The organism is Bradyrhizobium guangzhouense (assembly GCF_004114955.1).
Classification (GTDB): Bacteria; Pseudomonadota; Alphaproteobacteria; order Rhizobiales; family Xanthobacteraceae; genus Bradyrhizobium; species Bradyrhizobium guangzhouense.
Window position 1 is genome coordinate 172286 of record NZ_CP030053.1, and the last position, 113992, is coordinate 286277.

General features: G+C 64.2%; 108 protein-coding genes and 2 pseudogenes (2 of these 110 cut by a window edge). 48 read left to right on the top strand and 62 right to left on the bottom strand.

Annotated features, from left to right (window positions below):
• Together XH91_RS00820 and nth are read right to left on the bottom strand one after the other, a co-directional pair.
• A protein-coding gene (locus tag XH91_RS00820; RefSeq protein WP_128948828.1) for an HlyD family secretion protein crosses the window boundary here: on the bottom strand, positions 1 to 158 show its start. Its footprint begins 967 nt before the window's first position; 158 of the gene's 1125 nt are visible here — the first part of the coding sequence; it begins with the start codon at positions 156 to 158; its stop codon lies off the left edge, out of view.
• 54 nt (positions 159 to 212) lie between these two features.
• Positions 213 to 989: an endonuclease III gene (gene nth / locus XH91_RS00825; RefSeq protein ID WP_164933943.1), complete on the bottom strand. Its 777-nt coding sequence runs from the start codon at positions 987 to 989 to the stop codon at positions 213 to 215.
• 22 nt (positions 990 to 1011) lie between these two features.
• On the opposite strand from nth, the gene XH91_RS00830 reads away from it, so the two are divergent.
• Positions 1012 to 1530: a DUF2244 domain-containing protein gene (locus tag XH91_RS00830; protein ID WP_128948830.1), complete on the top strand. Its 519-nt coding sequence runs from the start codon at positions 1012 to 1014 to the stop codon at positions 1528 to 1530.
• Positions 1531 to 1585: 55 nt separating this feature from the next.
• Positions 1586 to 2482 (top strand): methylated-DNA--[protein]-cysteine S-methyltransferase, encoded by an 897-nt coding sequence (locus tag XH91_RS00835; protein WP_128948831.1) that lies wholly within the window; start codon positions 1586 to 1588, stop codon positions 2480 to 2482.
• A 53-nt stretch (positions 2483 to 2535) separates the two neighbouring features.
• Here the strand turns inward: XH91_RS00835 and XH91_RS00840 are convergent, their stop codons facing one another.
• The 8 genes from XH91_RS00840 to dnaK form a co-directional block, all read right to left on the bottom strand.
• Positions 2536 to 3159, bottom strand: coding sequence for a 2,3-bisphosphoglycerate-dependent phosphoglycerate mutase (locus XH91_RS00840; protein WP_128948832.1), 624 nt, complete (start codon positions 3157 to 3159; stop codon positions 2536 to 2538).
• Between the two features lie 25 nt (positions 3160 to 3184).
• On the bottom strand, positions 3185 to 4000 hold the full coding sequence (gene dapB, locus XH91_RS00845) for a 4-hydroxy-tetrahydrodipicolinate reductase (RefSeq protein WP_128948833.1): 816 nt from the start codon (positions 3998 to 4000) through the stop codon (positions 3185 to 3187).
• 114 nt (positions 4001 to 4114) lie between these two features.
• A complete protein-coding gene (locus tag XH91_RS00850) occupies positions 4115 to 4426 on the bottom strand; it encodes a DUF1330 domain-containing protein (RefSeq protein WP_128948834.1) in 312 nt (103 codons plus the stop codon).
• 28 nt (positions 4427 to 4454) lie between these two features.
• A complete protein-coding gene (gene pyrF / locus XH91_RS00855; protein ID WP_128948835.1) occupies positions 4455 to 5165 on the bottom strand; it encodes an orotidine-5'-phosphate decarboxylase in 711 nt (236 codons plus the stop codon).
• 6 nt (positions 5166 to 5171) lie between these two features.
• Entirely contained in the window at positions 5172 to 5750 is a 579-nt protein-coding gene (locus tag XH91_RS00860) for an NADPH-dependent FMN reductase (RefSeq protein ID WP_128948836.1), read from the bottom strand.
• Positions 5751 to 5916: 166 nt separating this feature from the next.
• Positions 5917 to 6516 (bottom strand): class I SAM-dependent methyltransferase, encoded by a 600-nt coding sequence (locus XH91_RS00870; RefSeq protein ID WP_128948837.1) that lies wholly within the window; start codon positions 6514 to 6516, stop codon positions 5917 to 5919.
• 93 nt (positions 6517 to 6609) lie between these two features.
• The gene (gene dnaJ, locus XH91_RS00875; protein ID WP_128948838.1) at positions 6610 to 7743 is read right to left on the bottom strand and encodes a molecular chaperone DnaJ; all 1134 of its coding nucleotides are present in this window, start codon (positions 7741 to 7743) and stop codon (positions 6610 to 6612) included.
• Positions 7744 to 7988: 245 nt separating this feature from the next.
• Positions 7989 to 9890, bottom strand: coding sequence for a molecular chaperone DnaK (dnaK, locus tag XH91_RS00885; RefSeq protein ID WP_128948839.1), 1902 nt, complete (start codon positions 9888 to 9890; stop codon positions 7989 to 7991).
• Positions 9891 to 10299: 409 nt separating this feature from the next.
• Between dnaK and XH91_RS00890 the strand changes: the two genes are divergently transcribed.
• Together XH91_RS00890 and pncA are read left to right on the top strand one after the other, a co-directional pair.
• Positions 10300 to 11241, top strand: a complete 942-nt coding sequence (locus XH91_RS00890; RefSeq protein WP_164933944.1) for a hypothetical protein — start codon at positions 10300 to 10302, stop codon at positions 11239 to 11241.
• Between the two features lie 281 nt (positions 11242 to 11522).
• Positions 11523 to 12245, top strand: a complete 723-nt coding sequence (gene pncA / locus XH91_RS00895) for a bifunctional nicotinamidase/pyrazinamidase (protein ID WP_128948841.1) — start codon at positions 11523 to 11525, stop codon at positions 12243 to 12245.
• A gap of 124 nt (positions 12246 to 12369) precedes the next feature.
• On the opposite strand, the gene grpE is transcribed toward pncA, so the two are convergent.
• Both grpE and hrcA read right to left on the bottom strand, forming a co-directional pair.
• The gene (grpE, locus tag XH91_RS00900) at positions 12370 to 12975 is read right to left on the bottom strand and encodes a nucleotide exchange factor GrpE (RefSeq protein ID WP_128948842.1); all 606 of its coding nucleotides are present in this window, start codon (positions 12973 to 12975) and stop codon (positions 12370 to 12372) included.
• Positions 12976 to 13074: 99 nt separating this feature from the next.
• A complete protein-coding gene (gene hrcA / locus XH91_RS00905) occupies positions 13075 to 14163 on the bottom strand; it encodes a heat-inducible transcriptional repressor HrcA (protein WP_128948843.1) in 1089 nt (362 codons plus the stop codon).
• Positions 14164 to 14345: 182 nt separating this feature from the next.
• Between hrcA and rph the strand changes: the two genes are divergently transcribed.
• Genes rph through hemW form a run of 3 tightly spaced genes read left to right on the top strand, consistent with a single transcriptional unit; the run spans position 14346 to position 16850 of the window.
• A complete protein-coding gene (gene rph, locus XH91_RS00910) occupies positions 14346 to 15059 on the top strand; it encodes a ribonuclease PH (protein WP_128948844.1) in 714 nt (237 codons plus the stop codon).
• 11 nt (positions 15060 to 15070) lie between these two features.
• Positions 15071 to 15706: an RdgB/HAM1 family non-canonical purine NTP pyrophosphatase gene (gene rdgB / locus XH91_RS00915; RefSeq protein ID WP_128948845.1), complete on the top strand. Its 636-nt coding sequence runs from the start codon at positions 15071 to 15073 to the stop codon at positions 15704 to 15706.
• A complete protein-coding gene (gene hemW, locus XH91_RS00920; protein WP_128948846.1) occupies positions 15693 to 16850 on the top strand; it encodes a radical SAM family heme chaperone HemW in 1158 nt (385 codons plus the stop codon). The genes rdgB and hemW overlap by 14 nt, the downstream gene beginning before the upstream one ends.
• A 143-nt stretch (positions 16851 to 16993) precedes the next feature.
• Here the strand turns inward: hemW and XH91_RS00925 are convergent, their stop codons facing one another.
• Positions 16994 to 18229, bottom strand: coding sequence for a penicillin-binding protein activator (locus XH91_RS00925; RefSeq protein ID WP_206733090.1), 1236 nt, complete (start codon positions 18227 to 18229; stop codon positions 16994 to 16996).
• Between the two features lie 352 nt (positions 18230 to 18581).
• Here XH91_RS00925 and rsmI point away from each other — a divergent pair, with 352 nt between their 5' ends.
• From rsmI to XH91_RS00960, 7 genes are all read left to right on the top strand, one after another.
• Positions 18582 to 19532 (top strand): 16S rRNA (cytidine(1402)-2'-O)-methyltransferase, encoded by a 951-nt coding sequence (rsmI, locus tag XH91_RS00930; RefSeq protein WP_128948848.1) that lies wholly within the window; start codon positions 18582 to 18584, stop codon positions 19530 to 19532.
• A complete protein-coding gene (locus XH91_RS00935) occupies positions 19519 to 19920 on the top strand; it encodes a YraN family protein (RefSeq protein WP_128948849.1) in 402 nt (133 codons plus the stop codon). The genes rsmI and XH91_RS00935 overlap by 14 nt, the downstream gene beginning before the upstream one ends.
• Before the next feature lie 10 nt (positions 19921 to 19930).
• The gene (gene gshB, locus XH91_RS00940) at positions 19931 to 20875 is read left to right on the top strand and encodes a glutathione synthase (RefSeq protein ID WP_128948850.1); all 945 of its coding nucleotides are present in this window, start codon (positions 19931 to 19933) and stop codon (positions 20873 to 20875) included.
• Positions 20876 to 21348: 473 nt separating this feature from the next.
• Complete coding sequence (gene cpaB, locus XH91_RS00945) at positions 21349 to 22158, top strand: Flp pilus assembly protein CpaB (RefSeq protein WP_128948851.1); 810 nt, start codon at positions 21349 to 21351, stop codon at positions 22156 to 22158.
• Positions 22159 to 22168: 10 nt separating this feature from the next.
• Positions 22169 to 23686, top strand: coding sequence for a type II and III secretion system protein family protein (locus XH91_RS00950; protein WP_128948852.1), 1518 nt, complete (start codon positions 22169 to 22171; stop codon positions 23684 to 23686).
• A gap of 63 nt (positions 23687 to 23749) precedes the next feature.
• Positions 23750 to 24484 (top strand): CpaD family pilus assembly protein, encoded by a 735-nt coding sequence (locus XH91_RS00955; RefSeq protein WP_128948853.1) that lies wholly within the window; start codon positions 23750 to 23752, stop codon positions 24482 to 24484.
• Positions 24481 to 25770, top strand: coding sequence for a CpaE/TadZ family protein (locus XH91_RS00960; RefSeq protein ID WP_128948854.1), 1290 nt, complete (start codon positions 24481 to 24483; stop codon positions 25768 to 25770). The genes XH91_RS00955 and XH91_RS00960 overlap by 4 nt, the downstream gene beginning before the upstream one ends.
• Positions 25771 to 25791: 21 nt before the next feature.
• Here the strand turns inward: XH91_RS00960 and XH91_RS00965 are convergent, their stop codons facing one another.
• Both XH91_RS00965 and XH91_RS00970 read right to left on the bottom strand, forming a co-directional pair.
• Positions 25792 to 26574: a tetratricopeptide repeat protein gene (locus tag XH91_RS00965; RefSeq protein WP_128948855.1), complete on the bottom strand. Its 783-nt coding sequence runs from the start codon at positions 26572 to 26574 to the stop codon at positions 25792 to 25794.
• A gap of 84 nt (positions 26575 to 26658) precedes the next feature.
• The gene (locus XH91_RS00970) at positions 26659 to 26904 is read right to left on the bottom strand and encodes a PilZ domain-containing protein (protein ID WP_011083489.1); all 246 of its coding nucleotides are present in this window, start codon (positions 26902 to 26904) and stop codon (positions 26659 to 26661) included.
• Between the two features lie 228 nt (positions 26905 to 27132).
• Between XH91_RS00970 and XH91_RS00975 the strand changes: the two are divergent.
• A pseudogene (locus tag XH91_RS00975) lies at positions 27133 to 27780 on the top strand (magnesium chelatase domain-containing protein); the annotation flags it as partial.
• An 868-nt stretch (positions 27781 to 28648) separates the two neighbouring features.
• Here the strand turns inward: XH91_RS00975 and XH91_RS00980 are convergent.
• The 6 genes from XH91_RS00980 to XH91_RS01005 all read right to left on the bottom strand — a co-directional run bounded on the left by XH91_RS00980 (position 28649) and on the right by XH91_RS01005 (position 34818).
• On the bottom strand, positions 28649 to 29848 hold the full coding sequence (locus tag XH91_RS00980; RefSeq protein WP_164938235.1) for a tyrosine-type recombinase/integrase: 1200 nt from the start codon (positions 29846 to 29848) through the stop codon (positions 28649 to 28651).
• 329 nt (positions 29849 to 30177) lie between these two features.
• Positions 30178 to 30426 carry a hypothetical protein gene (locus XH91_RS00985; RefSeq protein ID WP_128948857.1) on the bottom strand — a complete coding sequence of 83 codons (249 nt, stop codon included), beginning with the start codon at positions 30424 to 30426 and terminating at the stop codon, positions 30178 to 30180.
• 301 nt (positions 30427 to 30727) lie between these two features.
• Positions 30728 to 31669 carry a DUF4357 domain-containing protein gene (locus tag XH91_RS00990; RefSeq protein WP_128948858.1) on the bottom strand — a complete coding sequence of 314 codons (942 nt, stop codon included), beginning with the start codon at positions 31667 to 31669 and terminating at the stop codon, positions 30728 to 30730.
• Between the two features lie 52 nt (positions 31670 to 31721).
• Complete coding sequence (locus tag XH91_RS00995; protein ID WP_128948859.1) at positions 31722 to 31979, bottom strand: hypothetical protein; 258 nt, start codon at positions 31977 to 31979, stop codon at positions 31722 to 31724.
• Entirely contained in the window at positions 31976 to 34048 is a 2073-nt protein-coding gene (locus XH91_RS01000; RefSeq protein WP_164938236.1) for an AAA family ATPase, read from the bottom strand. The genes XH91_RS00995 and XH91_RS01000 overlap by 4 nt, the downstream gene beginning before the upstream one ends.
• Before the next feature lie 170 nt (positions 34049 to 34218).
• Entirely contained in the window at positions 34219 to 34818 is a 600-nt protein-coding gene (locus XH91_RS01005) for a hypothetical protein (RefSeq protein WP_128948861.1), read from the bottom strand.
• A gap of 294 nt (positions 34819 to 35112) precedes the next feature.
• Between XH91_RS01005 and XH91_RS01010 the strand changes: the two genes are divergently transcribed.
• From XH91_RS01010 to XH91_RS01055, 10 genes are all read left to right on the top strand, one after another.
• Positions 35113 to 35304, top strand: a complete 192-nt coding sequence (locus tag XH91_RS01010) for a hypothetical protein (protein ID WP_128948862.1) — start codon at positions 35113 to 35115, stop codon at positions 35302 to 35304.
• A 174-nt stretch (positions 35305 to 35478) separates the two neighbouring features.
• The gene (locus XH91_RS01015; protein WP_128948863.1) at positions 35479 to 38097 is read left to right on the top strand and encodes an AAA family ATPase; all 2619 of its coding nucleotides are present in this window, start codon (positions 35479 to 35481) and stop codon (positions 38095 to 38097) included.
• 38 nt (positions 38098 to 38135) lie between these two features.
• A complete protein-coding gene (locus XH91_RS01020) occupies positions 38136 to 39032 on the top strand; it encodes a hypothetical protein (protein ID WP_128948864.1) in 897 nt (298 codons plus the stop codon).
• A gap of 128 nt (positions 39033 to 39160) precedes the next feature.
• On the top strand, positions 39161 to 39532 hold the full coding sequence (locus tag XH91_RS01025; protein ID WP_347339926.1) for a hypothetical protein: 372 nt from the start codon (positions 39161 to 39163) through the stop codon (positions 39530 to 39532).
• 13 nt (positions 39533 to 39545) lie between these two features.
• The gene (locus tag XH91_RS01030) at positions 39546 to 39995 is read left to right on the top strand and encodes a hypothetical protein (RefSeq protein ID WP_128948866.1); all 450 of its coding nucleotides are present in this window, start codon (positions 39546 to 39548) and stop codon (positions 39993 to 39995) included.
• A gap of 2 nt (positions 39996 to 39997) precedes the next feature.
• Entirely contained in the window at positions 39998 to 40717 is a 720-nt protein-coding gene (locus XH91_RS01035) for an SOS response-associated peptidase (protein ID WP_128948867.1), read from the top strand.
• Positions 40714 to 41403 carry a hypothetical protein gene (locus XH91_RS01040; protein ID WP_128948868.1) on the top strand — a complete coding sequence of 230 codons (690 nt, stop codon included), beginning with the start codon at positions 40714 to 40716 and terminating at the stop codon, positions 41401 to 41403. Before XH91_RS01035 ends, XH91_RS01040 begins: the two co-directional genes overlap by 4 nt.
• A 281-nt stretch (positions 41404 to 41684) precedes the next feature.
• Positions 41685 to 43259 carry a hypothetical protein gene (locus XH91_RS01045; protein ID WP_206736848.1) on the top strand — a complete coding sequence of 525 codons (1575 nt, stop codon included), beginning with the start codon at positions 41685 to 41687 and terminating at the stop codon, positions 43257 to 43259.
• Entirely contained in the window at positions 43256 to 44338 is a 1083-nt protein-coding gene (dinB, locus tag XH91_RS01050; RefSeq protein WP_128948870.1) for a DNA polymerase IV, read from the top strand. The genes XH91_RS01045 and dinB overlap by 4 nt, the downstream gene beginning before the upstream one ends.
• An 11-nt stretch (positions 44339 to 44349) precedes the next feature.
• On the top strand, positions 44350 to 44757 hold the full coding sequence (locus XH91_RS01055) for a hypothetical protein (protein WP_128948871.1): 408 nt from the start codon (positions 44350 to 44352) through the stop codon (positions 44755 to 44757).
• On the opposite strand, the gene ligD is transcribed toward XH91_RS01055, so the two are convergent.
• The 13 genes from ligD to XH91_RS01125 form a co-directional block, all read right to left on the bottom strand.
• Positions 44735 to 45658, bottom strand: a complete 924-nt coding sequence (ligD, locus tag XH91_RS01060) for a non-homologous end-joining DNA ligase (RefSeq protein ID WP_128948872.1) — start codon at positions 45656 to 45658, stop codon at positions 44735 to 44737. The genes XH91_RS01055 and ligD overlap by 23 nt on opposite strands.
• Positions 45659 to 45773: 115 nt before the next feature.
• Positions 45774 to 46637 (bottom strand): cation diffusion facilitator family transporter, encoded by an 864-nt coding sequence (locus tag XH91_RS01065; RefSeq protein ID WP_128948873.1) that lies wholly within the window; start codon positions 46635 to 46637, stop codon positions 45774 to 45776.
• A gap of 16 nt (positions 46638 to 46653) precedes the next feature.
• Entirely contained in the window at positions 46654 to 46998 is a 345-nt protein-coding gene (locus XH91_RS01070; protein ID WP_245477373.1) for a hypothetical protein, read from the bottom strand.
• Between the two features lie 47 nt (positions 46999 to 47045).
• Positions 47046 to 47417: a hypothetical protein gene (locus XH91_RS01075; RefSeq protein WP_128948874.1), complete on the bottom strand. Its 372-nt coding sequence runs from the start codon at positions 47415 to 47417 to the stop codon at positions 47046 to 47048.
• On the bottom strand, positions 47414 to 50620 hold the full coding sequence (locus tag XH91_RS01080) for an efflux RND transporter permease subunit (protein WP_128948875.1): 3207 nt from the start codon (positions 50618 to 50620) through the stop codon (positions 47414 to 47416). Before XH91_RS01080 ends, XH91_RS01075 begins: the two co-directional genes overlap by 4 nt.
• Positions 50613 to 51560, bottom strand: coding sequence for a divalent metal ion exporter adaptor subunit IhpB (ihpB, locus tag XH91_RS01085; RefSeq protein ID WP_128948876.1), 948 nt, complete (start codon positions 51558 to 51560; stop codon positions 50613 to 50615). Before ihpB ends, XH91_RS01080 begins: the two co-directional genes overlap by 8 nt.
• Positions 51557 to 52828, bottom strand: a complete 1272-nt coding sequence (gene ihpA, locus XH91_RS01090) for a divalent metal ion exporter subunit IhpA (protein WP_128948877.1) — start codon at positions 52826 to 52828, stop codon at positions 51557 to 51559. Before ihpA ends, ihpB begins: the two co-directional genes overlap by 4 nt.
• A gap of 54 nt (positions 52829 to 52882) precedes the next feature.
• A complete protein-coding gene (locus tag XH91_RS01095) occupies positions 52883 to 53263 on the bottom strand; it encodes a hypothetical protein (protein ID WP_128948878.1) in 381 nt (126 codons plus the stop codon).
• A 608-nt stretch (positions 53264 to 53871) separates the two neighbouring features.
• A complete protein-coding gene (locus XH91_RS01105; RefSeq protein ID WP_128948880.1) occupies positions 53872 to 54513 on the bottom strand; it encodes an NrsF family protein in 642 nt (213 codons plus the stop codon).
• Positions 54510 to 55067 carry a sigma-70 family RNA polymerase sigma factor gene (locus XH91_RS01110; RefSeq protein WP_128948881.1) on the bottom strand — a complete coding sequence of 186 codons (558 nt, stop codon included), beginning with the start codon at positions 55065 to 55067 and terminating at the stop codon, positions 54510 to 54512. The genes XH91_RS01105 and XH91_RS01110 overlap by 4 nt, the downstream gene beginning before the upstream one ends.
• A 55-nt stretch (positions 55068 to 55122) precedes the next feature.
• Positions 55123 to 58293, bottom strand: a complete 3171-nt coding sequence (locus XH91_RS01115) for an efflux RND transporter permease subunit (protein WP_128948882.1) — start codon at positions 58291 to 58293, stop codon at positions 55123 to 55125.
• Positions 58290 to 59726, bottom strand: a complete 1437-nt coding sequence (locus tag XH91_RS01120; RefSeq protein WP_128948883.1) for an efflux RND transporter periplasmic adaptor subunit — start codon at positions 59724 to 59726, stop codon at positions 58290 to 58292. Before XH91_RS01120 ends, XH91_RS01115 begins: the two co-directional genes overlap by 4 nt.
• The gene (locus tag XH91_RS01125) at positions 59723 to 60130 is read right to left on the bottom strand and encodes a FixH family protein (protein WP_128948884.1); all 408 of its coding nucleotides are present in this window, start codon (positions 60128 to 60130) and stop codon (positions 59723 to 59725) included. Before XH91_RS01125 ends, XH91_RS01120 begins: the two co-directional genes overlap by 4 nt.
• A gap of 192 nt (positions 60131 to 60322) precedes the next feature.
• On the opposite strand from XH91_RS01125, the gene XH91_RS38640 reads away from it, so the two are divergent.
• From XH91_RS38640 to XH91_RS01140, 3 genes are all read left to right on the top strand, one after another.
• A complete protein-coding gene (locus XH91_RS38640) occupies positions 60323 to 60748 on the top strand; it encodes a hypothetical protein (RefSeq protein ID WP_164938238.1) in 426 nt (141 codons plus the stop codon).
• 220 nt (positions 60749 to 60968) lie between these two features.
• The gene (locus tag XH91_RS01135) at positions 60969 to 61241 is read left to right on the top strand and encodes a hypothetical protein (RefSeq protein WP_128948886.1); all 273 of its coding nucleotides are present in this window, start codon (positions 60969 to 60971) and stop codon (positions 61239 to 61241) included.
• Between the two features lie 143 nt (positions 61242 to 61384).
• Complete coding sequence (locus tag XH91_RS01140) at positions 61385 to 62899, top strand: AlbA family DNA-binding domain-containing protein (protein ID WP_128948887.1); 1515 nt, start codon at positions 61385 to 61387, stop codon at positions 62897 to 62899.
• A 6-nt stretch (positions 62900 to 62905) separates the two neighbouring features.
• Here XH91_RS01140 and ku read toward each other — a convergent pair whose 3' ends face one another.
• Entirely contained in the window at positions 62906 to 63838 is a 933-nt protein-coding gene (gene ku, locus XH91_RS01145) for a non-homologous end joining protein Ku (RefSeq protein ID WP_128948888.1), read from the bottom strand.
• 232 nt (positions 63839 to 64070) lie between these two features.
• Here ku and XH91_RS01150 point away from each other — a divergent pair, with 232 nt between their 5' ends.
• Positions 64071 to 64967, top strand: coding sequence for a 3'-5' exonuclease (locus tag XH91_RS01150; protein WP_128948889.1), 897 nt, complete (start codon positions 64071 to 64073; stop codon positions 64965 to 64967).
• Between the two features lie 109 nt (positions 64968 to 65076).
• Here XH91_RS01150 and XH91_RS01155 read toward each other — a convergent pair whose 3' ends face one another.
• Positions 65077 to 66804 carry a recombinase family protein gene (locus XH91_RS01155; RefSeq protein ID WP_128948890.1) on the bottom strand — a complete coding sequence of 576 codons (1728 nt, stop codon included), beginning with the start codon at positions 66802 to 66804 and terminating at the stop codon, positions 65077 to 65079.
• A 46-nt stretch (positions 66805 to 66850) separates the two neighbouring features.
• Here XH91_RS01155 and XH91_RS01160 point away from each other — a divergent pair.
• The 3 genes and pseudogenes from XH91_RS01160 to XH91_RS01170 all read left to right on the top strand — a co-directional run.
• Positions 66851 to 67756, top strand: a pseudogene (locus tag XH91_RS01160) (YifB family Mg chelatase-like AAA ATPase); the annotation flags it as partial.
• 97 nt (positions 67757 to 67853) lie between these two features.
• Entirely contained in the window at positions 67854 to 68321 is a 468-nt protein-coding gene (locus XH91_RS01165; RefSeq protein WP_128948892.1) for a hypothetical protein, read from the top strand.
• Positions 68322 to 68434: 113 nt separating this feature from the next.
• Positions 68435 to 70660 (top strand): ATP-binding protein, encoded by a 2226-nt coding sequence (locus XH91_RS01170; protein ID WP_164933946.1) that lies wholly within the window; start codon positions 68435 to 68437, stop codon positions 70658 to 70660.
• Positions 70661 to 70744: 84 nt separating this feature from the next.
• Here XH91_RS01170 and coaA read toward each other — a convergent pair whose 3' ends face one another.
• From coaA to hisB, 7 genes are all read right to left on the bottom strand, one after another.
• Positions 70745 to 71701, bottom strand: coding sequence for a type I pantothenate kinase (coaA, locus tag XH91_RS01175; RefSeq protein ID WP_128948894.1), 957 nt, complete (start codon positions 71699 to 71701; stop codon positions 70745 to 70747).
• Positions 71702 to 71728: 27 nt separating this feature from the next.
• Positions 71729 to 72052, bottom strand: a complete 324-nt coding sequence (locus XH91_RS01180) for a phosphoribosyl-ATP diphosphatase (protein ID WP_128948895.1) — start codon at positions 72050 to 72052, stop codon at positions 71729 to 71731.
• A gap of 75 nt (positions 72053 to 72127) precedes the next feature.
• Positions 72128 to 72901, bottom strand: coding sequence for an imidazole glycerol phosphate synthase subunit HisF (gene hisF, locus XH91_RS01185; protein WP_128948896.1), 774 nt, complete (start codon positions 72899 to 72901; stop codon positions 72128 to 72130).
• 3 nt (positions 72902 to 72904) lie between these two features.
• A complete protein-coding gene (gene hisA / locus XH91_RS01190; protein ID WP_128948897.1) occupies positions 72905 to 73642 on the bottom strand; it encodes a 1-(5-phosphoribosyl)-5-[(5-phosphoribosylamino)methylideneamino]imidazole-4-carboxamide isomerase in 738 nt (245 codons plus the stop codon).
• Positions 73639 to 74289, bottom strand: coding sequence for an imidazole glycerol phosphate synthase subunit HisH (gene hisH, locus XH91_RS01195; RefSeq protein ID WP_128948898.1), 651 nt, complete (start codon positions 74287 to 74289; stop codon positions 73639 to 73641). Before hisH ends, hisA begins: the two co-directional genes overlap by 4 nt.
• Positions 74286 to 74816, bottom strand: coding sequence for a DUF2628 domain-containing protein (locus tag XH91_RS01200; protein WP_128948899.1), 531 nt, complete (start codon positions 74814 to 74816; stop codon positions 74286 to 74288). The genes hisH and XH91_RS01200 overlap by 4 nt, the downstream gene beginning before the upstream one ends.
• A gap of 68 nt (positions 74817 to 74884) precedes the next feature.
• Positions 74885 to 75478 carry an imidazoleglycerol-phosphate dehydratase HisB gene (hisB, locus tag XH91_RS01205; RefSeq protein ID WP_128948900.1) on the bottom strand — a complete coding sequence of 198 codons (594 nt, stop codon included), beginning with the start codon at positions 75476 to 75478 and terminating at the stop codon, positions 74885 to 74887.
• Between the two features lie 236 nt (positions 75479 to 75714).
• Here hisB and hslV point away from each other — a divergent pair, with 236 nt between their 5' ends.
• The 4 genes from hslV to XH91_RS01225 all read left to right on the top strand — a co-directional run bounded on the left by hslV (position 75715) and on the right by XH91_RS01225 (position 79558).
• On the top strand, positions 75715 to 76275 hold the full coding sequence (gene hslV / locus XH91_RS01210; RefSeq protein ID WP_128948901.1) for an ATP-dependent protease subunit HslV: 561 nt from the start codon (positions 75715 to 75717) through the stop codon (positions 76273 to 76275).
• A 3-nt stretch (positions 76276 to 76278) separates the two neighbouring features.
• Positions 76279 to 76887, top strand: coding sequence for a DUF2585 domain-containing protein (locus tag XH91_RS01215; RefSeq protein ID WP_128948902.1), 609 nt, complete (start codon positions 76279 to 76281; stop codon positions 76885 to 76887).
• Positions 76888 to 76939: 52 nt separating this feature from the next.
• Complete coding sequence (gene hslU / locus XH91_RS01220) at positions 76940 to 78244, top strand: ATP-dependent protease ATPase subunit HslU (RefSeq protein WP_128948903.1); 1305 nt, start codon at positions 76940 to 76942, stop codon at positions 78242 to 78244.
• Positions 78245 to 78433: 189 nt separating this feature from the next.
• Positions 78434 to 79558 carry a hypothetical protein gene (locus XH91_RS01225; protein WP_128948904.1) on the top strand — a complete coding sequence of 375 codons (1125 nt, stop codon included), beginning with the start codon at positions 78434 to 78436 and terminating at the stop codon, positions 79556 to 79558.
• Here XH91_RS01225 and XH91_RS01230 read toward each other — a convergent pair.
• Genes XH91_RS01230 through XH91_RS01240 form a run of 3 tightly spaced genes read right to left on the bottom strand, consistent with a single transcriptional unit; the run spans position 79555 to position 82374 of the window.
• Complete coding sequence (locus XH91_RS01230) at positions 79555 to 80145, bottom strand: Smr/MutS family protein (protein ID WP_128948905.1); 591 nt, start codon at positions 80143 to 80145, stop codon at positions 79555 to 79557. The genes XH91_RS01225 and XH91_RS01230 overlap by 4 nt on opposite strands.
• Positions 80142 to 81692, bottom strand: coding sequence for a murein transglycosylase A (gene mltA, locus XH91_RS01235; RefSeq protein WP_164933947.1), 1551 nt, complete (start codon positions 81690 to 81692; stop codon positions 80142 to 80144). Before mltA ends, XH91_RS01230 begins: the two co-directional genes overlap by 4 nt.
• The gene (locus tag XH91_RS01240) at positions 81670 to 82374 is read right to left on the bottom strand and encodes a Tim44/TimA family putative adaptor protein (protein WP_128948906.1); all 705 of its coding nucleotides are present in this window, start codon (positions 82372 to 82374) and stop codon (positions 81670 to 81672) included. The genes mltA and XH91_RS01240 overlap by 23 nt, the downstream gene beginning before the upstream one ends.
• A 423-nt stretch (positions 82375 to 82797) precedes the next feature.
• On the opposite strand from XH91_RS01240, the gene secB reads away from it, so the two are divergent.
• Entirely contained in the window at positions 82798 to 83283 is a 486-nt protein-coding gene (gene secB / locus XH91_RS01245) for a protein-export chaperone SecB (RefSeq protein WP_128948907.1), read from the top strand.
• A 9-nt stretch (positions 83284 to 83292) separates the two neighbouring features.
• Here the strand turns inward: secB and dnaQ are convergent, their stop codons facing one another.
• The 4 genes from dnaQ to XH91_RS01265 are packed head-to-tail and all read right to left on the bottom strand — an operon-like array spanning position 83293 to position 86135.
• On the bottom strand, positions 83293 to 84009 hold the full coding sequence (gene dnaQ, locus XH91_RS01250; RefSeq protein WP_128948908.1) for a DNA polymerase III subunit epsilon: 717 nt from the start codon (positions 84007 to 84009) through the stop codon (positions 83293 to 83295).
• A 40-nt stretch (positions 84010 to 84049) separates the two neighbouring features.
• On the bottom strand, positions 84050 to 84649 hold the full coding sequence (gene coaE, locus XH91_RS01255; protein WP_128954673.1) for a dephospho-CoA kinase: 600 nt from the start codon (positions 84647 to 84649) through the stop codon (positions 84050 to 84052).
• A gap of 23 nt (positions 84650 to 84672) precedes the next feature.
• Positions 84673 to 85281: a Maf family nucleotide pyrophosphatase gene (locus tag XH91_RS01260; protein ID WP_128948909.1), complete on the bottom strand. Its 609-nt coding sequence runs from the start codon at positions 85279 to 85281 to the stop codon at positions 84673 to 84675.
• An 8-nt stretch (positions 85282 to 85289) separates the two neighbouring features.
• Positions 85290 to 86135: a pyruvate, water dikinase regulatory protein gene (locus XH91_RS01265; RefSeq protein ID WP_128948910.1), complete on the bottom strand. Its 846-nt coding sequence runs from the start codon at positions 86133 to 86135 to the stop codon at positions 85290 to 85292.
• Positions 86136 to 86595: 460 nt separating this feature from the next.
• Between XH91_RS01265 and hemJ the strand changes: the two genes are divergently transcribed.
• The 7 genes from hemJ to XH91_RS01305 all read left to right on the top strand — a co-directional run bounded on the left by hemJ (position 86596) and on the right by XH91_RS01305 (position 95178).
• Complete coding sequence (hemJ, locus tag XH91_RS01275; RefSeq protein ID WP_128948911.1) at positions 86596 to 87030, top strand: protoporphyrinogen oxidase HemJ; 435 nt, start codon at positions 86596 to 86598, stop codon at positions 87028 to 87030.
• A 261-nt stretch (positions 87031 to 87291) separates the two neighbouring features.
• Positions 87292 to 88557: a transcription termination factor Rho gene (rho, locus tag XH91_RS01280; protein WP_057751982.1), complete on the top strand. Its 1266-nt coding sequence runs from the start codon at positions 87292 to 87294 to the stop codon at positions 88555 to 88557.
• A gap of 315 nt (positions 88558 to 88872) precedes the next feature.
• Complete coding sequence (mnmE, locus tag XH91_RS01285) at positions 88873 to 90219, top strand: tRNA uridine-5-carboxymethylaminomethyl(34) synthesis GTPase MnmE (RefSeq protein ID WP_128948912.1); 1347 nt, start codon at positions 88873 to 88875, stop codon at positions 90217 to 90219.
• 340 nt (positions 90220 to 90559) lie between these two features.
• A complete protein-coding gene (mnmG, locus tag XH91_RS01290) occupies positions 90560 to 92440 on the top strand; it encodes a tRNA uridine-5-carboxymethylaminomethyl(34) synthesis enzyme MnmG (protein ID WP_128948913.1) in 1881 nt (626 codons plus the stop codon).
• 9 nt (positions 92441 to 92449) lie between these two features.
• Positions 92450 to 93223 (top strand): 16S rRNA (guanine(527)-N(7))-methyltransferase RsmG, encoded by a 774-nt coding sequence (gene rsmG, locus XH91_RS01295; protein ID WP_128948914.1) that lies wholly within the window; start codon positions 92450 to 92452, stop codon positions 93221 to 93223.
• A gap of 30 nt (positions 93224 to 93253) precedes the next feature.
• Positions 93254 to 94135, top strand: coding sequence for a ParA family protein (locus XH91_RS01300; RefSeq protein WP_128948915.1), 882 nt, complete (start codon positions 93254 to 93256; stop codon positions 94133 to 94135).
• Positions 94136 to 94290: 155 nt separating this feature from the next.
• A complete protein-coding gene (locus XH91_RS01305; RefSeq protein WP_164933948.1) occupies positions 94291 to 95178 on the top strand; it encodes a ParB/RepB/Spo0J family partition protein in 888 nt (295 codons plus the stop codon).
• A 94-nt stretch (positions 95179 to 95272) separates the two neighbouring features.
• On the opposite strand, the gene holA is transcribed toward XH91_RS01305, so the two are convergent.
• From holA to leuS, 3 genes are read right to left on the bottom strand one after another with little or no spacing between them, the layout of a single operon-like run.
• A complete protein-coding gene (gene holA, locus XH91_RS01310) occupies positions 95273 to 96301 on the bottom strand; it encodes a DNA polymerase III subunit delta (RefSeq protein WP_128948917.1) in 1029 nt (342 codons plus the stop codon).
• Between the two features lie 22 nt (positions 96302 to 96323).
• Positions 96324 to 96875 carry an LPS assembly lipoprotein LptE gene (locus tag XH91_RS01315; RefSeq protein WP_128948918.1) on the bottom strand — a complete coding sequence of 184 codons (552 nt, stop codon included), beginning with the start codon at positions 96873 to 96875 and terminating at the stop codon, positions 96324 to 96326.
• Positions 96862 to 99498 (bottom strand): leucine--tRNA ligase, encoded by a 2637-nt coding sequence (leuS, locus tag XH91_RS01320; RefSeq protein WP_128948919.1) that lies wholly within the window; start codon positions 99496 to 99498, stop codon positions 96862 to 96864. Before leuS ends, XH91_RS01315 begins: the two co-directional genes overlap by 14 nt.
• A 261-nt stretch (positions 99499 to 99759) precedes the next feature.
• Between leuS and XH91_RS01325 the strand changes: the two genes are divergently transcribed.
• A complete protein-coding gene (locus XH91_RS01325; protein WP_128954674.1) occupies positions 99760 to 100737 on the top strand; it encodes a GGDEF domain-containing protein in 978 nt (325 codons plus the stop codon).
• Positions 100738 to 100792: 55 nt separating this feature from the next.
• Here the strand turns inward: XH91_RS01325 and XH91_RS01330 are convergent, their stop codons facing one another.
• Entirely contained in the window at positions 100793 to 102496 is a 1704-nt protein-coding gene (locus XH91_RS01330) for a diguanylate cyclase domain-containing protein (RefSeq protein ID WP_164933949.1), read from the bottom strand.
• A 108-nt stretch (positions 102497 to 102604) separates the two neighbouring features.
• Between XH91_RS01330 and XH91_RS01335 the strand changes: the two genes are divergently transcribed.
• Positions 102605 to 103294 carry a YggS family pyridoxal phosphate-dependent enzyme gene (locus XH91_RS01335; protein WP_128948921.1) on the top strand — a complete coding sequence of 230 codons (690 nt, stop codon included), beginning with the start codon at positions 102605 to 102607 and terminating at the stop codon, positions 103292 to 103294.
• Between the two features lie 66 nt (positions 103295 to 103360).
• Here the strand turns inward: XH91_RS01335 and XH91_RS01340 are convergent, their stop codons facing one another.
• Together XH91_RS01340 and XH91_RS01345 are read right to left on the bottom strand one after the other, a co-directional pair.
• Positions 103361 to 104146: a 2-keto-4-pentenoate hydratase gene (locus XH91_RS01340; protein ID WP_128948922.1), complete on the bottom strand. Its 786-nt coding sequence runs from the start codon at positions 104144 to 104146 to the stop codon at positions 103361 to 103363.
• Between the two features lie 6 nt (positions 104147 to 104152).
• Positions 104153 to 104722: a L,D-transpeptidase family protein gene (locus tag XH91_RS01345; RefSeq protein ID WP_164933950.1), complete on the bottom strand. Its 570-nt coding sequence runs from the start codon at positions 104720 to 104722 to the stop codon at positions 104153 to 104155.
• Positions 104723 to 104926: 204 nt separating this feature from the next.
• On the opposite strand from XH91_RS01345, the gene XH91_RS01350 reads away from it, so the two are divergent.
• Positions 104927 to 105613, top strand: coding sequence for a response regulator transcription factor (locus tag XH91_RS01350; RefSeq protein ID WP_007598630.1), 687 nt, complete (start codon positions 104927 to 104929; stop codon positions 105611 to 105613).
• A 60-nt stretch (positions 105614 to 105673) separates the two neighbouring features.
• The gene (locus XH91_RS01355; RefSeq protein ID WP_128948924.1) at positions 105674 to 106117 is read left to right on the top strand and encodes a cyclic nucleotide-binding domain-containing protein; all 444 of its coding nucleotides are present in this window, start codon (positions 105674 to 105676) and stop codon (positions 106115 to 106117) included.
• 56 nt (positions 106118 to 106173) lie between these two features.
• Here XH91_RS01355 and xth read toward each other — a convergent pair whose 3' ends face one another.
• The 6 genes from xth to XH91_RS01385 form a co-directional block, all read right to left on the bottom strand.
• Entirely contained in the window at positions 106174 to 106989 is an 816-nt protein-coding gene (xth, locus tag XH91_RS01360) for an exodeoxyribonuclease III (protein WP_128948925.1), read from the bottom strand.
• A 160-nt stretch (positions 106990 to 107149) separates the two neighbouring features.
• Positions 107150 to 107908 (bottom strand): outer membrane lipoprotein carrier protein LolA, encoded by a 759-nt coding sequence (locus tag XH91_RS01365; protein WP_128954675.1) that lies wholly within the window; start codon positions 107906 to 107908, stop codon positions 107150 to 107152.
• Between the two features lie 163 nt (positions 107909 to 108071).
• Positions 108072 to 110561 (bottom strand): DNA translocase FtsK, encoded by a 2490-nt coding sequence (locus XH91_RS01370; RefSeq protein ID WP_128948926.1) that lies wholly within the window; start codon positions 110559 to 110561, stop codon positions 108072 to 108074.
• Positions 110562 to 110570: 9 nt separating this feature from the next.
• Positions 110571 to 111785 (bottom strand): aminotransferase class I/II-fold pyridoxal phosphate-dependent enzyme, encoded by a 1215-nt coding sequence (locus XH91_RS01375; protein WP_128948927.1) that lies wholly within the window; start codon positions 111783 to 111785, stop codon positions 110571 to 110573.
• 357 nt (positions 111786 to 112142) lie between these two features.
• The gene (locus XH91_RS01380; protein ID WP_128948928.1) at positions 112143 to 113675 is read right to left on the bottom strand and encodes an ammonium transporter; all 1533 of its coding nucleotides are present in this window, start codon (positions 113673 to 113675) and stop codon (positions 112143 to 112145) included.
• Between the two features lie 38 nt (positions 113676 to 113713).
• Positions 113714 to 113992, bottom strand: the 3' portion of a protein-coding gene (locus XH91_RS01385) for a P-II family nitrogen regulator (RefSeq protein WP_027535364.1). The gene runs 60 nt beyond the window's last position; the window shows 279 of its 339 coding nt (coding positions 61-339); the start codon falls outside the window, past its right edge; its stop codon occupies positions 113714 to 113716.

Below are 113992 nucleotides of genomic sequence, written 5' to 3' on the forward strand. Positions count from 1 at the left end.
TCGTCAAAGCGCAGCGTCGCCAGCGCCACGAAGGCGAGCGCGACGATCACGGCAAACAGCGGGATTGCGAGGCGGCTCCAGAGCGAAGTCGCGGGCCGCTGCGTTGGCTTGGATGCGACAGGTGGTGTCGTCGACGAAGCTTGCTCTTGTTGACTCACGATAACCTCAAACCGGCTTGTTTCACTTCGTCCCGGGACAGTGGCGATACTGCCTCACACCGTCTTCTCCGGCCACCGGCAGAGATCGTTGATCAGGCATACCTCGCAGCGCGGCTTGCGCGCGAGGCAGGTATAGCGGCCGTGCAGGATCAGCCAATGATGGGCATGCAGCATGAACTCGGCCGGGATCACCTTTTCGAGCCCGAGCTCGACCTCGAGCGGCGTCTTGCCGGGCGCAAGGGCGGTGCGATTGCCGACGCGGAAGACATGCGTATCGACCGCCATGGTGTGCTCGCCAAAGGCCATGTTGAGCACGACATTGGCCGTCTTGCGTCCCGCGCCCGGCAGCGATTCGATCTCGGCGCGCGTGCGCGGCACCTCGCCGCCGAAATCGCTGAGCAGCTTGGCCGACAACGCGATCACGTTCTTGGCCTTGGTGCGGTAGAGGCCAATGGTCTTGATATAGTCGCGCAAACGTTCTTCGCCGAGGTCGAGCATCTTTTGCGGCGTGTCGGCGACCTCGAACAACGCGCGTGTCGCCTTGTTGACGCCGGCGTCCGTCGCCTGCGCCGACAGCACCACGGCGACCAGCAGCGTGAACGGGTTGACGTGCTCGAGCTCGCCGCGCGGCTCGGGATTGGCCGCGCGGAATCGGCTGAAGACTTCGCGGATCTCCGCGGCTGTCCAGGGCTTAAAGGAATTGGGCTTGGTAGCCTTGAGCGATGTCTTCGCCGGCGCCGATTTTCTGGGAGGCGCGGGCTTCGCTGCCTTTGCCTTTTTCTTCGGCACCGCCGCTTTGCGCGGAGCCGGCTTGCGGGTGATTTTCGCCATGATCGGGATATACTGAGGGACGATGAGCACAGGCAACGAAATTGAGCGCGAGCACGAGGTGCAGATCTTCTCTGCGCTGCTGACGCCGCACCGCTCGCTGAACCGCACCGGCTTCCTGGCCGTGATGCTGTTCCTGAGCGTCGTCAGCTTCGTCACCGGAATTGTCTTCCTGATGAAAGGCGCCTGGCCGGTGCTCGGCTTTTTCGGACTCGACGTGCTGGTGGTCTGGTGGGCCTTCAAGGTCAATTTCCGCACCGGGCGGGCACGCGAGGAGATCACGGTCACGACGTCTGAACTGCGCGTGCGGCGCGTCAGCCATCGCGGCCAGGTCGCCGAATGGACCTTCAATCCGCTCTGGGTCCGGCTCGACATGGAGGTCGACGAGGATTTTGGCATCGAGCATCTCTATTTGATCTCGCGCGGCCACCAGATCCAGATCGCCCGATTTTTGGGGCCCAACGAAAAGGCGAGCTTTTACAAAGGTTTGATTGAGGCGTTGAATGCCGCCAAGCGCGGCCCGACCTATAATCCGGTGACCTGACGCGCCGTCGGAAATCGGGTGGTTTCGGCACCTCCGCGCGCCTACATTTCCGTCCATGATGACACTCGCGATACATGACCAGCGCCTGGCCAAGCCGGGCCCCCAGAACGCCGCGCTGCGCGACTATGATTCCGTGCGCCGGGCCATCGCGTTCATCTCGGAGAACTGGCGCGCGCAGCCGACCATCGAGGCGATGGCCGATGCGGCCGGCGTCACGCCGGATGAGCTGCACCATCTGTTCCGCCGCTGGGCCTCGATCACGCCAAAGGCCTTCATGCAGGCGCTCACCCTCGATCACGCCAAGGGGCTGTTGCGGGATTCCGCCAGCATCCTCGATGCGGCGCTCGACTCAGGACTGTCGGGCCCGGGCCGATTGCACGATCTCTTCGTCACCCATGAAGCGATGTCGCCGGGCGAATGGAAGAACGGCGGCGCCGGGCTGACCTTGCGCTACGGATTCCATCCGTCGCCCTTTGGGACTGCGATCGTCATCGCGACCGATCGCGGCCTCTCCGGCCTCGCCTTCGCCGATCACGGCGAGGAGAAAGCCGCGCTCGCGGACATGACGCGGCGCTGGCCGAACGCCACTTACGTGGAGGACCACGAAGGCACCGCGCCGCTCGCGGCACGCATCTTCGACACGAAGTTGTGGCGGCCGGATCAGCCGCTGCGCGTGATCCTGATCGGCACCGATTTCGAGGTGCGGGTGTGGGAGACACTGCTGAAAATTCCGATGGGCCGCGCGGTGTCTTATTCGGACATCGCCTGCAACATCAACAATCCGAAGGCCTCGCGCGCCGTCGGTGCGGCGATCGGCAGGAACCCGGTGTCCTTTGTCGTGCCCTGCCACCGCGCCCTCGGCAAGAGCGGCACGCTGACCGGCTATCACTGGGGCATCACCCGCAAGCAGGCGATGCTGGGCTGGGAGGCCGGGCGGGTCGGGGTGCAGTAGCTATCGTAGGGTGAGCAGGGTGGGCTAGTCGAAGGCGTAACCCACCCTACAATTTACCCCGCCAGATCCAGCTTCGATGCCACCGTCGAATCCGCGTTGAGCCGGTAGATGACCGGCACGCCGGTCGCGAGCTCGCGCTTCAAAATGCCTTCGGGCGACAGTTTTTCGAGCACCATGATCAAGGCGCGCAGCGAGTTGCCGTGGGCCGCAACGAGCGTGCGCTTGCCGTTGAGGACGCCGGGCAGGATTTCCTGCACGTAATAGGGCAATGCACGCGCCAGCGTGTCCTTGAGGCTTTCGCCGCCGGGCGGCGGCACGTCGTAGGAGCGGCGCCAGACATGCACCTGCTCCTCGCCCCATTTCTTCCGGGCGTCGTCCTTGTTGAGGCCGGAGAGGTCGCCATAGTCGCGCTCGTTCAGCGCGAGGTTCTTCGAGGTCGGCAAGCCGGTCTGGCCGAGCTCGGTGAGAATGAGGTCGAGCGTGTGCTGCGCACGCGTCAGCACCGAAGTGAAGGCGACGTCGAACACGAGGCCCTGTGCCTTCAACTTGCGGCCGGCTTCCCTGGCTTCCGCGACACCCTGCTCGGTGAGGTCGGGATCCTTCCAGCCCGTGAACAGGTTCTTCAGATTCCATTCGCTTTGGCCGTGCCGCACCAGCACGAGAAGACGTTCGCTCATTGCCTAATTCCGTTGCTTGGTTGGTTCAAATGTCCGCGAGGCCGAGCACGTCGGCCATGGAGTAGTGCCCCGGCTTCTTGCCATGCGCCCATAGCGCCGCCTTCAGCGCGCCGTGCGCGAACAGCATGCGGTCTTCGGCGAGATGCGACAAGGTCAGGCGCTCGAACGGGCCGAGAAAAGTGACGCTGTGCTCGCCGGCGACGGTGCCGCCGCGCAAGGAAGCAAAGCCGATGGCGCCCGGCTTGCGCGCGCCGGTAATACCGTCGCGACCGCGTTCCGCGTTCTCCTCGAGCGAAATGCCGCGACCGGCCGCTGCGGCCTGGCCCAGCATCAGCGCGGTGCCGGAGGGCGCATCGACCTTCATGCGGTGATGGGTCTCGACGATCTCGATGTCAAAACTTTCGTCGAGCGCCTTGGCGACGCGCTTGACCACGGCGGCGAGCAGATTGACGCCCAGGCTCATATTGCCCGACTGCACCACCACGGCGCGGTTGGTGACGCTCTTGATCACGGCGTTGTCGGAAGCCGACAACCCGGTGGTGCCGATGACATGGACGAGGCCACGTTCGGCGGCGATGGCGACATTGGCGATGGTCGCGGCCGGCACGGTAAAATCCAGAATGCCGTCGGCGTCCTTCGACATCGCCCAGAGGTCGGCGGACAGCTTGATGCCGTTGGCGGGGAGCCCTGCGAGCACGCCGGCGTCCTTGCCCAAGAGCTCCGAGCCGGGCGCCTCCAGCGCGCCCGCGAGCACCGCGCCTTTGCTGTCGGCGATCGCCCGCGTCAGGGCGCGGCCCATCCGGCCACCGGCTCCAGCAACAATCAAGCGCATGTCTGACATGGTGTGATCCTCTCAGGGGCCGTTTTAGCGGCGGGAGGCAGTTCCGGCAACCGAGGGGGCACCACCGTCATTCCGGGTCTGGTCCTTCGGACCATCCCGGAATGACGTTTAAGCTCAGCCGTCCTGCGGCTGCGGGCCGTCATAGCCCTCGATGATGATGAGGTCGGCGATCGAGTGCGGCTGGCGCACCTTGATGTTGGCCTGATATTCCGGCGAATTGTAGCAGGCGATCGCGGTCTGATAATCGGGGAATTCGATCACGACGTTGCGGGTGCGGCTGGCGCCTTCGACGGTGGTGAACTTGCCGGCGCGGACGACGAAGCGGCCACCCCACTTCTTGAAGATCGGACCATTGGCGACGGCATAGGGCTTGTAGCCCTCGTCGTTGCTCACATCGACGCGCCCGATCCAGTAGCCCTTTGCCATTGTTCTTCTCCTTGTTTGGTTTGCTTGATCAGCCGAGCGCGTGAGCAATCTCGGCCTGGATGGCGTCTGCGGTCGCCTTGGGATCGGAGGCTTCCACAACCGGCCGCCCGACGACGAGATAATCCGCGCCTGCGGCGATTGCGCGGCCGGGCGTCATGATGCGTTTCTGATCGCCCGTCGCCGAACCCGCCGGACGGATGCCCGGTGTGACGAGGTTCATCTTGTGACCGACGATCTTGCGCAGGCTTCCTGCTTCCTCGGGCGAGGACACGAGACCGTCGATGCCGAGTGCCCGCGCCTGCTGCGCACGCGCTTCGACCAGCTCGGAAACGCCGAGCCGAAAGCCGGCCGCATGCAGATCGTCGTCATTGTAGGAAGTCAGCACGGTGACGGCGAGGAGCTTCAGCTTCGAGGAGCCGCGGCCCTCGACGGCGCCTTTCATGGTCTGCGGATAGGCATGCACGGTGAGGAAGGTCGCGCCCAGCCTGGTGATGCTCTCGACGCCTTGCGACACCGTGTTGCCGATGTCGTGCAGCTTGAGATCGAGAAAGACCTTCTTGCCGCTGTCGGCGAGCTTGGTGACCAGCGGCAAGCCGCCGGCATAAGCGAGCCGATAGCCGATCTTGTAGAAGGTGACGCTGTCGCCGAGCCTGGTGACCATCGCCTCCGCGGCGTCGACGCTGGGCAAATCGAGCGCAACGATCAGGCGGTCTTTCGGAGCGATTTCGGCTGGCGTCATGTCACCTCACATCATGCGTTGGGAAATGTCGATCAACTGCCGCACCATCTGCTTCAGCCCGTCGCTATCGGCCTGGCTCTTGAGCCTGTCCATATCGTCATAGGCCTGGTCGGCAAAGGCGAGCGTGAACTGGCTCGCGATCACATTGGCGTGGCACGACGTCAAGATCAGGCGCAATGCCTGCAGCGCGCGGGCGGCGCCAAGCCGGCTCTGCGAAGCACCGGCGAGCGCGAAGGCGCGGTTGCCGAAGACGTCGCCGCGCGCCTCGTGCGGATCCTGCACGCGGCTGACCCAGTCGATCGCATTCTTGAGGAGCGGCGGCACCGAGGCGTTGTATTCCGGCGAGACGAACAGCACGCCATGATGCGCGCCGATCATGCGCTTGAGATTGATGGCGTGCTTGGGCACGCCGGATTTGGCCTGGAGGTCGCCGTCGTAGATCGGCAACGGAAAATCGGCGAGCGAGATGCGGGTGACGTCGACGCCGGCCTGGGCGAATTCAAAGCTAGCTGCCGCCGCCAGCTTCACATTGTGCGAGCCGGTGCGCAGCGAGCCGGGAATGACCAGGATCTTCGGGGCTGACATCCGGGCGGCGAACTCCGTTCACCTCTCCCGCTTGCGGGGGAGGTCGACGCGCGAAGCGCGGCGGGAGGGGGCTTTCTCGACTGGGGGAATCCCACTGTGGAGACACCCCCACCCCAACCCTCCCCCGCAAGCGGGAGAGGGAGCGTACCGCGTTCGTGGCGACAGATTAGTCCTTGCGATACACCCAGACGCGGGCCGGCGGAAGGTTCATCCAGATCCGTTCCGAGGCCTCTGTGGACACGCCGGGCAACGATTTCGGAATCGGCGGCACCACGGCATAGGTGAATTGAACGAAGGGCGCGCCGGGCGCGAGCGCCGTGAAGGCATCGCGAATCAGCCGAAGGCGCGTCAGCATCGGTTTTGTGACGAGCGGCAGGCCGGAGACCACCGCGCTGGCCGGCGCGCTCAGCACGTTCCAGAGCGTGTCGCGCAGGCGATAGGCATCGCCTTGCACCACCTTGGCCTGCGGAAAGCGGTCGCGCAAAAGCGCACAGAAGCCGGGATCGTATTCGACCAGGACGAGACGCTTCGGATCGACGCCGCGCTCGACCAGCGCCGAAGTGATGGCGCCCGTGCCGGGCCCGAGCTCGACCACCGGCGCATCCGAATTGACGTCGACGTAATGGGCCATGGTCCGCGCGAGCAGCTTGCCCGAAGGCATCACCGCGCCCATGTGGAGGGGCTTCTCGATCCACGATCTGAGGAAGCGCACCTCGTCATCGAGACGGGGCTTCTTCAACGCACGCGCGGACGACGGCAATGGCATGTCTGGACCGGACGGGACGGGACCGCGTGACCGCGGCGTGTCAGAAAATGGTCATAAAGACGTATAGGCCGAAGGCAACACGGTCAAGCCGCGTCAGTTCGCCCGATTGCCGAAGAAATCCTTGACCTTGGCGAAGAAGCCCTCGGATTCCGGCTGGGTGTTGCCGGAGGAGAGCTTTTCGAACTCGGCCAGCAATTCCTGCTGCTTCTTGGTGAGATTCTGCGGCGTCTCGACCACGACCTGGACATACATGTCGCCCATCTGGCGCGAGCGCAGCACCGGCATGCCCTTTGATGCGATGCGGAATCGGCGCGCGGACTGGGTTCCGGCAGGCACCTTCACCTTGGCCTTGCCCTTGTCGATGGTCGGCACCTCGAACTCGCCGCCGAGCGCGGCCGTAACCATCGAGATCGGCACGCGGCAATGCAGGTCGGCGCCGTCGCGCTGGAAGAACTGGTGCTGGGCCAGCGACAGGAAGATGTAGAGATCGCCGGGCGGACCGCCGCGCACCCCGGCCTCGCCTTCGCCGGCGAGCCGGATCCGGGTGCCGTCCTCGACGCCCTGGGGAATGTTGACCGACAGCGTGCGCTCGCGGGTGACGCGGCCCTGGCCCGAGCACGACGGGCAGGCATCCTCGATCATCTGGCCGCGGCCCTGACAGCCGGGGCAGGTGCGCTCGAGCGTGAAGAAGCCCTGCGACTGCCGCACGCGGCCGGCGCCGCCACAGGTCGAGCAGGTCTTCGGCTTGGTGCCGGCCTTGGCGCCGATACCCGAGCAGGCTTCGCAGGTGACCGAGACCGGAATCTCGATCTGCGCGGTCTTGCCGCCGAAGGCTTCCTCGAGGGTGATTTCCATGTTGTAGCGCAGATCGGCGCCACGCTCGCGGCCGCCGCGGCCGCGCTGCCCGGCCATGCCGAACAGATCTTCGAAAATGTCGGAGAAGGAAGAGGCGAAGCCGGCGCCGAAACCGGCACCGCCGCCCGGACCGCCCTGCTCGAAGGCGGCATGGCCGAAACGGTCATAGGCCGCGCGCTTGTCCTTGTCCTTCAGGACCTCATAGGCCTCGTTGATTTCCTTGAACTTGACCTCGCTGCTGTCGTCCCCGGGATTGCGGTCGGGGTGAAACTTCATCGCAAGCTTGCGGAAGGACGATTTCAGAACGGAATCGTCGGCGTTGCGTTCGACTTCGAGGGTTTCGTAATAGCAGCGCTTGGTGGACGTGGACATGTTCAACTCGGTCTATCCAATCGCGATTCAAGTCGGAGCGAAACGACGTCGCCACGCAACGATATAGGCGCGCCTCCGCCTTGCGGCAGAGGACTGCATGGCAGCGTTGACCATAACGGCTGGAAATTGATTGATCGTAACGGGCGCGCCGCCCGCCTGTCCCGACACGACGGCCTCCCCCTTGAGAGGGGAGGCCAGCGCAGCGTGTGGGGTCCAAGCCGTCCGCATCATGACCCTCTTGGGGCTTATGCGGACTTCTTGTTGTTCTTGTCGTCGTCGACTTCGGTGAATTCCGCGTCGACGACGTCGTCCTTCGCAGCGTCCTTGGCCGCATCGGCCTCGGCCTGCTGCTTGTACATGGCCTCGCCGAGCTTCATCGATGCCTGAGCCAGCGTGTTGGTCTTGGCCTTGATCGCCTCGGCATCGCTGCCCTTCAGCGCTTCCTTGAGATCGCTGACGGCGTCCTCGATGGCGCGGCGCTCGGTCTCGGAGACCTTCGAACCGTGCTCGGCCAGCGCCTTCTCGGTGGAGTGCACCAGCGCGTCGGCATGATTCTTGGCGTCGACCGCTTCGCGGCGCTGCTTGTCGGCCGCGGCATTGGCCTCGGCGTCCTTGACCATCTTGTCGATGTCGGCTTCCGACAGACCGCCGGAGGCCTGGATGCGGATCTGCTGCTCCTTGCCGGTGGCCTTGTCCTTGGCCGAGACGTTGACGATGCCGTTGGCGTCGATGTCGAAGGTCACCTCGATCTGCGGCATGCCGCGCGGGGCCGGCGGAATGCCCATCAGGTCGAACTGGCCGAGCATCTTGTTGTCGGCCGCCATTTCACGCTCGCCCTGGAAGACGCGGATGGTGACCGCGTTCTGGCTGTCCTCGGCGGTCGAGAACACCTGGCTCTTCTTGGTCGGGATCGTGGTGTTGCGGTCGATGATGCGGGTGAACACGCCACCCAGCGTCTCGATGCCCAGCGAGAGCGGGGTCACGTCGAGCAGCAGCACGTCCTTGACGTCGCCCTGGAGCACGCCGGCCTGGATCGCGGCACCGATGGCCACGACTTCGTCCGGGTTGACGCCCTTGTGCGGCTCCTTGCCGAACAGCTGCTTCACGACTTCCTGGACCTTCGGCATGCGCGACATGCCGCCGACCAGAACGACTTCACCGATCTCACCGGCGGTGACGCCGGCATCCTTCAGCGCCTTGCGGCAGGGCTCGACGGTCTTCTGGACGAGGTCGTCGACCAGCGCCTCGAACTTGGCGCGGGTGAGCTTCATCGTCAGATGCTTCGGGCCGGTCTGGTCCGCGGTGATGAAGGGCAGGTTGATCTCGGTCTGCGTCGTCGACGACAGCTCGATCTTGGCCTTTTCAGCGGCTTCCTTCAGGCGCTGCAACGCGAGCTTGTCGTTGCGCAGGTTGATGCCCTGCTCCTTCTGGAACTCGTCGGCGAGATAGCCGACCAGGCGCATGTCGAAATCTTCGCCGCCGAGGAAGGTGTCGCCGTTGGTCGACTTCACCTCGAACACGCCGTCGCCGATTTCGAGAATGGAAATATCGAACGTGCCGCCGCCGAGGTCGTACACGGCGATGGTGCCGGCCTTGGTCTTGTCGAGGCCATAGGCGAGCGCAGCCGCGGTCGGCTCGTTGATGATGCGCAGCACTTCAAGGCCCGCGATCTTGCCGGCATCCTTGGTGGCCTGGCGCTGGGCGTCGTTGAAGTAGGCGGGAACGGTGATGACCGCCTGGTCGACCTTCTGGCCGAGATGGGCTTCCGCGGTCTCCTTCATCTTCTGCAGGATGAACGCCGAGACCTGCGAGGGCGAGTAGGTCTGGCCGTCGGCCTCGACCCAGGCGTCGCCGTTGGAAGCCTTCACGATCTTGTACGGAACGAGCTTCTTGTCCTTCTCGACCATGGGGTCGTCGTAGCGGCGGCCGATGAGGCGCTTCACTGCGAAGAACGTACGCTCCGGATTTGTCACGGCCTGGCGCTTGGCAGGCTGGCCGACGAGGCGCTCGCCGTCATCAGTCACGGCGACGATCGAAGGCGTCGTGCGCATGCCTTCGGAATTCTCGATAACTTTGGCGTTTTTGCCATCCATTACGGCGACGCACGAATTCGTGGTGCCGAGGTCGATCCCAATGACCTTTCCCATGGTCCTGATATCCTTCTTTTTGCGGCAGGTTGGCTGGGCCCAGAAGGCACCCGAACCGAAACCCCCTAAGATCAAACATCCGCGATATTGCGATGATTGAGGCTCATATAGGAGGGGGGGAGGGGGCCGCAAGGACCGAACGCAAGTTTGGACCGTGAAAACATTGGGTTTTGGAAGATCATATCCGCCCCTCGCCGCCCTTGCGGGTGAGGAAATATTAACAGGTTCGGCAATCGACCGGCCGCCCGCCGCCGTCTAGCGGCCCGGCCCTGTTACCCGCGCGCCAAACCCGCTAAAAGGCGCCCCGCGGACAGCTTCGCCATGGGGCTGCTTCGCGCGACAAAGCGGCCCAAGGGGCTCCCGCGGGCCGACCATCGTACGGCCTCAATGTGAACCAATCAGAGTGCCCATGAAGCTGATCCGCCCCCTCGCCGCACTCGCCCTCCTCGTTGCTTCCGCGCTTCCCGCGTTCGCCGCCGACGCCGTGTATCCGCCGGGCATGCGTCTCGGCATGGTGCCACTGGTCGGCCTCAGCAAGGCCAAGACCTTCCCGGGCTTCGAAAACGAAGACGGCAGCGTCAAGGTGCTGATCACCGAACTGCCGCCGGCCGCCTATAACGAGGTCGTCAGTGCCTTCAACGCCAATCCAGCCGGCACCGGTAACGGCGTCAAGCCGGACAAGGTCGAGACACCGGCAGGCCTTGCCTATTTTACCTCCGAAAGCGGCAAGGCCGGCGACACGCTGGTGAAGCGCTATTCGATGATCGTGCCGGGCACCGGCTTCTCCGGCTATGTCGCGATGCAGGTCCCCGAGAACGCCTCGAAGATCTACACCGACGAGGCGGTGCGGCAGATGTTTGCGACCGCCACCATCCGCAAGGAGGTGTCGGCTGACGAGCAACTCGGGCTGTTGCCGTTCAAGGTCACCGATCTTGCCGGCTTCAAGGACCTCCGTACGCTGGTGCCGGGCGCGAGCATCATCCTGGCTGACGGCAGCGAGAGCTCGGGTTATGAATCCAAGCCATTCATGATCCTCGGCCTGATCGGCGCCACCCCGCAAGCCGCCGACGACCGCGCCCGCTTTGCCCAGGAGGCGGCGCTTCAGATCCCCGGCTTGCGCGAATCCAGGATCACCATGTCGGAGCCGATCCGCATCAACAGCCAGCCGGGCTTCGAGACCCGGATCGACGGCGTCAGCGGCAAGGACAAGACCCCGGTGACGGTGGTGCAGTGGATTCGCTTCGGTGGCGGCACCTCGCTACGCATCATCGCCAGCGCCCCGCGCGACCAGTGGTCCGACGCCTTCACCCGCTTCCGCGCCGTGCGCGACGGTATCCAGCCGAAGGGATAGCAGCATCTCCGAACGAGATGCGCTCCCTCCCCGCCTGCGGGGGAGGGTTGGGGAGAGGGTGCCTCCGCAATCGAGAACCCCCAAGAGGAGAAAGCCCTCACCCGCCGCGCTCTGCGAGCGCAGCGACCTCTCCCGCAAGCGGGAGAGGTGCACAGAGCAAGTGGCGTCAGCCCAACCAATCACCAATTCCGGCTGCATTTTCAGGCTTTCGTTCGTACACGAACGGAACTAGGCTTGCCCCACTGGATCAACTTGAGATCATTCTGGAGGGGAGGCGGACGATGCTCAATCGACGACAAATCTTGGCTGCGATGGCGACGACGGCGCTCGCGAGCCTTGCTCCATCCGCGATATTTGCGGCAGCCACGATCAAGCCGGACGACTCGTCCGCGCTGCTCGTGATCGACGTGCAGAATTGCTTCCTGCCGGGCGGCAGCCTCGCGGTGAAGGAAGGCGAGCAGGTCGTGCCCGTCATCAACAAGATGGCGAAAGCATTCTCGAACGTGGTGATGACGCAGGACTGGCACACGCCCGGCCACGTTTCCTTCGCGTCGGTTCACTCGGGCAAGAAGCCGTTCGAGACCATCGACCTACCCTACGGCAAGCAGGTGCTGTGGCCCGACCATTGCGTGCAGGGCACCGATGGCGCCTCGCTCTCGAAGGATCTCTCGATCCCGCAGGCCGAGCTCATCATCCGCAAGGGCTTTCACAAGGACGTCGACAGCTATTCGGCGTTCCTCGAAGCCGACGGCAAGACAACGACGGGCCTTGCCGCCTATCTGAAGTCGCGCAAGATCAAGCGCGTCTTCGTTGCCGGTCTCGCGACGGATTTCTGTGTCGCCTGGACCGCGCTCGATGCGCGCAAGGCGGGCTTTGAAGTCTATGTCGTGGAAGACGCCTGCCGCGGCATCGACACGCAGGGCTCGCTGGCAAAGGCCTGGGCCGACATGGCCAAGGCCGGCGTGAAGCGGATTCAGTCGTCGGATATCGCGGTCAGCGCGTAAGGTTATCGCGCAGTCATTCCGGGGCGGCTCGCAGAGCCGAACCCGGAATCTCGAGATTCCGGGTTCGATGCTTCGCATCGCCCGGAATGACATCTTCAATTTTCAGGACGCGGCTTAACGCCGCTCAGTTCGCTTCGTTGCTGTTCGCCGCAGGCGCAGCCTTCGCGCCGCCCTTGGCGACGCCGACCAGCGCCGGGCGCAGCACGCGCTCGCCGATGGTGTAGCCGGCCTGCATGACCTGCACGACGGTTCCCGCGGGCACCGATGCATCAGGCACTTCGTACATCGCCTGATGGAAGTTCGGATCGAACTTCTGGCCTTGCGGATCGAGCTTCTTCACGCCGTGCTTTTCCAGCGCGTTGAGCAGCGAACGCTCGGTGAGCTCGACGCCCTCGATCAGCGCGGTCAGGCCGGGATCGGCCGCCGCCCGCGCTTCGGCCGGAACGGCATCGAGCGCGCGCTGGAGATTATCGGCGATGTCGAGCACGTCACGGGCAAAGCCGGTGATGCCGTAGAGCTTGGAATCGGCGACTTCCTTGGCGGTGCGCTTGCGCAGATTTTCCATCTCGGCCAGCGTCCGCAGCATGCGGTCGCGCGCCTCGGCGGCTTCCTTCTGCAACAGCTCGACCGAGCCCGGCTCGGGGTCGTCGGGCATGATGTAGGGCTTCGACACCACGGGCTCGCCGGTCGCGGCAGTCGTGTCTTCGGGTTGCCGGGTTGGATCGGTCATCGGCTGCTTCTCGAACTCGTCTCAAGGGGAGGTTTTCTGGCCCGGATATCGTGCTTCGGGCGCTGAAAATCAAGCGCCCGTGATCGGCTCAAATGCCGGTCAGCCCCCCAGCAGGCGACTGACGATGCGAGCGGCGTAGTCCACGGTCGGGATCACGCGGGCATAATTCAGCCGGGTCGGCCCGATCACGCCCAAAACACCGACGATGCGGCCTGCGGCATCCCGATAGGGCGAGATGATGGTGGAGGAGCCCGATAGCGAAAACAGCTTGTTCTCGCTGCCGATGAAGATCCTGACACCTTCAGCGGTTTCGGCGCGCCCGAGCAGGTCGATCACGCCGCGCTTGGTCTCGAGATCGTCGAACAGCAGCCTGACGCGCTCGAGGTCCTCCAGCGCGTGCAGATCCTCCAGCAGATTGGCGTGGCCGCGGACGATGAGCTGGCGGTCCTCGTTCTCGCCGCCCGACCAGCTCGCGATCCCGGCCGAAATCACCTTTTGCGTCAATTGATCGAGCTCGGCGCGAGCCTCGCCAAGCGCGGTTTCGAGCTCGAGCCGTGCTTCCGCGAGCGTACGGCCGCGGATCCGGGCATTGAGGAAGTTGCCGGCTTCGGTAATCGCCGAGGAGGGAACTCCCGGCGGCAGCGTCAGCACGCGGTTTTCGACCTGGCCATCCTCGCCGACCAGGATCACCAGCGCCTTTTCCGGTTCCAGCCGGACAAATTCGATGTGTTTCAGCCGCGCATTGGATTTGGGCGTCAGCACCACCGCGGCCGCGCGGGTCAGCCCGGAGAGCCGGGTCAGCGCCTGATCCAGCGCCGCCTCGACGGATTGGGCGTGACCGACGGTGGCGAGCTGGCTCTGGATCGACTGCCGCTCGGCCTCGTTGAGATCGCCGACCTGCATCAGGGCATCGACGAAGAAACGCAGGCCGAGTTCCGTGGGCAACCGGCCGGCCGAGGTGTGCGGCGCGTAGATCAGCCCGAGCTGTTCCAGATCGGCCATGACGTTGCGGACCGAGGCCGGCGACAGCGGCATCGCGATCAGGCGGGAAATGTTGCGCGAGCCGACCGGCTCACCGGTCGCGAGATAGCTTTCGACGATTTGACGAAAGATGTCGCGGGAACGCTCGTTGAGCTGGGCGAGGCCTGCGCGCGGCGCGATCACATGGATCGGATCATGATGGGCCACAGACGGTAACTCCTCTTAGATGCTCATAATTTGTCCATCCTGGATGCTTCTGACAAGCGTGGCGTTTGCGGGGTGGATATCAGGGGGTGAAAAAGCCTTGCTGCCCACCCTGACCCCACCTACAAGCACCGCGAACAGCCCTACCCCGTGTTCTAGACCTCATGAGTTCTGGAGGATTTCCCATGCGGCCAAGCCGCCGTGCGCCCGACGAATTGCGCCCCGTGACGCTGGAGCGTGGCGTGGTCAAATATGCGGAAGGCTCCTGCCTCGTGAAATTCGGCGACACCCATGTGCTCGTCACCGCCACCCTGGAAGACCGCCTGCCGCCGTGGCTGAAGGGCCAGGGCCGCGGCTGGGTCACCGCCGAATACGGCATGCTGCCGCGCGCGACCTCCGAACGCACCCGCCGCGAGGCCGCCGCCGGCAAGCAGAGCGGCCGCACCGTCGAGATCCAGCGTCTGATCGGCCGCTCATTGCGCACCATCGTCGATCTCGAAGCGCTCGGCGAGCGCCAGATCACGGTCGATTGCGACGTGCTCCAGGCCGATGGCGGTACCCGCACCGCCTCGATCACCGGCGCCTGGGTCGCGCTTGCCGACTGCATCGCCTGGATGAAAGCGCGCAACATGGTCAAGGCCAACGTGATGCGCGACAACGTCGCCGCGATCTCCTGCGGCATCTACAACGGCACGCCGGTGCTCGATCTCGACTATGCCGAGGATTCGGAAGCCGAGACCGACGCCAATTTCGTCATGACCGGCGATGGCCGCATCATCGAGGTTCAGGGCACAGCGGAACGCGAGCCGTTCACGCAAGACGAGTTCCTGAAGCTGATCGCGCTGGCGCAAAAAGGCATCGCGCGTCTGGTCGACTTGCAGAAACTGGCTGTCGCGTAGTCAATAGGCCCATGCACCGCCGAATCACCGGAAAGCTCGTCATCGCGACCCACAATCCCGGCAAGCTCGCCGAGATGAAGGAGCTGCTCGCGCCTCACGGCATCGAGGTGGTGTCCGCCGGTGAGCTCGGCTTGGGCGAGCCCGACGAAACCGGCAACGACTTCCGCAGCAACGCCGCGATCAAGGCGATCGCCGCGGCGCAGGCCACTGGCCTGCCGTCCTTCGCCGATGATTCCGGCATCGTGGTCGACGCACTCGACGGCGCACCGGGCATCTATAGCGCGCGCTGGGCAGGACCTTCCAAGGATTTCGCCGCGGCGATGGCGCAGATCGAGCGCCTGTTGCAGGAGCGCGGCGCCACCACGGCGGACAAGCGCAAGGCCCATTTCGTCTCCGCGCTCTGCGTCGCCTGGCCCGATCATCATCTCGAAGAGGTCGAGGCGCGCGTCGACGGCACGCTGGTGTGGCCGCCGCGCGGGAATGCCGGCTTCGGTTACGATCCGATGTTCCTGCCCGACGGTCACATCAGAACCTTCGGCGAGATGGAAAGCATCGAGAAGCATGGCCTGCCGCCACTCGGCCTCGGCCTGTCGCACCGCGCCCGCGCCTTCGTGAAACTGGCGGAGATCTGCCTTGAGCCGCGCTAACAAGGATGCGTTCGGCGTCTACGTGCACTGGCCGTTCTGCCTGTCGAAGTGCCCCTATTGCGACTTCAACAGCCATGTCCGCCACGCCGCGATCGATGAGACGCGCTTTGCTTCTGCCTTTGCACGTGAGATCGCGACGACCGCCGCGCGCGCCCCCGGCCGCGAGGTCACGTCGATCTTCCTCGGCGGCGGCACGCCCTCGCTGATGCAGCCGGCCACCGTCGGCGCCGTGCTCGATGCGATCGGCAAGCACTGGACCGTCGCCAAGGATGTCGAAGTTACCCTGGAAGCGAATCCCACCAGCGTCGAAGCCACGCGCTTTGCCGGCTATCGCATCGCCGGCGTCAACCGCGTCTCGCTCGGCGTGCAGGCGCTGGACGATGCCTCGCTGAAAGCGCTCGGCCGCATGCACAGCGCGCGCGAGGCGCTCGATGCCGTCGCCATCGCGCGCCGCTCGTTCGACCGGTACTCGTTCGATTTGATCTACGCGCGTCCCGACCAGACGCCGGCGATGTGGGCGGACGAACTGCGTCTCGCCATCGATGAAGCCGCCGAGCATCTGTCGCTCTATCAGCTCACCATCGAGGAAGGCACGCCGTTCTTCGGCCTGCACCAGGCCGGCAAATTGAAGACCCCGGACGAAGCGGTTGCGCGCGCGCTCTACGACGTGACGCAGGAAACCTGCGACAGACTTGGGCTGCCCGCCTACGAGATCTCCAACCACGCGCGGCGCGGCGCCGAGTGCCGGCACAATCTGGTCTACTGGCGCGGCGAGGAATATGCGGGCATCGGCCCGGGCGCCCACGGCCGCCTCGACATCGACGGTATCAGACACGCCACCGCCACCGAGAAGCGCCCCGAAGCCTGGCTGATGCGGGTCGAGACCAATGGTGACGGCATCGTCACCGACGATCTCCTCAACAGCGAAGAACGCGCCGACGAATTTTTGCTGATGGGATTGCGCCTCGCCGAGGGCATCGATCCCGAGCGCTACAAGGCGTTGTCGGGCCGCCCGCTCGACCCCGGCCGCATCGCGCTCTTGCGCGAGGAAGGCGCGATCACGGTCGACCCGACGGGACGGCTGCGTGTCACGAGCAGTGGTTTTCCCGTGCTCGATGCAGTGGTCGCGGATCTCGCGGCGTAGCGAAATGCCGTAGGGTGGGTTAGCCGTAAGGCGTGACCCACCATTGCTTCTGCACACGCCAAACCAAGTTGGTGGGTTACGCCGAGCAGATGCGCTTTGCGCATCTGCGGGGCTAATCCACCCTGCGGCACCGTCGTCTTGAACTACGCCCCAAAGCTCTTCGGCGAGCCCGCGACCGCAACACCGCCACCGGTCGTCACCTTCATCACCGCGAGGCCCCGCTCATTGGTGCCATCGGCGCGGAAGCGGAACAGGCCGTCGATGCCGGCGAAGCCCGAGGGGTTGGTGAGCACGTCGGGCGAGAAGCGCGTGGTGCCTTGGGTACGAGCGAGCGCGGCGACGAGCGCCACCGCATCATAAGCGAGCGTCGCGGTGCGGATCGGCTCGGCACCGTATTTGGTGCGATAGCGGCCGGAGAAAGCGCGAAAGCCGGCCGGGTCGGGCGCGGCGTAGAGACCGCCTTGCAAGTTTGGGCTGGCATAGACACGCGGACTGTCCCACAGGCCGGTACCAAGCAGCTGGATGTTGCGCAAATTCGCGCCGGCCGCGGTCATCGCATCGGCGACCGCAACGACGGAATCGCCGTCATCGGCAATGAACAGCGCATCCGCACTGCCGAGTTGCTGCGCCACTGATCGCGCCGGCGTCGCACGATCGGCGCCGTATTTCTCGAACGCGACGACGCGTCCGCCGCGCCGCGGCACGGCCGCCTTCACCGCGGCCTCGACGACGTTGCCATAGGCATTGTCGGGCACCAGCACGGCGACGGAACGTTTTCCGATGCTGGCGGAATATTCGATGATGCGATTGACGTCGGACTCCGGCAGGAAGCTCAGCAGATAGACGCCGCGGCCGGCGATGCTCGAATCGGTCGAGAACGCGATCACCGAAATGCCGCGCGCGCGCGCGACCTGCGCCACCGCGGGCACCGATTGCGCGAACAGCGGCCCCAGAATGATCTCGGCGCCTTCATCCACCGCCTGCTGCGCGCCGGCTTGCGCGCCCTGCGGGCTGCCATTGTCGTCCTTGATCAGGAGTTGGATGTTCGGGTTCTGGAACTCGGCCAGCGCCATCTCGGCGGCGTTGCGCATGGACTGCGCGGCGAGCCCGGCATTGCCGGCGGCCGAGAGCGGCAGGATCACGGCAACCTTCACGCCGCCGGTGCCGGCAGTGGTCGCCTGCTGCGGCGGGCCGGCCGGCTGGGCCGGCGGCGGCGAGGAGCTCGAGAATGGATTGGAGAACTGGCTGAGGCTCTGCTGCACACCGGCGCAGGCCGACAGCAGGGGCGCGCCGAGCAGCAGGCCAAGCGCACTCCGCCGGGTCGCCCCTGACATCAGGGGCCCCTGAACGGGAAACTTCGGATCGCGCGGGCCCACCATCTCAGCTTCTCTTCTGACCGGCCGCATCCGCGCCGGTCACAACATTCTTTCCGCGACACAAGACGCGAATTCAGGCATATTGTCGGCAAATAGTTAACCAAAACAAAAGGATAATGACCGCTTAACGCGACCCTCATCCTTCCCTGGCTTGCTGTCCGCCGTCCGTCACGAAAGCATCAAGGCGCCGTTTCCGCCGTGAATATGGCGCTGACGCTCCACTCCCTCTGGAATGTGATGCCGAATGGATCACATTCCAGTCCTTCCTCACCCCGCTTCAGCATCCTAGCCGGGCATGATCTTTTTCGAGGGGCCGGTTCCCAGCCCCTGACATCGTGCCTAAGTTCATCTCATTATGCGCGCAAAGCCGGCCCCGATAAATACGACTGAAGCTACGGACGCCGCCTCGCGCGGGTTCTCCATCGACGCCCACCGGCTCGTGGCGCCGAAGCTCGCGGCCGGCCTCTATCTGGTGGCGACCCCCATCGGCAATCTCGGTGACATCACGCTGCGCGCGCTGCAAACGCTCGCCGCCGTCGACACCATCGCCTGCGAGGACACGCGGATCACCCGGCGGCTGACCGAGCGCTACGACATCGCGGCGCAGCTCAAGCCATATCACGAACACAATGCCGAGGCCGCGCGGCCAAAGATACTGGAGGCGCTCGCGGCCGGTGGCTCGGTCGCGCTGGTGTCGGACGCCGGCACACCACTGATTTCCGATCCCGGATACAAGCTGGTGCGCGAGGTCTGCGCCGCCGGCCATGCGGTCTATGCGCTGCCCGGCCCATCCTCGGTGCTGGCGGCGCTGTCGGTTGCGGCGCTGCCGACCGACCGCTTCTTCTTCGAGGGTTTTCTGCCGGCGAAATCCGCGGCGCGGCGCACGCGCCTCGCCGAGCTCGCCCGCATCGATGCGACGCTGGTGATGTTCGAATCCGGCAACCGCGTGCAGGACACGCTCGCCGAGCTCGCCGAGATCATGGGCACGCGCGAGGCCGCGATCTGCCGCGAGCTGACCAAGCTGCACGAGGAGATTTCGCGCGCAACGCTGAGTGAGCTCGCACGTGAGGCCGACACGCTGGAGACGCGCGGCGAATTCGTGCTGGTCATCGCCCCGCCTGCCGCGGATGCCGACGTGCTGACATCGGACGCGCTGGACGAACTCCTGCGCGCGCAGCTCGCCACAAACAGCGTCAAGGACGCGGTTGCGCACGCCGTCGCGCTCTCAGGGCGGCCGCGCCGCGAGGTCTATGCCCGCGCGCTCGAGCTCGCAAAAGATTTGCGGGGCGGCGATGGCGAAGATTAAGGTCCCGGCAGAACCGAAGGTCGCCTCGCCCGAGCGCGTCGCCGCGTTCCGCACCGGCATCTCCGCCGAGAGCCGTGCTGCAGCCTATCTGATGGCGAAGGGCTATCGCATCCTCGCAAAACGCTACCGCACGGCGCATGGCGAGATCGACCTCATCGCGCGCCGCCGCAACCTGATCGCCTTCGTCGAGGTCAAGGCGCGCGCCAGCCTCGACGAGGCCGCCTATGCGGTGACGCCGCGCCAGCAGCAGCGCATCATCGATGCCGCGCAGGGCTGGCTGGCGGCGCATCCCGAGCATGCGGAATTCGAATTGCGATTCGACGCCATGCTGATTGCGCCGCGATCACTTCCACGCCATGTGTTGGCGGCATTCGACGCCTCGACCTGAAAGGCAGACCATGAAACTGAACATCGCCGTCCAGATGGACCCCATCGCCCGCATCAATATCAAGGGCGATTCCACCTTTGCGCTGCTTCTGGAGGCACAGAAGCGCGGCCACGGCCTGTCCTACTACACCCCCGACAAGCTTTCGATGGTCGGCGAGGAGATCGTCGCGCCGGTCCAGCTGCTGACGGTGCGCGACGAGCCCGGCGATCACTTCACCCTCGGCGAGCCCAGGCGCGAGGCGCTGAACGGCTTTGACGTCGTGCTGCTGCGCCAGGATCCGCCGTTCGATCTCGCCTACATCACCTCGACGCATCTGCTCGAGCGCATCCACCCGAAGACGCTGGTCGTCAACGATCCCGCCTCGGTGCGCAATGCGCCGGAAAAACTGTTCGTGATGAATTTTCCGCAGCTGATGCCGCCGACATTGATCTCGCGCGATCTCGACGAGATCAACGCGTTCCGCGACAAATACGGCGCGGTGGTGATGAAGCCGCTGCACGGCCACGGCGGCGCCGCGGTATTCCGAGTGATGCCGCAGGACATGAATTTCGGCTCGCTCTACGACATGTTCTCGGTGACGTTCAAAGAGGCTTGGGTGATCCAGCAGTTCATCCCCGAGGTGAAGCACGGCGACAAGCGCATCATCCTGGTCGATGGCGAGTTCGCAGGCGCGGTGAACCGCGTGCCCGCAACCGACGACCTTCGCTCCAACATGGTGCGCGGCGGCGCGGCCAAGGAGACGGAGCTGACGCCGCGCGAGCGCGAGATCTGCGCCACCGTTGGACCCGCGCTGCGCGAGCGCGGCCTGCTATTCGTCGGCATCGACGTCATCAACGGCAATCTCACCGAGATCAACGTCACCTCGCCGACCGGCATCCGCGCCATCGCACGCCTCGGCGGCCCTGATGTCGCGGCCAAGATCTGGGACGTGATCGAGCAGAAGCGGGCGAAGTAACATTAATTGGGTTGGGGAGCCCAAGATCTCTCTCCGCGTCGTCCCGGACAAGCGCAGCTCTTGGCAACGCGTAGCGTTGTCGAGGGCGGAGCGCCGATCCGGGACCCATACGCCGCAGCAATAGTTTGGCGAAGACTCCGAGTTATCAACTTCGCGTCGCCACTACTCCCCGTAGTTATGGATCCCGGCCTCCGCCGGGACGACAGCAGTGGCGTGGCTCGACGCGCCTCTCCCTAACCACCCATTCACCATGACGCCCCGCGTTCTCATCCGAACGCGGCAGCGCATCCGCGTGTTTCTACGGGGCCAACGGGCGAGCGGCTAACGCGGCATTCACCATCTGCCCAAAACTCACGATGTCGCTGGCCATCACACTCGGCCTCGCAACACCCCTTATACTTTTACTCCCTACTCATCGATGCGGGGGAACCCGCCACGTGCGGTCCGAGTGCCCCGCGTAAGAGTAGAAGCGTATGAACACCGCACGCATTGTCGTTCTCGTCATTGCGCTCGGCGCCGGCGGCGTCGCTGCGTATCTGGCCAGCGGTTACGACAACAAGCCCGCGCCCGTCGCCCAGGTGGTCGAGAAGCTGCCGACGGTCGAGGTGCTCGTCGCCAAATCCGACATCCAGCTCGGCCAGGCCGTGAAGGCCGAGGATCTGCAATGGCAGACCTGGCCGCAGGCGACCGCCAGCAGCGCCTTCATCCGCCGCGACAGCAGGCCCGACGCACAGACGCAGATCGCCGGCTCGATCGCGCGCGTGCCCTTGATGCAGGGCGAGCCGATCCGCGAGCAGAAGCTCGTCAAGGCCGACGGCTCCGGCTTCATGGCCGCGATCCTGCCGTCCGGCATGCGGGCTGTCTCCACCGAGATCTCGGCCGAGACTGGCGCCGGCGGCTTCATCCTGCCGAATGACCGCGTCGACATCGTGCAGACCCGCCGCCTGAAGAACCCCGATACCAACGGGCCAACCGGCGGAAATGATCTGGTTCTGTCCGAGGTCATCCTGACCAACATCCGCGTGCTCGCGATTGACCAGGCGCCGAAGGAAAAGGACGGCCAGACCTCGGTGCTCGGCAAGACCGTCACACTCGAGCTCAAGCCGGAACAGGTCGCCAAGCTCGCCGCTTCGCGCCAGGCCGGCAGCCTGTCGCTGGCCCTGCGGAGCATCGCCGATGCCAACGCGGCGGAGGTTCCGCTCGAAGATCAACCGAACACATCTGCCGGCGGCGTGAACGTGATTCGCTACGGCGTGGCGCGGCAACTGACGTCACAGAAGTGATGGAGACATGATGAACTACGGGGATGATCGGATCGGCATGCGCATTCGGGGGAAGCGCGCAAGCTCGTTCTGGGCGGGGACCATGTTGATGCTGGGGCTGGTCGCGGCCCCCGATCTCGTCCGCGCGGCGGATGCACCGGTCGGAGACCAGGCGCCGATGCAGGCGCCGGACCTCGGCGTGGCGCCGGTTGCAACCATTGCGCCGGCACGGACGCGCTCGCTGTCGCTCGGCGTCGGCAAGTCTGTGGTCATCGACCTGCCACGCGAGGTGAAGGACGTGCTGGTGGCCGATCCCAAGATCGCCAATGCGGTGATCCGCACGTCGCAACGCGCCTATATCATCGGCGCCCAGGTCGGCCAGACCAACGTGGTGTTCTTCACCGCCGACGGCCAGCAGGTCGCCTCCTACGACATCGCGGTGAAGCGCGATCTCAACGGCATGCGCGCGGCGCTGCGCCAGTCCCTGCCCGGCGTGCAGATCGAAGGCGTCGGCGACAGCGTGATGCTGACCGGTTCGGTGTCGAGCCCGGTCGAGGCCCAGCAGGCCGGCGATGTCGCCGCAAAGCTCGTCGGCGGCGCCGACAAGGTCGTCAACAACATCGTCGTGCGCGGCCGCGACCAGGTGATGCTGAAGGTCGTCGTCGGCGAAGTGCGCCGCGACATCGTCAAGCAATTGGGCGTCGATCTCAGCGCCAGCCTCAATGCCGGCACCGCGGTCGTGAACTTCAACAATTCGAACCCGTTCTCGGTCTCAGGCGGCCCCCTGGTCAGCAGCAACGGTCTCGGCGTCACCGGCCTCGCCAAGGGCGTTGCCACCGTCAACGCCACCATGCGCGCGATGGAAAGCGCGGGTGTGATGCGCACGTTGGCCGAGCCGAGCCTGACCGCCATCTCGGGTGAATCCGCGACCTTCGTCGCCGGCGGCGAATTCCCGATTCCCGGGGGATATGCCTGCGATCCGGTCACTCATGTCTGTACCACCCAGGTCACCTACAAGAAGTTCGGCATCTCCCTGAACTTCACCCCGGTCGTGCTGAGCGAAGGACGCATCAGCCTGCGCGTGATGACCGAGGTCTCGGAGCTGTCGAATACGAACGCGATCACATTGACCCAGTCGGTGTCGTCAGTTTCCAACAACTCGATCACCATCCCCTCGATCCAAACCCGCCGCGCCGAGACCACTCTGGAAATTCCGTCGGGCGGCTCGATGGCGATGGCCGGCCTGATCCAGCAGCAGACCAAGCAGGCGATCAACGGCCTGCCCGGCCTCGACCAGGTGCCGATCCTCGGCGCGCTGTTCCGCAGCCATGACTTCGTCAACAACGAGACCGAGCTGATGGTGATCGTGACGCCCTATGTGGTGCGCGCGGTCGCCCAGAAGGAATTGTCGCGGCCCGATGACGGCTTCGCGCCGTCCTCGGATGCGCAGTCGGCGCTGCTGGGACGCATGAACCGGCTCTACGGCATCGCGCGCCGCGTCGATCCGATCGACGGCGACAGGGGCGATTTCGGCTTCATCATCGACTGACGCGGGCGGTTTGGGACCGGGGCGAGACACGGCTAAGAAAACGGGGCAAGAGGGGACCAGGCGATGACGAAGACATCAGATCGACGTCGCAAATTGCGCGTCGCGCTCGCGCTGACGGGACTCTCCGTCATGCTCGGGGCCTGCAACACCACGGGCGACGTCGTGACCACCCAGACGGTGCCGACCGACTACCGCTTGCGTCATCCGATCGCGGTCCAGGAAGGCAAGCGCTCGATCGTGATCTTCGTAGGTCAGGCGCGCGGCGGCCTGTCGGCCGCGCAGCACGCCGACGTGATGGGCATTGCCCGGGACTGGGTCCGCGAAGGTACCGGCTCGGTCGTCGTCGACGTGCCGGTCGACACCGCAAATTCGCGCGCGGCTGCCGCGACCTATCACGAGATCCGCGCCGTTCTCGGCGGCGGCGGTGTGCCGTCGCGCGCCATCGTGCAGCATCCCTACCGTCCTGAAGATCCCGGTCTGCTGCCGACCATCCGCCTGAGCTATTCCAAGATCACCGCGGTCGCCGGCCCTTGCGGCCTATGGCCCGAGGACGTCGGGCCGTCGATCCTCGACCCCGGCTACAACGAGAACCGGCCCTATTTCAATCTCGGCTGCGCCAGCCAGCGCAATCTTGCCGCCATGATCGACAACCCCGCCGATCTCGAGCAGCCGCGCGCGGAGACGCCGGCCTATACGGCACGGCGCGACATCGCTTTCGACCGCTACCGCAAGGGCACCCCGACCTCGACCACCTATCCCGAGGCTGAAAAAGCCAAACTCAGCGATACAGGCAAATGACTGAGATCCACGACGAAGAGGCGGACGATCCGCAGCACCCCGAGGAACACATTGCGCCGGTTCCGCGCATCTCGGTGCAGGCCTTTTGCGAGACCGAGAAGACGCTTGCCGCGGTGACCGCGGCCGGCCAGGATCGCCGTCTCGCCAAGGCGCATCTCACCGCCAAGAGCGGCGGCCTTGCCGCGGCGATCGAAGTCTATGACACGATGCCGACGCCAAACGTCATCGTGATCGAATCCGACGGCACGCGCGACATCCTCGAAGGTCTCGACGACCTCGCTGGCGTCTGCGATCCCGGCACGCGCGTGGTCGTGATCGGCAATCCCGGCGATACCGCGCCCTATCGCGAGCTGGTGCGGCGCGGCGTCAACGACTACGTGGTCGGGCCGGTCGAGACCATCGACGTGGTGCGCTCGATCTGCAGTCTGTTCTCGGCCTCGGAAGCCATCATCACCGGCCGCGTCATCGCGGTGGTCGGCGCCAAGGGCGGCGTCGGCGCGTCCACGGTCGCGCACAACGTGGCCTGGACCATCGCGCGCGACCTGGCGCTCGATTCCGTCGTGATCGATCTCGACCTCGCCTTCGGCACCGCCGGGCTCGACTACAACCAGGATCCGGCGCAGGGCATCGCCAATGCGGTGCTGTCGCAGGACCGGCCGGATACGGCGCTGATGGAGCGCCTGCTCGCCAAATGCACCGAGCACCTCAGCCTGCTTGCGGCGCCCGCGACGCTCGATCGCGTCTATGATTTCGGGGCGGAAGCGTTCGATGCGATCTTCGACACGCTGCGCATGACCACACCCTGCATCGTGCTCGACGTGCCGCATCAATGGTCGGCCTGGACCAAGCGCGCGCTGGTCAATGCCGACGACATCGTCATCGTGGCCGAGCCTGATCTTGCGAACTTGCGCAACACCAAGAACATGCTGACGGTGCTGAAGACGGCACGGCCGAACGACCGTCCGCCGCTCTACTGCATCAACCAGGTCGGCATGCACAAGCGGGCCGAGATCGAGGTCAAGGCCTTCGCCAAGACCATGGAAAGCCAGCCGCTCGCGGTGATTCCGTTCGACTCGAAACTGTTCTCGACCGCGGCCAACAACGGCCAGATGATCGCGGAGGTCTCCAAGAGCCACCGCACCACCGAGCTGTTCCAGACCATGGCCAACCGGCTCGCCGGGCGCGGCGAGGTGCGCAAGCCCAAGCGTTCACTGCTCGGACCGTTGCTGAAGAAGCTGAAGGGCAGGACGGGGCGCGGATCGGCGCCGCATCGCAAGGCGTCCTAGTCAGCAGACGACGGCGGAGAATTATTTCTCCGCCCGCTGCTGCTGCTTCTTCGCCAGCAGTTGGCGCAGCGCCGTGACCTTGGCCGCGGCCTGGTCCGGCGGCAAATCTGCCTTCACGAGGATTTCAGCCTCGGTCTCGCGGCCCTGCAATCCCAGCACGAGCGCGAGATTGGCACGGATCCGCGCATTGTTCTGATCGCGTTGATAGGCGCGGCCGAGCACTTGCTCGGCCTTCGGCAGATTGTTCTGCAGCACATAGGACAGACCGAGATTGGACAGCACGGTCGGCTCGTCGGGCACGATCTTCAGCGCCGCGGCGTAGTATTGCTGCGCTTCCTCGTTGCGGCCGAGTTGGTCGAGCGCCGCACCCTGCGCCGACAGGATGCGCCAATCGGGATCCTCGGGGGTATGGGCGCGGCCCAGCACGTCAAAGGCCTGCTCGAAATTGCCGTTGTCCGCGAGCGCCCGGCCGTAACCGGCGAGCAGCGTCTTGTTGCTGGGATGGGCGAGCACGGCCTGCTCGAAGACGGCGACCGCCTGGGCGCGCTGGCCGGTCTCACGCAGCGCCTTGCCATATTCGAGGACGATATTGGGATCGTTCGGCTTGGCGCGATAGCGCTCGCGCAGCGCGGCCATCTCGGGCCTGGCGTCGGCCGTCGCCGCAGCCTCCGGCTTGCTGCTGCCGCCGAGCGCACCGGTGACGTCGTCAAGACCGGTAGTCTGGCAGCCACCGAGGGCAAGCACCGCGAGCGCGGGAAAGAGGAATCTCGCCGGGGACAAGGCAAGGGACGAACGCTTGGACATACTCTGATCACCGCCGGCGGACTGATCAGAGATGCTTTGCCGATTAACGCTAAAGTCCCGTTAAGGAAATGCGCCCTGTGTGACCTAATCGGTGAATTCCGCACCGAACTCGCAGCCGATGCGCCAGCGCAGGCGGCATTGGCGGGAGTAATCCGGCGCGAAGATGATCGTGAATTGCGGCGGCACCTCCAGAAATTCGGCCACCACTTTCACGCCCCCATCCGAGATATCGGTGATCGTGCAGTCCCGCGGCAGCGAGCCCGCGCCAAAATGAATCTTGGCCAGCCGGCTGCACACCCGTCGTTCGCTTCTGCGGCGATTTGCAAGCATTTGAATTGTTCACCCGTTAGATCACGGCCCATCCCGCAGCCTTAGGAGTAACGGACATTCGTTGGGATGTGCTGAGGAGAGCCGTTCGCATTCGAGGCGTAGTCGAAGCTTAGTCTTCCGGTCCCGTTTACCTGATATTAGGAACCGGAGGGACCGTTGCTTTCGTTCCCGTATTGTTCTTGTCAAATCGGTCCCGCTCTGCTACCCCTAATTGTGCAAGGGGGCAGCATGGTCCAGCGGGTTTCGACAGTGGCCTTTGAGGGTATCGAGGCCCGTGCGGTCGATGTGCAGGTGCAGGTCGCGCCGGGGCTGCCGGCCTTCGCCATTGTCGGCCTGCCTGACAAGGCCGTGTCGGAGGCGCGCGAACGGGTTCGTTCGGCCCTGATCGCCTCGGGCCTGGCGCTGCCGGCGCGCCGGATCACCGTCAATCTCGCACCCGCCGACGTTCCGAAGGAAGGCAGCCATTACGACCTGCCGATCGCACTCGGGCTGATGGCGGCGATCGGCGCGATCCCGCCGGATGCGCTGGCCGGCTTCACCGTGCTCGGCGAGCTTGGCCTCGACGGCTCGATCGCGCCAGTGGCCGGCGTCCTTCCCGCCGCGTTCGGTGCCAATTTGCGCGAGGAAGGCCTGATCTGTCCCGCCGCCTGCGGCTCGGAAGCAGCGTGGGCGAGCCCCGACATCCAGATCGTCGCCGCACATTCGCTGATTCAGATCGCCAACCATTTCAAGGGCACGCAGGTGCTGTCGCGGCCCGTGCCGAAAGTGCATGAAGCCGCAAGCTCGCTGCTCGATCTGCGCGACATCAAGGGTCAGGAGAGCGCCAAGCGCGCGCTGGAAATCGCAGCCGCCGGCGGCCATCACCTGCTCATGATGTGATACAAAACTCAGGTATTTTCGGGCCTTTCTACGTTAGTTCGCGCGTTTGAATACGTTTCAGGGCGCTTCGGGCAGCCATCGCAACTATCGCCGATTTCACTGACGCATGCATTTCACGAACATCGACATGCGCTCAGAACATAGGAAATCAACGGAAACGTTGCCGTCGACCGGAGACTATTAGCCGGAGCCGCATCGACGAAGACGGCGGACCCGCCAAAGCCCCTGCGTGTCCCGCGAGCCGGTGGAGCCGGTGCACCGAGGCGGTAGGAAGTAGCGGCCTCCGCGGCCCTCCGAACCGTGAGACGTGGGGGACGGCGCCTCCGCAGCGCGTGGGTGTCGACTTTAGACGTCCTTCCCGTCCTCCCGACGCCGCCGTTTGCGCCCGTGGCCGGCAGCGGCATGCTGCGAGCCCACTTCCTGCAGCGGCGTGGACCGGAAGGGCTCTTAAGATCCCCACTGCCCTCAATCATTGGCCGCGCGGGGGCCGACGCCGCCATGCGGCGTGGTCAGCAAAGAGCGCCTTCTACGTGCCCTCCGTGACCGTACGGAATTCGTACGGTCCGGGCCTGAAAATACCGCCTTGAGGCCGATTTTATCGCCTTGAGGTGCCTCGGGAATGCTCGAAAACCCCCGAAATTAAAAGAGTACCAGAAAAGCGTTAACCAGCGTCGCATTTCGCCGGAGGAAGACCCCCGAGGCCTCCCGAAGGTAAGTGGGACGCGCCTTGGCGTCGCCGGCGCTGGCCGCCGGCGGCCAGCGGCCGTACGGGGATCGTACGGCGGGCGGCCCGGGGGGCAGAAAAAAGCCGCCGGCCTCGTCGGCCGGCGGCGTCGCGGTTGAGGGCGGGCGGCGACGCCGCGGCCTAGAGCATCATGCGGTCCATGGAGCCGAGCGCGAGGCGCTGCACCGCGCGGTTGTCCGAGTGATCGTAGACGCGATGGAGCACGGCGATGGAGATGCCGCAGACCGCCGAGATCGCCGCCGCCGTCTCGCCCATCTCGATCATCATCGTGATCGCGGTGTGGCGCAGGATGTGGCCGGTCATGTTGGGGATGCCCAGCCCCTCCATGGAGTCGGAGAAGATCTCCTGCTGGCGGCGCTGGTGCATCGGGCTGCCGTCGAGGTTGCGGAAGACCCAGGGCGAGTCGCCGTCGGCTTCGCGCCAGCGGGCGTACTCGGCCAGGGCCTGCGGGGGGATCGGCACCGACGGCGCCAGCTTGTTGGACGCCGTGGACGCCCCGAGCGGCACGCGGTGGAAGATGCCCGCGTCGAGGTCGAGGTGGCCGCCCTCCTCGTTGGGCTCCCAGCCGAGGCATTCGTAGACGCCGGGACGGGAGCCGAAGGTCAGCCCCAGGTGCATCTTACGGTAGGTGACCTGGCGGCAGTTCTCCTCGTTCAGGGACAGGCCCTCCTCGATCGGCGTCCACTTGCCGGTCTTGGCGTCGTAGTCCTCCGTGCCGCCCGACCAGCGCGTCACGCGGTCGCGCTGGCCCTTGTGGAGGACGATCTTGCGGCCCGCCTCCCGCGGCGGAGCCTCGAAGGGGAGGATCGCCGCCGAGGAGCAGGCGCGGCACCAGCCGCGGATGGCGGTGCGGAAGAAGTAGACCGCGTTGGTGAAGTAGGTGCGCGAGTAGTTCTCGCACATGCCCTCCTCGGCCTCGTCCAGCCACTCGTCGTTGAGGTGGCGCAACTGGCGGCCCTCGACGAACGGGACGAGCGCCTTCAGCGTGCTTTCGATCACGCCGGCGCTGCGCAGCTTCTTCTTGTGCACCATCTTGATGCGGTGCTCGATGATCGCCGTCGCCGACGAGCGGCGGACGTCCACGGTGCCGTCCCGGAGGGCCGCGCACTGCAGCTTCCAGTTCTCGAGGAAGCTCAGCGCCTCCGGCTCGGTCTCGAGGCCGGTGGACTCCCAGAATTCGCCGTCCTTGCACAGGGCATAGCGTCCGGACGGGCGCATCCGGATCGACCACTTAGGTTCCCGCTCGCCTTCGAGCAGGGACGGCAAGGCAGCCGCCCGCTCCAGCGCGGCTTCGCGCAGTTTCTTGTCGAAGAAATTCATGATACAAGACACTCCTTGGAGCGCGCGCCGGCTTGCTTTCGAAGGGCTAGGTCCGTGCACGCGATCCGTCAGCGGCCCCGTCGAGACATCGGCGGGGCCGTCGCTCTTCCGGTCGTCTGCTCCGGCGGTCATCCGCCGAAGTCGACCGGATCCTTTCGCGCCTGTCGTCCATGTCGGGCGGGGCGCGTCCTCATCGATTCAATATTTCCTTCGGAGAGTCGAGCGCACCCGGTGCTGCGGCGACGGGGCTACAACAAGGGTCCGCTCCGACGCGCGGGCGCCTGCAATACTTGCGCGCGCGTCTCCAATACTTGCGTCCCGCCAGACGCTCAGGTCCCGGCCTTGTGGCGCGACGCCTCCATCATCTCCTCGATGGCCTTTCGGGTTACCAGAATCTTGCGCGTCACCCTCACGACCTCGAGGCGGCCAGCTCGGTACGCCGACCTCAGTGAGCTCGAGGTCAGTGGGGAGCCGCTTGGCCACATCAGCGCGGCAGCTTCATCAAAGGTCATAACCTCCGTCGGGGACCACATTTCGATCGAGGGCCGCTGGACCACGCGCTTGGGTATCGGTGCCATTCCGCTGTTCTCCTCCTCGTCGCCGGCGCCATAGGGCGGCCCGGCGCGGTCGGCGCCGGGTGCCAGCGCGGCGGCCCGCCGACGGCGCCGGCCGCGCTTCAAGATCGAGCATTTTCGATAATCAGAATTTGAAGGATTCGATTTTCAAGGATTCGTCTTCCGGAATTTCAATCCTTGAAAATGAGTCCTTGGAATTTCGAATCCTTGGAAACTTGAGTCCTTGAAAAAACGACAGCTCGTTTTGACGCGCCGGCCCGACGGCCAATCGGTCCCGCGGCGGCCCACGCCGCCGGGGCAGCGTCTACGCCGGCAAGCCCGGCCGGCCGGCGCCGCGGGGCACCCAGCGGCCCGCGCTGTGCGCGCCGGCGAGAACCTTGGCCGCGATCGACGCCGTGGCGAACGGGTAGGGATCGGTGAGCCGCCGCCGGTCGCCGACGCCCGCGATCTTCGACAGCACTCCGGCCGCGAACAGATCGTTGCGTCGCAGCCTCGTCTGCTCGTCGACGCTTTCGTTCGTCATCGACCTCACCTCGGACCCCGCGCTCACGACGAACTGACCGCCTTCCCAGCGACCGCGGGCCCAGAGGCCGCCGTATTGCAGCTCATATTCCTCGCAGCCGGCCGGCACCGCCGCGGTGCCGGCATCGGTCGGCTCGGGATCCGTCGGGTCCGCGGCGGCATCGCTGAGCGGCCTCTCTCCGGGCGGCGGCGCAGCGTCGAGGCTCGGCGCGTGGAATAGCCGACAGCCCGCATCGTGCAGCAAACGCAACGCGTCTGCGGCGATGCGATTGTGCGTCGCCTTCTCCGCGTCAGTCGTATCGGGCGCGGGCGGATTGGCGCCCTTCCAGACCGATACCGCGCCCACTTGCCCCGCGAGCTGCGTGAGCCGGAACTGGAGATCAACGGTGAGCAACTTGTCGAAGGCGGCGCCGTCGCAGCCGCCGACCACGTAGGCGTCGCGCGCGAAGTTCTTCGCTGGGTCGGCCGCGTGCTCCGCCAGGCGCCGGGAGGGTCGCCGCGATTCACCGACATAGGCGACCTTGCCATCGGTCATGATGTAGGCTCCGGGAGTGCACAGCAATCCTGCCGCAGCGACGCGCGACAACTCGCTCATCGGGAACGCGTGCACCACCGTCCGCCCGGCCGGATCCGACACCCGGCGATAGGAGCCGATCCCGCCGAAGGGGCGGTGTACGATTGCCGTGGACGCGTAGTCGGTCGAAGCATTCGTTTCGCTGGTCATGCTTTCTCCATGGGTAGTGAATTCGTGCTGAGCCGAAACAGCGGTCCGGCTTCTAAAGGGCGGTGAAGTCGGCTTTGCGGAGAGCGGCGCAAGCGTGTTCGAGCAGAGCCCAGAGCCCCTGCTGGTTGTCGTGGCCGACGACGACGCAGCCGGCGCTGCTCGCCGGACCACCGTCGCAGGCATCGGCCTTCACCGCTCCGACGGCATAGTCGCTGCGGCCGGCCCTCTTGTTCGGACCGAGGATCCGTACGACCGCAACAACCGCGTGCCGTTCCTCTCCGTCTCCGTGCACCTCGACCGTCAGGATCATCGGCGATCCTCCGGCACCTCGGTCCAATTCTCGGGGATATCCGACAGGATCGTCACCACCTCGGTGACGTCGAGATGCCGCTTATCGAAGAGTGCCTCGGCGACCGCGACGATGCGGTTGCGATGCCTACCGACGAGGGCTACCGCACGCGCATAGAGTCGACGCACGTGATCCTCGACGGCGCGGCCGAGCTCGGGGTCGGCGCGCACGGCCTCTATTGCCGCATCCGTATTCGCACGCACGAACAGGTTTCCCGCCAAGCCGCTGCAAGCGTGGACGTGGGAAAGCAGGAGCGCGACCCTGCCGAGATCCGATCTGTCCGTCCCCGACCACCCGGTCGACACCGACCCGACGATCGAGGCCTCGGCGGCGCCTGCGGCGAGAAGGCAGACCGCAGTGCGTTCGATGGTCGCCAGGGTCGGGAGGTCATCCCGGTCGCCCTCGACCGTGGTGTGACCGCCGTGGCGCTCGATGGACACGTAGACCAGGCCGCCCTCACCCGTCACGACGGCGGCGACAGCATGCGCCGCCTCATGAACGGCGGTGCGCCATACGACCTGCGGCGAGCGATCGTCGTCGCCGTGTGCCGCTGCGACCAGATCGGCGAGCGTCATGGGTCGACCAGCTTGGCGGGCAATACGCCTGGCCGCACGCACTACGGCCATGCACTCCGCGGCCGTAGCCCCTTCGAGCGACCTGGCAACCGCCGAAATGTCCTCGCCGATGAGCGCGCCCGACAAGTGGAATCGCAAGATGTTTGCAATGCCGGCGGCGTCGGGCGGCGACACCTCAACGGCTCGCTCAAGCCTGTTCGGCCGTAGCAGGGCGGGCTCGACCATATCGAGGTAATTTGTGCAAGCTAATATGAAGACGCCGACGGGGCGCCCGGCGCCGCCGTTCGGCTCGTTGGCGGCGATCCCGGCGTCCGTCAGCAGCATGACCAAATCGATGATAGGGAGCCAAAAGGATTTCCCGCCGCCGCGGTCGTCGAGACGATCGCGGCGCGGAATAAACTCAACCTCCTCGAGTGCGACGATGCAGCAGCTACCGATCGCGGCGGCCTGATTCATCAGGTTTTTGAATGCTTCGATAACGGTGCCAAGATGCGAATTCTTTTCAAACACCGAGGCGACCGAAAACCGCAGCAATGGCACGCCGGCCGCCGCGGCGATGCTGGCGCACAGCACGGATTTCCCGGTTCCTGGTTTTCCGAAAAACAGCCCGCCCTTCATCGAGTCCGCCCAGGACTGGCGGCCTTCCTTGAAATCCCGGATATCCTGCGCCAGAGCAAGTCCGAACTCGCGCGCGGCGCCGAACTCGATCGCGGTGGCGAGATCCGGCGCGGTCGAGACGTCGTTACCCGCCGACCGCCGCCGGCTTGCCCGGCGCATCAGTTCGACGGCCTCCTCGGCGGAGACACCAGGGCGCATCGCCGCGACCACATCGTCGAGCTGCAGTGCGGTCAACGCATCCGCCGGGACCGCGACGGCAGCGCCCGGGAAGCGCGAGCGCATCGCCGTGCCGACGCTGGCCGTGTCCAGATCGCCGAGCTCGATCTGGACATCCGCCGCGGCCGTCAACGTGCGGGGGAGCTGCCGCGCCGGGTCGGCGGCAACGCCGATGACGGACTGTCCCCGCAAGAGTGCCTTCGCGACGCCCTCGTTGCCCACATTCGCCGTATGCTGGCGGTCGGCGCCGGAGCGTGCCACCACGAACCAGTCGCGCTTGATACCGTTGAGATAGCGTTCGACGGTCTCGATCCAGGCCGATGAAGCGACGGTGATGACGACCACGGCGGGACGAGGGTCGCGCAGGATGCGCCTGCGGTCGGCCGCCGTCGTGGCGCGACGCAAGGCTGCCGCGACGATCTTGTTTCCGATCTCACTGCGGCTCAAAGAGCCAAAATAGGTGACGGCGTCCATTGTCGCTGCGTCCCGAAGTTCGGAGCCGTCCTCTTGATCAAAATCCACGGCAGCGTGTCGGAAGGACGCAAAGCCCCGCTTTTGGGTCGAGCGGCCGCTGCTCGCCATCGTGTCGGTACCCACGCCGCTCTTTTCGTGATCGGTCATGATTCTCCTGACGTGATGCGCCGATCGAAAGGGCCGGCGTGAGGCATGCAAGGATTCGAGCGCCATCGTCCCCGAGAGCGCGAGGCCCGAAAGGGAGCGATAGCGCGCGACAAAACGACCGCCCCGCGCGGTGCCGCGCGGGGTGATCGTTTTGCCCAGAAAAGTGAGGATTAGATGCCGTACGCGCTCAGACCGGCGGAGAATCCGGCATATCCCGACCGCACGATCATGTCGTCGGAGAGGCCGCAGCGGAGATCGAGTTCGACCGCGCCCTCGCAGGCCAGCGCGTAGATCAACGTCCGCGCCTCGCCGCGCGTGACGACCGATGCGGCGAGCTGAGCCAGCCCGGCCGGCCCGCCATCTTCGAGGGCCTCAAGGATTTCGGCGCGGTCGTCCGCGTGCATGCGGACGGAACGGTGGCTCCAGACTTCGCGCGCCGCCGAGCAACGCGGCTCCGCACGCACATCGTCGGCGCGGAGTTCGATGATGCCGTGGCACTTGCGGGCGAAGGCGAGCTGCGTCAGGGCTTCGGCCGTCGGATCATGGGCAGGACGGGCGTCGACGAGGTCGACGGCAAAGCGGCCATCGAAACGCTCCACGATGATGCCATCGGCCGCCACGATGCGCTCATCGATGATCACGCTGTTCTGGTACTCGATCCGCCGCACATCGCCGTCGAGCGTCGCCTGAATCAAAAAATCGCGGGTGAGATTGTTCGAGAGGGGGATAGCTCGGCTGGCCTTGTGGCTGATGAAGAGGTTTTTCTGCATCTATCCTCGCTGATATCGTCGAATGAAAACGGCGAACAGCGGTCGCCTCGCACGGAATCGTGCGGGGTCAACCGTGGGGTGGCAAATTCTCCCATGTCAGAGCTGGAACGTCGTAGCAGCCCGACTTAGATCACACATTTTTCAAAAAGTCAACAATTAGATATCTATCCGATATCCAGTAGATATCTGTCTAGACGCGGTTCGTCATCAACAGGTTTGCGGGACAGGCCTCTTAGCTTCGCCAAAGGGCCCTGCTAGTATCCTCCTGGATCGTCCAGAAGGATGCACGCGGCTATGGCCGAGGAAGCGAAAAGTCCGAAAAAGCCCACGGAGTCGAAAAGGCGCGACGGGCGCAAAGCCATGTTGACGTACATGAAGCCCGCGCTCATCAAAAAGGTTAAGCGTGCGGCAGCTTCAAAGGAACTGAAGGCCTGGCAGTTCATCGAAAAAGCCGTCGAAGACGCGCTGGCGTCGGAGAAGACGTGAGTCTTCTCCTGTCTACCAAAGCTTATCTTCAGACCGAACTCGTCGAAGAAAGGATGAGAAAACGACAGAATGGGCATTCCAAGGATTCGGAAACTTAACTAACCTCACGATGCGCGCCTAGATTCGCTCAACCTCTTCCCAGCCGGCGTCGCGCGCCCCGCGAGGTTCTCTCCCTTGTCCGATTCCCCGACGACCGAAGCGATCGTTCTCGCCAACCTCGTCAAATGGTCCGAAGACTGCCCCGATTGGCAGCGCGACGCTTTACGCCGGCTCTGCACCGCTCCCGATCTGGATGATTCCGACGTGACGGAGCTTCTCGCGATCTGCAAGCGCACGGCAATCGGTCGACCGCTCGACGCGTCCCATGTGAAGGCTGCCGCCGCAGGCAATCCGGTCGTCACTCTGAGATGCGTCCGCGACGTCAAGCACGTCAACGCGCTCGCGGAAGACGAGAAGCTGACGTTCACGAAAATTGGGCTGACGGTCGTCTACGGCGACAACGGTTCAGGCAAATCCGGCTATGCCCGCATCTTGAAGCAGATGTGCCGCGCGCGGCTCGGAAGCCGGAGCGAGGCCGTCCTTCCGAACATCTACGATCCGAATCCTGGGACGCCGAGCGCGACCATCGACTTCTCCGTGAACAACCAGAACGCGTCGTCGGCGTGGGTCGCGGGCAGCCCAGCGGATCCGGCGCTATCCGCCGTCAGCGTCTTCGACAGTCGGACAGCGAGCGTGCACGTCGACGCCGTCAACGACGTCGCCTACACGCCGTTTCCCCTCCGCATCCTGGCCCAACTCGCCAAAATCTGTCAGGACCTGCGCTCCAAGCTCGATGACGAGACCGCGAGAATCGAAGCCCAGACGCCACAGGCGATCAGGCAGCCGCCTTGCCAGCCAGATTCCGAAGTCGGCAAGCTCCTCGCTCTCGCCCGTCTCGGCAAATGCACACCCGCTCAGGTTCGAACGCTCGCGAGCCTCGACGCTTCCGAAAGCGACCGGCTAACACGGCTCGACAGCGATCTGGCGAGCGATCCGGTGAAAGCGGGCCGTCAACTAAAGGCGCAGCGCGAGAGGCTCGAATCCGCGGGAGCTCGCGTCGCCGCGCTCGCCGAGGCCATTTCCCACGAAAGGATCGAGGCACTGCGCGCGGCGGCCGATGCATATGAGGTCGCGCGAGAGGCGGCCGCTGCGGCTTCTTCAGCGCTATTCGCGGGCGAGCCTTTGCCGCATATTGGCTCCGACGCGTGGCGGGTTCTGTGGGAAGCGGCCCGTAGATATTCGGAGCAGGAGGCGTATCCGGGAAGGCCGTTTCCAGTGGCTCTCGCGCCCGGTGTGTGCGTCTTGTGCCAACAGGAACTCGGCCCGGAGGCAGGTTCGCGCCTGAGCCGTTTCGAGCAGTTCATCAAAAACGATAGCCAACGCCGGGAGATCGACGCGAAGCAGACCTACGAAGCCCATTTGGAAGCGACCTCCAAGGCGCGAATTCCCACGTCGGCGCGCACCGAAATAATCCGGTTCCTTTCCGACGAGCTCGACGACGAGGATATTGCAGCAGCATTCCGCCGGTCGATCACGATCAACTCATGGCGCTTGCGACAAGTCACGCGCGACGGCGGGCGAGGCGGCTCCAGCCATCTCGCCGCCGAGCCTCCTCCAAATGCCGCCACAACGGCGAAGTTGGCGGATCTCCTTGATCGGGAGGCGCTCATGACCGCCGAGGCGGATTCGCCCGCACGCCGCGGCATGACTGCCGAGCGCAACGCTCTCGCGGACAGGAAATGGATCGCCACTGTCGAGCCGGACGTTCTCGCCGAGATTGATCGCGCCAATAAGATCGTCGCGCTCAAGGCCGCTGCGCAGGACACGGTCACCACGAAGATAACGCTCAAGAGTACGGAGATCGCCGGAACGCTCGTCACGGACGCGCTCAGGGCGCAGTTCGCCAGGGAAATCGGACGGATCGGCGTGGCATCTCTGGCGATCGAGTTGAAACGAGAAAAAAGCGTATACGGAGTGCCGCGCTTCAAAGTGGCGCTGACGCGAAAGCCCGCGGCCGGCGTCGGAGCGGTCCTGAGCGAGGGCGAGTACCGATGCGTGGCGCTGGCGGCGTTCCTTGCGGAACTGGCGACGAGCGACAGCCGATCGGCGATCGTCTTCGACGATCCCGTATCGTCGCTGGACCACATGCACCGCGCCAGCGTCGCCAAAAGACTGGCCGAGGAAGCGGTCCACCGTCAGACCATCGTCTTCACGCACGATATCGCGTTTCTGTTCATGCTGGACGAGGCGTGCGGTGACGTCGACCCGAAGCCGACAATCACCGTGAAGTCGATCAGCCGCGGCGCGGACAATACCGGTTTCTGCCACGCGGAGCCGCCGATGCGAGCGAAACCTCTCTCCCTGGTCATCGACGGCATGCAACATCGCCTGGACAACGAACGGATCAAACACGACCGCGGCAATCAGGCGGAATGGGATATCACCGTGCGCTCGCTGCAGGAGCAGCTCCGGACGTCATGGGAGAGGGCGGTCGAAGACGCCGTCGGTCCCGTAGTCCGGCGAATGTCGAACAAGGTCTCGACCGACGGCCTTGTTAAATTGACGTCCATCACCGTCAAGGATTGCGAAGATGTCCGCGACGCCTTCGGCAGGTGCTCGGCGCTGCTGCACAGCGAGGCGCGCGGACTGAATTCGCCCCTGCCGGCTCCGGATAGAATTCAGGCCGAGATCACGGCCTTGAAAACCTGGGTGGAAACGATGGCCTCGAGGCAGAAGGCCATCAAACCGGTCTGACGCGATCAGATCAGGCGTCGGCTCCGAGGGGCGAGCAAATGACCACTGGTCAGCAGTCTGACTCCGACGGTGTGATCAGGCGTATCCGCGAAATCGCGGCCGGCGGGCTTCCGCATCCCGACGTCGTTAGCCTGTTTCACGCCTACATCGCCTGTCTCTCCGTTCCAGATCTCTGCCGGACAATAACCGACACTCTCGCGGCTCCCTCCAAACTCCGCCTTGCGCTAAGGCGCCGGCTGCTTCGTCTACTGGGCGACAACCGCCTCGATCCCAAGGATCGTCAGCAGTTGTGCGACTCGATCGAGCGAATCCGCGCGATTGGCCGCGACGAGCCGGCCGTTCGACCCGCCGTGGAGGCGCTCCTCTCGGCGGCCTTCGAATTTCTTCCGCAACCACAGCAGCAGTCGATCGTCGAGGCGTGGATCGATCGCGGGACCCGCGGGGCCGCCGCCCGCTGGCTGAAAGCTGTGACGCAGGTGCCCGCCCTTTTCGACGAGACGATGGTCATGACCTACTACCGATCAACCGGTGACGAACGGGCAGCCAGAAGATTGGCGAGCCAAGCCAGTCCCGCTTTCCTGACAGAGATCCTTGCCGAACTCGTTGACGGTTGCGACGAAGGTTGGATCGTCAGTCGCGCGGCGATGCGCGCGCGGGCCGTCGCCGACCCGGTTTGGCCGATCATCCGGTCTAAACATCCCGCGACCTATCTCTATCTGTGTGCGCGGCTGCGCCACAGCGTGACCGAGGCGGAGGCGCTCGAGCTCGTCATGACCTGCCCGAATTCCATCATGAACGAGACACGAGGTCTGGCGATCTGGGCAGTCGGCCAGATGGGCATGACCGCCGTGCTCGACGAAGTCGTCGAACGCGGCGAAGAACTCCATCGACTGGATAGAGAGGAACTCGAACGCTTTCCCGGATGGCGATCGTGACCCTCACGGAAATTTTCCTCGACCGCATTGCGCTCCCTGTCTTTTGGGTTTCGCCGTTCGACTGTCTAGACTCCAGCGTTCTTGTTATGTTCTATTGAGGCATGACGGACCGACCCGCGAGCTGGCGCATGCCGACACCCAAGCAGATGGACAAGATGGCCGCTCTCGTCGGCAGAAACGCACCGCAGAAGCCCGGATTGGGTCCCGACGCCGATCTACCCGCGGAATACTGGCAGGCGCTCCTGGACGACCCGCGCGCCGACGCTCGCTCCAACTCCTCCGGAGCGGCGCTGCGGATGAACCAAATTCGTCAGCATGTACTGAGGGTTGGGTGCCGCCGCTGCGGCCGGACCGTCGAGATCCAGAAGGTCGATGCCGCTCGCCTCTACGGTTCGGATGCGATCTGGCGGGACGTGGGCCAGCGTCTGCTGGACAACACATGTGCGCAGCGCACCGGCCGCCACGAGGAGGACGGCTGCTGGCCGTCGTACGACGTCTAGCCGGGGGACGGCCATGGCGCCCAAGCACCACCCGACCCCGCTCTCCGGAGGCGACCGCAAGGCGCTGCGGAAGGAATTGGGGAAAGCCCGCGCGATGACGACGATTCTCGCCAGCCAGGCTGCCGAAGCCCGCGCCAATGGCGAGGCCCTCATAAAGCAGGCCGACAGGCTCCTCAGCGAGTCTTGGAACGAACGGATGTGGGCATCGGGGGGCCCGATCGACCCGTCGCCGACGATCGACCAGGCCATCAACGGCGGTTTCGCGTGGCTAGAGATCGAGTGTTCGCGGTGCAAGACCCGGCGGGAGGTGGATTTGGCGACGCTGCGCCATCCGCCGACGACCTTCGTGCATGACCTGGCGAGTCGGCTCCGTTGCAGCAAGTGCGCCAAGGCCAATCGCCGCCCGCCAGCCACGCTGCTACAACTGGCTCAGCGCCCTCGCCAGGCCGCGCCGGAGACCTGACGATGTGCAACCTCTACTCGATCACGACGAACCAAGCTGCCATCAGCGCGCTGTTCCGCGTCGTCAACCGGTACGTCGGCAACCTTGCGCCGATGCCGGGCGTGTTTCCGGACTACACCGCGCCGATCGTCCGGACCGGCGCCGGCGGCCGGGAGCTCGCGACCGCGCGATGGGGCATGCCGTCGTCGGCGCAAGCGCTCTTGGTGGCGACGAAGAAGCGCGCCGCGAAGCTGGAGGCCAAGGGCAAGACCGTCGATTTCAAGGAATTGCTTCGGATGGAGCCGGATTCCGGAACCACGAACATCCGCAACGTGACGTCCAAGCACTGGACCCGGTGGCTGGGTCCGGAGCACCGCTGCGTGGTGCCGTTCAACTCGTTCAGCGAGTTCAACAAGGCAGAGGGCGGTGACATCTGGTTCGCGCTCGACGAGAGCCGTCCGCTCGCATGCTTCGCCGGGATCTGGGCGAACTGGACTTCGGTCCGGAAGGTCAAGGAAGGCGAGACCACCAACGACCTCTACGCATTCCTGACGACGGAGGCGAACGCCGAAATCGGCGCCATCCATCCGAAGGCGATGCCGGTGATCCTGACCACGCCGGAGGAGGTCGAGACCTGGATGACCGCGCCTCCGGACGAGGCCCTCAAGCTGCAGCGGCCGCTGCAGGACGGGTCGCTCCGGATCGTCGCCCGCGGGGTCAAGGAAGATGCGGAGGTTGCATGACGTCCCGATCGGTCTACCCTTTGGAGGCCGGCCGCCTCTACGGAATTGGCGACTTGCGCGCTGCCGAAGCTCTGCTGCTGGCGGAGCGCCAGTCCGATCAGGATCTGTCCTCCAGATTGCGGGTTCAAAGCCGAAAGGAAATCGCCTGGGCGAAAACGCGAAACGAAGAGTGGTCGCCGCTGCTTCTGCTCGCCGACGGCCTCCGCCTCGACGATGCCGACACATTCCGTTGGACGCCGGAGGGCGCCGCCGACTTCGTGATCGTTTCGGGCGAGAAGACGCTGAACGTCCAGTGCACGATGGCCTACGACGAGCCGGAGGACGCCGCGTACAGCAGCGGCCATCTCCATCACCTGGAGATGAAACATCAACGCGAAAACGGATTCTACTTCGGGGGCGGCCGCATCTCCGAGCCGACCGTCCGCGACGTCGCGGAGCAGCTGACGACGTGGCGGGCCGGCATCGCCTCGGCGGTGAGAACGAAGCTATCCAATACGAACTACGTCGGGCAGGAACTCGATCTGCTCGTTTACGCCAGAATGTGCTCGTTCGATCTCGTCGATTTCTCCTTGACGGAGGTCGTCGCCCCCGCCCTGGACGCGATCGGAAAGGCCGATTGGGGGCGGCTCTTCGCCAACATCTACGTCGTCGACAACGGAGAATTCGTGCGGGTCGCCCGGGACTAGCGACGCGCCGCATCATATATGCGAGCACGGGTCCGCCGGCATGAGCCCGGCGGCGCCCTTATGGAGCCGTCATGAAAACGCCAGGCCTGATCCTTCCCAGGTCCGCCCAACGACAGTCGTCGATGACGTCGAACGAGATCGGCGTCTTCGTTCCACCCGACGCCCTGTTTCCCGACGTCGAGGCGACCGAAGCGACGATGGAGGAGTTGCTTCGGCCCCTCGGCCGCGACGCCGTGCTGGTGGCCTGCGCGCGGCTGAATACGGTGGTGAGCGGGACCGGCGTGCCCGACATCAAGGAACGCCAACAACGAGCGATCAACATGATCTGCAGCGGCGAGGATCTGGACCGCATCAACGCGTTCGCTCGAACCCGCCCTTCCGGCGATCTTCCGGTCGTATTCTTCCGAGGCCAGCTGCTGGAACTGATGCGCTGGGCCGTCCGCTGCTGCGACGCGGCGGTCGGCGCCGAGTCGCTCGAGGATCCCGCGGGCCGGAGCCGCCTGCTTCAGGCCGCGCTCATCGCCAGCAAGCTCTGGGGCGAGCGCGTCTTTGCCGGTCGGCTATCCGGAGTCCTTCCGGTCGACGACGCCCGCAAACTGGCTCTCGGCGCGTTTCGCCGCGGGCTCGAGGAATCGGCGATTGCGCCGCATATCGGAGCCACGCTCGGCCGCGGGTGGGCGCTGTTCTCCGAGCACTTTCCGCGCCACTATCCGGACTTCGCCGCGGAATTCCTGGACGCGACCGGTCTCACCGTGGAGCAATACTTCACTTGCGTCACGGGTCTTGCCCTGTACTTGCCCTTCGACTCCGAAGGAGGGGCCCTATTCAACGCACAAACCGTCGCCGACGCGACCGCCTACCGCGAGAAGTTCGCCAAATACATGGATTCTGAATCCCAGACGCCGGAAGAGCTCGCGGTCACGCTCTGGGACGGATTCACCGAACGCGGTTACCGGGACCTGCGTGAGCGCCCCATACTGCGGCTGGCGAACGGGCGGGCCATCATCATCGATCCCGTCTTCTTCAGCGAGAAGATATCGGTAGGCCCGCTATTCCATCTGCTGCCGAAGGCACGCAGCGCCAACGAAGTGTTCGGCGCGTTCGGAAACGCATTCGAGGACTACGCGAACGGCATTTTGAGGCGAATGTATCCGGACCGTCCCGGCTTGGCCTCGCGCCTCCAATGCGGCGTCGAGGCGTGCGATCGCGAGAATCGCGATTTCGAGATCGATGCACTGCTCGACTACATCCCTCAGACCGTGATCTTCGAGCAGAAGGCCGCCTGGTTGAAGGACGAGATCGTGCTCGGCGATATCGACGACTGGATCGAGCAGATACGGTCGCGCTACGGGATCGCGACCGCGTCCGCCGGCGGGAAGAAGGAGCGGCCGAAAGGCGTCGCGCAATTGGCGCAGATCGTCCGGCGGATTCTCGATGGAAATTGCGGAGAGGCGCAGCGCGCATTCGATGGGGTGGCCGTCATCCATCCGGTCCTGCTGGTCCACGACACGCGGTTGAACGCGCCGGCATACGGCACGTTTCTCGATTCGGAATTCCGCCGATTGCTCGGCGAAGTGCCTGGGGGAAGGCGGGTAATGACCTTGGCGATCATGACGATCTCCGACCTCGAAAATCTAGAATCGTCGGTTTCGGAATTCGCCATGCAGCAACTGCTGGCGGACTATGCGTGCGCGCACCCGGAAGGGCTCGTCTCCCTGCACAACTTCATGGTCCATGACGAGAGATACGCGGACAGGATCAAGCCGAGCCCGCAATTGATGGCCGATTCGCAGCGTCTTATCGAACTCGCGCAGCGCGAGTTGTTTCCGAAGTCGGCGGCCATAGTCGGTCCATGACGGAAACCCGCCACGTGCATCGGAAGATCATCCACGTCGACATGGACGCCTTCTACGCATCGGTAGAGCAGCGGGATAATCCGGATCTACGCGGCAAACCGGTAGCCGTCGGCGGATCCCGCGAGCGCGGTGTCGTGGCGGCCGCCAGCTACGAAGCCCGCAAATTCGGCGTTCGGTCGGCGATGCCGTCCGTCACCGCCAAGCGGCAGTGTCCGGACCTGATCTTCGTGAAGCCGCGCTTCGAGATCTACAAGGCGGTCTCGCAGCAGATACGCGAGATCTTCGCCGAGCACACGCCGATCATCGAGCCGCTGTCGCTCGACGAGGCCTATCTCGACGTCACCGAGAACCTGCAGAACATCCCGCTGGCGCGCGACGTCGCGCTCGCGATCCGCGCCAAGATCAAGGAGGTCACCGGCCTCAACGCATCCGCCGGAATCTCCTACAACAAGTTTCTGGCGAAGCTCGCCTCCGACCATCGCAAGCCGAACGGCCAGTTCGTCATCACGCCCGAGATGGGTCCATCGTTCGTCGAGGCGCTGCCCGTCGGCAAATTCCACGGTATCGGACCGGCGACCAGCGCGAAGATGAACTCGCTCGGCCTCCACACCGGCCTGGACATGCGCAACCAGACGCTGGAGTTCATGCAGGCCAATTTCGGCAAGGCCGGCGCGTACTACTACTGGATTTCGCGGGGCGTCGACGATCGCGAGGTCCGCGCCAACCGGATCCGGAAGTCGATCGGCGCAGAGAACACGTTCGCCAGCGACCTGACCGAATTCGAACCCATGGCTGCCGAACTGCAGCCGCTGATCGACAAGGTCTGGCGCCATTGCGAGGAGAAAGGTTCGCGGGGACGAACGGTCACGCTGAAGATGAAATTCAACGACTTCGAGATCATCACGCGCAGCAGGTCGGTCCCGATCGCGGTATCGAGCCGAGACGACCTGGAGCGGCTCTCGATCGCGCTTCTGCAGCACGAAGTGCCCGTTCCGAAGCCCGTCCGGCTTCTCGGCGTCTCGCTCTCCTCGCTGCAAGGCGGCGACGAGGAAGAACCGCAACTCGGGCTTCCGATCTGAGCACGCAGCGCATGATCAGCATCTCCCGAACCGGCAGCATGAGATCGCCCGTCGTCGTCGTCGGTCGGTTCGCCCTGAAGTTCGCACGGAACGCGCGCGGACGCGCGAGCAATCTGTACGAAGCGAAGCTCTATCGAAGCGCCAACGAGACGCGTCGCAACCTGCTGTGCCCTGTTCTCTGGGTTTCCCGAAACGGTTTCGTGCAGATCATGAGGGCGGCGAAACCGCTCGACGACATGATGAGCTTGGACGAGTACATGAACTTCGCGGAGGTCTGGGACAAAATGCCGGGGGAAGACAGCTGTCCCTTCGAACCGAAGGCGTCCGACTGGGGGTGGTTCGAAGGCAGGATGGTCGCGCTGGATTACTCGACTCCCGCCTGGGAGGCCGACGAACCTACTTCCTCTTCAGTCCCTTGAACGAGCTCTGCCGCAGCAGGCCGTCCGACGTGATGTCCCGGTACTCGACGTCCGCGAAGAAAGTCGGCTCGACCCACGTGGCCTTCGGCTTCCTGATCGGCTTCGTCAGCTTGGATTTCGGGCTCACCACGGTATCGAGCTGCTTTCTGATCTGGCTCGAGACGGTTCGCGACCAGCCGGTCCCCACCTTTCCCATGTAGACGAGATCCTTGCCCTCGCGCTTTCCAAGGTACAGCGCGGCCACTCCGGTGGGATCCTTGACGAAGCCGATGATCGGGAATTTGCCCTTCTGCACGGTCTTGATCTTTAGCCACCCTTCGTTCCGGTCGGAACGGTAAGGTGCCTGCGCGTTCTTCGAGACGATGCCCTCGAAATTCAGCTTCGCGGCGTGCTCGAACATCTCTTGTCCGTCGCCGGTCAGGTGCTCCGAGTAGATGACGGGATGCCCGATGTCGTTTGCCCCGAGCAGGTCGGAGAGCATTTGCTTGCGCTCTACCTGGGGAAGTTTGCGGAGGTCTCCGTTCCTCCAGAGCAGGTCAAAGGCGTAGTAGATCAGCCTATCCTGTTTGCCCGCTGCGAGTTCGGCCTGGAGCTCGGAGAAGTTGGTACGGCCCTCATGTATGACCACAACCTCTCCGTCGAGTATGGCTTGACCGGGGATGTCCAATGCACCTGCGATCATGGAGAATCTCTTCGTCCAGTCCAACCCGTTTCGGGTGAACACTCGCTTCTTCCCGTTCTGGAGGTGGACTTGAACCCGGTAGCCGTCGAACTTGATCTCGTGAAGCCATTGGTCGCCGGACGGCGCCTTGGCCTTCAGCGTGGCCAGTTGAGGCTTGATGAATCCGGGCATTCCCGCCGACGGGACCGCTGCAACTACTCTCCGCGCACTCTTGGCCATCACGCTACTCAAAACGGCAGCTTACCGAGGACCTCTTAAGGAAACACGCGGATTCGTCATGAAAACCGTCATTCGGCGGGCAACGCGCCCGTCGACGGCGGTACGGTGTGCTGCCTTATAATGACCGCTCGCTCCCATGGATCGGCTCTGCCTGGCTCAAGTCGTTTCGTGCATCCTTGATGATGGAGAAGGACGACTGCAGAAACAGGGTGGCAATGACGACCGCGACGGCTAGGTCAGGCCACGGCGTTTGTGTCCAGGCGACCAGGAGGGCGGCGATGACGACCGCAATGTTGCCGATGGCGTCGTTGCGGCTGAATAGCCATACCGCGCGCACGTTGGCATCGCCCCGCCGATGTGGCAGGAGCACGACGGCAGCCGCCACGTTCACTGCAAGTCCAATCAGAGCAAGAACCCCCATCAGCTCAGCTTCCGGCTGATGCTGCACCAGCAGCCGATAGGCGGTTGCGACGAGAACGCCCGCTCCCAGAACCCCTAAGAAGATACCCTGCAGCAAAGCCGCCTTGGCGCGGGCCGCCAGTCCCCAACCCACCGCGATCAGTCCAAGGAACGAGATCACTCCGTCGCCGATGAAATCGAGCGCATCGGCCTTTACCGATTGCGAGCCGGCAAGAAAGCCACCGACGATCTCGACGATGCCGTAGCCGGCATTGAGGAGGACCACGATCCAAAGGGCGCGCCTGTAGGCCGGCGTCACGTGCGAGAGGTCCGCTACATGGTGGTCATCTGCGTCGATGCGCGCAAGTCTGTAGCCGAGACCTGTGATCGAGCGTTCGACCTCGGGCAGCGGTGCCGGCCCGGCTTCCGTCCGGAGCGTCATCTCCTGGGAGGCGATGGAAACCTTGACGGCTCGAACGCCCGCGACCGAAAGCGCCGCGGTTTCGATTTTGGCCGCGCAGGCGGAGCAATCCATGCCCGTGACGCGATAGCGCACCATTCCGTCTGCGTCCGTCGTCATAACGCACGTCCTCGCATCATGTCCTGCCTTCCAGCCGCAGCCGCCTGTAGAGCGCCTCGACGGCCGTAGAGAAATCGACCGCGTCGTTCCGCGCGCAGTGGTCTTCGAGGAACCGCAATTGGTCCATGAGGCCGAATGTCGGCGGATTGAGATCGAGACCGACGTCCACGCCAGGCGGCCTGCTCAATATGATTCCGCTCATGAAGCCCTGTGCCCAAGCCAGGTAGTCCCTGCTCACCTGCGGATCGGCCGCGGCGTCGGCGGTGAACTGCCGGCATGTCGCGGCGCCGAGCCCCACGATCCGGGCAGTCCGGGCGCCTTGCTCTTCTGCGGCCACCGTGCTCCATCCCAACGCCCACATCACGCAGACGGCTGTCGAACGTCGGATGCGGCACGTCACGGCCGACCCTATTTCTTGAACTTTGCCTGGCCCGACTTGCCCTCGGCGGTCTTGATCGTGAGGGTGATCGTCGCGCCGGCGGGGATCGGATTCTTGGCGTCGCCCTTGAGCGAATTTTCGCCTTGGGGCGCAAGGGTGACCGTTTCGCGGGCCGACCCACCGGCAATCAGCACAGCCCCTACATAGCCCTTGGTCGAGACCGGCTTGGCCTTGAAGGCCTCGAAGACATTGATGGTGACCGTGTTGCCCGACGTCAGAAGTTCGGCATCGATCCCGGCGACGTCGAGCATCAACCCGCCGTTTGGTCCTTTTTCATAGTCCTCGGCGGAAACCGGCGTCGCGAACAAGATGGTAGCGATCAGCAACAGCGCGTACTTCATGACGGCACTCCTTGGGGGGCGGATGGATTCGATTGAGCATTGGTCGGCTGTTCCCGCCTGAACAAGGCATAGAGCGCCGGCAGCACCAACAGGGTGAGGATGGTCGATGAGATGATCCCGCCGATGACGACGGTCGCGAGCGGCCGCTGCACCTCGGCACCCGCACCGGTGGCGATGGCCATCGGGACGAAGCCGAGCGAGGCGACCAGCGCGGTCATCAGGACCGGCCGGAGCCGCGTCAGTGCACCTTCCCGGACCGCGTCCACCAGCGCATGGCCTTCCCGTCGAAGCTTTTCGATGAACGTGATGATGACGAGCCCGTTGAGCACGGCGACCCCGGAGAGCGCGATGAAGCCGATCCCGGCGCTGATCGAGAGCGGGATCCCGCGCAGCAGCAGCGCTACGACCCCGCCGGTCAGAGCGAGGGGCACGCCGCTGAATACTAATAGGGCGTCAGGCGCCGATCCGAGACTGATGAAGAGCAGCAGGAAGATCAGGAACAGTGCGAGGGGCACGACGACGGTCAACCGCTGCGTCGCGGAGACCAGTTGCTCGAACTGACCGCCCCAGCCGATCCAGTAGCCTGGTGGAAGTTTCACCTTCTGCGTCACTTGCTCCTGGGCGTCCGCGATGAACGAACTGAGATCGCGACCCCTCACGTTGGCCGTCACCGCAATCCGCCGTTTGCCGTCCTCGCGGCCGATCAGATTGGGGCCGGGCTTGAGATCGACCTGGGCAAGCTCGGATAGCGGCACGTAGCGGATTTGAGCGAGCGGCGAATTGCTCCAGAGAGCAGTGGTCGCCTTTGGGTTCTCGATCGGAGGCAGCGGCACCGGCAGGGACCTGATGGCATCGATATCCGAACGCAGATCGTCTGGTAGCCGAACAACGATGTCGAAACGCCGATCGCCTTCGAAAAGGCGGCCGGCGTTCTTGCCACCAACGGCCATCTCGACGAGATTCTGCACGTCTGCAACGTTGATCCCATAGCGCGCCAGGGTTGGGCGGTTCAGTTGGACGGTGAGCACGGGCAACCCCGCCGCTTGTTCGGCCTTCACGTCGGTGGCCCCGTCGACCTTTTGCAGCACCGCTTGGACCCGGCTCGCGGCCTGGATCAGTTCGTCCAGATTGTCGCCGAATATCTTGACGGCGACATCACTCCTGACGCCAGAAATGAGTTCGTTCATTCGCTGCTGAATCGGTTGCGAGAACCCATAGGCATTGCCGGGCACGTCTTCGGCCGCCTCCTGGATTTCCGCGACGACGGTAGCCTTCGGCTTCTCGGGATCCGGCCATTCCTTTCGCGGCTTCAGCATGATGTAGTTGTCCGAGGTGGATTGCGGCATCGGGTCGGTCGCGACCTCCGCCGTGCCGGTGCGAGCGAACACCTCCTTGACCTCGGGAAGCTTGAGCAATCGGCGCTCCAGCATCGCTTCCATGGTCACCGATTGAGGCAGGCTGATACTGGGGATGCGGACCACCTCGGCCGAGGCATCTCCTTCGTCGAGACCGGGAATGAACTCACCGCCCATGCGAGAGGCCGCGATCCCGCAGACGACGACCAGAAGGGCCGCAATCGCCGCGACGCCGAACCTGTTGTTGATCGAGGCGGTGAGCAGCGGCGCATAGATCCGGCGGGCGCCGCGCATGAACCAATTCTCATGTTCGGAGACCCTGCCGGTGACCAGGAGTGCCACGGCCGCCGGCACGAACGTCATCGATAGAACACTGGCCCCGGTCAACGCCATCAGCACGGTCAAAGCCATCGGCGTGAACATCTTCCCTTCGACGCCCGTGAGCGTGAGTATCGGCAGATAGACCACGGCGATGATGAACGTGCCGAACAGGCTGGGGCGGATGACCTCTCGCGAGCCGGCGAGAATGGTCTCGAAACGTTCCTCGCGGTTGAGAACGCGGCCGAGCCGGCCCTGCTCCGCGGCCAGCAGGCGCAGGCAGTTCTCGACGATGATCACGGCACCGTCGATGATGATGCCGAAGTCGATGGCGCCCAGGCTCATGAGATTGGCGCTGACCTTGTCTTCCACCATGCCGGTGATCGCGAACAGCACTGACAGCGGAATGACGCACGCGGTCGCGACCGCCGCCTTGAAGTTGCCGAGCGTCAAGAACAGCACGACGATCACCAGCAGCGCGCCTTCGAAAAGATTCCTGGCCACGGTTGTGATCGTTGCTTCGACTAGACGTGTGCGATCGTAGACGGTGTGCGTGACCACCCCATCCGGCAGCGAGCGTCCGATTTCCTTCAGCCTCGCGGCGACGCGCTGCGCGACGGTGCGGCTGTTCTCGCCGATCAACAGCATCGCGGTGCCAAGGACCACTTCGTTCCCGTTCAGCGTTGCCGCGCCGGTCCGCAAATCCGTTCCTTCCCGGACATCGGCCACGTCGGACACCCGCACCGGGATGCCATTCCGCGAGCCGACCACGATTTCCTTGATCTCGTCGACGCTTGCGACCTGTCCAGGCGTCCGGACGAGGTACTGCTCTCCGTTGCGCTCGATGTAGCCGGCACCGACGTTCGCGTTGTTCGAGGCGAGCGCCGCCATCATGTCGCGGAAGCTGAGCTTGTAGGCCATCAGTTGGGCGGGATCGGGCAGTACCTGAAACTGCCGTTCGAACCCGCCGACCGAATTGACTTCGCTCACGCCCGCAACGGTCCGTAGTTGCGGCCTGACGATCCAATCCTGGATCGTACGCAAGTCGGTGGGACTATACGCCTCTCCGCCCGCCTTGCGGGCCTCCGGCTTGGCTTCGATCGTGTACATGTAGATCTCGCCGAGCCCGGTCGAGATTGGCCCCATCGCGGTCTCGATCGCCGTCGGTAGCTGGTCCCTGACCTGCTGGATCCGCTCGTTGACCATCTGCCTGGCAAAATAGATGTCGGTGCCATCCTTGAAGATCACCGTGACCTGGCTGAGCCCGTAGCGCGACAGCGACCGGGTGCTTTCCAGGCGCGGTAGGCCGCCCATGGCGGTCTCGATCGGAAATGTGATGCGCTGTTCGACTTCCAGCGGCGAGTAGCCGGGGGCCCTGCTGTTGATCTGCACCTGAACGTTCGTGATGTCTGGGACTGCGTCGATCGGCAGACGAGAAAAATTCCATGCACCGAAACCGGCCATCGCCAGCACGGCGATCATCACCAGCCAACGCTGACGGATCGCGAAGGAGAGGATGCCGTCAATCATTGTCCGCTCCTCCCTTCCCCAGTTCCGCCTTGACGATGAAGCTGTTCTGCGCCGCGTAGAGGTCGCCTTCGAGCACCCCGAACCTAACTTCCGCGAAGTCCGGGTCGCGCTCGCCGATCTCGACGTCACGCGCTGCGAACTTCTCGCCGTCGCGGACGAACACGACCGTACGGTTTTCGAGGATCTGCAAAGCCGACGACTTCACGGCGACCGCAACCTTCTTCGCCGACAAGGTCAAGCGACCGGTGGCGAACAGGCCGGGCCGCAGCCGCTGTTCGGAATTCGCTACGACGGCTCTGGCGAGCGCGGTCTGGGTCTCGCTGCTGCCGACCGGCGACACATATGAAATCTTCGCCTCGATCTTGGCTCCGCCGTCCGCGGGATCGATCAGGATTTGATCGCCGACCTTCACGCGGGCGAGGTTGCGCCGGTAGACGGAGAAATCGACCCACACCGTCGAAAGGTCGGCGATCACGAACGCCGGCTTCTGCTCGGAAACGAATTCGCCGAGCGTTGTTTGGCGGTCGATGATCGTGCCCCCGAGCGCCGCCTTCAGTTCGTAGGGGGTCAGGCTTTGATTGCTCTCGACGATGGCAAGGATGTCGCCCTTTTCGACGTGTTCGCCGATCCGCTTGCGAACCTCCCGAACGACGCCTGGAAAGCGGGGCGTGATCTGAACCAGTGATTCCTGGTTGGCCTGCACCATTCCGTTCAGCGTCAGGCTGTCGTGCAACACGGCCGGGCCGGCCGTCGCAAGCTCGATCTCGGCCGCCGCGACCTTTGCATCGCTCATCGCGACGCCGTCCGAATGCTCCTCCGCTTCGGACTTCTCCGTCGCGACCGTTTTCGTCGTCGCCGGCGTGAGCATCCGATAGCCGGCATAGACGAGCGTTCCGGCCACCAGGAGAAAGACGAAATATCGGAAAAGTGCTCGAATCATCTTGAGTTCTCTCGCGCGAGCGAAAATGGATTGCCGACGAGGCCTTCGATGGTGGCGACGGCAACGTGGAAGTTCTGCAAGGCTTCCTGCTCGCGCAGGCGCGCCTGCGTGAGGCTCGCCTGGGCATCCAGTACCTCGAGCAGCGTGAAACGGCCTTGGCCGTAGCCATCAGAAATGGCCTGCGCCGCCTGCTCCGCTTTAGGGATCGCGGCTTCGCGGAGGATGGCGAGTTCACGCAGCGAACCCTGCAACGTGTCGTAGGCACGGCCTGCGATCACGATCAGCGTATTTCGGTTCGCCTCCCGCTCCGCCCTGGTCTTCGCCAGGCTCTCCTGCGCCGAGAGTATGTTACCCTGGTTCTGATCGAACACCGGGATCGGCACCGAGAGTGTCAGCCGGACCGCATCGTCGTTGGTCTCGTTGAAGTGACGCCATCCCGCAGCGATGCGCACGTCCGGATAGGGCTTCAGCCGAGCCAGCAGTAACTCCGCGTTCCGCTGCGCGTAGATCGCGGTCCAGCGCACTAGTTGAGGATTCGCGTCAATCGCGGCCACGACCGATTGAAACGAAGGCGGTCGCCCGATGGCATCGAGCTTGCCGGATACCGAGGCGAACTTTGGTGCGGGATCACCCATTAGGACGGCCAACTCGCGGCGCGCGCTGGCGAGCGTCGATCTCAGCCGTTCGCGATCTGCCTTGACCAGAGCGGATGCAACTTCGGCCCGCCCCGTCTCCGCGGGCGACGAGGCGCCGGCTTCGACGCGCCGCTGCAGCAGCGGGGTCAGCTTGTCGATGGCGCCGACCTGCTCATCGAGAACCTGGATCCGACGCTGCGCACCCAGCACGTTGAGGAAGCCGATCGCGGTCTCAGACAGGACCTCCAATCTGACGGCCTGACGTTGGATCGACGCCGCCTCGACCCCGGCCGCACCGGCCGAAATTCGCGCCTCGCGCTTGCCGAACCATTCGAAGGCCTGACTGATCTGCAAGGTGGTTTCTGCGGATTTTGTCCCTCGATATTTGCCCGAACCGAACGAGTCGTCCTGTTCGTAGGACACCTCCGGATTGAGCAGCGCTCCGGATTGGATCCGCTGCCCTGCCGCGATGCCCACGTCGCGCTCGGCCGCGGTGAGACGCGGACTGGAGGCAAGCGCCCGTCCCAGAGCGTCCTTCATGGAGAGCGTCTGCGAATGCGCGTGACCGACGAGCCACGGGCTCGCTAGAAACGCCGCTGCGCACGCGAAATGCGTGACCGTCCTGCGAAACATGAGAATGACCTGACCAAGCGATCGATCGAGCGCTCGCGCGCTCCGAGAAGATGCTCAGGTCCGGTATTTGGGCGGCGGGGTATCGAGCCCCGGCTGATCCTCGAGGAGGAAGGTCGGTGTGGCGTATGCCGGAGGAGCGGCTTTTGCAGCCGGCTCGACAACGAGGACGGGTGGCGGGATCAGCAGGGGAACACAGGTGTAGCAATGATCGACAACGGTAACCGGCTTCTTCGATCCTTGGTCCGCTTTGCCCTGGTCCGTGTTGGCGGGTATGTCCGCAACTTCGATCCGATCTTCGCTCGCGAGCGTCTCGCCGGCGCACGCGATTTCGCCTGCAAATCCGACCACGACGTAGGCGAGCGTCAGCAATACGGTCAGCAGCCCGCGGAAGGAGGGTGCAAAGACGCGAGACCTATGGCCAATCAGCCGTTTCATCGAAGCCACGGATAGCAAGGACCGGAACCGAACACTATCACAAATTCAGTCCTGGAAGGCCTCGAACCCAGAAGGATCGGATCAGCGAACAGCCCCCGTCGGCGACCTTTTCATCATCCCCGCTGCGCTCCAGAAGCTATTGATCGGCGCAGCGGCATTGAGCAACAACACGATCGGCGCCGGGAACGGAATTCCACGGCGCCGGCTCGTCGTCGTGATTTGCCAGGCTTGTCCGCGTCAACGGCCCTTCGGGCCGCCTTGGTAGCGTCCTTCCGATCCGCCGGCGGCGGCCGCTGGCTCCAAACGTGTTCCTGCTCGGTCGTACGCGAATGCAGCAGACGGGCCCGTTTGCGACGCGGCCCTGTTCGGCGCGCTCTGCCTGGCCTCGTTCGGCCAATAGCTCTTGTCGGTGATCGTTGATCCCGCATGCGCTGTCGCGGAGAGCGCCAGCAGCGGCAGGAAGAGGGAAATCGCGAGAAGGTGTTTGGTTGACATGTTCCGGCTCCGTCATCATCGGAAACGCGTGAGTGCGCTTCTGATGATGAGTTCGGAGCAAATCTTCTCGCGGTCACAAGCTCACGCCGTCGTGACACGCCGATAGCCTCACGTCACCAGCGCAACAGCCGGGGTCCCAACACCGCACCCGCCAACGTGCACAGCACGATTGTGCCGCCGTACCATATTGCGACGAACGGCAGCGAATCGGCTGTGCAATGTAGCGCATAAGCCATTGCACTCACGCCGCCCGCGACGAGGCCGGCGAAAGCGCCCGTACGGACGAGGTTCGTCGGCGCCGCTCTCCGCACGGCCCAGATTGCGATTGCGAAAGGCACGATCGCGATGACCGGAATCGAAACGAGGCACTCCAGCCATTCGCCTCCCGCGACCATCGTGTCCCAATGCGATCGCGGCGCAAGTCCGAGGCTGATCGCGGCGAGCAGAATCATTGCGACAAACGGTGCAACCATGGAAATCGAAGAAATTCTCCGCTCTCCTCCGGGCCGGGCCAGTCGCGCAAGGTAGACCGACGCCATGCCGACGATGACAGCCGCAAACAGGAGCTTGAGGAGGAGGAAGATCAGGGCGCGGGTCGTCGTCAAGTCCGGGCGGAAGCCGAGCCCGACCAGCGAGAGGCACACGGCCAGGACCAAACCCGCAGCAAGTGCGGCACCAAGGATGCGGGCGAACGATCCCCGGACTACCGGCCCCGAGTTCGTGCTCAGAAGGGCAACCAATTCCTCGGTCTTCATGTTCGGGCTTCCCTGGCTATGAGGTTGGCCAACGCCTTGAGCCCGCGGTGAATGTTCATCTTCACTCCCGATTCGGAGATGCCGGAGCGTGTCGCCGCCTCGGCCACGCTTTGCCCGTCCAGTTTTACCGCCTGAATCGAATTGCGCATCTTCTCAGGCAGCAGTTGCATGAGCCGCGCGAGATCGAACGTACTTTCGGCGCTCAGATTGTCATCCTGCGCCATCACTTCGTCCGCCTCTTCCAGCGGCACATCGGCAAGCGAGGCGCGGGTCCGACGCAGATAATCGACCAGCTTGTAGCGCGCGATCGCGTGTACCCACGGAGTCAGAGGTTCTCCTGGGTCGTAGGTGTGGCGTTTGAGGTGGATCGCCAATACTGCCTCTTGAACCAGATCTTCGGCCTCGGTCGGTCCCTTTCCGATCCTGGCAAGCCTGGGCTTGTAGTATCCTCGCAGGAGGCCACTCAGCCTGTCGAGGAGCGCGCGGTGCGAAGACGCGTCCCCATTCAGACCAGCGAGCATCAGGGCCTTGAGTTCGGTTTCTCGGTTGGTCATCTGCGTATCTCTGGTAGTTCGGTCTCGCGGCCCGTTCGGTCACAGCGACCGGGCATTATTCCGCCGCTTCCGGACGGTCGAAGACGCTAACCGCCGGAACATCGAGGACCCTCCCGGTAGGCAGCCCGATGCCTTTCACCAGCCCAAAGATCGCCGGGATCACGATCAGCGTCAGCAGCGTGGACGAGACCATGCCGCCGATCATAGGCACGGCGATGCGCTGCATGATCTCGGAGCCGGTTCCGGTGCCCCACATGATCGGTAACAGGCCGGCCATGATGGCGACCACGGTCATCATCTTCGGCCGCACGCGTTCGACCGCGCCTTCCATGATGGCGTCGTACAGGTCAGCACGCGTCAGGGCGCGGCCCTCGGCGGCGCGCAGCGCCCTGATGTCCGCCAGCGCCTGGTTGAGGTAGATCAGCATCACGACGCCGGTCTCGGCGGCAACGCCGGCGAGCGCGATGAAGCCGACCGCAACAGCGACCGACAGGTTGAAGCCGAGCCACCACATCAGCCATAGACCGCCGACCAGCGCGAACGGCAGCGACAACATCACGATCAACGTCTCCGTGACCGACCTGAAGTTGAGGTAGAGCAGCAGGAAGATGATCAGCAGCGTCGCCGGTACGACTATCTTCAGGCGAGCCGCCGCCCGCTCCAGATATTCGTACTGTCCGCTCCACATCACATAGTAACCCGGTGGAAACTGGACGCTCGCCTGCACGGCGCGCTGCGCGTCTGCGACGTATCCGCCGAGGTCGCGATCGCGGATGTCGACGTAGATGTAGGTCGCGAGTTGAGCGTTCTCGGTCCGGATCGAGCTCGGGCCGCGTGCGAGTTGAACGCTGGCGACTTCCGCCAGCGGCACGGCGCCCCCGGCGGGCATCGGGACGAGAATGTCGCTCGCGATCTTCTTCGGCGCGTCCCTGAGGTCCCGCGGGTAGCGCATGTTGACCGTGAAGCGCTGACGGCCTTCGACGGTCGTGGTCACAGTCTGGCCGCCGAGCGCGGTCGCGATCGTGTCCTGGACGTCTTGGACCATGATGCCGTAGCGCGCCAGCGCCGACCGGTCGGGCGTGATTTCCAGATAGTAGCCGCCGAGACTTCGTTCGGCGTACGCGGACGACGTGCCTGGGACCGCCTTCAGCACCTGCTCGATCTGCTTGGCGAGCTTGTCGATCTCGACCAGGTCGGTGCCCATCACCTTGACGCCGACGGGCGTCCGGATGCCGGTCGAGAGCATGTCGATGCGCGCCTTGATCGGCATGGTCCATGCATTCGACACGCCAGGGAATTGCAGCGCCTTGTCCATCTCGGCGATCAGCCCGTCGACGCTGAGCCCGGGCCTCCACTGCTCCTTCGGTTTCAGATTGACAATCGTCTCGAACATCTCGGTCGGCGCCGGATCGGTCGACGTCGAAGCGCGACCGGCCTTGCCGTAGACCGACGCGACCTCGGGGAAAGAACGGATGATGCGATCCTGCGTCTGCATCAGTTCGGTGGCCTTGGTGACGGAGATACCGGGCAGCGTCGTCGGCATGTACAGGAGCGTGCCCTCGTTGAGGTTTGGCATGAACTCGGTGCCGAGCTGGCGCGCTGGCCAGATCGTTACGGCGAGCGCCGCGATCGCGAGTATGACGACGAGAGTTTTCGCCCGCAGCACGCCCTTGATCACGGGACGGTAGATCCAGATCAGGAAGCGATTGATCGGATTCCTGTGTTCCGGAACGATGTGCCCGCGGACGAAGATCACCATCAGCGCCGGCACCAGGGTCACCGATAGCAGCGCCGCCGCCGCCATCGAGAACGTCTTGGTGAAGGCAAGCGGGCTGAACAGCCGCCCCTCCTGCGATTCCAGCGTGAAGATGGGCAGGAACGAGACGGTGATGATCAGCAGGCTGAAGAAAAGCGCCGGCCCGACCTCGGAGGCGGCTTCGACCAGGATGGCGACCCGAGACTTGCCCGGTTCTGCCCGTTCCAGGTGCTTGTGGGCGTTTTCGATCATGACAATGGCGGCGTCGACCATGGCGCCGATGGCGATGGCGATTCCGCCCAGGCTCATGATGTTGGAGCCTATTCCCAGCAGCTTCATCGCCCCGAACGCCATCAGCACGCCGACCGGCAGCATCAGGATCGCGACGAGCGCGCTGCGGACATGCAGCAGGAAGATGACGCAGACCAGTGCGACGACGAGGCTCTCCTCGAACAGCGTGTGCTTGAGCGTGTCGACGGCCGCGTAGATGAGGTTCGACCGGTCGTAGACAGGCACGATCTCGACGGATTTGGGCAGGCTGGTCGCGATCTCCTTGAAGCGCTTCTTGACGTTCTCGATGACGTCGAGCGCGTTCATGCCGAAGCGCTGGAGCACAATGCCGCCGGCGACCTCTCCCTCGCCGTTCAGTTCCGCGATACCTCGCCGCTCGTCCGGGCCGAGTTCGACCCGGGAGACGTCCCGCAGCAGGACGGGCGTCCCGCCGTCGGTCTTGAGCACGATATTACCGAGATCGTCGATGCTCTTGAGATAGCCCTTGCCCCGGATGACGTACTCGAATTCGGATAGCTCCACTGTGCGGCCGCCGACGTCAGCGTTGCTGGCGCGGATCGCGTCGCGGATCTTCTGCATGGTGATGCCGAGGTCGCGCATCCGCTGAGCGTCGAGGACCACGTTGTATTGTTTGACGAAGCCGCCGATGCCCGCGACTTCGGCGACGCCTTCCGCCTTCGCCAACGCGAATTTGAGATTCCAATCCTGAATCGTTCGCGTGTCGGCGAGATTGAGCTCCTTCGACATCACCGCGTACTGGTAGACCCAGCCCACGCCTGTCGCGTCCGGGCCGATGGTCGGCGCCACACCCGCCGGCAACCTCGATGTCGCCGAATTCAGGAATTCCAAGACCCGGGAGCGGGCCCAGTAGATATCGGTGCCGTCCTCGAAGATCACGTAGACGAACGAGACGCCGAAGAAGGAGAAGCCGCGAACGACCTTCGATTTGGGGACGGTCAACATCGCGGTCGCGAGCGGATACGTGACCTGATCCTCGATGACCTGGGGCGCCTGCCCCGGATATTCGGTGTAGACGATCACCTGGGTGTCGGAGAGATCGGGGATGGCGTCGAGCGGCAGATGGACCAGCGCGTAGATGCCAGCCGCTGCGGCAAAGCCGGTCCCGAACAGGACCAGCAGAAGGTTGCGCGCCGACCAGGCGATGATGCGGGCAATCATGGGCGCGTCTCCTTGGCGGACGGCTCGCTGGATTGAGTGCCGGGCTCCGCAAAGCCCTTCAGCGCGGCCTTCAGATTGCTCTCGGCGTCGATGAGGAAATTGGCGGACGTCACGACCGCGTCGCCTTCCGCGACCCCGTCCGTGATTTCGACGTAGCCGCTACCGCGGCGGCCAAGCTTGACCTCGCGCGGCTCGAAGCGACCGTCGCCCTTGTCGATCAAAATCGCCTGACGTGTGCCGCTGTCGAGGACGGCGCTTTCGGGCACCGCGAGCACCGGTTCTGGTGGGCCGGTCTCGACCTCCGCATCGACGTACATTTCCGGCCGCAGCGCCTCATCGGGATTGGGCAGTTCGACGCGGATGCGGGCGGTTCGGGTTTGCGTCATCAGGTGCGGATAGATCAGCGACACCTCACCCGTGAAGGTCCGGCCGGCCAGGCCGCGCGGGCGGATCGTCACCTTCGTTCCGACGGTGATCTGGGGTAGATCGCGCTCGGCGACGTCGATGAGCACCCAGACGACTTGGTGATCCGCGATCCGGAACAGCACGTCGCCGGGTCCGGCCCTCATGCCGTTCACGGCGTTGCGCTCCAATATCTCCCCGTCCTGAGGGGCGAGCCATGGAATCGAAAGCGATATCTCGCGGGTGCGCTCCAGCTCCTTGATCGCCGGTTCGGGCGTCGCGAGATTCTCTAGCCGGCGCCGAGCGCCCTTCAGATCCTTGCCGGTCGCGCCCGCGCTGACCGCCGACAGATATTCGGCTGCGGCGCTAGAAAGCGCCGGGCTGTAAACGTTCATGAGGGGCTGTCCTTTGTGGACGTGGTCGCCGGTTGTTACGTTCGCGACGCTCTCGACGAATCCTTCGAAGCGCAGCGCGACGACCGAAACGCGACGTTCGTCCTCCTTGACGACTCCCGGAGCCCGAACGATCGATCTGATCGGTTGCCTCACGACAGGCTCCGACTTCGCGCCGGAGCGCTGAATCTTGCCTGGCGAGAGCTTCACCGACCCATCGTCGATGTCCTCGCCTTCATAGACGGCGATGTAGTCCATCCCCATCGAATCCTTCTTCGGCGTCGGCGACGTATCGGGGAGGCCCATGGGATTGCGATAGTATTTGACCCGGCGCTCTCCGGATCCGACAGCCGTCGCGGACGGCATGGCTGCCGGCGCGTCCTCGTCGAAGCCGACATCCGCGCTCGCCGGCACGCTGCGCCAGTCGCGCCCATCAGGCGTCTTCTTCGGCGAGAGCGAGTAGAACGGCTTTCCGTCTGGATCCTGATAGTAGATCGTCGCGCCGACCTCGGCGGCCGTAGCCGAAGAGGTAGCGACATGCGCGAACGGCTCCAAGCGCAGGATCTCTCCCGCGGAGAAGGCGGCGCTGGCCGCTGCGATAATCGCAGCGGCCGCGCCCAGGGCGACGACGCGGTTCATTTCTGCGCCGTGACGACGAGCTTGCTTTCGACGGTACCGGTCTCGCCCTGCACCTTGGCGCCGAGCGATAGTTGCCAGCGGCCCGCCATGCTGAAGGTCGCCTTGAACCGGTATGTGCCAGGCTCCGTCCCCGGCATGGGCGTCAACTTCGTGACCATCTCCTGCATGCCGTCCGGAGCCATGTCTAGGCGGGACGCGAAGATGACGGCATCCGGCACCGGCTTGCCCGTCCTCTTGTTCAGCAACTTGACGGTGACGATCTTGTCGGTGCCGGCCTGGACCGTCGGGTCGACGAGCTGAAATTCGTAGTCCTTGATGTCGGCGAAGGCGATCTTCGGTGCTCCCACTAGCGAGAGTCCGATCAGCGCGGCCGCAGCGGCGCGCGCACGTATGGCGGTCTTCATGATTGTATTCCTCGAAACGTCTGATCTAGCCGCAAAACGGCATGCGAAAGGACGCCCGCCGATGCTTGGCGCGCGTCAACGTTCCGGCGCCAGCGCGCCGGTCAGACGATCGTTCGAGGTGGGTGGTCCGGCGGGTGTGCGCCCAGCCCATCGATCAGCAGATCGTTCGGCAGAGCGAAGGCGCTAAGCGAGATGGTGCGATCGACCGACGCCGCGCTTCCACAGGGCGGCGGCATAGTGATCGTCAGCATGCACAACGCGACGAAGGGACAGGATCCGCAGTCTTTGGCCTTCTGGTCCTGCTGGGGGCAGCACGGCATGTCGTCAGCCATTGCCTGCATCTCGCCGGCTGCCGCCGCCATCTGCGACGCAGCCATCGCCGACGCCGACAAAGGCGACGCGATGAGCGCCGCCGCAACGGCGAGCGCGATCAGCCAGTTGATGACCTTCCTCGGACCCATCCCACCTTCTCTCACGACCGGCTGGCCGACGCAAATCGTCGGTTCATCACGATTTCGCCAGAAATGGGGATTGATCGCGCGGACTGGCGTGGCCGACGCGATCCTCACGCTGGCAGTTGGCTTTCTGATTGCGGCGTGTTCAGACAGGTCTTCCTAACGCGGTGCAGGTTCGGATGACCGCGGCTCCGATCGGGAAGACTGCGGCGAGCCTCGGCGATTCCAGACAGCGCAAGGAACGCCTGATCGATTGGGTCTATGCACAGCCTTGCGGAACAGGTGGACAAGCCAGAGCTCCGCCAATTGCGAATCCCTGCCACGTGCTAACCGCCGGGAACGATCAGTGGGTGGAAGGATTCGTCCGGCAGGAGTTGATCTCGATGCTGATGATGAAAGAACGACGGCCGGCGATCCGGACGCTGCGCGGGTGGGCGATCGAAGTCCTGCGGGAGGCTGGCGCCATCCACGAATGCGAGGAGCATGGCTGGGCGCGCGACCGGGCGGACCCCCACGCGCGCGAGCGGGCCGTCGATCTCGCCCGTCGGCATCCGCCGGCCGGCACCTCGGGGGACCAGGCCGCCGCCGAGGTCCGTGACGTGCTCGATTCCATCGGCGATACCTGCCCGGAGTGTCCGCCCGACTCCTCGGGCTAGGGCGATCGATTTCCCCGGCCGGCGATCCCGGCCCTTGCGCGCGTCCAGCATCCTCCGGTAGCACCGACGGCCGATCGTAATTTGCGCGAATCGTGTGCATCGGGTGTAGCAGCGGGGATGGCGATCGGCGCGGGGGAAGCGACATGGCCAAGCAGCGGAATCTATCCGACGCAGAAATCGGCATCGTGAAGGCGATGCTCCGCAAGGGTTGGCGGAACGACGTCATCCACTTCTACTTCAACAAGCCGGACCGGCTGATCAGTTCGGGGCGCATCACCCAGATCAAGAAGGGCAAGTACGGGGCATCTGTAGAGGAGGCGCTGCCGGAAGATCTCGAGGCGTTCCTGTCGGCCTGGCAGGATCCGGAGGCAAAAGCGCCCCCGGCGCCTTCTCCGGTCGACCTGCGCATTCTCCGCTCGATGTTCGTCCGCGAAGCCGGCACGTGGCGTCTGGCGGGCGGCGAGACCGATCGCACCGAATGCAAGGCAGGATTCCGGCTTCAGCCGGAGGATCGCTTCTCGAAAGCGCTGCGTGCGATAGCAGGGCTGGCCAACAACAAGGGAGGCTACTTGCTGTTCGGAGTTACGGACGCAACGTTCCACGCCGACGGGCTCGCGGACGACGTCTTCACGAAGTCGGACATCTCGCTCCTCAACAGGATCCTGGTGGGAGCCCTCGATCCCGTCCCTCACGTGACGAAGGGGCTCATCGAGCTCGGCGGCAAGCAGGTCGGCGTGCTGTACGTGGAGAAGCACGACCACGGTCCCGTCATCGCCATCAAGAACGTCGGTCAGGACGTCAAGGAAGGGGGCATCTACTTCCGCTACGTCGGGGAAACCCGCCTGATCAAGGCGGGCGAGCTCAGGCAGATTATCGCCGCGCGCGAGCAGCGGGCCGTCGCGGAGTTCAGCGCTCGAATGAACCGGGTCGCGATAGGCAAGGAAGCGACGATCGATCTCGACTCCGGCGAGGTCGCTGGCACCAGCGGCAAATTCCTCATCGACAAATCCCTGCTTGCGAGCATCCAGTTCGTGCGGGAAGGCGAATTCGACGAGAAGAAGGGCGCGCCGGCGCTCAGGCTGATCGGCGACGTCGAGCCGGTTTCGGAGGTCGAAAGGGAGCGGACGAAGGTCATCCGCGAGAACGTCACGCCCGACGCCGTCGTCCGCAATTTCCTGCGGATCGAAAAGGTCGCCGAACCAATGCAGTACATCCACTTCCAGGCTCACGCTCAGCGGAAGTGGTTTCCCGTGTGGTTCTACATCGACCAGGCCGGATCGACCGCCGCCGAGGTCGCAGAAGATCTTCGCAAACAGGTCGCCACCTATCCGTCGTCGCGCAACGCACTGGTCGACCGGCTCTCGGGAAAGGATTCGGCATTTCGCCAGTCGACGGGGAAGGCCGAAGCACTGCGCGTGAAGCTGGCGAGGGGAGAGATCAAGGCACCGGCCGACATCGATGAAGACGTCGTTTTCGCGGCGGCGGTGCAGGCTCTGCCGACGACGGTGAAGCCGAAGGATCTGGAGACCATCCGGAAGATCCTTCTGGACTGTCTCGATCGGGCTCAGGATTCGGACCCGCGAAGCAGCAATCGCCGCGGAGCCATCTACCGGGCAGCATGCCGGCTAGACGAACTGATCTACGCGAAGAAGAAGTAACGAAGATCAGGCCGACTTTCGCCGCGCCCTCGCAGCCGGCCTCTTCGCGGCGGTCTCCTTCGCCGGCTTCTTGCCGGCGATCGGCATCAGCATTTCCTTCTGGCCGGCAGCCGCCTTTCGCGGCTTCTTGGCCCCCTTCTTGGGAGCAGCCTTGGTCTCGGTCACCGCGCCGCCGACGCTCTTGCGCAGCGCGTCCATCAGGTCGACGACGTTCTCGCCGCGCGGACGCTCCTTCGGCGTGATCGGCTTGCCGGCCCGCTTCTGGTTGATGAGATCGACCAGGGCGGTTTCGTACTGGTCCTCGAACTTGTCGGGCTCGAAGTTGCCGGCCTTCTGCTGGACGATATGCCTGGCCAGATCGAGCATGTCCTTGGTGACTTTGACGTCGTCGATCTCGTCGAAATACTCCTTCGGATCGCGGACCTCATAGGGGTACCGCAGCAGCGTCCCCATCAGCCCCTTGTCGAGCGGCTCCAGCGCGATGATGTGCTCGCGGTTCGTCAGCACGACCCGTCCGATCGCGACCTTGTCCATCTCCCGGATGGTCTCGCGGATCACCGCGAAGGCGTCGTGACCGACCTTGCCGTCCGGACGCAGGTAGTAGGGGCGGATCAGGTAGCGCGGATCGATGTCGGTCTTGTCGACGAACTCGTCGATCTCGATGGTGCGGGTGGATTCCAGGGCGACATTCTCGAGTTCTTCTTTGGTTACCTCGATGAAGGTGTCGGTATCGACCTTGTAGCCCTTGACGATGTCCTCGTTCGGGACCTCGTCGCCGGTGTCGGCGTCGACCTTGAGATATTTGATCCGGTGGCCGGTCGCCCTGTTTAGTTGGTTGAACGAGATCTTTTCGCTCTCCGAGGTCGCCGGATACAGCGCCACCGGACACGTGACGAGCGACAGGCGAAGGAAGCCTTTCCAGTTGGCGCGAGGGGCCATTAACGCGGTACTCCGGATGGACGGTCGGCTGGATTCAAGACGAACGGGACAGCATGGTTCCGACACGTCCGGTGGAAGAATCTGGACCCGCTGCGGCCCGAACCGGCCCGAGGCCCCCTGAACCCGTCCCACACCTTCGAAAAGGCCGTGAATCGCCTGAAATCCGGGTACCTCGTGGAGCTTTTGTGTGCGAGATACCGAACGAGCGAGCGAATCCAACCCAACTGACGCGATGCTATCGACCCCGATGGATCTGGCGGCCATGGCCGAGGCACTCGACCGGTCGGGCGATTTCCGGGTGCTGCGACGCTTGGTCGCCCGGCCCCCGTACACGCCGACCGTCGGGCAGGAAGTTCGGACCGCCGTCGTTCTCGACACCGAGACCACCGGCCTCGATCATCGCAAGGACGAGGTCATCGAACTCGGCATGGTCAAGTTCGACTACACGGCGGACGGGCGGATCGTCGGCGTCAGAGACACGTTCTCGGCCTTCAACGAACCGTCCGCTCCGATCCCGCCCGAGATCACTGCGATCACGGGCATCACCCATGCGATGGTCGCCGGCCAACGGATCGACGATGCCGCCATCTCCGCGTTTGTCGACGACGCCGTCATCACGATCGCGCATAACAGCGGTTTCGATCGCAAATTTGCAGAACGATACTGGCCGGTCTTCGAAGACATCGCCTGGGGCTGCAGCGCGACCGAGGTCGACTGGCGCTCGCACGGCTTCGCGGGCGCGCAGCTCGGCTACCTGCTCAACGGTGCGGGTTACTTCCACCAGGCGCACCGGGCGGTCGACGATTGCCACGCCTTGTTGGAGATTCTCGCCCTCGATCTGCCAGCGACCGGCGCGCCGGCGCTTGCGCTGCTGCTCGAGAACGCCCGCAAGCCGACGATGCGGGTCTGGGCCGAGCAATCGCCGTTCGAGCTTAAGGACTCGCTGAAGCAGCGCGGCTACCGCTGGAACGACGGCAGCGACGGGAGGCCGAAGTCGTGGTTCATCGACGTCGACGAGGCCGTCCTCGACGACGAGATCGCGTTCCTGCGGACCGAGATCTACATGAGCGACGTCGAGCCCGGCGTGCAGCGGCTGACCGCCTTCACGCGCTTTTCCAACCGCGTCTAAGAAGGCGGCAGCGTGCTCGACGCCCCGATCGCGGGCATTACCGCCCGAGACGCTTCTCGACCCGCTTACGGGCGTTGCCGGTCATCCGGTCTGGAGGTCATGACCAGATTCACCCTGCCTCAGGCAGCCTGTCCATGGGATAGAGGAAGCTTCCCGCACCAGGCGTGTAGGGCTCCCTTCCCATGCGGACCGCGTGTTCCGGATCATCCGTATAGATTTTATCGCAAATGAAATATCGCTGCGTTTTTTCGTCAATTTTGGATTCGATGGTTCTTATCCAGGTCATCGGTCCGACGGGCATCTCTGTCGGCTTACCCGGGAGCTCTACGACGACCGCGATTGAATGAGAGGAGAAACGCACCTCGACGAACACGGTGCGAATCCTTTGTATAATCAGACGCCTGAGGTTGACGCGTTCCTCGTCGGAGGCGCTATCGAGACGGCGAGCAAACGCGCGAGCTTCCGCCCAGGACGATCTAGTTTCCGGCAGATTCGCCCGCGACAACTCCGCCTTGGCGGCAAGATCTCGATCCCGTTCGGCGGCCGCGATCTCGGCCCTGAGCGTTTTGATCTTCGAATCGAAAACGGGATCGTCTTCGTGATCTTTGCTATCGGCCAGAAAATCGACCACGCGCTTCTGCTTCCGCACCAAGTCTTGGATCAACAGATCATAGTCCCTTGAGGACTGTCTTGTCGGTTCGGCGCCCCCCACGACGGTCTGCTCAAGCACCGCCTTGTCCAGGCGGCGGAAGAGGGACCGTTCCACAAGTTCGTTTTTCCAAAGTCGTGTGAGTGTGCAGCCGCCGCTCCGCGCCGCGTTTGAACAGAGGAAGTAACGGCCACCACGGGGCGGTTTTCCCTTGTTCACGAACATCATGCGGGCGCCGCAGGTACAGCGGGCTATCGAACGAATGAGGTTAGCCGCCTCGGCGTGCGGTCGTCCGGCGGCGTCGGTTCGTCTTCGCCTCATGGCCGCGTTCGCTCTTTGCCAAAGGTCCTCGTCTATGACGCACGGATAATAGCCTTGGATAACCGGGCCGTCGGGGAGCCGCTTGCCCTTCCGGTTACGCTTGTGCGGCTGGTATTCGCCAAGCACGGCTCGACCGGTCAGGATTTTTGCGATGGATGAGGGCTGCCACGGCTTCTTTGACTTGAACGACCACCTTTCCTCGGCATTCAGTCGTTTAGCGATCATGCGGCGACCGTAGCCGTTCGCGGTCTCTTCGAAAATTCGCTTTACGATTCCGATGTGCCCGTTTGGCTCGAACCATCGTCGCCCTGCGTCGTCGCGTTTTGCATCGAGCCAGGCCGGAACGCGGTCCGTCAGTTTTTCGGAATTTTTGTCTCTGGCTTTCCGCCGTTTCTCCTCCCAGGCCTCGGCGACTCGCTCTCCCTTGCGCTGAGACTCCTCATGGGCTCTCGCCATGATGGACAGACTGCCGAACAGGTCGTACGTGTCCTTGTCCAAGGAATCCTTGGTGTACTCCCGGCCGTCCATCAGCGTGACGATCCGGATGCCCGCGTTGATGATATTCAGAAAATCCGGAAGCACTTCGCTCACCTGCTGGCGAGAGAACCGGTCCAGAGATTCGATGACTAGAGCCGAGCCTGGGTAAATCTTTTTCGCCTTCACGAGAGCAAGGAACTCTCCGAGCCGCCCCTTCGTCGTGTTCTTGCCGCGGAAGGCCGAAATGCCCCGGTCTTCCAGGACTTCAACGATTTGATAACCGTTTTTGTCCGCCCACTTCGAAGCTCCAGCGGATTGCCGCCGGAGAGAATCTCCCTTGGCTTGCTCCGGAGACGAAAAACGGATGTAGCTGTACGCTGAAGGCTTCATAAGTATATGGTGACATCAATACTTTGCTCACCAGTAAATGTAGCGCAATCTTCTGATGATCGGCGCGCCTGGTGCCGGCAAATCCATGCTGGCCGCGCGCCTGCCCTCGATCCTGCCGCCGCTGTCGCCGAGCGAACTGCTCGAGGTCTCGATGATCGCCTCCGTCGCCGGCGAGATCGAAGGCGGCGCGCTGACATCGCGGCGGCCGTTTCGCTCGCCGCATCATTCCGCCAGCATGGCCGCGCTCACCGGTGGCGGCGCGCGGGCAAAGCCCGGCGAGATCTCGCTGGCGCATCAGGGCGTGCTGTTCCTCGACGAGCTGCCGGAGTTCGATCCGCGCGTGCTGGATTCGCTGCGCCAGCCCTTGGAGAATGGCGAGGTCTCGGTGTCGCGCGCCAATCACCGCGTCACCTACCCTGCCCGCTTCATGCTGGTCGCTGCGATGAATCCCTGCCGCTGCGGCAATGCGTTCGAGCCGGGCTATGCCTGCAAGCGCGGCCGCATCGACCGCTGCACCGGCGATTACCAGGCGCGCATCTCCGGCCCGCTGATGGACCGCATCGATCTACGCATCGAAGTCCCGGCGGTGACCGCGGCCGATCTGATCCTGCCGCCGCCGACCGAAGGCTCCGCTGAAGTCGCCGCGCGCGTGGCGGCGGCGCGCGACATCCAGCTCGCGCGCTACGCCAGTGCGGGCCTGCCGCAGGTCCGCACCAATGCCGAGGCGCCGGCGTCGGTGCTCGAAGACATCGCAAGGCCCGACGCGCAGGGGCAAAAGCTGCTGCGCGACGCCGCCGAAACGATGCGGCTGTCGGCGCGCGGCTATCACCGCGTGTTGCGGGTGGCACGCACGCTCGCCGACCTCGACGGCGCGGACAAGATCGGCCGGCTGCATCTGGCCGAAGCGCTGTCCTACCGCGCACTCGCAGAGGATGTGCGGCAGCTCGCCTGATCATCCCGCGCATCAACCCGGTGGTAACGAGTTTCCTTTACGCTCTGCAAACCATAAGGCCCACAAGTTCCCGTACGGGGCCGGCGAGTAGAGTGTCATGTTGCGTTTCAAGATCCTGGCCTCAGTGGTTCCCCTGTTGGCGGCTGCGGTGTTCGCCCGCAGCGAGATCGGATCGGTCTCGCATCCCTGCATCGCCATCGGCGACACCTCGGTCGAGCTCACCTCCTTGTTCTGGACGGCCGGCCTCCAGGTCGCCTTCACCGACGATCCGGCGCAGGCCACGGTCCGGGTGCAGATCACCGATGACGCCGACGCCGCCGACTTCGCCGTCGTCGACGACGGGGCGAGCGACGAGCCCGGCGCCTGCCAGGGCAACCCATCCACACATCTGGTCGCGATTTCCGGGCAAGGCGGCGCTGATCATCCGACGGTCTATCTGAGCACCGAAGGCCCGGCCGATTATCGCATCTATGTCCGCTCGAGGACGTTTTCGCAGAAGGAAGCGGCAGCCCTGATCGTCGCCGCCCGCGGTGGCCACCGCCATCTCCAGGCCGCCTCGCTCTGAGGCTTTAACACCTCGTCAACTCTGTTTCGAGGCCGCCCCAAGGCCTCAAGCTGTTCGCAAGGTCGGCGGGACATCGTCGCTCGAAGCGGTCAGGGGTTTAAGGGTCGGTGGCAATGGATCGGACGTTCCGGATCAAGGTGCGCATGCGCCGTTTCAGGCGCCGCCACCCGAAGGTTGCCTTTGCCATCCGCTCCTTCATGATCTTCTCGGCGACGTTCGGCGGCGCCTACGGCTTCGTCACCGGCAGCCGCGCGCCAAATTCCGGCTACGATCCCAATGCGTTTGCGATCGGCGCGAGCTTCCTGTTCGCGCTGGCCTGCCTCGGCCTTGCCACGCTGAGCATGCGGCTGCGCTTCGTCGCCAGGCGGATGCGCAAGCTCTCCGCCCACAACGAGGCGCTGATCGACCGCAATTGGGAGCTGAAGGAAGCCGAAGAGCGCGCCCGCAGCCTGTTCGAATCGCAGGGCGACCTGATCGTGCTGCGCGACCATCAGGGCCGCATCACCTTCGCCAACGACGCCTATTGCGCGCTGGCCGGGCAGGCGCGCAGCGCGCTGGTCGGCACGCGGTTCGATTTCGACGTGCTGGAGCAAGGCGACAGCGCGCGCGAGGCGAGCGGCACGCGCATCCATGACCAGAAGATCGCAACACCCGTCGGGGCGCGCTGGGTCGCCTGGCGCGAGGGCTTGGTGCGGCATGATGCCGGCCAGCCCGCCGAGCTGCAAAGCGTGGGGCGCGACGTCACCGACCGAACCGAGACCGAGCGTGCGCTGTCCGATGCCCGCGACCAGGCCGACGCCGCCAACCGCGCCAAATCGCGCTTCCTCGCGATGGCCTCGCACGAGATCCGCACGCCCCTGAACGGCATCATCGGCATGGGCGGCCTGCTGCTCGACACCAATCTGACGCCGGAACAGACGACCTACGCGAGAGCCGTGAAAACATCGGGCGAAGCGCTGATGGCGCTGATCGAGGAGCTGCTCGACTATTCCAAGATCGAAGCCGGCAAGCTCGATCTCGAGCAGCGGCCTTTCGCGCTCTCGACCCTGATCGAAGAGGTGACTGAGCTGCTGGCACCGCGTGCGCAGGCCAAGAGGCTCGAGATCGCAGCATATGTTGACGAACGTCTCCCGCTGGAAGTCGTCGGCGATGCCGCCCGGCTACGCCAGGTGCTGCTCAATCTCGCGGGCAACGCCATCAAGTTCACCGCATCGGGCGGCGTGGCGCTGATCGTCGAGCCCGGCATCTGGCCGAACGAGATCAGCTTCCTGGTTCGCGACACCGGCATCGGAATCGCGCCCGAGGCGCAGTCGCGCATCTTCCGCGAATTCGAGCAGGCCGACGACCGCGTCGCCCGCACCTATGGCGGCACCGGACTTGGCCTTGCCATCAGCGAGCGCATCGTCAAGCGCATGGGTGGCCGTATCACGCTCACCAGCGAGCCCGGCAAGGGCTCGACCTTCGAGGTCGCCATTCCACTCGGCTTTTCGCAAGGCGACGCCGGACGAACGGCATTCCCAAGCCCTGATCTATCAGGCAAGTCCGTCCTTTTGGTCGCCGACGGCATCGAAGCGTCGCTAATCGCGCGCCGGCTGGAGCGCTGGGGCGGCCAGACCTGCCTGGTCGCAGATGCGGCGGTGGCCGAAGCGCTGCTGCCGGAGCGCTCCTGGCATGCGGTGCTGATCGATCGTGCGCTCGGCGCTGCCATTGCCGATCGCGTGGGCGAAGCCGCCCGCGCCCACGCGACGCAGCGCCTGGTGCTGCTGACGCCGAGCTCGCGTCATGAAAAGCTCTCGCCTGATTTCACCGGCTTCCTGGTCAAGCCGCTGCGTGCCGCCTCCCTCGCCGCGCGCCTTGCGCTGACGCCGGAGGTCGCCTCGCCCGATCTCGCGCCGGAGCCTTTCGAGACGGCGCCGGTCAGAGCGCCTGCGGGCGGCCTATCGATCCTCGTCGCCGAGGACAACGAGATCAACGCGCTGCTGATGCGCTCGCTGCTCACCAAGCTCGGCCACCGCGTCGTCATCGCGGTTCATGGCGAGGCCGCGCTGGAATCCTGGCTTGCGGCCAGCTCCGCCGGCACGCCCTATGATCTGGTTCTGATGGACATCCAGATGCCGCAGCTCGACGGCATCGAGGCGACCAAGCGCATCCGCGCCCACGAGGCCGCCAGCGGCGGCCAGCACACGCCGATCCTCGCGCTCACCGCGAACACGCTGGTGGAAGATCGCTACGCCTGCTTCGAGGCCGGCATGAACGGATTTCTGATCAAGCCGCTCGACCGCGAGAAGCTGGACGAGGCGCTGGCGGCGCTCGCCGCGGCGCGGCAGCTCGCGGTATAGTGGCAAGCAATGGTGCCGTAGGGTTGGTTAGCCCAAGCGGATGCGCAAAGCGCATCTGCTTGGCGTAACCCACCCTACCGACCGTCACAGCCTTCGCAGCGCCACGCTCTCCACTGCGTGATCCGCGCCCTTCTTCAGGATCAGCGTCGCACGCGGGCGCGTCGGCAAGATGTTGTCCTCGAGATTGGCGAGGTTGGTGCGCTCCCAGATCGCGGTGGCGGTGGCGATGGCCTCCTCGTCCGACAACAGCGCATAACGGTTGAAATAGGACTTTGGATTGGTGAACGCGGTGTCGCGCAGCGCCAGGAAGCGCTTGATGTACCAGCGCCGCAGCGCTTCCTCGTCGGCGTCGATATAGACCGAAAAGTCGAAGAAGTCGGAGACGACGGGCACCGCCTTGCCGTCACGCGGCAGCTTGCCGGTCTGCAGCACATTGACGCCCTCGACGATCAGGATGTCGGGCTGGTCGACCTCCGCCCATTCGTTCGGCACGATGTCGTAGGTCAAATGCGAATAAACCGGCGAGCGCACGTGACGCCGTCCGGACTTGATATCGGACAGGAAGCTGAGCAGCAGCGGCAGGTCGTAGCTCTCCGGAAAGCCCTTCTTTTGGAGGATGCCTTGCTGCTCGAGCAGAGCCTTCGGGTAAAGAAAGCCGTCGGTGGTGATCAGCTCGACCTTCGGACGCGGCGACCAGCGCGCCAGCAGCGCCTGGAGCACGCGGGCTGTGGTCGACTTCCCGACCGCGACGGAACCGGCAACGCCGATGATATAGGGCACCTTGCGGTCCCTGATGTTGAGGAACTGCCGCTCGGCGTAGTAGAGGCGCTGCATCGCATCGACATAGATCGACAGCAGGCGCGACAGCGGCAGATAAATGTCCTCGACTTCCTTGAAATCGAGGCGGTCGTGCAGCGAGCGCAGCCGGTCGAACTCGCCCGGCTCCAGCGTCATCGGCGTATCGTCGCGCAATCGCGCCCATTCCTCGCGCGTGTAGACACGGTAGGGATTATATTGCTGCTCGGGTGCGCGGATATCCATAACGCGACCTTTCCGTAGAGAGCTCGGCTAGTTGCTCTTGCGAGACGCTTTCTCTTCCAACCCGGACATGTTCGTCCGCTTGTCCAGCACGGACTCTACCTCTTCCAACTTTACGCCGCGCGCCTTGAGCAGCACAAGGAAGTGATAGAGCAGGTCGGCACTTTCGGCGATCAGATGCGCGCGATCGTTTTCGACTGCTGCGATTACGGTTTCGACTGCTTCCTCACCGAACTTCTTGGCGCAATGTTCGGCGCCCTTGTCGAGGAGCTTGCGGGTATAGGAGGCCTCGCCACCGGAGGCCGCACGGGCGTCGATGGTTTGGGCGAGGTCATGGATCGTGAAACGCGGCATACGGAATACTCAGAACATATCCGGCCAAAGGCCAATCCCCGCCGGCCTATTTAGCATTTTTGCGAACGGGAGTCCTCAGGCATCCATGCGCATGGGCAGACCACGCCGCGCCATGTGCTCCTTGGCTTCACGGATGGTGAATTCCCCGAAATGGAAGATGGAGGCGGCCAGCACGGCGGTGGCGTGGCCGTCGCGGATCCCATCGACGAGGTGGTCGAGATTGCCGACGCCGCCCGAGGCGATCACGGGAACGGGAACACTGTCGGCGATCGCCCGGGTCAGCGGGATATCAAAACCCTGCCGGGTGCCGTCGCGATCCATCGAGGTGAGCAGAATTTCTCCAGCGCCGAGCGAAACCACTTCCTGGGCATACTCGATGGCGTCGATACCGGTCGAGTTGCGGCCGCCATGGGTAAAGATCTCCCAGCGGTCACCACCCGGGCGCTTGACCCGCTTGGCATCGATCGCGACGACGACGCACTGCTCGCCGAATTTTTCGGCAGCTTCCTTGACGAACTCGCGCCGCGACACCGCGGCGCTGTTGATCGAGACCTTGTCCGCACCGGCGCGCAGCAGCGTCTTGATGTCGCCGACCTCGCGCACGCCGCCACCAACGGTGACGGGCATGAAGCAGGCCTCCGCCGTTCGCCTGACGACGTCGAGCATGATGCCGCGGTTCTCATGGGTCGCGGTGATGTCGAGGAAAGTGAGCTCATCGGCGCCGGCAGCGTCATAGGCGATCGCGGCTTCGACGGGATCGCCGGCATCGCGGAGGTCGACGAAGTTGACGCCCTTGACGACTCGGCCGTCCTTGACGTCGAGGCAGGGGATCACGCGCACCTTGAACATGTGTCAGCTCCTGCGCGCGTCGCGGATCAAGGTGAGGGCGGCGGCGGGATCGAGCCGGCCGTCATAGAGCGCGCGGCCGGCAATCGCGCCGGCGAGCTTTTTGGCGCGTGGCGTCAACATCGCTTTCACGTCCTCGATCGAGGCGAGGCCGCCGGAAGCAATCACGGGAATCGAGATCGCATCCGCCAACGCGATGGTCGCGTCGAGGTTCAGACCCTTGAGCAGGCCGTCGCGCGCGATGTCGGTAAAGATGATGGCGGCAACGCCGGCATCCTCGAAACGCTTCGCGATCTCCAGCACCGTGACCTGCGAGGTCTCGGCCCAGCCTTCGACCGCGACCTTGCCGTCGCGCGCGTCGAGGCCGACAGCGACGCGGCCAGGGAATTTCTTCGCCGCCGCCTTCACCAATTCCGGATCGCGCACCGCAGCGGTCCCAATGATGACGCGGGTGATGCCTTTCTCAAGCCAGGCTTCGACGGTCGCGAGATCGCGAATGCCGCCGCCAAGCTGCACCGGGATCTTGATCGTCTTCAGCATCGCCTCGACGGCTTGCGCATTGACAGGCTTGCCGGCAAAGGCACCGTCGAGGTCGACGACGTGGAGATAGTCAAATCCCTGCGTGACGAAGCTCTGCGCTTGAGCTGCGGGATCGAGATTGAAAACGGTGGCGCGCGCCATGTCCCCTTGCTCGAGGCGCACGCACTGGCCGTTCTTGAGATCGATGGCAGGAAAGAGGATCACGGTTTCCATCGCAAAAAGTTCGAGATCAACGCGAGGCCGAAGCGCTGGCTCTTCTCGGGGTGAAACTGCGTGCCGATGGCGGTGTCCTTGCCGACGATCGCGGTGACGGGACCACCGTAATCGGCGCGCGCGAGGACATCAGCCTCATTGGCCGCGTTGAGGTGATAGGAGTGCACGAAATAGGCGTGCTGGCCCTTGGCGCCGAGCGGCAGCTTTTGCAGGACCGGGTGCTCGCGCAAGACGTCGAGCGTGTTCCAGCCCATGTGCGGGATCTTCAGGCTCTCGTCACGCGGCGTGATCTTCTCGACGTCGCCGCCGATCCAGTTCAGGCCTTGCGTGATGACGTGCTCCTTGCCGCGGCTCGCCATCAGCTGCATGCCGACGCAGATGCCGAAGAACGGCCGCGCCTTGACGCGCACGGCTTCGGTGATCGCCTCGACCATGCCGTTGACCGCATCGAGCCCTCGGCGGCAATCGGCGAAGGCGCCGACACCCGGCAGCACCAGCCGATCGGCCTCATAGGCCTGATCGGGATCGCTGGTGACGAAGACTTTCTGCGGATTCTCCAGGCTGCGCGCGGCGCGCTCGAAGGCCTTGGCGGCGGAATGCAGGTTCCCGGAACCGTAATCGATGATGGCGACGCTCATCTTGATGACCCTCCCGGTTCTGGAAACAATCCAATGATGCCGCCGGCCGGAATCGGCGGGTTCGAAAATGGCTGGCCCGGCACGCTGCGGGTCGGCGGCGGACCACCGCGATCAACGGCCCATTGATCGTTGACGATGCCGCGCTGTGACTTGCTCCAGCGCTCGAAGAAGCGGCGCTCGGCGGTGTCCTCGTCATCGGCGACGACGACGTCGAGCTGACGCCATCTGCCGCGCGACAACGTCCAGCGGCGCAGGCTCGAAGCCTCGAAACCCATCAGCAGCGCGACGATGCAGTTGGCGAAGAAGATCGAGCTGCGGCCGAGACCGAGGCTGTGCAGGGCGGCATCGAAGGCGGCGAGGAAGACGATCCAGCCGATCAGCGCCAGCCATAGCCTGTTCCAGGCCAACCAGAGCGGACCAAAGATCATCGCCCAGAAATGGAAACCGTCGCGCACGAACACGAACTTGTCGGTCGCGCGCAGATCGGCCCCGCCGGGGGAGGGAGCATGAACTGTGTAGACAGGCATTTTCGATGCCCCGTTCTCGAGAATTGAGTAGAAGCCGCCGGCAGCGCCTGGCCACCGAGACAGAGAGGTCAGCCGCCGAGCGAGCCCTTGGTGGAGGGGATTTCGCCCGCCGCCTTGGGATCGATCGCAACCGCGGTGCGCAGCGCCCGCGCCAGGCCCTTGAAGCAGGACTCGGCGATATGGTGGCTGTTATCGCCATATAGGGTCTCGACGTGGAGAGTCACCCCGGCGTTGATGGCGAAGGCCTGGAACCACTCGCGCACCAGCTCGGTATCGAACTCACCAATCTTGTGGCGGGGGAATTCGGCCTTGAACACCAGGAACGGACGACCCGAGATGTCGATGACCACGCGCGTCAGCGTCTCGTCCATAGGCATGTGCACGCCGGCGTAGCGGGTGATGCCCGCCATGTTGCCAAGCGCCTGCTTGACCGCCTGGCCGAGCGCGATGCCGGTGTCTTCGGTGGTATGGTGATAGTCAATGTGCAGATCGCCCGCCGCCTTGACCGTGAGGTCGATGCGGGAATGGCGGGCGAGGAGATCGAGCATATGGTCGAAAAAGCCGATGCCGGTCGCGATATTGGCCACGCCCGTACCATCGAGGTTCACGGTGACCTCGATCTCGGTTTCCTTGGTCTTGCGCTTGATCGTCGCGGTGCGCATTGAAAGCTTTCGCTTATTTTTGAGCATGATCTTGCCCGGAAAACCGGTACTCACTTTTCCGGATCATGCTCGGGGCCGAAAACGCCAGTCTCTTAACAGCCAAATGACGCCTTCGCTACTGCGGGAACGGCCGGCCGGGCCTCTACTTCTGCCTATGGTGAGCGAATTGGGCCCGGAACGGCCCGTTGTGCCCTTAGCTCCGACCGCCTAAATCAGGCGGGACAACGAGGGTTATGATGCAGGATTCCCAGAACAGCTCGCCGGTCTGGCACGGCACCACGATTTTGACGGTCCGCAAGGGCGGCAAGGTGGTGATCGGCGGCGACGGCCAGGTCTCGATCGGCCAGACCGTGATCAAGTCCAATGCCAAGAAGGTCCGCAAACTCGGCAAGGGCGACGTGATCGGCGGCTTTGCCGGTGCGACCGCCGACGCTTTCACCCTGTTTGAGCGGCTGGAGAGCAAGCTCGAGCAATATCCGGGGCAGCTGACCCGGGCGGCCGTGGAACTCGCCAAGGACTGGCGCACCGACCGCTATTTGCGGCGGCTGGAGGCCATGATGATCGTGGCCGACAAGGACGTCTCCCTGGTGCTGACAGGCACCGGCGACGTGCTCGAGCCCGAGGCCGGGGTGATGGCGATCGGCTCCGGCGGCAATTACGCGCTGGCCGCAGCCCGCGCCCTTGTTGACACCGACAAGGACGCCGAGACCATCGTCCGCCGCTCCCTCGACATCGCTGCCGACATCTGCGTCTACACCAACCGCAACGTCACCATCGAAGCGCTGACGGCCGGCTAAGGGATGAGTTCGGCTCACAGCGCCAGCCCGCCGCGAACCGCGATACCGCCGATCGCCTTCCTCGGCATCGCGCTGCTGCTGCTGGCGCTGCAGGCCTCGATCCTGTTTGCGATGGGGCGGGTGCCGATCTGCACCTGCGGCTATGTCAAGCTCTGGCACGGCGTGGTGAACAGCTCCGAGAACTCCCAGCACATCGCCGATTGGTACAGCTTCTCGCACGTGCTGCACGGCTTCCTGTTCTATGGATTGACGTGGCTGTTGTTCTCCCGACGCTTGACCTGGCCGGCACGGCTCATCATCGCGATGCTGGTCGAGGGCGCCTGGGAGATCGTCGAGAACTCGCCCTTCATCATCGAGCGCTACCGCGCCGGCACGATCTCGCTGGATTATTACGGCGACAGCATCGTCAATTCGGTCTCGGACACGTTGTTCATGGTGCTGGGGTTCCTCGCCGCGCGCGTGCTGCCTGTCAGCGCCACCGTCGCGCTCGGACTCGCCTTCGAGATCATGCTGGCGCTGCATATTCGCGACAATCTGACGCTCAATATCCTGATGCTGATTCATCCGATCGAGGCCGTGAAGCAATGGCAATCCGGCCCGCCGATCATTTGATGACCCAAAAAGCGGCTTGTCCCAGCCGGCTTCTGATCCTAGCTAAGGTGCCATGACAGACTTCTCTCCCCGCGAAATCGTTTCCGAACTCGACCGTTTCATCGTCGGCCAGGGCGACGCCAAGCGCGCCGTCTCGATCGCGCTGCGCAACCGCTGGCGCCGGCAGCAGCTCACGGGCTCGCTGCGCGAAGAGGTGCTGCCCAAGAACATCCTGATGATCGGCCCCACCGGCGTCGGCAAGACGGAAATCGCACGCCGCCTCGCCAAGCTGGCCAACGCGCCGTTCCTGAAGGTGGAAGCCACGAAATTCACCGAGGTCGGCTATGTCGGCCGCGACGTCGAGCAGATCGTGCGCGATCTCGTCGAGGTCGCGATCGCCCAGGTCCGCGAGCGCAAGCGCAAGGATGTGCAGGCCCGTGCCCAGCTCGCCGCCGAGGAGCGCGTGCTCGATGCGCTGGTCGGCGCCAATGCGAGCTCGGCGACGCGCGAGTCCTTCCGCAAGAAGCTGCGCGCGGGTGAACTGAACGACAAGGAAATCGAGATCGAGACGCAGTCCTCGGGCTCGGGCATGCCGATGTTCGAGATCCCGGGCATGCCGGGCGCGCAGATGGGCACCATCTCGATCGGCGACATCTTCGGCAAGCTGGGCGGCCGCAGCAAGACGCGGCGGCTGACGGTCGAGGGCTCGCACGAGATCCTCGTCAACGAGGAATCCGACAAACTGCTGGACACCGACCAGCTGACGCTCGAGGCGATCGGCGCGGTCGAGAACAACGGCATCGTCTTTCTCGACGAGATCGACAAGATCTGCGCCCGCGAAGGCCGCGCCGCCGGCGACGTCTCGCGCGAGGGCGTGCAGCGCGATCTTTTGCCGCTGATCGAGGGCACCACGGTCTCGACCAAGCACGGCGCGGTCAAGACCGACCACATCCTGTTCATCGCCTCGGGCGCCTTCCACGTCGCCAAGCCGTCCGACCTGCTGCCGGAGCTGCAGGGCCGCCTGCCGATCCGCGTCGAATTGCAGGCGCTGACCCGCGACGACATGCGCCGCATCCTGACCGAGCCCGAAGCCTCGCTGATCAAGCAATATGTCGCCTTGATGCAGACCGAGGGCGTGACCCTCGACATCACCGACAGCGCCGTCGATGCGCTCGCCGACGTCGCGGTCGCCGTCAACTCGACCGTCGAGAATATCGGCGCAAGGCGGCTCCAGACGGTCATGGAGCGGGTGCTGGACGAAATCTCCTTCACCGCTCCCGACCGCAACGGCGAGACCGTCCGGGTCGACGCCGATTTCGTGCAGAAACACGTCGGCGACCTCGCCAAGAACGCCGATCTGAGCCGGTTCATTTTGTAATTCGGCCCCAGTCGGCTATCTATCCGCCGTCGTCCTGGCGACAGCCAGGACCCATTGCCACCGGCGGATATTTGTTGAAACAGATGGCGACTCCTATTCCGGCACACACAACCTCCTGTGGTTATGGGTCCCGGGTCGCGCTTCGCTTGCCCGGGACGACGGCGGAGTGTGGCGTGCTGCTGGTGTTCAATGCTCGCTGACATCAAGAAAAACCCGTGGCGGCTGCTGCTCGCGATCAACGCGGCCGTGATCGTCGGCGTCTTCATTCACAAGGTGAAGCTGCCGCCTTACGTCCCTTACATCCATCTCCTGGTCGACTACCATTTCGGCTTCATCAAGCGCGCCCTCGTCGGCGCGATCGTTGCGCTGTTCACCGAGAAGGTGCCGGTGTGGCTGGTATTCGCCATCGCAGGAACGGCTTGGCTGGCGACGCTGGCCCTCTTCGTGCGGCTGTTTCAGAAGACCTTCGGCTTCAGTGCGAAGACGCTGCCGCTGTTCGTGTTCATGGCGGGCTCACCTTACTTCCTGAAGAATTTCATGCACACGCTCGGCCATTTCGACATCTATGGCTGCCTCTTCGCCCTGGTCCTGCTGCTGATGCCGGCGGGCTCGCTGCTGTTCGTGGCGAGCGCCGCGCTGTTCTCGATCATTCTCGTGCTGATCCACCACATTCATCTCTTGATGTATGTGCCGACGATTATCACCATCGTCGTCATCAGGCATTATCTCACCCACGGCATCACCAGGACCAATGTCGCATTTGGCTTGGCGGCACTGCTCTGCGTCAGCGCACTGTTCTTTGCCGCGCAATTCCTCGGGACCATGCCGATCCCGCAGGCCGATTTCCTCGCTTATCTGAAGTCACGGATGGCCGATCCGTCACGCGAGGACCTGCTGCAATTCGCCTATATCTGGTACCAGCCGCTCGCGAAGGAAATTTCCGACACCTGGGCCTGGCTGCCGCACAACAGTCTCGGCCTTCCCGTCTTCGCGCTGCTGCTGTGGCTGCACACTCCGCTGTGGCGCTATTTTGCCGACTTGATCCGCGCACTTGCGAGCGATCTGCACCGCCACCTCGTCATCGCGGCCCTGGTCGGCGTCAGCCTCGCCTATCTCGTGATGTTCGCGATGGTGTTCGACTATTCGCGCTGGATGTCAAGCTGGGCGGTCTGCATGTTCCTGATCCTGCACGCCGTGAAGATGCTGCCGGCAAAGCACGAGACGCCGCTGATTCCGGGCGAGGACCAGAAGACAAACATCTTCGGCCTGATCATCACGCTGATCCCGCGCGTCGGGATCGTGCGGCCGTTCTAGAATCTCGCCCGGCGGATCCGCACATACAGCGCGCCCTCGCCACCATGGCCGATGCCGGCTTCCTCGAAGCCGACCACGAAGGCGCGGAATTCCGGCAGGCTCAGCCATTCCGGCACTTGCCGACGCAGCACGCCGCTTTCGCCGCCGCTGCGGCCCTTGCCGGTGATGACAAGAACGAAGGTCAGGCCATCATGATGGGCACGGTGCAGGAAACCGGTCAGCGCGCGGTGGGCGCGCATCTGGGTCATGCCGTGCAGATCAAGCCGCGCCTCGATCTCGCTGCGGCCGCGCGACAGTTTTGTGCGCTCGCGCTTGCCGAGCGGGGCGAGCGGCGGCATCGACGGCTTTGTCGGACGTGGGGCTGGAGCCGCGGCCAGGGGTCGCGGCGATAGCGCTTGCTTGCCGGCCGGCCCCGCCGGCGAGGGCTCGGCGCGCGGCGCGGTGTGCAGCTTGGCCGCGCGATGCTTCCGCAGCGGCTTGACCTGCTTTGCAACGAGGTCCCACAGCTCGCGATCTTCTTCGCTCAGGCCACGACGGCGCGGCGAAGGACGCGGATCCAGCACGGGCGGACGGGACGATCGCTTCATTGCTGGTGGGGACGTATTTTCATGTGCCTGCGCGGTTCGCGGACAGGTTCTATCATAGGACGCGGCGCCGGCAGCGGCACCGGGCTCGCAACGGCAACAGTCTCGTCATTGCCGGTCGCGGCGGCTGATGCGACCGGCTTCGCTGCGGGTGCTTGCGGAAACAGCTTTGCGATCTTCTCCGACGGGCGCGGATCCGGCACCGGCAGCTTGGCTGCGCGCGTGGCGGGATCGAGGCTCTTCGGCACCAGCATCACGAAATGCATGGGGTGGCGCAGCCGGCCCGAGACACGACCGGCGTCAGCGCCCGCACCAAAATAGAGATCGGCGCGGGCAGGCCCGATGATGGCCGAGCCGGTGTCCTGTGCGATCATCAAACGATGGAACGGCGTCTTGGCGCGGTCGGACTCGATCGGCAGTTCGCCTTCGATGAAGAACGGCGTGCCGTAGACATGCAGCGATTTGTCGACCGCGATCGAGCGGCCGGCGGTCAGCGGAATGCCCTGCGCACCGACCGCCTCGTCCTTGTCGGACAGATTGACCTCGTGGAAGAAGATGTAGGAGCGATTCTGCCGCCGCAGCTCCTTGGCGCCATCGGGGTTTTGCGCCATCCACTCCCTGATCTTCTGCATCGACATCTCTTCCTTCGGAATGATGCCGCGCTCGATCAGGATGCGCCCGACTGCCGTGTAGGGATAGCCGTTATAGGAATCGTAATTGAGCCTGACGGTTGAGCCGTCGTCGAACTTGATCCGCGCCGAGCCCTGGATCTGGGCGAACAAGAGATCGGTCGGATCCTTCAGCCAGGCGATCTCCAGTCCGCGGCCGGCGATCTTGCCGTCCTCGATCTCGCCGCGGTCGTAATAGGGCACGAGCTTGCGGCGGCCGATCTTGCGATACACGGGCCCCTTGTTGGGCAGGCTGACGGAGGCTTGATTGAAGCCGCGCACGAACAGGTTCGAGGGGCGGCGATAGACCGGCACGTTGTAGATTTCGGTCTGGGTCCGGGATCCCTCCAGCACCGGCTCGTAATAGCCGGTGACGAAACCATCGGGCTCGCCGAGGCGCGATATCCGCAACGGCGAAAAGTTTTCTTCGAAGAACGCCTTCGCGCTGGCGTCGTCTACAGGCTCGCGCGACTTGGTGGCGCGGCAGGGTTCGCTCAGCGAGCCGCCCAGCGCCTTTGGTTCAAGCCCCTTGTGTTCAAGAGAGTTGGGCTCGGGCGCGCCGCTCTGCGCATTGATCGACCGGCAGCTGGCACGAAACGTCTTGTAGGCGGCGAGATGATCGTCGTCACTCCAGCCCTTCACGTCGGCCCAGGTCAGCGGCAGATATTGCGCGCCGGGAATTTCGAACGGGAGCGGCAGCCGCGGATAAGGCAGCGCACGCGGCGGGATCGCGGCGACTTCAGGGGCGTGATGATGATGGCTGCGGTAGTGACGCCGCGCAGCCTCGGCGCCAAGCGTAAACGAAGCCAGCACGACGAGGCCTGCGCAAAGCGCCGTCGCGCCGTTCTTCAGGAAGATATTAATTCGCGCTTCCGGTGCCAACCAGCTTCCAGTTCGGATCGCGAGAGGTGGTGTCGCGGGCGAAAGTCCAAATGTCAGTGATGTCGGCGACCTTGTCGGGATTGCCGTCGACGATGTTGCCGGACTTGTCACGGGTGACCGAGATCATCTGCGAGACGAAACGCACGGTCAGCTGCGCCGTGCGATCGCGCAGCTCGGCGCCGGCCAGTTCAGCCTTGTCGATCGACACGAAGCGCGTCTCGGTCTTCTGCTCGTTCTTCTCGCGGTCCTTGATCGCGGTGTCGAAGCTTTCATAGACCTCCGAGGAGAGCAGGTCGCGCAGCGAGCGGCGATCGCCATTGGCAAAGGCGAGCACGATCATCTCATAGGCGCCGCGGGCGCCGGACAGGAAGTGGCGCGGATCGAAGGTGGAATCCCGTTCGACGATGGCGTCGAGCCCCTGAGCCAGCGCGGTACCAGGCTCGGTCAGGCCCTTCCAACGGTCTGAAGGCGGGGTCGGCTCGGCCGTCGGCGCCAGCGGCGCCTGATCGATGACCTTGCCGGGCATGGTCACGACGTTCTTGTCCGGCGCACCACCCAGCGCATTGCGGGCCGTGCGGTCGAACGGCGGCCGCTCATTGCCCGTCCGCTGCCCCAGCACGCTACGCAGCCGCAGGAAAATAAAGACCGCCAGCGCAAGGAAGATGATGGTGTAGATGTCCACGTCGTATCGCTTTCTGGTCTTTACCCAAATCCTTGGGCCAAGGCTTCTTTGGGGTCGCTGCCGGGAAAATCAATCCGGCCAGTAGACCGTTCCATACCGGAACGGCAAGATGACATCACCATTTTTGGCCCGCGCGTCTCGTCCGCGGGATGTAGGCACGAAATCTGGCCCGGCCAATGGCGCCTTTTGGCACAGCGGCAAGTGTAGCGCGTTTTATCCTTAAGGGGAAACCCGATCGTGAGCGGAAATCGCGCATCTTCAAGCGTTTAACGTGCGATTTGGCGTCCGGGCCGGTTCAAACGTCACAGTCGTTGATGGGGCCGGGATCGATCCTCCGGCGCCGTTCGTCCTTGTGGAATGAGGCGGCCCTATGTTAGCCAACCGCCGCGAAATTCAGCCCCAATCGGGTAAGGAGAGACTTTGATGACCAACGGTAACGGCACCCCTCCCGAGGCGGCCCAGGCTCCCCAGCTCAATGTGCTGGCGCAATATACCAAGGACCTGTCGTTCGAAAATCCGAACGCGCCGAGCTCGCTCCAGCAGCAGAGCCAGCCGCCCCAGATCAACATCCAGATCAATGTCAACGCCAACAACCTCAGCGAAACCGAGTTCGAGGTGACGCTGTCGGTCGAGGGCAAGGCCGAGTCCGCGGGCAAGGTGATGTTCTCGTTCGAGCTGGCCTATGCCGGCGTGTTCCGCATCGCCAATGTGCCGAAAGAGAATCTGCACCCGCTGGTCATGATCGAATGCCCGCGCCTGCTGTTCCCGTTCGCCCGCGAGATCATCGCGACCGCCGTGCGCGACGGCGGGTTCCCGCCGCTGATGCTGGATCCGGTCGACTTCGTCGGTCTCTATCGCCAGAACATGGAGCGGCAGATGGCCGCCCAGGGTCAGTCCGGCCAGGCCTGATCTGCCGATCTAGCCAGCCGGAGAGGCGACTGGAGCGGCGAGATATTCGTTCCAGATCGCCTTTTCGCCCATGGTTGCAATGAAGGCTCGATGGGCCTCCCGCTCGGCATCCGACACCCGCGGCGCAAGGGCTATCGGCCGCTGCCGCCGCGGCGCATCGCCGGCGGCATTGACGCGAATGTCCTGGGTCTCCGATGCGAGCAGCAGCTGCGACTGCCGCGCCCCGACCAGATCGACATAAACCTCAGCCAGAAGCTCGGAGTCGAGCAACGCGCCGTGCTTGGTACGGCGTGAATTGTCGATCGAATAGCGCGAACAGAGATCGTCGAGCCGGTTCGACACGCCGGGATGTTTGCGCCGCGCCAGCAGCAGCGTGTCGACCAGCCGCTCGCGCGGAATTGGCGCACGCTGGATCCGGTCGAGCTCGGCATTGATGAAGCTGATGTCGAACGAAGCGTTGTGGATCACCAGCGGCGCATCGCCGATGAACGCCAGGAACTCGTCGGCCACCTCGTGGAACAGCGGCTTGGTCGAGAGGAATTCGGCCGACAGCCCGTGCACGGCGAAGGCTTCCGCCGGCATGTCCCGCTCGGGGTTGATATAGACGTGATACGTCTGTCCCGTCGGCATGCGGTTGAAGATCTCGACGCAGCCGATTTCGACCAGACGATCGCCGCGCAGGGGATCGAGGCCGGTGGTTTCGGTATCGAGAACGATTTCACGCATGATCTGAGGTGCCGTGCAGGGAGCCGTGGAAGCCGGCGAATCAGGCCCGCCGCTGCGGCATCTTAACGACCTCGCTCAGGATGTGCGTGATTTGCGCGCGCACAGGCTCGAGTCCGCGCGAGGTATCCACGACGAAATCCGCCCGCTTGCGCTTTTCGGCGTCGGGCATCTGCTTGGCAATGATGGCCTCTAACTTGGCCTCGTCCATGGTTCCCCGCGCCAGCACGCGCTCGCGCTGTATCTCGGCCGAGGTCGAGACCACGACGACGGCATCGACCCGCTTCTCGCCACCGGTTTCGAACAGCAGCGGGATGTCGAGAACCACGACCGGCGCCTTGGCGGCCTCCGCATCCGCAAAGAATTTTTGCCGGGAGGCGCCGAGCATCGGATGGACGATCTGCTCGAGCTGCTTGATCGCGGCGGGGTCGTGCACCACACGGGCGGACAGTTTGGGCCGGTCGACCTTGCCGTTATCAGTGGTGCCGGGGAAGGCGGCCTCGATCGCCGGCACGGCCTCGCCTTCGTAGAGCTGGTGGACGGCCGCATCGGCGTCGTAGACGGGCACGCCGGCCTCCGCGAACAATTTCGCAGTGGTGGATTTGCCCATCCCGATCGAGCCAGTCAGTCCGAGGATCCGCATCAGCGCAAGACCATCCTTGTCAGTCACATCGCAATGAGCCGCTTGCTCCGCAGGAACGCAAGCAGCGGCAACAGCGGCAGGCCGAGAACGGTGAAATGATCGCCCTCGATCCGCTCGAACAGATGGATGCCGAGCCTTTCGAGCTGATAGGCGCCGACACTGGTGGTGACCGCATCGCCGGCGGCGTCGAGATAGGCTGAAAGTTCGGCCTCGGTCATCTCTCGCATGGTCATGCGAGCGACCGAGACATCCTCGAAGACAATCTTGCCGTCATGAGCCACCGCCACGGCCGAATTCAGCTCATGACTGTTGCCGGCGAGATCACGCAGTTGCGCCAGGGCCTGCGCACGGCCTGCGGGCTTGTTGAAAAGACGATCACCGAGCGCCAGAGTCTGGTCGGCGCCAATCACATAGCTTCCAGAATGATGCGCCGAGACGGCCGTTGCTTTTTCGCGCGCCAGCAGCAGGGCGACCTCGCGCGGGTTGGACAGTTCCGAATTCGCCTGAATTTGGCGTTCATCGACGTCGGCCGTGATCGCCCTGAATTCGAGCCCGGCATTGGCCAGCAGCATTTTTCGCGCACTGCTTTGCGAAGCCAGGATTAACGGAGTTTTGCCGCGCCATAGACCCATGTCACAAGCTATTCTGAGGGCCGATTACGCTGACGATCGCTGTAGAGCTTCATGATCGCCGCGGCGGTTTCCTCGATCGAGCGCCGCGTGACGTCCAGCAGCGGCCAATCGTGCTTGGCGCTCAGCTTGCGCGCGAACGCGACCTCCTCGGTGACCGACTGCCTGTCGGTATAGGTGTCGCTGCCGGATCCGGATTCGGCGCCCATCGAGAGCAGGCGGTTCTGCCGGATCTGAATCAAGCGCTCCGGCGTCGCGTGCAGGCTCACCACCAGCGGCCTCGTCAATGTCTCCAGCTGGGACGGCACGGGTATGCCCGGAACCAGCGGCACATTGGCGGTGCGGATGCCGCGGTTGGCGAGATAGATCGACGTCGGTGTTTTCGAGGTGCGAGACACGCCGACCAGCACGACGTCGGCTTCCTCGAGCCCTTCGACATGCTGCCCGTCGTCATGGATCATCGTGTAGTTCAGCGCATCGATGCGCTTGAAATATTCGGCGTTGAGCACGTGCTGTGCGCCGACGCGCCCCGTGGTCGCAGCCCCGAGATAGGCTTCGAACAATTGCATGACCGGGCCGATGATCGACAGGCTCGGAACATTGATGTTCTTGCACTTGTCCTCAAGCCGGGACACCAGATCCTTCTCCAGCAGCGTGAACAGCACGATGCCGGGCGCTTCCTCGATCTCGTCGAGAACGCGGTCGAGCTGCTTCTGGCTGCGCACCAGCGGATAAACATGCTCGACCGGCGTGACATTCGCGTACTGCGCGGCGACGGCACGCGCGACCGTAATCAGGGTCTCACCGGTGGAGTCGGAGACGAGGTGCAGATGGAAATAATTGCTCGAGGTCGGCACAAAAACTCTTTGTATGGGGGCGGTGTGGTTTGTGGATTTCTGTGGAGCTTAACCGCTCGGAAAGGGTTGCGCGACACCAGGGGCGGGACAAGTGCCAATTTTCTTCACACCGCTGCCCGTCAGAACAAGTCCGGCGGGCCGTCGAGATAGAAGCGGGATTGTGCGGACAACCCTCTTGATAGGATGCGGACAGAAATCCGCAAGCCTTTGTGTCAGGACCATTTATCCGGCCCAGCGGGAACCGGCGCGGACATGTTGACGGATGTGAACAAGCGGGGGCGAACGCGTGGAGGGCGTTGTGTGAGCCCAATCCACGGTCACTCAGACTCAAACCTTTAAGAATCTAAGATTCTAGATTTGAGGAAGGCGCTACGGACGGATATGTGTGCAGGTGAGACCTTAACGAGTTCTTACTATCCCCAGCTCGCCGAGCAGCTGAGCGCAAAGTCGGACGCCGCACATGTTTGAAGACCTCTATCTCTGGATCAAGGCGGTGCACGTGATCGCGGTCATCTCCTGGATGGCCGGCATGCTCTATCTCCCCAGGCTGTTCGTCTATCACTGCGAGGCCGAGATCGGCTCGAAACAGTCGGAAACCTTCAAGGTGATGGAACGCCGCCTGCTCAAGGCGATCATCAACCCCGCCATGATCGTCACCTGGCTCGCCGGGCTTTATCTCGCCTGGGCCGGTCACTGGTTCACATTCGGCTGGCTGCACGTAAAACTGGCAATGGTGCTGGCGCTGTCCGCGGTCCACGGCTTTTTTTCCCGCTGGCTCAAGGACTTCGCCGCTGACCGGCGCCCCCACAGTCAGAAATTCTTCCGTGGTATCAATGAGGTGCCGACCGTCCTGATGATCATCATCGTCATCATGGTGATCGTGAAGCCATTCTAGGCAAGATTTGAGGCAGGAAACGTGAACGATCGCTCAGAGCTTCGGCTTGCGGAGTGGAAAGCGATTTTCTATATTGTCGATATCCCACCCAACGCAGGCGGATGTGGTTGTGTCCGAGCTTTTTGAAGGCCGGACACCGCATCAGGTTTGAAGCCCCCACCGGCACTTAACCTTGCCAGACCTGCGGACCTTATCTTCTGACGTCCGCATTTCAGAGCCTCCTCGCACCCCCTCCCAAGGTTACCCCACAGGACCACCCCAATGCGGGAAATCAAACTCGAAGACCTCAAGTCCAAAACGCCGGCCGAGCTCGTCTCGTTCGCGGAGGAGAATGGGGTCGAGAATGCCAGCACCATGCGCAAGCAGGAGCTGTTGTTCGCCATCCTCAAGCAGCTCGCACTCGCAGAGACCGACATTGTCGGCCAGGGCGTCGTCGAGGTGCTCTCCGACGGCTTCGGCTTTCTCCGCTCGCCCGATGCCAATTATCTGCCGGGCCCGGACGATATCTACGTTTCGCCCTCGCAGATCCGCCGCTTCGGCCTGCGCACCGGCGACACCATCGAAGGCCATATCCGCAGCCCGAAGGAGGGCGAGCGCTATTTCGCGCTGCTGAAGGTCAACACGCTCAATTTCGAGGATCCGGAAAAGGCCAAGCACAAGGTCAATTTCGACAACCTCACGCCGCTGTTTCCGAATCAGCGTTTCCGCATGGAAATCGACGATCCGACGCGGAAAGACCTGTCCGCACGCGTGATCGACATCGTGGCCCCGATCGGCAAAGGCCAGCGCGCGCTGATCGTCGCGCCGCCGCGCACGGGTAAAACCGTGCTGATGCAGAACATCGCGCATTCGATCACAGCCAATCATCCCGATTGCTATCTGATCGTGCTGCTGATCGACGAGCGTCCGGAAGAAGTCACTGACATGCAGCGTTCGGTGAAGGGCGAGGTCGTGTCGTCGACCTTCGACGAGCCGGCGGTGCGTCACGTCCAGGTCGCCGAGATGGTGATCGAGAAGGCCAAGCGCCTCGTCGAGCACGGCCGCGACGTCGTCATCCTGCTCGATTCGATCACGCGCCTCGGCCGCGCCTACAACACCGTCGTGCCGTCGTCAGGCAAGGTGCTGACCGGTGGTGTCGACGCCAACGCGCTGCAGCGCCCGAAGCGCTTCTTCGGCGCCGCGCGTAACATCGAGGAGGGCGGATCGCTGACCATCATCGCGACCGCGCTGGTCGATACCGGCAGCCGCATGGACGAAGTCATCTTCGAAGAGTTCAAGGGCACCGGTAACTCGGAGCTCATCCTCGACCGCAAAGTCTCGGACAAGCGGACCTTCCCGGCGATCGACATCTCGCGCTCCGGCACCCGCAAGGAGGAGCTCATCACCGATCCGCAGGTGCTCAAGAAGATGTACGTGCTCCGCCGTATCCTCAACCCGATGGGCACGATGGACGCGATCGACTTCCTGCTCGACAAGCTGCGCTCGACCAAGAGCAATTCGGAGTTCTTCGACTCCATGAACACCTGAGCCAGGGTGCAGCCGAGACATCAGAGGGCGCCTTCGGGCGCCCTTTTTGTTGTGCGGCTTTGCTGCAGCGAAAGTGCAGCATGACTGATGCATCGGCCAAGAATACGACATTCCCATAAGGTGTTGATATATTTATATTTTGATTGACTTCTGGTCGGCCGAAATTGGTTTGGGTTCGGAATTTCGCAGCAAAATCCGAAGATTATATTGCAGTGCAATATAGACTGTGTTGCGGGTCAGACCGCAGCAAAATGTTCGTTGGAAGGACCCGGAACGAGCCGTTTGCCTTTTCCTGGCCAGCCGGACAAATAGGCCATGCATCCGAGAGACCAGACCATCTTTGCGCTGTCGTCCGGCCGACCGCCGAGCGCGATCGCCCTGGTGCGCGTCTCCGGTCCCCAGGCCGGGCTGGTGCTGACGTCGCTCGCAGGCCAGCTGCCGTCGCCGCGACAAGCGAGCCGCCGCTTGCTCCGCGACGGCACGGGTCAGCCGATCGATGATGCGGTCGTGCTCTGGTTTCCAGGGCCGGCCAGCGCGACCGGCGAGGATGTGGCTGAAGTCCACGTCCATGGCGGACGCGCGGTGCTCGCCGCGCTCTTCGATGCAATTTCTTCTATTCCGAATACACGCGCGGCAGAGCCTGGCGAGTTCACGCGGCGCGCGTTCGAGAACGGCAAACTTGATCTCACTGAGGCCGAGGGGCTCGACGATCTCATTCATGCCGACACTGATCGCCAGCGCAGTCAGGCGCTACGCCAGTTGCAGGGCTTGCTGGGCCACCGTGCGCGCGACTGGCGCGAGCGCATCATCGAAGCGTCGGCGCTGATCGAGGCGGGAATCGATTTTTCCGATGAAGGCGATGTGCCCGCGGAATTGCTGGCGCCGGCGGTGAGGGCGATCGAGGCGCTGCACGATGAAGTAGCAAAAGTCCTTGCGGCACAGGGACATTCTGAACGTCTGCGCGACGGTCTGGTGGTCGCGATCGCGGGCGAGCCGAATGTGGGCAAGTCGACGCTCATGAATCAGCTCGCCCGCCGCGAGGTCGCGATCGTCTCGCCGCACGCCGGCACCACGCGCGACGTGATCGAGGTGCAGCTCGATCTCGACGGCTACCCGGTCACCGTCATCGACACGGCCGGTATTCGCGAGACCGACGACCCCGTCGAGCAGGAAGGCGTGCGCCGCGCGCGAGCCCGGGCCGACGACGCTGACCTGGTGCTGTGGCTGGTGGAGGGAGCGTGCCCCGCCGATCCGCAGGCGCTGCGGTCGCTTCGGAAATCCGGAGACGGCGATCGGTCGGACGGAGCGGTCTGGATCGTGCGCAACAAGGTCGATTTGGGCGGAACTGGGTCGCGCGGTGAATTCGCTATCTCGGCGAGCCGCGGCGATGGCATCGCCGAGCTGGTCGATGCCCTCGTCAGATTCGCCTCTGATTTCTTTGGAACCACCGAGGGCGGAATGGTGACTCGGGCCCGCCAGCGCGATCTGTTGAGCCAGGCCGCGATCAGCTTGCGCCGGAGCCTGGAGCTTGTAGAAGAGGGCGAAGAGTTGGCCGCCGAAGAATTGCGTGCGGCCGCCTATGCCCTTGGCCGGCTGCTCGGGCGGGTGGACGTCGAGGACGTCCTCGGCGCTATCTTCCAGAAATTCTGCATCGGGAAGTAGCGTTAGTTCTTCAATGTAGAACTAGGACTTGTTCCATTGCTTGCGTTTCACGTGAAACAATGAAGCGCGCCTGTTTCACGTGACCCCCCCCAGGACCGGAGCCCTGTCATCGCGGGAGCCTCTGCGACGAAGCGATCGTGGATCTGTTTCACGTGAAACGGCGATAAGGCGTCCTGATCGTTTCACGTGAAACAGCGGCCAAGCCAGCGAACTCCTACTGTGCATGGGGTTGTTTTCGCGATGCCGCTTGGGTCCCCGTGGCCACCCCGTTTCACGTGAAACATCCTCGCGACCCAGTTTCCGCTTCCGGGTTTCCCGCCTCTGGGCTAGAAGTCCGCCTATGCGATCAGAGCAGGATAGTTTCGACGTCATCGTCATTGGCGGCGGCCATGCCGGCTGTGAGGCCGCAGCTGCGGCCGCACGGATGGGGGCTGCGACGGCCCTGGTGACGCACCGCTTCTCGACGGTGGGCGCGATGTCCTGCAATCCGGCCATCGGCGGTCTCGGCAAGGGGCATCTGGTCCGCGAAGTCGATGCTCTCGACGGTCTGATGGGGCGTGTCGGCGACGCCGGCGGCATCCAGTTCCGGGTGCTCAACCGCCGCAAGGGTCCAGCCGTTCGCGGCCCCCGGGCCCAGGCCGACCGGAAGCTTTACGCGGCCGCCATGCAGGCCACGATCCGGGAGACCACGGGTCTGTCCGTGATCGAAGGCGAGGCCGATGAGCTGATCGTGGTCGATGGCCGGGTCACGGGACTGCGTCTGGCTGAAGGCCGGGAGCTTCGGGCAGGGGCCGTTGTGGTCACGACGGGTACTTTCTTGCGTGGTCTGATCCATCTCGGCGAGAAGAATTGGCCCGCCGGCCGGGTCGGCGAGGCGCCGGCGATGGGTCTTTCGAGGTCCTTTGAGCGCGCCGGCTTCACCCTCGGACGGCTCAAGACCGGGACGCCGCCGCGTCTGGACGGCTCCACCATCGACTGGTCCGCGGTCGAGATGCAGCCCGGAGACGAGCCGCCGGAGCCGTTCTCGGTGATGACCGACCGGATCACGACGCCGCAGATCCAGTGCGGCATCACCCGGACGACCTCGGCGACCCATGAGGTGATCCGGGCCAATGTTCATCGCTCCCCGATGTATTCCGGCCAGATCAAAAGCTCCGGTCCGCGCTATTGCCCCTCGATCGAGGACAAAATCGTTCGCTTCGGCGACCGCGACGGTCACCAGATCTTCTTGGAGCCGGAAGGTCTCGACGATACCACCGTCTATCCCAACGGCATCTCGACCTCGCTCCCAGAGGAGGTCCAGCTCGCGATCCTCGCCAGCATCCCTGGCCTCGAGCAGGTGAAGATGGTCCGTCCGGGCTACGCCATCGAATACGACCATATCGATCCCCGGGAGCTCGATCCGACTCTCCAGACCAAGCGCCTGCGTGGTCTGTTCCTGGCTGGGCAAATCAACGGCACCACCGGCTACGAGGAAGCCGCTGGCCAGGGCATCGTCGCCGGCCTCAACGCGGCGCTTGCCGCCAGCGGGGCGGCGCTCACCGTGTTCGACCGTGCGGACGGCTATCTCGGCGTGATGATCGACGACCTCGTCACGAGAGGGATCACCGAGCCCTATCGGATGTTCACCTCGCGAGCCGAATACAGACTGACTTTGCGGGCCGACAACGCCGATCAGCGCCTGACCGAGAAGGGGATCGCGCTGGGCTGTGTCGGCAGCGCCCGTATCAGGCACCATCGCACCAAGATGGACGCTCTGAATGCCGCCCGGAATCTCTCGAAGTCCCTGACCATCACCCCGAACGAGGCCATCAAGCATGGGCTCTCCCTCAACCGGGACGGCCAGCGCCGCTCGGCGTTCGAGCTGATGGCCTATCCTGAGGTCGGCTGGAGTCAGGTTCGTGCGATCTGGCCGGAGCTATCAGCCATTGATCCTGTGATCGCCACCCACCTGGAGATCGACGCCAAGTACGACGTCTATCTGGAGCGCCAGAGCGCCGACGTCGAAGCGTTCCGGCGCGACGAGGGCATGGTGCTGTCGGAGGTCGATTACAGCCAGGTCCCCGGTCTCTCCAATGAAGTCCGCGCCAAGCTGGAGAAGGCGCGGCCGTTCACGGTCGGCCAGGCCGGGCGGATCGACGGCATGACGCCGGCGGCCCTCGGCATCCTCGCGGCTTATCTCCGCCGCGAGGCACGGAAGACCTCCAAAGCAATCGCATAGGCGTTTCACGTGAAACAACGCGGACCGGGCGGCGATAGACCGCTAACGCGACGACCCGGAGCAGGTGAGGGCACCCCCGGTCGGTCCCATCCGGCGCCAGTCCAGCCGAAGATCGACAAGGCCAGCGCCAATGATCAGGCGCTCGACAGGATCATCGCGGCCGACAAGCGCGCGGCCTTGAGGCTCGCCCCTGTTTCGCACGAAACGGAGGCGAGGCTCGACCGCTACATCGCGCTGCTCAGGGAGTGGCAGGTCAAGACCAATCTGGTCGCGCCCTCGACCCTGCCGACCCTCTGGACCCGGCATATCGCCGATTCGCTTCAGCTCGTCGATCTCGCGCCAACGGCCAAACGCTGGGCCGATCTCGGCAGCGGCGGCGGCTTTCCCGGCGTGGTCCTCGCCTGCGCCATGGCCGGGACTCCGGGTGCGAAGGTCCATCTCGTCGAGCGAATCGCCAAGAAGGCCGCGTTTTTGCGCGAAGCCGTTCGCGTCACCACATCTCCGGGAGTCGTACATCTCGCTGAGATCGGGGATAATGTGGATAGAATCACCGGCCCCGTCGATTGCGTCACCGCACGCGCGCTGGCTCCGCTACATCAACTCATCGGCTTTGCGGAGCCGCTGACGCGCCAGGGCGCAAAGGCGTTGTTTCTCAAGGGTCAAGATGTAGAGGCTGAATTGACCGAAGCCGCTAGATATTGGAATATTCAGCCGCAACTCCACCGAAGCCGGACGGGCGACGGTTGGATCGTCGAGCTGACTTCAGTTGAACGGCGCGGGTGAGGCGCTCAGGGGTTGAGTTGGGGAATTTCGATGACCGTGATTGACGAGCCGCAGCAAGACCAGGGCGCCCAGGAAAAAGCTGACCGAGAAAAAGCTGACGTGCCGCATGGCCATCCGCGCATCCTGGCTCTGGCGAATCAGAAGGGCGGCGTGGGAAAAACAACCACAGCGATTAATCTCGGAACGGCACTCGCCGCGATCGGCGAGCGCGTCCTGATCGTCGACCTCGATCCGCAGGGCAATGCCTCGACCGGTCTCGGCATCGATCGCCGCAACCGCTCCTGCTCGACCTATGACGTGCTGATCGGCGAAGCCCCTCTGCGCGAGGCCGTCGTGTCGACCGCGGTGCCGCGGTTGCACATCGCGCCCTCGACCATGGATCTCTCCGGCCTCGAGCTCGAGCTCGGCACCACCGCCGGCCGCGCCTTCAAGTTGCGCGATGCGATCGCCTCGCTCAACAACAACGTCTCGCCCTATGCCGATTACACCTATGTGCTGATCGACTGCCCGCCCTCGCTCAATCTGCTCACGGTGAATGCGATGGCCGCGTCGGACGCGATCCTGGTGCCGCTGCAATGCGAGTTCTTCGCGCTCGAAGGTCTGTCGCAATTGCTCCAGACGGTGGAGCAGGTGCGTTCGACGCTCAATCCGAACCTGTCGATCCACGGTATCGTGCTGACCATGTTCGACTCACGCAACAACCTCTCGAACCAGGTCGTCGCGGACGTCCGCCAGTTCATGGGCGAGAAGGTCTACAAGACCATGATCCCACGCAACGTGCGCATTTCGGAAGCGCCGTCCTACGGCAAGCCGGTGCTGGTGTACGATCTCAAATGCGTGGGCAGCGAAGCTTACTTGCGGCTCGCCACCGAAGTGATCCAGCGCGAGCGCGAGCTGCGCGTCACGCATTGACGGTGCCGTAGGTCCGTAGGTGGGTTAGCCGAAGGCGTAACCCACCTACGTCTGCCGCCTCGAGCGAAGCAATGGTGGGTTACGCTGCGCTAACCCACCCTACGATTTGAATTTCAAGTCCGGAGTACGCTAACGTGAATCCAAGGGAGCTGGCGATGGCCGATGAAGCGCGTTCGCGACTGGGCCGGGGTCTTGCAAGTCTGATCGGTGATGTCGGCGGCGAAGCCCAGCACGTCGATCGTCCGCGCGCGCAGCGCAAGGTGCCGATCGAATTCATCAAGGCCAATCCGCGCAACCCGCGCCGCACGTTTTCGGACACCGAGCTCAAGGAGCTCTCGGAGTCCATCAAGCAGCACGGCGTGATCCAGCCGATCGTGGTGCGCCCCGTCAAGGGCGCGCAGGATCGCTTCGAGATCATCGCCGGCGAGCGACGCTGGCGCGCTTCGCAGATGGCGGGGCTGCATGAAGTGCCGATCGTGCCGGTCGACATCAGCGACAGCGATGCGCTGGAATTCGCGATCGTCGAGAACGTGCAGCGTGAAGACCTCAACCCGATGGAAGAGGCGCAGGGCTATCACGCGCTCGCCAACGAGTTCAAACGCAGCCAGGACGACATCGCCAAGGTTGTCGGCAAGAGCCGCAGCCATGTCGCCAACATGATGCGGCTGACCAAGTTGCCGGCCGAGGTGCAGGCCTTCATCGCCACCGGCGAGCTGACCGCAGGCCACGCCCGCGCGCTGATCGGCGTGCCGGATCCGCTCGCCGCCGCCAAGCGGATCGTTGCGGAGGGTCTCAACGTCCGACAGGCCGAAGCGCTCGCGCACGAAGAGGGCGTACCGGAGCGCAAGCCGCAAAAGCCGCGCGCCACCGGGGCCAAGGAAAAGGACCCCGATACGATCGATCTCGAAAAGCGCGTCAGCGACGCGCTCGGCCTCAAGGTGACAGTCAATCACCGCGACCCCGGCGGCTCGGTCCAGATCAACTACCGCAACCTCGATCAGCTCGACGAGGTGATGAAGCGGCTCGCGAAGGGCGGGCTGTAGACAGGACTAGTCAACCATCGTGTGTGTGGTGAATCGGGCAATTCGCCACGCGCCCAGTGTCGTCCCGGCCTTCGCCAGGACGACGTTGGCGCAGTTACCCCCGCCGCCTTGCATTCGCGGCGATCGCCATCAGCGTGCGTTGGGCGATCGCGGCGGCGAGCGTCGATTGTTTGCGGGTGTCGAGCGCGGCGGCCGCGAGCTGCTCGATGATGGCGGCGAGCCTTGCCACGCTGAAATTGCGCAGCGCCGTTTCGACCATGGGCTTTCGTGAAAAATGCAGCCGCGGAAAGCCGCCGTCCAGCACGGCGGAGGCAGGCTGGCCGTCGGCGATGGCGAGCGCGGATTTGTGCAGCCATGCGGCCTGGCGCTGCGCGGCCGAGATGATCACGCCCGGATAGGTGCCGGCGACCATGGCCTTTGCGAATTCGGTCTCGACGATGTCGGGCCGCCCGGCGAAAGCGCCGTCGACGATCGGATCGAGCTTGAGCTCGGACGCATCCGCGACGACGGACGTCACGTCGTCCAGCGTGATTTCGCCCTTGCCATGAGCGTAGAGCGTGAGCTTGCGCAGCTCGTTGCGCGAGGCCTGGCGGTCGCCGCCGAGGAACGACATCAATGCCGCGCGGGCGTCCTGCGTAATGCGCAAGTTCGCAATGCGGAGCTCATCCTCCATCAATTTTGCAAGGTCGCGTTCGGTGTCGGGGTAGCAGCCGATCGCGACGGCGGTCCGGGCCTTTTCGCAGGTCTTGCGCAGCGGCGATTCCGGGCGCAGCTCGCCGGCCTCGATCACGATGCGGCAATCCCTCACGCTCATCTCGGCCAGCGTGTCGATGCCGGCGGCAAAGCTCCGCGAGCCGGCGCGGACGCGAATGGCGCGGCGGCCGCCGAACAGCGGCACGGTCATGGCCTCGTCGACCAGGCGCGACGGCTCGGCGGACAACTCGTCGCCGTCGAGCTTCACCAGCGAGAAGGGGTCATTGGGGTCGTCGACGGCGGACGCAATCAACGCGTCGGCGCGCTCACGCACGAGGCCGGCATCGGGACCATAAAGCAGGATGATCGGACGGCCCGCGTCGGGACGCGCGAGGAAGGCATCGATCTCTTTTCCGCGCAGCGCGACCATCGGGCCTCAAGCGGGAAATGAACTACGAGCCCGCGGTGAAGAACGCGGCGAGCCTTGTGTTGATGTTCTCGGCGATCTCGTTGGCGGCACGATCCTCCGCGTCGCGTATCGCGCGGTTGCGGGCGAAGCGTTGATACGAGCCGGGCATGTCGTAGGAGACACGCGAGAACGTGGAACCGCTCATCACAGACTTGCCGGTCGCAACTTCGGTCAGGTTGTATTGGCAGTCGATGCCGTAGTTTTCACTGGTCGGCAGGCCGGTCAGGGCAGAGACGATCAGCGACGATTTGCTCGTGGTGAAGCGGATATCGAGCCGGTGCGTCGGCGGCATGCCGGTCGCCGAGCCGTAGAGCTTGAAGGCGAGGGCGTTGCGGATCTCGACGCCTACGCGAGCCTCGCGCGAGGCGTTCGCCTTCGAGATCGGCGGCAGGTCGACCCCCATGAGCTTTTCACGCAGGCCGGGGGTGCCGTCGGTATGCTCGGCATACATCGGCTGGAAGCAGCCGGCCGTCAGCGCCGCCAGTGTGGCAACCGCCAGCAAGCGGGCTGCGATACGGATCCTAGCCGACAACATTCACGATCCTCTTGGGAACGATGATCACCTTGCGGACGGGCTTGCCGTCCAAGGCCAGTTTTACAGCATCAAGGGCCAAAGCGGCAGCCTCGATTTCCGGATTCTGGGCCGCTGTTGCAACCGTGACCTCACCGCGCTTCTTGCCGTTGACCTGGACCACCAGGGTCACACTGTCTTCAATCAGCAAATCGCGTTCGATTTGCGGCCAATTGGCCTCCGAAACCAGCCCCTTCTCGCCCAGAACCTGCCAGCACTCCTCGGCCAGATGCGGCATCATCGGGGAGAACAGCTGGACCAGGATCTGGCTGGCCTCCCGGATCGCCCAGGCCAAATCTGGAGCCAAGTCAGCCGCGGGCTGGCCGGCGCGCTGCAGCACCTCCGAGAACGTATTGGTGAATTCGCGGATATGGGCGAGGCAGACGTTGAAATGCAGCCGCTCGACGCCTGATGTGACCTTGTCCAGCGCGCCGTGGGCCGCCTTGCGCAGCAAGAGCGCATCGTCGCTGAAGGACGCCGGCCGGGTGGCGGGAGCAGTCTTGCTGACCTCCACGGCATCGTTCACCAGTCGCCACAGCCGCTGTACGAAGCGCGAGGCACCCTGGACGCGCTCATCGCTCCAGATCACGTCGCGGTCGGGCGGGGAGTCCGACAGCATGAACCAGCGGGCAACGTCGGCGCCGTAGGTCGCAATGATGTCGTCGGGATCGACCGTGTTCTTCTTCGACTTCGACATCTTCTCGATCGGGCCGATCTGGACGTCTTCGCCGGTCGATAGCAGCGTCGCGCGGCGGCCATTGCCGCCGACCTCGATCTTCACCTCGGCCGGCTGCACCCAGGTGCCATCGGCCTTCTGGTAGGTCTCGTGCACCACCATACCTTGCGTGAACATGCCGGCGAACGGCTCATCCAGCGCGAGGTGCCCGGTCGCCTTCATGGCGCGAGTGAAGAACCGGCTGTAGAGCAGGTGCAGGATCGCGTGCTCGACACCGCCGATATACTGATCGACCGGCAGCATGCGGTTGGCGACCCCTGGTGTCGTCGGCGCAGTCGCGTTCCAGGGATCGGTGAAGCGCGCAAAATACCAGGACGAATCCACGAAGGTGTCCATGGTGTCGGTCTCACGCTGCGCCTTGCCGCCGCATTTCGGACAGGTCACGTGCTTCCAGGTCGGATGATGGTCGAGCGCGTTGCCCGGCTTGTCGAAGCTGACATCCTCTGGCAGCACCACTGGCAACTGGTCATCCGGCACCGGCACCACGTCGCACTTCGGACAATGGATCACCGGAATCGGGCAGCCCCAATAGCGCTGGCGTGAAATGCCCCAGTCGCGCAGGCGGAAATTGACCTGACGCTCGCCGACCGGCGCGTTGCCGCGCATCTCGCCTTCGAGACGCTTTGCAACCTCGTCCTTGGCCTGCTCGATGGTCATTCCGTCGAGGAAGCGCGAATTGATCATGCGACCGTCACCGTCATAGGCGGTGTCGGTGATGACGAAGGATTTGGGATCCTGGCCCTCGGGACAGACGACCGGCGTATTGCCGAGCGCGTATTTGTTGACGAAGTCGAGGTCGCGCTGGTCATGCGCGGGGCAGCCGAAGATCGCACCCGTGCCGTATTCCATCAGCACGAAGTTGGCGACATAGACCGGCAGCTTCCAGCTCGGATCGAACGGATGCACCGCGCGGATGCCGGTGTCGAAGCCCTGCTTCTCCGCGGTGTCGATGATCGACTGCGCGGTGCCGATTTTCTTGATGTCGGAGATGAACTCCGCAAGAGCAGGGTTCTTGGCCGCGGCCGCCTGCGCCAGCGGATGATCCGCCGAGATCGCCATGAACTTCGCGCCGAACAGCGTGTCGGGGCGCGTGGTGAAAATCTTCAGCTCGCTCTCGCCTTCAGGCGTCGTCGCCTGATCCAGCGCGAAGCGGATCAACAGGCCCTCGGAGCGGCCGATCCAGTTGCGCTGCATCAGCCTGACCTTGTCGGGCCAGCGGTCGAGACTATCCAGCGCCGATAGCAATTCCTGCGAGTACTTCGTGATCTTGAAGACCCACTGGCTCATTTCCCGCTGTTCGACAACGGCGCCCGAGCGCCAGCCGCGACCGTCGATCACCTGCTCGTTGGCGAGCACGGTCATGTCGACCGGATCCCAGTTCAGCTTGCGCTTCTCGCGTTCTGCGAGGCCCGCGGCGAGCATGTCCAGGAACATCTTCTGCTGATGCTTGTAGTAGCTGGGATCGCAGGTCGCGAATTCTCTGGACCAGTCCAGCGACAGCCCGATCGAGCGGAGCTGCTTCTTCATCGCGGCGATGTTGTCGTAGGTCCAGGCCTTGGGCGCGACCTTGCGCTCGATGGCGGCGTTCTCGGCCGGCAGGCCGAAGGCGTCCCAGCCCATCGGATGCAGCACGTTGAAGCCCTTGGCGCGCATGAAGCGGGCCAGCACGTCGCCGAGCGTGTAGTTGCGGACATGGCCGATATGGATGCGCCCCGAGGGGTAGGGGAACATCTCCAGCACATAATATTTCGGCCGCGAATCATCGTTCTTCGAGACGAAGATCGCCTGCTCGTCCCATTGGCGTTGCCAGCGCGGTTCGGCGTCGCGGGCGTTGTAGCGTTCGGAGGTCATGGAATCGTTGCGTTTTCGTGGTTTCGGCGGCCTGAAGAGGCCGGACTAGGCCATAGAAGTCCTCGGGGGGTCAATGGGTTGCCGCCACGGGCGGCCCCTCGCAATACTGCTCCGCAAAAATACGGACAAGGCTATTGGGATCGGATTAAGGGGTCGGTGCGAGGTTGGCGCCAACAATACCTGCGTCAGGCCATGGCCTCAGATTTCGACGATACCGACTACGACTATGCCGCGTCCGTCGCCGGACGGGCGGTGCGGAGCATGGCCGAGCAGCGGATTCCGCCGACACCGACCAATTTTGCGATCTGGTTCCAGTATTACGCCGGCAGTCATAATGACCTGCGCAACGCTATTGATCTCCTGATCGACCACAACCGTCCCTTCGACGTCAGGACCAATCAGGACCTGTTCGAGACCTATATCGCGCCCCAGGTGAGCGCCGTGGTGGTCGAGACGTCCGAGCGGCTGCAGGCCCTGATGGGGGCCGCGAAGGAATTTCTGGCGACCGCGATCGCCGATAACCATTCCCAGATGCAGGCGATCAGCCAGGTTGCCGACCAGGGCAAGGCCGGCGTCGATCCGAAGACGCTGGTTGCCCAGCTCATGAACGAGCTGGCGCGAGCCGCTACCCGCGCGACGCGGCTCGAGGCGGGCTTTGAGGAAAAAACCCGTGAGCTCGATGTTATCAGAGATTCGCTCAGCAAATCCGAGGCGCGCGCCCGGACCGACACGCTGACGGGCCTCGCCAACCGGCGGGCATTGGATGAATTTCTGCGCAAGGCGCAGACAATGGCGGAATGGGGCGAGCCGCTCAGCGTACTCTTGCTCGATGTCGACCACTTCAAGACGTTCAACGACAATTTTGGCCACGGTGTCGGCGACCAGGTGCTGCGCCTGATGGCGAAGGTGTTGGGCGAAAAGGTCCGCCCGCAGGATCTGCCGGCGCGCTACGGCGGCGAGGAACTGATCGCGGTGTTGCCGGATGCCGATCTCGCAGCATGCACCGAGATTGCCGAGCGCATCAGGCGCGCGATCGGTGAGTGCACCATCACGCGCCGTTCGACCGGTGAGGTGTTGCCGAACATCACGGTTTCAATCGGTGTTGCGCAGTATCGTCCTGGCGAAACCACCGCTGATTTGATCGAGCGCTGCGATCGCGCGCTCTATCTCGCCAAGGGCGGGGGCCGCAATCGCGTGGTGACGGAAAACGAGGTCGATCGCGCCGAGGCCGCCGGTTAGCGTTTTCGAGCGAAATGGACTCCGGTCCGCGTCAAGAAAACGCGTCAACACGAATCTAGGCGCTCGCCGCAATCATCATGCCCGCCGGGCCTTTCTCGATCGCTTGCACGCCGTGCTCGACGACATTGTTGCGACCGCGATGCTTGGCGGCATAGAGCGCAGCGTCGGCGGCTTCGATCAGGTCGCCAGGACGCAGGGCCTCGTTCGGCCGCGTCGCGGCGACGCCGATTGAAACGGTGACGACCATGTGGGCCGAGGTGATGTGCGGCAGGCAGAGCTTCAGCACGGCCGCGCGCACCTGTTCGCCGATCTCGACGGCGCGCATCACGTCGGTGTTCGGCAGCAAGAGGCAGAATTCCTCGCCGCCATAGCGCGCGGCAAAGCCCATCGTGTCGGCGGCGATGCCAGACAGCGACTCGCCGAGCAGCGTCAGGCAGGAATCGCCTTCGAGATGGCCGTAAGTGTCGTTGAACAGCTTGAAATGGTCGACGTCGATCATCAGCAGCGCGAGCTCGCTGCCATATTGCTGCGCCCTCATCCATTCGAAGTCGAGCCGGCTCTGGAAGCCGCGGCGGTTGGCGAGCCCCGACAGCATGTCGATCGAGGCCATCACCGTCAGCCGATCGTTGGTCGCGATCAGCTCGCGCTCGCGTTGACTGAGCTGCGCCGCCATCGCGTTGAAGGCGCGCGCCAGCGGCACGAATTCGGAGGGCAGGCTCTTGCGCGCGGCGCGGGCCGACAGGTCGCCCTCGCCGAGTCGCTTGGCCATGTCGGCAAGCATTTCGATCGGCTTGATGACGAGCTTCTCGGCAGCGATCAGCGCGCCGAGCAGCACGAACACCACGACGAAAGCGAGCTGGAGATAGGCGGTGCGGATGTCGCGGCTCACCGCCGCGGACACCTTGTCTTCGTCGATGCTGGCGATCAGGCGGGCATTGGTGCCGGCGATGCGGATGAAGCTGACCGCGCGCTGCGAGCCGTCAGCGGCGAGGAAAGACAGCGAGCCTTCGTCCTGGTCGGAGCGCAATGCCATGTCGGCGATCGCCGACATCAGCGGCATGTCGTCGAGGGGCCGTCCGACCGCGCTGTGCTCGTCGGCGGGCGCGGCCAGCACGGTGCCGGTGCTGTCGACCAGCACGGCGGTGATGCCGACGCGGCCGCCGAGATTGTTCATCACCTTCGACATCCAGTCGAGATTGACCGTTGCGAGCACGACGGCATCGGCGACGCCGCTGAATGCGGAGACCGGATAGACCGCCATGACGGTCGGCGATTGCGCGGGACGCGACAGGATGAAGTCGGACAGCACGAAACGGCCGGATTGCTGCGCTTGCTGGAAATAGGGTCGGTCGGACAGGTCGAGACCGACATACATGTTGTTGGTCGCACACTGGATGCGGCCCTCTTGGCCGGCGATCAGCAGCGTGCGGATCCAAGGCAGGCTCGTCGGCAGGCTCGCGCGCAGCACGTCGCAGCTCTTGCTGACGCCGCCGGCGGAGGCGCGGATGAAGGCTTCCGATTTCAGGATGGTCTCGACCGACGAGATCACCTCACGCTGCGCATCGGCGCTGTGCCGTGCGACGGTGGTGAATTCGGCCGCAGCCTGCGCGATCTGCTTGGTGCGGGTGTCTTCGAGCGAGCGGATCCGCTCGAGCATCAAGGGCGCGACCAGAATCACCGCGAGCAATGCAAGCCGGGCCCTGATGCCGAGGACCTGCTTGAGTTTTGCGCGTTTGCGGTTGAAACTGACGTTTGCCATCTTCGTTACCCACCCCACGGGCAAGGTAAAGCGAAGGGTTCAAAAACCCTTTCTTGAACTTGGTAAAATTGGAACTACCTCCGTTAAGGTCACCGCCCAACCGACATCATGACAGACAGCAACGCCGCGCCGGTAACCGGCGATTCATCAAATGCGCTCGCCACGGTCGAGGCGGAGATTGCGCGCGCCTGCAAGGATGCGCGGCGCGATCGTGCCTCGGTGACGCTGATCGCGGTGTCCAAGACGTTCTCGGCGGACGCAATTATGCCCGTAATCGGCGCCGGACAGCGCGTGTTCGGGGAGAATCGCGTGCAGGAGGCCAAAGGCAAGTGGCCGGCGTTAACGGCTGCTTACCCTGATATCGCGTTGCATCTCATCGGTCCGCTGCAATCCAACAAGGCAAAAGAGGCCGTCGCGCTGTTCGATGCGATCCATTCGGTCGACCGTCCGAGCATTTGCCAGGCGTTAGCCAAAGAAATCGAATCCCAGAACAGACATCCGCAGCTCTTCGTCCAGATCAACACCGGCGAGGAGCCGCAGAAGGCCGGCGTCGCGCCCGGCGAGGCCGACGCATTCCTCGCGAGCTGCCGCGACACCTACGGGCTGACGATATCGGGCCTGATGTGCATCCCGCCGGTGGATGAGCCGCCGGCGGCGCATTTCGCGCTCACCGCCAAGATCGCCGCGCGCAACGGGTTGATCAACCTGTCGATGGGCATGAGCGCGGATTATGCGACCGCCATCATGCTGGGCGCCACCCATGTGCGCGTGGGCAGCGCGATCTTCGGGCATAGGTGATTGCCGCATGCGCTGACCCGTAGCCCGGATGGAGCGAAAGCTCCATCCTTGCCGACGACGGCGGGCCTACACGAACCTCACCGACACCTTCCCCAGCACACCAAAATCTGCCGCAAAATGATCGCCGGCCTGGATCGGCAGCGGCGGATGGCAGGTGCCTGTCGTCACCACCTGCCCTGCCCGCAAGGTGATGCCGAGGCCGCGCAGCTCGTTGGCAAGCCAGGCCAGCGCCTTCAGGGGATCGCCGAGCACGTTCTTGCCGTGGCCGACATAGCGCTCGCCGCGCAGCGTGATGACGGGCCGCTGCTCGACGAGATCGATCGCGCGCCAGTTCGTTGATGCTGCCGGCCCCAGCACGAACAGATGCGCGCAGGCGTTGTCGGCGATCAGCTGCGCCTCGCCGACGCTGGTGAAATCGGAGAAGCGTGAATCCGGAATTTCGATGGCTGGATACAACGTGTCGGCAGCGGCAAGCACTTCGTCGACGCCAAAGGGCGAAGACCGCGGCGCCAGGTCGCGCCCCATGCGGAAGCAGAATTCGGGCTCGCCGACGCGCATCGCGTTGCCCTTCATCGATGCGGTGCCGCCATCGGCGATCACGGTGTCGCTCATGATGCGGCCGGCCAGCGGTCCGGCAACATTGATGTGTTTCTGCCCGGCGTCGCTCGTGGCCGCGATCTTCCAGCCGAACAGTTTTCCGAGCGATTGATTTTCGAGCACCGCCTGCACGGCATAAGCCTCGCTGCGGCTCTGTGGCCGGAACGGCACCTCCAGCGCGTCGAGCTTGCTGCCGTCACGCCAATGTTTGACCAGGGCGAGCGAAGCGGCGTTGATCTGATCCCTGTCGAGCATGTGTCCTCACCCGATGATGATTCTTGTTCTTGGTCCTATCCGCCGCAGCAGATGTAGCATCGCGGCCTTGGTCATGGAGACGCAGCCTGCCGTCGGGCCGAAATTGTCGCGCGCCAGATGCAGGAACACCGCGCTGCCGCGGCCGGCGATGCGTGGGCGCGTGTTGTGATCGATCTCGATGATAAAGTCATAGAGGTGGTCGGCGCGCTTCAGCCGGTCGCCGCCCTCGCCCTGCCCGCGCCGGATCCACTGGTTGTAGTGGCGATCACTGGGATCCTCACACCAGGCGTCGGCATCGGTGATGATGCGCGCCAGCAGAAACGTCCCGGGACGGTTGTGCCGGTCGCCCCGCCACCACAATTGACGGGGCCGAAAGCTGCCCCTGGGGGTGCCGCCATCGCCCTCGCGCTTGTTGGCCAAAATGCCGCCGCGCCCCAGCGCCACCGGAATCGTCAGGTTGCCGGCCGTCAGCCAGCCCCGGCGCGGATTCCCGGCGGCAGGCTTAACGCGGATCGAGGACAGTGGTGCGTTGCCTCGATTCCCGGCGTAACTGGCTGACACGGCTTTGGTTTTCATGTGAAATCGCGATGTCGAATTCATTACAGGACATTCATCAAACCGTCCTGCTATTCTGGGTTAGAGTGCTTCTGGCTTGTGAATCGGTAACAGCCCACTACTTCAACACGAACAACAATAAAAACGGCGACCCCTAGACTTTCCCATCACGGCTGGGTGCGGCATGCATGCGCGCCTCGCCGGACTCCAAAAGGATGATCCCCTATGGCCAATGCCCGCAAGATCCTGATCGTGGATGACGATACCGATCTGCGCGATACGTTGGTGGAGCAATTATCGCTACACGAAGAGTTTGAAGCCTCCGCCGTCGATACCGGCGCCAAAGGCGCCAGCGCCGCAAAGGCCAACGCTCCCGATCTTGTCCTGATGGATGTCGGTCTCCCCGACACCGATGGCCGTGAGGTGGTTCGCTCCCTGCGCAAAGGCGGCTTCAAGGCGCCGATCATCATGCTGACGGGGCACGATACCGATTCCGACACGATTTTGGGCCTGGAATCCGGGGCCAACGACTATGTTGCAAAACCCTTCCGCTTCGCCGTGCTGCTCGCCCGCATCCGCGCCCAGCTCCGCCAGCACGAGGCCAGCGAGGACGCCGTGTTCTCGGTCGGCCCCTACTCCTTCCGTCCCGGCTCCAAGATGCTGACCGCGGCCAATGCCCGCAAGGTCCGCCTCACCGAGAAGGAAACGGCCATCCTGCGCTTCCTCTACCGGGCCGGCCAGATGCCGGTGTCGCGCGAGACCCTGCTCCAGGAGGTCTGGGGCTACAATTCCGGCGTCACCACCCACACGCTGGAAACCCACATCTACCGCCTCCGCCAGAAGATCGAGAAGGATGCCGCCAACCCGGAAATCCTGGTGACGGAAGCCGGTGGCTACAAGCTGGTGCCGTGATACGTTCCAGGAACGCGCGATTCGTCGTAAATTAGCGCGTTCCTCGAGCTTCGGACCGGAATGTCGATCGACGATGACGTAGCGCTGCTTGAGCGTGTCCCGACACTGCGCCTGTTGGGAGACGCCTCGCTGCGCATGCTGGCGATCGGCTCCGAGCAGCGCGATTTCGTCCGCGGCGACATCCTGTTCAATCTTGGTGACGATGCCGACGCCGGCTTCGTGGTCCAGCGCGGCGCCTTTCGCGTCGATGATGGCGCCGGCGCCGAGATGATCGCAGGTCCCGGCACGCTGATCGGCGAGCTCGCCTTGGTCGTGCCGATGAAGCGACCATCCGGTGCGGTGGCGCTGGAGCATTCCTCCGTCATCCGGGTCGCGCGCAGCCTGTTTCAGCGCGTGCTGGAGAGCGATCCCGCCGCCGCGGTTCGCCTGCGCGACGAATTCGCCATCCGCTCCAGCCAGATCGCCAGCGATATCCTGATGGCGGGTGCGAAGCTGAGTACGTAGGCCTTCGTAGCCCGGATGGAGCGCAGCGCAATCCGGGCTACAGGCTTCCCGAGAGGTCACACCTCCAGCGTCACCGTCACGGGCACATGGTCCGACGGCCGCTCCCAACTGCGGGCATCGCGCAAGATCTTGAAATCCTGCACCGCGTCCTTGAGCGCGCGGGAGACCCAGATGTGGTCGAGCCGCCGGCCGCGGTCGCCGACGGTCCAGTCGGCGGAGCGATAGCTCCACCAAGTGTAGACCTTTTCAGACATCGGAATGCGGTCGCGTGCGACATCGACCCATTCGCCGGCGTCCAGCGCGGCCTTCAGCTTCTCGGTTTCGACAGGCGTGTGCGAGACCACTTTCAACAGCTGCTTGTGCGACCACACGTCGTTCTCGTGCGGCGCGACGTTGAGATCGCCGACCAGGATGTGGCGATCCTGCCCGCGCGGATGCAGCGGCTCGCAGGCTTTCATCTCGTCGAGGAAGCGAAGCTTGTGGTCGAACTTTTCGTTGAGCGCGGGATCGGGAATGTCGCCGCCTGCGGGCACGTAGAAATTATGCAGCACCAGCGGCTTCGCGATATTGGCCTTCTCGCCGAACGACACCGAGATATGGCGCGAATCCACCTTGTCGCAGAAGGTGCGGATATCAGTGGATTCGAACGGAATCTTCGAGACGATGGCGACGCCGTGATAGCCCTTCTGCCCGTTCAGCGCGACATGCTCATAGCCGAGCCGCTTGAAGCGCTTCAGCGGAAAGGCGTCGTCAATGCATTTGGTTTCCTGGAGACACAGCACGTCCGGACGCGCGCTCTTGAGAAACTTCGCGACCAGATCGATGCGCAGCCGCACCGAATTGATGTTCCAGGTTGTCAGGGAAAGACGCATGGGAGTTGCGTCTTAGCACGGATTGGTGTGAGCGGCAGTTTGTAGGGTGGATTAGCGAAGCGTAATCCACCGACTTGCCTCTCGCAGAGGCAGAAGCGGTGGGTAACGCCGAGCAGATGCGCTTTGCGCATCTGCGGGTCTAACCCACCTTACCGCACCGTCAGCCCGGCGACGGCACGTTGTAATTGGTGAAATCGATCTTGAACATGTTCGGATCGAGCTTCTTGCTGGCATCGAGATTGTAGACCGCGATCGTGGTGTCGTAGCCCTGCGGGTCCGTGACGGTCCACTGCTTCAGCTGGCCGTCCTTGGCGCCGATCATCAGCAGCAGGCGGCTGGTGCCGACCAGCGCCTGCTTCTCCTCGATCGTCACGCTGATGAAGAGATCGTCCGCGGTGACGTTGACGACGTTGGTGTCCTTCATCAGGTCGATGCGGTCGGACAGCAGGAATCGCAGCGGCGTCTGCGACAGCGGATAGACGTCCTGCGTCGAGAGCTTGCGGTCGCGCACCACGACGGAGGATCCATCGGCGATGATGTCGATCGGGCTCGGCGGATCATATTCGAACCGAACCTTGCCCGGCTTCTGAATGTAGAAATCGCCTTGCGTCTTGCTGCCGTCGGGTCCGACCTGGACGAAATTTCCGACCAGCGTCGACAGCGACGACAGATAGGCACTGACCTTGGCAGCCTCCGCCTTCTGCTTGTCGTCGAAGGTCTGGAAGATGCTGCTGGGCACGTTGCGGCGCGGATCGGGAATGACCGGATTCGGCGGCGCCTGTGTTGCGCCCGTGATCGACGGTCCGCCTGAGGGCTGGGCATTGTCGCGGCCCTTCGGTGCCGGCTTCGGCACGGGCACGTTCTGTGCAAACGATGCTGCGGTCACCATCACGGCGGTGACGAGAAGCACGCCCGCCACGCGCGCGCTACGCGCGGCGAGAGAGGCTGCGAATCCAAGGTCCGGATGTCTGGTCAACGCGTCGTCCTAACGTGGCTGGGCGCCTTTTAGCGTGATTTCGGGCAAAAGCGGAGATCGAATTTGCGTGAAAATGGCGTTCCGAGGCGGGTCAGCGGTTCTTGCCTCACATATGACTGTCTTCTTCCTCGACCAGAATCTCGCGCTTGCCGGCGTGATTGGCCGGGCCGACAATGCCTTCCAGTTCCATGCGCTCCATCAGCGATGCGGCACGGTTGTAGCCGATCTGCAGACGGCGCTGGATGTAGCTGGTCGAGGCCTTGCGGTCGCGCTTGACGATCGCGACGGCCTGCTGGAACAGATCGCCGCCACCATCCGCACCCATTCCGCTGGCATCGAACACGGCGCCGCCATCTTCGTCCTCGGTCGGCTCTTCGGCCGTGACCGCTTCCAGATATTCCGGCTGGCCCTGCGTCTTGAGATGGCGCACCACCTTCTCAACTTCCTCGTCCGAGGCAAACGGGCCGTGCACGCGGCTGATGCGGCCGCCGCCGGCCATGTAGAGCATGTCGCCCTGGCCGAGCAGTTGCTCGGCGCCCATCTCGCCGAGGATGGTGCGGCTGTCGATCTTCGAGGTGACCTGGAAGGCGATGCGGGTCGGGAAGTTCGCCTTGATGGTGCCGGTGATGACGTCCACCGATGGACGCTGTGTCGCGAGGATCACATGCAGACCGGCGGCGCGCGCCATCTGCGCGAGGCGCTGCACCGCGCCTTCGATGTCCTTGCCGGCGACCATCATCAGGTCCGCCATTTCGTCGACGATGATGACGATATAGGGCAGCGGATCGAGCGAGAGCTTCTCTTCCTCGTAGATCGCCTTGCCGGTTTCCTTGTCGAAGCCGGTGTGGACCGTCCGCGTCGGCTCTTCGCCCTTGGCCTTCAGCTCGAGCAGGCGCGTGTTGTAGCCGTCGATGTTGCGCACACCGAGCTTGGCCATGTTCTTGTAGCGCTCCTCCATCTCGCGCACGGCCCATTTCAGCGCGACCACCGCCTTCTTCGGATCGGTCACGACAGGCGTGAGCAGATGGGGGATGCCGTCATAGACGGAGAGCTCGAGCATCTTCGGATCGACCATGATCAGCCGGCACTGGTCCGGGCGCAGCCGATAGACCAGGCTGAGGATCATGGTGTTGATCGCGACCGATTTGCCCGAGCCGGTAGTACCGGCGATCAGCATGTGCGGCGTGCGGGCGAGATCGATGATAACAGGATCGCCACCGATGGTCTTGCCGAGGCAGAGCGGCAGCTTCGCGACCGTGTCGGTGGCTTCCTTCGCCACCAGCAATTCGCGCAGATAGACCTTCTCGCGGTGTGCGTTCGGCAGCTCGATGCCGATGGCGTTGCGGCCGGGCACGACGGCGACGCGCGCCGACAGCGCGCTCATCGAGCGGGCGATGTCGTCGGCAAGACCGATCACGCGGGATGATTTGATGCCCGGTGCCGGCTCCAGCTCGTACAGCGTGACGACGGGACCCGGATTGGCCTTCACGATCTCGCCGCGGACCCCGAAGTCCTGCAGCACACCTTCGAGCGCGCGCGAATTGGTCTCGAGCTCGGCCTTGCTGAGCGGCTGGCGGTCGCCGGCCTTCGGCGCGGCCAGCATGGAGACGGAGGGAAGATCGAACTTGTCGGAACCCTTCTTGGGCGCCGCTTTCGGCGCAGCCTTCTTGCGCGACGCGCGCGCGGGCGCCTCTTCCTCTTCTTCTTCCTCTTCTTCCTCGACCTCTTCCTCGTCGTGCTCGTCCTCGTAGTCCTCGTCTTCAGACTGCGGCGAGATCGAGGGCGCGGCGCGGCGGCCGCCGAGATTGGGCTCCTGCCGGCTGAACGAAACGGCCTTGGCCTTCGGGCCGCTCGAGACCAGCGAGCGATAGGCCGCCCCGCACAGCCAGATCAGCCGTGCCTTGGTGCTCATCAGCGCGTGGAACAGCCAGCCCAGCGACACCGAGCCGCGATCGCTGTCCTCGTCGTCATCGAGCGGCTTGTCATCGTCCTCGATCCCCGCGTGCTCTTCGTCATGCGCGCGGGCACCGAGGCCGCACGCAATCAGGAAAGTCGCGGCCAGTGCCACGAACAGGATGGCGCCGAGCACGATGCGATAGATTGCGCCGGGCGGCCCGAAGATCACCGCGGGCGCACGCACCAGCGCATCGCCGACAACGCCGCCGAGCCCGGTCGGCAGCGGCCACGCGCCGCCATGCGGCCAGCAACTGACGAAGCCGGCAGCGATCACCGTGCAGAGAATCCAGCAGCCGAGGCGAAGCGCCTCGCGATCGAACGGGCGATGGGTCATCATGCGCCAGCCCCACACCGCAACCGTCAGGATCAGCATGATCGCGCCGAGGCCGAGGATCTGCATGGCAAGGTCGGCGCCGATGGCGCCGGCATAACCGAGGACATTGTGGATCGGCCGCGAGGTCGCGTGGCTGAGGCTCGGGTCCTGCACCGACCAGGTCATCAGCGCGGCGGCCGCGACGCCCGAGAGCGTGACGAGTCCAAAGCCGGTCAGCTCGCGCACGCGCCGGCTCAGCGCCTCGCGGATCGATGGCGGCAGATGGCCGACCAGGGGAATGACGCGTTCGATTGTCGACATGCTCATGGGCACCGCCTAACCCAGAGTTTCGACCAGCCGGTGCAGCGCCTGCGCCGTGGTCTCACTATCCTGCACCAGCGCCAGGCGGATGTAGCCGGCACCGGGATTGAAGCCATCGGGCTGAAGCCGCGCCAGATACGAGCCGGGCACCACGCGCACGCCGGCTTCCTTGAAGAGCTTGAGGGTCACGGCAACGTCGTCGCCGATCTCCGATGTGTCGAGCCAGACGCAGAAGCCGGCGTCGGGCCGGCGATAGCCGTAACGGTTGCCGATGATCTGGTCGGCGAGATCGAACTTGATCCGGTAGAGCCTGCGGTTCTCCTCGACATGCGCCTCGTCGCCGTAGGCAACGGTCGCGACATGCTGGAGCGGCACCGGCACCTGGGGCGCTGCAATGTTGCGCAGCTCCAGGAACTTGCCGATGAAGGTCTTGTCGCCGGCGGCAAATCCCACACGCAGGCCCGGCAGGTTCGAGCGCTTCGACAGCGACTGGAACGCGGCCACGCGGGTGAAATCGGCGCCTGCACATTCGAGTGCGCTGCCCGGTGCCTCGCGGGTGTAGATCTCCGAATAGCACTCGTCACTGAGGATCATGAAGTTGTGGCGATCGGCGAGGCTTTTCAGGCGGGTGAAGTAATCGCGCGAAGCGACCGAGCCCTGCGGATTGGCGGGCGAGGCCAGGTAGAACGCCACGGTGCGCGCCAGCGTCGCCTCGTCGATGGCATCGAGATCGGGCAGGAAGCCGTTTTCGACCGTGGTCGGCAGATAGACCGGCTCGCAGGCCGCGGCGCCGGCTCCGGCGCCATAGACCGGATAGAACGGGTTCGGCATCAGGATGGCGGGCTTGCCGGGCTTCGGCCCGACATAGCGCGCGGCTGCGATCGCGGCGAGGAACAGCCCCTCGCGGCTGCCATTGAGCACGAGAATCTCGCTTCGGGGGTCGAGCGCGCGCGGCAGCTTGAAACGCGACGAGAGCCAGGCGCTCGCAGCGTTGCGGAACGGCTCGGTGCCCTGGTTCATCGGGTAACGGCCGAAATCGGCGATGTGCTTGGCCAGCACCGGGCCGACGAAATCAGGCACGGGATGCTGTGGTTCGCCGACAGCCAGCGAAATCAAGGGCTTGCCGGGTTGATGCGGCGCCAGCAGCTCGTTGAGCCGGACGAAGGGCGAGCGTTGGTTGTCGGAGCTTCCACTGGCCTGCGGCGCACGGGGTGAAGCGGTCATGACCATTCTGGGCGCCAGTACTCTTCAGACGGCCGGTCGCGCGCTGCACGCCGGCGGGAAAGCGGTTCAGTTCACCATAGATAGGGCGAGGTTAAGACGCGATTAACCATCGGCCGGCCGGTCCGTCCAGAGCCGGAAAAATGAGGCCGGATAACAACGGGATGGGGCGGATGAGGGCGCTCTCCCCTTCAGAAATTCCTCGGGGGAGTTTCGTACCCCGGGCGGGCCTTCCCCATCGGGGCCAAAAAGAAAGGGGCTCCAACTTGCGCTGGAGCCCCTCAACGGTCGGGGCATTGCCGGGTATGTGCCCAAACCGTAGCAGTAGCCGCGATCTCCAGAGGAGATCGCGGCCGGGAGGAGAGGTTACATGTTGTAGGCGCGCTCGCCGTGGTCGGTGATGTCGAGGCCTTCGCGCTCCGCTTCGACGGAAGGACGCAGGCCCACGACCACGTCGACGACCTTGTAGAGGATCGCAGATCCGACACCCGACCACACCAGCGTGGCCAGCACGGCCTTGCCCTGCGCGATCATCTGGGTGACGAGGTCGTAGGTACCGGCATTGTTGCCCGTGATGTTGGTGTAGTCGGTGATGCCGACACCACCCAGCGCGGGGTTGACCAGGATGCCGGTGCCCAGCGCACCGATGATGCCGCCGACGCAGTGGACACCGAAGACGTCCAGCGCGTCGTCGTAGCCGAAGGCATTCTTCACGGTGGAGACGAAGAACAGGCAGACCGGCGAAACCACGAGGCCTAGCACCAGAGCGCCGACGGGACCGGCGTAACCGGACGCCGGAGTTACCGCCACGAGGCCCGCGACTGCACCGGAGCAGATGCCGAGCAGCGAGGGCTTGCCCTTGACGATCCATTCGCAGAGGAGCCAGGACAGCGCCGCGCCGGCGGTCGCAACCATGGTGTTGACGAAGGCGAGCGCTGTGGTGCCGTTGGCCTCGAGGTTCGAGCCGGCGTTGAAGCCGAACCAGCCGACCCAGAGCAGCGAGGCGCCGATCATGGTCATGGTCAGCGAATGAGGAGGCATGAGCTCCTTGCCGTAGCCGACGCGCTTGCCGATGATCAGCGCGCCGACGAGGCCCGCGATACCGGCATTGATGTGCACGACGGTGCCGCCCGCGAAGTCGAGCGCGCCCGCGCCGGCGAGCCAGCCGACAGCGCCGGTGACCTCGTCGAGCTTGGCCTGCGCGGCGGTCTTCGCTGCCGCGTCGGTGGCCGCAGCCAGCGCCTTCGCGGCGTTGGCGACGTCATCGGGAGCGGCCACGTACCAGACCCAGTGAGCGATCGGGTAGTAGATCAAGGTCGACCACAGCAGGATGAACAGCATCACCGCCGAGAACTTGATGCGCTCGGCAAAGGCGCCGACGATCAGTGCGGGCGTGATCATGGCGAAGGTCATCTGGAACACGAAATAGGCGAGTTCCGGAATCACCACGCCGTTGGAGAAGGTCGCCGACGTCGTGGTGGCATCGACCCCGTGCATGAAGGCCTTGCTGAAGCCGCCGACCCATGGGGTCATGCTGCCGCCGTCAGAGAAGGCCATCGAGTAGCCGTAGAGTGTCCAGGTCACGCCGATCATCGAGACGATCGCGAACACCTGGGTCAGCACGGAGGCCATGTTCTTGGTGCGGACCAGACCGCCATAGAACAGTGCGAGGCCGGGGATCGACATCATCAGAACGAGCGCGCTGGAGGTGAGCATCCAGGCGACGTCGCCTTTGTTGGGAACGGGCGCTGCGGCTGCAGCGGGTGCTGCATCCTTTGCAGCATCGGCCGCGGGCGCCGCGCTTTGCGCCAGCGCCGGATCGACGAGCGCAATGGCACAAAGCCCTGCGAGAATTGCGAGGGCCGCCAATCCCGCGCCATGGGGACGCTTGAACGTCATTTCATTTACTCCTGATTGAATTTTGGTTGAGCGCGAAATCAAAGGGCCGCGGCGTCGGCCTCGCCGGTGCGGATGCGGACCGCATGGTCGAGGTTGATGACGAAGATCTTGCCGTCGCCGATCTGTCCGGTTTTCGCAGCCGACGTGATGGCGTCGATGGTCTTGTCGACCTGCTCCGAGGCGACAGCGACTTCGATCTTGATCTTGGGCAGGAAGCTCACGGCATATTCGGCGCCGCGATAGATTTCCGTGTGGCCTTTCTGACGGCCATATCCTTTGACTTCCGTCACCGTGAGACCGTGAACGCCAATGGCGGT

Coding starts and splice junctions, on each gene's coding strand:
- nth (WP_164933943.1), bottom strand. CDS start 989: ATGGCGAAAATCACCCGCAAGCCGGCTCCGCGCAAAGCGGCGGTGCCG.
- XH91_RS00830 (WP_128948830.1), top strand. CDS start 1,012: ATGAGCACAGGCAACGAAATTGAGCGCGAGCACGAGGTGCAGATCTTC.
- XH91_RS00835 (WP_128948831.1), top strand. CDS start 1,586: ATGATGACACTCGCGATACATGACCAGCGCCTGGCCAAGCCGGGCCCC.
- XH91_RS00840 (WP_128948832.1), bottom strand. CDS start 3,159: ATGAGCGAACGTCTTCTCGTGCTGGTGCGGCACGGCCAAAGCGAATGG.
- dapB (WP_128948833.1), bottom strand. CDS start 4,000: ATGTCAGACATGCGCTTGATTGTTGCTGGAGCCGGTGGCCGGATGGGC.
- XH91_RS00850 (WP_128948834.1), bottom strand. CDS start 4,426: ATGGCAAAGGGCTACTGGATCGGGCGCGTCGATGTGAGCAACGACGAG.
- pyrF (WP_128948835.1), bottom strand. CDS start 5,165: ATGACGCCAGCCGAAATCGCTCCGAAAGACCGCCTGATCGTTGCGCTC.
- XH91_RS00860 (WP_128948836.1), bottom strand. CDS start 5,750: ATGTCAGCCCCGAAGATCCTGGTCATTCCCGGCTCGCTGCGCACCGGC.
- XH91_RS00870 (WP_128948837.1), bottom strand. CDS start 6,516: ATGCCATTGCCGTCGTCCGCGCGTGCGTTGAAGAAGCCCCGTCTCGAT.
- dnaJ (WP_128948838.1), bottom strand. CDS start 7,743: ATGTCCACGTCCACCAAGCGCTGCTATTACGAAACCCTCGAAGTCGAA.
- dnaK (WP_128948839.1), bottom strand. CDS start 9,890: ATGGGAAAGGTCATTGGGATCGACCTCGGCACCACGAATTCGTGCGTC.
- XH91_RS00890 (WP_164933944.1), top strand. CDS start 10,300: ATGAAGCTGATCCGCCCCCTCGCCGCACTCGCCCTCCTCGTTGCTTCC.
- pncA (WP_128948841.1), top strand. CDS start 11,523: ATGCTCAATCGACGACAAATCTTGGCTGCGATGGCGACGACGGCGCTC.
- grpE (WP_128948842.1), bottom strand. CDS start 12,975: ATGACCGATCCAACCCGGCAACCCGAAGACACGACTGCCGCGACCGGC.
- rph (WP_128948844.1), top strand. CDS start 14,346: ATGCGGCCAAGCCGCCGTGCGCCCGACGAATTGCGCCCCGTGACGCTG.
- rdgB (WP_128948845.1), top strand. CDS start 15,071: ATGCACCGCCGAATCACCGGAAAGCTCGTCATCGCGACCCACAATCCC.
- XH91_RS00925 (WP_206733090.1), bottom strand. CDS start 18,229: ATGGTGGGCCCGCGCGATCCGAAGTTTCCCGTTCAGGGGCCCCTGATG.
- rsmI (WP_128948848.1), top strand. CDS start 18,582: ATGCGCGCAAAGCCGGCCCCGATAAATACGACTGAAGCTACGGACGCC.
- XH91_RS00935 (WP_128948849.1), top strand. CDS start 19,519: ATGGCGAAGATTAAGGTCCCGGCAGAACCGAAGGTCGCCTCGCCCGAG.
- gshB (WP_128948850.1), top strand. CDS start 19,931: ATGAAACTGAACATCGCCGTCCAGATGGACCCCATCGCCCGCATCAAT.
- cpaB (WP_128948851.1), top strand. CDS start 21,349: ATGAACACCGCACGCATTGTCGTTCTCGTCATTGCGCTCGGCGCCGGC.
- XH91_RS00950 (WP_128948852.1), top strand. CDS start 22,169: ATGAACTACGGGGATGATCGGATCGGCATGCGCATTCGGGGGAAGCGC.
- XH91_RS00955 (WP_128948853.1), top strand. CDS start 23,750: ATGACGAAGACATCAGATCGACGTCGCAAATTGCGCGTCGCGCTCGCG.
- XH91_RS00960 (WP_128948854.1), top strand. CDS start 24,481: ATGACTGAGATCCACGACGAAGAGGCGGACGATCCGCAGCACCCCGAG.
- XH91_RS00965 (WP_128948855.1), bottom strand. CDS start 26,574: ATGTCCAAGCGTTCGTCCCTTGCCTTGTCCCCGGCGAGATTCCTCTTT.
- XH91_RS00970 (WP_011083489.1), bottom strand. CDS start 26,904: ATGCTTGCAAATCGCCGCAGAAGCGAACGACGGGTGTGCAGCCGGCTG.
- XH91_RS00980 (WP_164938235.1), bottom strand. CDS start 29,848: ATGAATTTCTTCGACAAGAAACTGCGCGAAGCCGCGCTGGAGCGGGCG.
- XH91_RS00985 (WP_128948857.1), bottom strand. CDS start 30,426: ATGGCACCGATACCCAAGCGCGTGGTCCAGCGGCCCTCGATCGAAATG.
- XH91_RS00990 (WP_128948858.1), bottom strand. CDS start 31,669: ATGACCAGCGAAACGAATGCTTCGACCGACTACGCGTCCACGGCAATC.
- XH91_RS00995 (WP_128948859.1), bottom strand. CDS start 31,979: ATGATCCTGACGGTCGAGGTGCACGGAGACGGAGAGGAACGGCACGCG.
- XH91_RS01000 (WP_164938236.1), bottom strand. CDS start 34,048: ATGACCGATCACGAAAAGAGCGGCGTGGGTACCGACACGATGGCGAGC.
- XH91_RS01005 (WP_128948861.1), bottom strand. CDS start 34,818: ATGCAGAAAAACCTCTTCATCAGCCACAAGGCCAGCCGAGCTATCCCC.
- XH91_RS01010 (WP_128948862.1), top strand. CDS start 35,113: ATGGCCGAGGAAGCGAAAAGTCCGAAAAAGCCCACGGAGTCGAAAAGG.
- XH91_RS01020 (WP_128948864.1), top strand. CDS start 38,136: ATGACCACTGGTCAGCAGTCTGACTCCGACGGTGTGATCAGGCGTATC.
- XH91_RS01025 (WP_347339926.1), top strand. CDS start 39,161: ATGCCGACACCCAAGCAGATGGACAAGATGGCCGCTCTCGTCGGCAGA.
- XH91_RS01030 (WP_128948866.1), top strand. CDS start 39,546: ATGGCGCCCAAGCACCACCCGACCCCGCTCTCCGGAGGCGACCGCAAG.
- XH91_RS01035 (WP_128948867.1), top strand. CDS start 39,998: ATGTGCAACCTCTACTCGATCACGACGAACCAAGCTGCCATCAGCGCG.
- XH91_RS01040 (WP_128948868.1), top strand. CDS start 40,714: ATGACGTCCCGATCGGTCTACCCTTTGGAGGCCGGCCGCCTCTACGGA.
- dinB (WP_128948870.1), top strand. CDS start 43,256: ATGACGGAAACCCGCCACGTGCATCGGAAGATCATCCACGTCGACATG.
- XH91_RS01055 (WP_128948871.1), top strand. CDS start 44,350: ATGATCAGCATCTCCCGAACCGGCAGCATGAGATCGCCCGTCGTCGTC.
- ligD (WP_128948872.1), bottom strand. CDS start 45,658: ATGGCCAAGAGTGCGCGGAGAGTAGTTGCAGCGGTCCCGTCGGCGGGA.
- XH91_RS01065 (WP_128948873.1), bottom strand. CDS start 46,637: ATGACGACGGACGCAGACGGAATGGTGCGCTATCGCGTCACGGGCATG.
- XH91_RS01070 (WP_245477373.1), bottom strand. CDS start 46,998: ATGTGGGCGTTGGGATGGAGCACGGTGGCCGCAGAAGAGCAAGGCGCC.
- XH91_RS01075 (WP_128948874.1), bottom strand. CDS start 47,417: ATGAAGTACGCGCTGTTGCTGATCGCTACCATCTTGTTCGCGACGCCG.
- XH91_RS01080 (WP_128948875.1), bottom strand. CDS start 50,620: ATGATTGACGGCATCCTCTCCTTCGCGATCCGTCAGCGTTGGCTGGTG.
- ihpB (WP_128948876.1), bottom strand. CDS start 51,560: ATGATTCGAGCACTTTTCCGATATTTCGTCTTTCTCCTGGTGGCCGGA.
- ihpA (WP_128948877.1), bottom strand. CDS start 52,828: ATGTTTCGCAGGACGGTCACGCATTTCGCGTGCGCAGCGGCGTTTCTA.
- XH91_RS01095 (WP_128948878.1), bottom strand. CDS start 53,263: ATGAAACGGCTGATTGGCCATAGGTCTCGCGTCTTTGCACCCTCCTTC.
- XH91_RS01105 (WP_128948880.1), bottom strand. CDS start 54,513: ATGAAGACCGAGGAATTGGTTGCCCTTCTGAGCACGAACTCGGGGCCG.
- XH91_RS01110 (WP_128948881.1), bottom strand. CDS start 55,067: ATGACCAACCGAGAAACCGAACTCAAGGCCCTGATGCTCGCTGGTCTG.
- XH91_RS01115 (WP_128948882.1), bottom strand. CDS start 58,293: ATGATTGCCCGCATCATCGCCTGGTCGGCGCGCAACCTTCTGCTGGTC.
- XH91_RS01120 (WP_128948883.1), bottom strand. CDS start 59,726: ATGAACCGCGTCGTCGCCCTGGGCGCGGCCGCTGCGATTATCGCAGCG.
- XH91_RS01125 (WP_128948884.1), bottom strand. CDS start 60,130: ATGAAGACCGCCATACGTGCGCGCGCCGCTGCGGCCGCGCTGATCGGA.
- XH91_RS38640 (WP_164938238.1), top strand. CDS start 60,323: ATGGTGCGATCGACCGACGCCGCGCTTCCACAGGGCGGCGGCATAGTG.
- XH91_RS01135 (WP_128948886.1), top strand. CDS start 60,969: ATGCTGATGATGAAAGAACGACGGCCGGCGATCCGGACGCTGCGCGGG.
- XH91_RS01140 (WP_128948887.1), top strand. CDS start 61,385: ATGGCCAAGCAGCGGAATCTATCCGACGCAGAAATCGGCATCGTGAAG.
- ku (WP_128948888.1), bottom strand. CDS start 63,838: ATGGCCCCTCGCGCCAACTGGAAAGGCTTCCTTCGCCTGTCGCTCGTC.
- XH91_RS01150 (WP_128948889.1), top strand. CDS start 64,071: ATGCTATCGACCCCGATGGATCTGGCGGCCATGGCCGAGGCACTCGAC.
- XH91_RS01155 (WP_128948890.1), bottom strand. CDS start 66,804: ATGAAGCCTTCAGCGTACAGCTACATCCGTTTTTCGTCTCCGGAGCAA.
- XH91_RS01165 (WP_128948892.1), top strand. CDS start 67,854: ATGTTGCGTTTCAAGATCCTGGCCTCAGTGGTTCCCCTGTTGGCGGCT.
- XH91_RS01170 (WP_164933946.1), top strand. CDS start 68,435: ATGGATCGGACGTTCCGGATCAAGGTGCGCATGCGCCGTTTCAGGCGC.
- coaA (WP_128948894.1), bottom strand. CDS start 71,701: ATGGATATCCGCGCACCCGAGCAGCAATATAATCCCTACCGTGTCTAC.
- XH91_RS01180 (WP_128948895.1), bottom strand. CDS start 72,052: ATGCCGCGTTTCACGATCCATGACCTCGCCCAAACCATCGACGCCCGT.
- hisF (WP_128948896.1), bottom strand. CDS start 72,901: ATGTTCAAGGTGCGCGTGATCCCCTGCCTCGACGTCAAGGACGGCCGA.
- hisH (WP_128948898.1), bottom strand. CDS start 74,289: ATGAGCGTCGCCATCATCGATTACGGTTCCGGGAACCTGCATTCCGCC.
- XH91_RS01200 (WP_128948899.1), bottom strand. CDS start 74,816: ATGCCTGTCTACACAGTTCATGCTCCCTCCCCCGGCGGGGCCGATCTG.
- hisB (WP_128948900.1), bottom strand. CDS start 75,478: ATGCGCACCGCGACGATCAAGCGCAAGACCAAGGAAACCGAGATCGAG.
- hslV (WP_128948901.1), top strand. CDS start 75,715: ATGCAGGATTCCCAGAACAGCTCGCCGGTCTGGCACGGCACCACGATT.
- XH91_RS01215 (WP_128948902.1), top strand. CDS start 76,279: ATGAGTTCGGCTCACAGCGCCAGCCCGCCGCGAACCGCGATACCGCCG.
- hslU (WP_128948903.1), top strand. CDS start 76,940: ATGACAGACTTCTCTCCCCGCGAAATCGTTTCCGAACTCGACCGTTTC.
- XH91_RS01225 (WP_128948904.1), top strand. CDS start 78,434: ATGCTCGCTGACATCAAGAAAAACCCGTGGCGGCTGCTGCTCGCGATC.
- XH91_RS01230 (WP_128948905.1), bottom strand. CDS start 80,145: ATGAAGCGATCGTCCCGTCCGCCCGTGCTGGATCCGCGTCCTTCGCCG.
- secB (WP_128948907.1), top strand. CDS start 82,798: ATGACCAACGGTAACGGCACCCCTCCCGAGGCGGCCCAGGCTCCCCAG.
- dnaQ (WP_128948908.1), bottom strand. CDS start 84,009: ATGCGTGAAATCGTTCTCGATACCGAAACCACCGGCCTCGATCCCCTG.
- coaE (WP_128954673.1), bottom strand. CDS start 84,649: ATGCGGATCCTCGGACTGACTGGCTCGATCGGGATGGGCAAATCCACC.
- XH91_RS01260 (WP_128948909.1), bottom strand. CDS start 85,281: ATGGGTCTATGGCGCGGCAAAACTCCGTTAATCCTGGCTTCGCAAAGC.
- hemJ (WP_128948911.1), top strand. CDS start 86,596: ATGTTTGAAGACCTCTATCTCTGGATCAAGGCGGTGCACGTGATCGCG.
- rho (WP_057751982.1), top strand. CDS start 87,292: ATGCGGGAAATCAAACTCGAAGACCTCAAGTCCAAAACGCCGGCCGAG.
- mnmE (WP_128948912.1), top strand. CDS start 88,873: ATGCATCCGAGAGACCAGACCATCTTTGCGCTGTCGTCCGGCCGACCG.
- mnmG (WP_128948913.1), top strand. CDS start 90,560: ATGCGATCAGAGCAGGATAGTTTCGACGTCATCGTCATTGGCGGCGGC.
- XH91_RS01300 (WP_128948915.1), top strand. CDS start 93,254: ATGACCGTGATTGACGAGCCGCAGCAAGACCAGGGCGCCCAGGAAAAA.
- XH91_RS01305 (WP_164933948.1), top strand. CDS start 94,291: ATGGCCGATGAAGCGCGTTCGCGACTGGGCCGGGGTCTTGCAAGTCTG.
- holA (WP_128948917.1), bottom strand. CDS start 96,301: ATGGTCGCGCTGCGCGGAAAAGAGATCGATGCCTTCCTCGCGCGTCCC.
- XH91_RS01315 (WP_128948918.1), bottom strand. CDS start 96,875: ATGTTGTCGGCTAGGATCCGTATCGCAGCCCGCTTGCTGGCGGTTGCC.
- leuS (WP_128948919.1), bottom strand. CDS start 99,498: ATGACCTCCGAACGCTACAACGCCCGCGACGCCGAACCGCGCTGGCAA.
- XH91_RS01325 (WP_128954674.1), top strand. CDS start 99,760: ATGGCCGAGCAGCGGATTCCGCCGACACCGACCAATTTTGCGATCTGG.
- XH91_RS01330 (WP_164933949.1), bottom strand. CDS start 102,496: ATGGCAAACGTCAGTTTCAACCGCAAACGCGCAAAACTCAAGCAGGTC.
- XH91_RS01335 (WP_128948921.1), top strand. CDS start 102,605: ATGACAGACAGCAACGCCGCGCCGGTAACCGGCGATTCATCAAATGCG.
- XH91_RS01340 (WP_128948922.1), bottom strand. CDS start 104,146: ATGCTCGACAGGGATCAGATCAACGCCGCTTCGCTCGCCCTGGTCAAA.
- XH91_RS01345 (WP_164933950.1), bottom strand. CDS start 104,722: ATGAAAACCAAAGCCGTGTCAGCCAGTTACGCCGGGAATCGAGGCAAC.
- XH91_RS01350 (WP_007598630.1), top strand. CDS start 104,927: ATGGCCAATGCCCGCAAGATCCTGATCGTGGATGACGATACCGATCTG.
- XH91_RS01355 (WP_128948924.1), top strand. CDS start 105,674: ATGTCGATCGACGATGACGTAGCGCTGCTTGAGCGTGTCCCGACACTG.
- xth (WP_128948925.1), bottom strand. CDS start 106,989: ATGCGTCTTTCCCTGACAACCTGGAACATCAATTCGGTGCGGCTGCGC.
- XH91_RS01370 (WP_128948926.1), bottom strand. CDS start 110,561: ATGAGCATGTCGACAATCGAACGCGTCATTCCCCTGGTCGGCCATCTG.
- XH91_RS01375 (WP_128948927.1), bottom strand. CDS start 111,785: ATGGTCATGACCGCTTCACCCCGTGCGCCGCAGGCCAGTGGAAGCTCC.
- XH91_RS01380 (WP_128948928.1), bottom strand. CDS start 113,675: ATGACGTTCAAGCGTCCCCATGGCGCGGGATTGGCGGCCCTCGCAATT.